Here is a 109,414-nt window from a genome sequence, read left to right as displayed (position 1 = left end):
CTTCGCCTTCGATCCGGAGCTGGACCACTATACCTGTCCGGCAGGCAAGATCCTGAGGCAGTTCCGGCGCAACTACACGGTGGCGCGTACCGACAGCGCTCATGATGGCATCCCGCAACGTCTTGCGCAGTGTCCATGAAGAGGCGCGCGATCAAACGCGTCAGTTGGCCGGAACGCCGCAGTTCGCGACCTCGCGGAACGAGCGGAAGAAGGTCGAGATGCTATTTGCTCATCTCAAGACGACCTTGCGGTTCGAGCGCATGCGTCTGCGCGGACTGACGGGGGCTAGGGACGAGTTCCACCTGGTCGCCATGGTCCAGAACCTCCGGCGCATGGCTCGGCTGACCGCAGCAGCGGCCGCCTGAGCGAGGTGACGGGCTGAGGCCCGCGGCCTCAGGTTCCGATCACCTTCACCCCAGCCGTTAAGAAGTGAGAGCCGGGCACCCAGCGGCTCAACCGGCAGAGTTTTTCAACAGCATCGGTCAGGCAGTGAAGTCCATTCACTTTTCGGAATGTCTGGTTACGTGAGGATTGCTGCCCTCGGGCTAGCGTCCCGCGTGTGCCATAAGCGGCACTTTCGTAGCTCGCGTATGAAACCGCTACGGGAACTCTTAGGAACTCTCCCATGCTGCGGATCGCCAGGCCAGGCGACCTTCCGCCGATGGCGCAAGACTTATTTTCCCGTTGGATTTTCCGACTGAGCCGGCAGTGTGCACTCAACGGAATTAGCGTAGTCGAGCAGAGTCGTTGATGCCGAGTCAGGCTGGGCGTATGGTTAGTTGGGCTGGGAATTCGCTGATGAGGCCGGGCACCCAATCGGGTCCTCCGGCAGGGAGGGAGCGATGCCAGTAAAGACCAGCTTGTGGGCGGTGGCCCTGGGTCTCGTGCTCTGCCCGGCATATGGACAGACTCAACATCATAACCACGCACAGGGTGCCTCCCCAGGCGCCGCGACCCTCGGTGAAGTTCACTTTGCTGTTAGTTGCACACCCGAGGCGCAGGCGGCCTTCGACGAGGCGATGAAGCTGCAGCACTCGTTCTGGTACCAAGCCGCCGGCGACGCCTTCCGGCAGGTGCGCGAGCGCGATCCAACCTGTGTCATGGCATACTGGGGCGAGGCCATGGCCCTTTTGGTGAATCCCTTCACGGTCACCACGGCCGCAAACCTCCGGCAAGGGCGCACCTTGCTCGCGGAAGCACGGCGGATCGGCGCCCGAAACGAGCGCGAGGCAGGCTTCATCGATGCCCTCTCCGAGCTTTACGGCAATGAGGACCCGGCGACGCACAGATCCCGTCTGGAGCGCTATGAGCAGGCGATGGGCCGACTGTACGAGCGCTTCTCCGACGACCCGGAGGTTGGCATCCACTACGCCCTCGCTCTGGCAATGGCAGCGTCCCCGACGGACAAGACCTACGCGCGCCAGATGCGCGCCGCCGAGATCCTGGAGCGTGCGTGGGCGCGGCAGCCGCAGCATCCTGGCATTGCTCACTACTTGATCCACACCTATGACACACCCGCTCTTGCGGGGCGCGGGGTGGCCGCAGCTGAGCGCTACGCCGAGATTGCAGCGGACGCCCCGCACGCGCTGCACATGCCCTCCCACATCTTCACCAGGATTGGACGCTGGGAGGACTCGATCGAGACCAACCGCCGCTCTGCGGAGACGGCGCGGGCGCGGCAGGCCGTTTTCGACGAGATTCATGCGCTGGACTACATGGTGTATGGCTATCTCCAGACCGGGCAGATTGAGTCCGCGCGGCGCGTGGTCGCCGACTTGGCGCGCTTTGCCTCGTGGATAGCGCCGGCTCCGATTTTGCCTGGGCCCTGACGGTGATGCCGGCCCGCTTTGCCCTCGAACGCGGGGCATGGGAGGAAGCGGCGGCTCTCACGCCGGGCCAGCAAACGGCACCGCTGGTGGTCGTAAACACGCACTTCGCGCGTGCGGTGGGCGCGGCTCGGGCTGGGCGTTCGGATGCAGCGGTCGCTGACATTGACGCGCTGAAGGCGGCGGCGGCGGCTCTACGCGGGAGCGATGCCTATTGGGCGGAGCAGACGGAGATCCTGCGTCTTGCTGCCGAAGCCTGGAATGCCTTTGCACGAAGCCAGCATGATCTGGCGGTCACCACCATGCGGGAGGCGGCTGAGCGCGAGGAGCGGACGGACAAGCATCCAGTGCCCCCTGGGCCGCTCCTCCCCGCCCGCGAGCAACTGGGGGAGATGCTGCTGATGATGGCCCGCTACGCTGAGGCGCAGCGCGAGTATGAAGCTGTCCAGAAGACGGAGCCCGGCCGCTTTCGCGCCACCTATGGCGCTGCGCGGGCGGCTGAGTTGGGCGGCGATGGTGTCGGGGCGCAGCGGCATTATTCACACCTGCTTGAGGTTGCGGCACGAGCTCAACCGGGTTTGGCAGAAGTTGAGCACGCTCGTGCCTTCCTGAGTCGGTGAAGGAAAAATGCTCGGCTGTCAGAGGTGGGTCAAACCCGGTAGGAGCATGAGGAGGTGTCCGAAGGTCTGCTTACTGACCTCCACGGAAGTTCGGCATACCTGTGATAGGTACTATTGGCTGTCATTCGTCGGCGGACCTCCGCTTGGTATCCTCCCACACCGCCTAGGTGGGGAGTGCCATGCGATGTCCGGCACGGTAACCGTTGAGAACCTGAAGCGCACGGTAATCCGGTTGTTCAAGATAGCCGGGATCCTGTCCGTCGGATATAGCCCAGCCGCTACGGCGCAGACCCAATCGCCTCCTCCAGCCCGCATCAAGGCGACGCTCTTCGAGAACGTTCGGATTTTCGACGGGAGGAGCACAACGCTGTCGACTCCCACCCATGTGCTGGTGAAGGGCAACATCATCGAGTGCATATCCGCGGAGCCGATCTCCGTCGAGGCCAATACGGATGTTCGAATCATCGCGGCGGGTGGACGCGTGCTGATGCCGGGTCTCATTGACGCTCATTGGCATGCCTTCATGGCCGCCACACCCCAGCTGGTCCTGATGACCGCCGAGCCCTCCTATCTCACCCTGTTGGCGGCCCGGCAGGCCAAAGCCACCCTGATGAGGGGCTTTACCACCATCCGCGACCTTGGCGGGCCCGTGTTCGGGCTCAAGCGCGCCATCGACGAAGGCGTCATGATCGGACCGCGGATCTATCCCTCCGGCGCGTTCATCTCCCAGACCTCCGGCCATGGCGATTTCCGCTTCCTCTTTGAACTGCCGCGCAAGCCAGGAGGACCGCTGAGCTATACCGAAGCCCAAGGGATCTCCGCCATCGCCGACAGCCGCGATGAGGTCCGGTTGCGGGTGCGCGAGCAACTGAGGCTAGGAGCCAGCCAGATCAAGCTCATGGCCGGCGGCGGCGTGAGCTCACCGCCCCACAATCCGATCGAGTCGACCCAGTACACGGAAGCGGAGCTGCGGGCCGCGGTCGAGGCGGCCGAGAACTGGGGCACCTACGTTACCGTCCACGCCTACCATCCGCGATCGATCCAAATGGCAATCCACGCGGGCGTCAAGGTCATCGAGCACGGGCACCTTGCTGACGAGGAAACCGTTCGGTTAATGGCGGAGAAAGGTGTCTGGTGGAGCCTACAACCGCTGACCTATGACACGCACATGTCCGCGCACATGCCGGCTGCGTCGCGGCAACGGGCCGTTCAGGTGTTCGAAGGCACCGACAACGCCTATCGGCTCGCCAAGAAATACAATGTGAGGACGGCTTTCGGCGCCGACATCCTTGGCGATGCAGAAGCGGCAGGCCGACAGGGTGCCGCGCTGGTCGTGCTAGCCCGATGGTATACGCCTGCTGAGGTGCTCAGGATGGCAACGGCCGACAATGGCGAGCTGATGGCGCTATCCGGCTTCATCAATCCCTATCCCGGCAAGCTCGGTGTTGTGGAAGAGCGCGCGTTGGCGGACCTGCTGCTAGTCGAGAACAATCCTCTGGAAAACCTTGATCTCGTCGCGGATCCAGACCGGAATTTCCTCATCATCATGAAGGATGGCAAGATCTACAAGAATACGTTGCCCAAGTAGGGTCCTTCGCAGGCGGCCCCTGGGCTGCTCGAAGGTTTGACAGCAGGTGCAAACGTGGAACTCCATTCGAGGTCATACGGTGTGTTCCCGTCCAGGGCCTTTAGCTTCCTTACTGCAGGGGTTCGGCTCCTGTTCTGGATGGTGCTCGTCACATGGAGCACCCTGGCGATCTACTACTCGGACCTGCCGTGGGCCGGGCTGTGGCTGGGACTGGCAGCGGCCTTCGCGGCGTTTGCGGTCTGGGCTATCTGGCTGTCGCGCCAGCGGCGCATGTCTGCGGTCGTAATGGCGCTGTTCCTGTGCGTGGTTGCATGGTGGGTAACTATCCCTCCCTCGCATGATCGTCCCTGGCGGCCGGAGGTCGCGGTCATGCCGAGGGCCTCCATCGACGGCGACCGAGTGCACCTCACCGGGGTGCGCAACTTCGAATATCGGAGCGTCAATGATTTCACGGTGCGGTACGAGGAGCGCGAGGTGGTGCTATTCCATCTGACCGGCCTCGACTTCTACATCTCCTACTGGAGCGAGGGGCTGGTCGGGCACACCTTCCTGAGCTTCCTTTTTGATAACGCGCCGCCGCTGAGCATCTCCATCGAGACACGGCCGGAAGTCGGCGAGGGCTTCAATCCCCTCGCGTCCCTCTTCAAGCAATTCGAACTCATCTATGTGGTGGGCGACGAGCACGACCTCGTCGGCGTGCGCACCAGTCACCGCAACGAGATGGTGTACCTTTACCGCCTGAACACCTCGGCCGACGATGCACGTCGGCTCTTGCTGGTTTACCTCGGGCGGATCAACGAGCTCGCCGATCACCCGGAGTTCTATCACCTGCTGAGCAATAGCTGCACGATCAATATCATCCGTTACGCCAATGCCGCCGGCAGGGAGGGCCGGTTCGACATACGCCATCTCTTCAACGGTCTGATCGACAGCTATCTCTACCACTCGGGTCGAGTCGAGACGACGCTACCTTTCGACGAGCTGCGGCGCCGCTCCCTGATCAACGAGGCGGCGCAGGCGGCGAATAACGTTCCCGATTTCTCGCAGCGCATCCGCGCAGTCCCGCCGACGGTTCCGCGCTGACGTGTTCCGCCATCGACACGTCGGACACTCTGCTTTGCGAGGGACTGCGGGGACTTTGAACTCGGATTCCTGCCCTGCAAGACAACGGCAATATCCATGGAGCGCACCCGGGAGGTCATTCAGCTTTTCCCGCAACGATCGGCACCACGCTCGAATGCATTCGACTTGCGAGACTTGAAGAGCCCAGGCTACGCATCCCAGGAGATCATGGCAATCAGCCCCCGCCGGAATGAAGGCGAGCGCTGTCGATAGTATTGCGAGGAAATGGACCACATGCAGTTTCATGCGATGCCTCGACCTCTTGAGGGCATTGTAGGTTTTGTCCTGCTAGGGTGGGTCTGTTTCAACCCGGATGTCGAAATGCAGCACCTCCTCTCGCATCCCGAGCTTATCGTAGAGGGCGATGGCCGGATCGTCCTCGTAATCAGCCTGAACGTAAATTACCCAAACGCCGCGTCGGGCGGCAATCTCGCGCAAGTGTTCGATCAGGGCGGTCGCGACGCCTTGGCGTCGATGTTCCGCGCTCACGGCAAGGTCATAGATATACAGCTCCCGCCGTGCCCTCTCGAATTTGTCGAGTTCATAGGCGACAAGGCCGCCGATGACTTCCTCGCTTGTCAATGCCGCAAGGGCGACAACATGCTCTTTCCCGAGCAGACCCTTCAGGTAGGCATCACTCGGCGGCTCGGCCCCATAGGTGTCAGGGTCTGTAAAGGCTTCACCGAACAGCACGTTCAGCTTGCGAACAAGCCCAACGTCAGCAGCGGTGAGGCGGCGGAGAACGAAGGGTATAGAGGACATCATTTCGCTAGGGCAGCTGTGGTATCAGATGGCATCCCGAAAGCTGCCATCCGCTCTGGAGTGAAACCAGCTACGGTTATAGCCAAGCTGACTGGCCAACGCATCAACACCCACCGGTCCTGGCCGACGACGAGGGATGCAGATTACTTACGCGTCGCCAGCGCCGCAGTGACCCCCAGTCCGATGAACGCGGTACCAGCGAACCAGCGCTGAAAGCGCAGGAACCGGCGGTTGCAGCGCAGGACATCGCCGGCGGTCCCAGCCACCAGAGCGAATATGCCGTCGCTCATGATGCCAAGCCCCATGAAGGTCAGGCCGAGAATGAGGATCTGCCAATGCACCGCGCCGCGTGCGGGATCGACGAACTGCGGCAGGAAGGCGAGAAAGAAGATCGCCGTCTTCGGATTGAAGAGGTTGACCACGAAGCCGTCGCGGAAGACCCGGCGCAGCGGCTCGGCGGGCGCTGCAGGCGCTTCAGGATCGCGGTCCTTGGCCAGGAGGGTGCGGACGCCGATCCAGATGAGATAGGCGGCGCCGAGATACTTCACGACAGCGAAGGCGAGTGCCGACGACACCAGAAGAGCCGAGAGCCCGATCGCCGCCGCGGTGATGTGGACAATGGTGCCGAGATGGATGCCGAGCACCGAGACCAGGCCTGCGGCTCGCCCCTGCTCGAGCGAGCGGGCGACGATGAAGAGCACCGCCGGGCCGGGTGTCAGCAGCAGCACCACCGACGCCACAATGAACAATCCCCACAAGGTCAGATCAGGCATAGGTGCCATGCTCGCGTTACTCAGCGAGCAAGCCACAGTGCGGCGGTCGTGACAAGAGGCCATCCCCTACTCCTGTCGGAGGTCGGCTCATCCCGTCGACAATAGAGATTGGGATAAGTCCCGCCCTGTGCCGAAAACCGACAATCCTGCTCCTGTAAAGGCGGAACCATTCAGATCCGTCGAAGGCCGAACAACTAGGCCACCATTGCCCGGCTTCTCTTCACGCGGTAGAGTAGGACCCTGTCGGATGATCTGCGGTTCGCGAAGCATCGCCTGCCTTCCGGACTTTGCCTGCACTTTGCCGAGAAGGGCTCGCGGGATGGTCAGGCCGTCCTGATGTTGCGTGGCTATGCCGACTCCTGGTTCTCCTACAGCCGCATTCTCCCGCTCCTGCCCACACGGTTGTGGGCCATCGTGCCGGACCAGCGCGGGCATGGAGGGTCCGCCCGACTCTTGGATGGCTATGCGCCTGATGACTTCGCCGAGGACGCGCTTCAGCTGCTGGACACGCTCGGCATCGAACGAGCCGTTGTGGTCGGCCACTCCATGGGAGGTTTCATCGCCCGGAGGATTGCAGTCAAAGCCCCCGAGCGTCTGGTGCTCATCGGCTCGGCCAAAACCGCGTACAACGAAGCGACATGGCAACTCCTCAAGGAGGTCGAGACGCTTGCCTATCCCGTTGAGGCCGGCTTTGTCCGCGTGTTTCAGTCGAGCACCATCCACCGTCCATTGCCGGCGGACTTCATCGAGCAGATCGTAGCCGAGAGCCTCCAAGTTCTGGCGCGGGTCTGGTAGGCCGCTCAGAGCGGTCTACCAGACCCGATTTCACAGCGGATTTTGCCCTGATCCGCTGCCCAGTGCTGATCCTCAGCGGGGACCGGGACGGTATTTTTCCGCGTGCCGAGCAGGAGCACCTCGCCACATGCATCCCTGGCGCAACACTTAAGATCATCCCGGACATCGGTCACGATCCCCATTGGGAGGCGCGGATAATGTCGCGCTCGATCTGCTAGCGTTCCTCCAAAGCCCATAGACCCAGTAGGCAGGCGAACCCTCCGGGCGCACATCAGCGTCAAGGGAGCCGCTCTTCTGCTTTGAACAACGCAAAGTCTGCATGGTTTCAGGACTTGACGATTCCCTGCCCTTCAGGAACATCCGGTCTTTCTTTCTAAAGCAGAAATCCGGGTAAGGTCCGTTTCCTGCCAAAACCGGCTGCATCCGGAGCAATATGATCGAGTGAGTATTCTCCAATCAGGCAACATCTGCGAACTTGAAGAAGTCACGGATAGTCACGATCGGGTCGCCGTTGTCCAGCAGAACACCGCCAGCCGGATCCCAGCCGCGCTGATGCAGGTAGGAGTCCCGATCGAACCGCAGCAGACCAATAATGGTCTCGCAGACAATGCGGCTGCCCACTTCGCCCAGCGTGTTGCCGTTGGCTCGCACCTCTGCCTCCTTCAGAAGGTAATACCACAGCGGCGTCTTCGTGACGAAACCGCCCTGGTCGAGCGCGGCGTTCATGGCAGTGGAATTGTCCTTTCGGAGCTCCGCTTCACTCAACGGGACCACACCCATCGCCTGCGCCACAGCCTGGCCGGTCGGCATGTGGAGAAGATATCCGCGCACCAGATTGCGCTGGGCCAGGTGCTTGATCAGCGTTTGGATGGTGCCGGTGAGATTGTTGCCTTCGTTGACGAGATCGAGGATGGGAGGCGCCAGATGAGTGTCGATCTTGCGGGCGAAGTGGGTCGGATCTGAGCTGCCCTTGTTGTCAAAGCGGTCCCATTCGATGATCCAGTTGAACGGCAGGGTTGGCGCGCCCAAGAACGGATTGCGGGTGATCGCACCCGCATCGTCGCGCTGGAAGCCAGTGCCGGTGAACAGGAAAAGCTGGTCGAACGAGGCGAACGGCTGCACGACACCCGGACCGCCGTTGTTCTTGCCAAAGTTGCGGTTGTGATCGTAGGCGCTGCGCACCATGCTGTGGCCGAACCGGAAAGCGGCTACCGAGTATTCGAGCGGCATGAACAGCCGCCTTTGACGGGGCGCGTAGAACTTGGGTCCGCCGAGCAGAACCTTGTCGACAGCGCCCGGCATCGTCACCGTCTTGAGGTACTCGTTGACCACGAGCCATTGATAGTGCCAGCGGACCAGCCGCCGAGCCCGATTGAAAAGGCGGTTGCCGGGTCGGAAGCCAACTCCGAAGATCGGGAAGTCGAACCCATCATCGTTCTGCTCCGACGAAAGCCAATCCACCACTCGGTTATGGAATTTGAGAACTGCTAGGTGAAACTGGGCGATAATCAGGTTCTCATCATTGCGGGCATCGCCGATAAAAGCTCGCGTGCGGAAGCTGGAGTCGTCGCGCTGCTCCTGCGCGAAATCCGTCTCCTGAATCACCCCCGCATCAAGCAGAGGCCCGATCCGGGGCAGATCTCGGTCGAGATCGTCAGCCGGCGGGATTTTGTCGCCCGGAATGCCACCGCCCTGAGGTGTGCCTGGAGGATTGTCCGTGTTGCGGCCGATGCGGAACTTGATGCCGTCGTAGAAGCCGGCGTCCTGGCTCAGATGGCCGAACGTGGCGGGGCCATCACCGTACACGCTATCGAGGTCCAGGTTCGGGCGGCGCAGGTTATGAAGATTGGCGGTGACGAAGCTGGGATCCAGCGGGATCAGGTTGGGCTTGGTGATGTCGCTCACGTCCGAATTGCGGTCGGTGTTGGCGGTCAGGTCGTGATCAATGAACTGACCCTAATAGGTGTAGACCGGTGGGATGGTGGAGTTCTGCTCGGGCGCTGCCGGTGCCTGCTCCGCCATTGCCGTGCCCAGTGCCCTCAGATCAGCAACGACTTTGGCTGGATCGATCGCTGGAAGATGCGCCTCCGGGTCTTTGGCGATCTGGGGGAACAGATAATCGAAGGGCGTGGTCTCGTTCTGCGCGAGAGCCTGAGCGAGACCCGGAGCCACCTTGCGGGCAAGAGTCATGCTCTCGACCTTTTGGTCGAGTTCCTGCTCTCTAGGTCCCTCCTGCTCCAAGATATGTCCCCCGTGCCTCAGAAACAGCATCGCTTCCCTCCGTACTTGGGATCATGGACTGGCCCGCCGGCGCAACGCAGACTCTGAAATGACGTGGTCGACATGGATCGACACCACCAGCTTTGTCGTGGCTATCGAAGAGCTTTAGAAGGACGGTCTTTCGTTGAAGGCCGTCCAAGGACGATTGGTCTGCTGGGTACCAAAACAGAGACCCCAAGACACAGTGCGCTACAAAATATCAGCAATACCTCTAGCTAAGGTTATGGGTCAAACGTGCAAACGAGGTAGGACCAAAGTTGCGCAAGCAGCGTCGCGAGAGCGCTTGAGTGCCTATCGGCGCCACGCATAGGGTTTCTTAGGCCGTGGGTTCGTGATGCCAGACCATCAGCTCTCCCGAAAGTCATCTCCGGTCGAACTTTCACATTCAGGCCGCTTAACGAACATCGGCTTTTTGAGCCACGAAGCAGACCAAGCGCTTACGCCCAAGAGTGCCGCTTCGCGACATTAAGAGACGTGCGGTGATAAGCGTTTAAAAGGTGAATGGAGCGTTCTATGGCCTGCCCCGTCACCGGCGGAGGTTGCTTCATCCTGCTCTAGAGGGAAGTCACTTTCTCTTGAACGATCTATCAGTTCCTGGACCCTGGATATGGTTCTGGCTGCTAGTCGGATTGGGCCGGTGATTGTTGATGAATCGGCTGGGCACCCCTACGCCAATCCGCCTACGGCCGGGAATGGCGTCTTGTTGCTAAGGCTGCGGGGATTCTCGACCATGTTTGGAACATGGACGCGCGGGCTGGAGGCATCACAGAGGCATAGGATGCAGGGGCCGACTTAGACCACATCCGGTCTACAGCGACTCATGCCAAGATTTCGACCACGATCCGCTATTTGCGAGGCGCAGTTGTAAAGTCGCGGAAAGTTGCTGAGCTTCGGATCGGCCCCCGCACCGCGAAGAACAGGACCTGAACAGCCCTTGGGGAACGCGCCATCAGTGTCAGAGCGTCGAAAAGACTTATTATTCAACGTGGAGGATGGAGCGGGCGATGGGAATCGAACCCACGACATTCAGCTTGGGAAGCTGACGTTCTACCTCTGAACTACACCCGCGCTCATGTCGATTTACAATAGCTTTCACAGCGTTCGTCAAGCCCGGATCGAGATTCGGCAGCGGTAAACGCCCCCGGCAAAGCTTAAGGGATTCTCCGTGGGCCTGCCTTGGCGCTAGTGGACGGGCCTTGGCGCCGCCCTAAATGCCAACCCTTGCCACCAGCAGGGAGGGTCCGATGGATGATCATGTCTACAAGATCGTAGAACTTGTCGGCTCGTCGACGACGAGCATCGAGGATGCAATCCAGACGGCCATTAAGCGGGCGGATCAGACCCTGAGGAACCTGCGGTGGTTCGAGGTCCTTCAGACCCGCGGGCATATCGAGAGTGGTGCGGTCCACCATTATCAGGTGGTCCTCAAGGCCGGCTTCACGCTGGAAGATGCCGGCGGCTAAGGGTTCAGGGCGAAGGCCTTTCGCCTGATCGAGGGAATGAGCCTATGACAGGTTTTGATCTCAGCCGCCGAACCGGCTGGCCGGAGGATATGCGGCTGCTTCTCGAGCGCTATCCTCGCGAGGTATGGCCCGGCCATTCCAACCTCGGTCAGACGGCGCGGTTCTGGCTCCAGCGCCATGACATGTTCCGGGAGCTCGGTGGCGCGCTGAGGTCAGCGACAGGCGAATTCAGGGAAGGGCTGGTGCGCCCGCCTGAATTTCAGGCTTGGTTCGTGCCGAGGCTGCAATTCTTTCTCAATGAGCTGAACAACCATCACCACATCGAGGATTACAGCTATTTCCCGCTGTTTCGTGAGGCAGAGCCGCGCCTTCTGAAAGGATTCGACATTCTCGAAAATGATCATGAGGTCATCCATGTGGCGATCGGCAAGGTGGCGCGGGCGGCCAACGAGCTCTTGCAGAGCATGCAGAAGGATAGTCTCCAGCGTTCGGTGGATCATTACGCCAACGTGAGCGATGTGCTCCTGGCGGGCTTGCTCCGCCACCTCGATGATGAGGAGGACCTCATCATTCCGTTGATCCTCGACAGAACCGAGGAAACTCTCGGTCTTTGACCCTAAATCTTACGGCCGCGCCACAACCCCGATGATCGGCCCAATGGGCAAAAGCCCATCCTTGCGATTGAGCTGTGGTGCGTAGAGGCTGGAGATGCTGCCATCCAGGAACAAGGCGTTCGGGCAGTTGAGGGCATCCCGAAAGAGGCTGGCGAACTCGTAAAAGGTGACAGGTTCGTTCGAAATCGCGAAGACCGCCGTATTCGGGTTTTGAACGCCAACGCCATTGCGGATCTTGCGGGATGTGCCCTGCTGCGAAATCTTGGGATGGATCCGCCCGTTGATGACCAGCATCGGGCCTGATTGCGTTGCGAATTCCGCTCTCGGTCTTTGCTGAAGGTAACGGCTGGTTTCCAGGACCCCCGCCCGCCCGCGGCTGACGAAGAAGACTCCGTTCGGCTTCATGTGAAAATTGCCCGGGCCGCCTGCGGTGCTGGCGGCCTTGAGCTGCTGCCCGTTCTCCACATAAAGCCCGACCGGCGAGAGATCCTCATGATACATCCCGGCATTCATGGCGAGGACGAGACCTGACCCGCTGGATGAACTCAACAGGCCGTCGAAGGAGCCGAAAGGCTGCCCGTCGGCTCCCTTCCAGAAAAGCTTCACATCGTGCCGGCGCATATCAACCGTACAAACGGCGAACTCCTTCTCGGCATGACGGAGAGTGTTGCACGAAGCCGCCTGAGCCAGAACTTCCCCAGGCACGGCGACTGACAGGAGAGCAGTGAGAAGCATCAGAGTTCGGAGGAGGTGTGCCATATTACGTTTTGTTACCTGGAGGCGAAATCAGCCGGAAGAACTAAGGTTCATTTTGGCGGCAGGTGCGGACGAGTGGCCCTGCCCCTCGGTCATCAATAAGTCGCGATGAGGGCGACAAGTCCAACCGGACACGATATTCATAAGAGCTATGATGAGATTACAGACTTTATGGACCTCTCCGATCAGGCTGATCGTCATGGTCCTCGTGGGCCTTGCAATCCTTGCCGCCGCGTTCGTTACCCTTGCGGTCGTGCTGCCGCTGCTGCTGATCGGCGGCGCCATTCTCCACTTCTACGTCCGCCGCCAGCTGCGCCGGGCGCGTCCGTCAGCGTCCAGACACGTGATCGACGTGGAATATAGGGTCGTAGACCGGCCTTAGCTACGCGCGAAATCCCTCCGTGCTCACTGAGCGGCAAGGCTAATGAACTAGAGCGGAAGCACCTGGCAGGTGACACGCTTCCTCCGCAGCTGCTCGCAGACGCCGAACGCTGCCTGGCGGTCCGAGAACCCGGAATATCTGGCGCGCACGACGGACTTATAGGGTGCCGCGATGGGCTCGAATCCGGACAGGATGTCCGCATGCGCCGCCTGCGTCTCCCTCAAGATCTTCAGGGCGGCCTCTCTGCTTGGCAGGGCCCCTATCTGCACGACATAGGCTACCGCCCTTCCGGTCGTGGCGATGCCTTGGGCGGCCGCGATCTTGAGCGGTTTGATCGCCGCCGGAACGGGAGCCTCCGGCTCAACCGATGTGGAGAGGACCGGATCCGCCCCAGCCGCCGCCACGCGCTCGCCAACCGCGAGCGAGCGCATCTGGCCCTGCGGCAGGTAGGATTCGATCAAAGCCGCCATCTGCTGATCACGGCTTTTGGCCGTCGTTCCGCCCATGACCACGGCGACAATCCTGCGCCCGCTGCGCTGAGCGGAGGTCACCAGATTGAACCCGGATGCCCTGATATAGCCGGTCTTGATGCCGTCGACGCCCTGAACCTTGCCGATGAGGCGGTTATGACCCTTATGGACATGGCCTCTGAATGTGAAAGAGGGTGTCTTGAAGTACGCGTAGTAGCGCGGGAATTGGACCTGAAGCGCCGTTCCCAGCACCATCATGTCGCGCGCGGTGGTCACCTGTTCAGGATCCGGCAGGCCGGATGCATTGCGGAACTGGGTGCGCGTCATCCCCAGCGCATAGGCGGTACGCGTCATACGATCCGCAAAAGCCGCCTCGCTCCCGGCGAGGTTTTCGGCGACCACGACGGCCACGTCATTGGCCGATTTCGTGACGAGCGCCTTGATGGCGTCCTCCACCTCGATGGTCTCGCCGGTTTGCAGGCCGAGCTTGCTCGGTGGCTGAACCTCCGCGTTGCTGGTCACCGCAAGCTCGGTGCCCAGGGAGACACGGCCCTGTTGCAGGTCCTCGAACAGAAGGTAGAGGGTCATCATCTTGGTGAGTGACGCCGGGTAGCGCAGTTCCTCGGCCGCCACCGAATGCAGGATCTTGCCTGATGTCAGGTCCCGGACGATCGCCGCATAACGGTCGTCGGCCATGCTCTTGGATGGCAGGAGGATTGAAAAAGCGGCGCAAACGGCCGTGGGAAGCAACAGCCGCCCAACCCAGGAGGCTGTAGCTCCAAGAAAAACTCGCGACAACGGTCTGGTCCTATCAACATTCCCCGGATCGGCTCTGCCGAGTGTCGGTCGATCTTTACGGTTTCGTCAACTCCCCTTCGGTTTGGCGCCTTCAGGCCCTGAAGATACGAGCAGGCTGTATCGAGCCGATGGGGAGGACGCCGAGCCATTCTGGCCAATGTGTAGCTGCGCATACGCAGGGGAAATAACCTCAGGAAGCCGGGCACTCCAGCCGTTGAGGGCAGGATGCCGTAGGTCTGCAGAAAGCCGGGGATTGTCCGACAATCGGGCGGCCAGGGCAGGTCCTGCGAGCGATCCTTGAAAGGCGGCTGCCGGCATGCCACCTATCTGTTACCGGGGTCCGGGCCCCTCTGACAGTCTTCCCCAGACTGTGATGTCGGACTCTCTCACCTGAGAAGCGCCAGGAAGCGCGCTTCGCATCTGGGAGATGATTGATGACTTCCTCATATTCTTATGCGGCGCCCTACGGCGATGCCTCCACCCGCGCCTCGCAGGCGGGCGAAACCCGCGCGCGGCTCGATGCTCTTGCGCGGCTTCTCGACAGCGCAGTCCGCGTTCCAGGCACGAATGTGCGGTTCGGCGCGGATGCCCTCCTCAACCTGATCCCGGGCATCGGCATGCTGACCTCGAAAGGCATGTCGGCCTATCTCATCTGGGAGGCTCGCCGCCTTGGGGTGCCGACCACAACGCTTCTGCGCATGGTCGGCCATGTCGGCGTCGACTTCGTGATCAGCGCGATTCCGGTTGTAGGATGGGTGGGCGACGTCTTCTATCGCTCGAACCTCCGCAACATGGCCCTCCTCAGGCACCATCTCGATCGGGCGCATCCGCTGGCCCGAACGATCGACGGCACGGTGATCAACCGCCGCTAGTCGGCTCCATGAACCAAGCTCAGATCTCAGCTCGCGACCGGGCCGCCTCTGCGACCCGGCGCATGCGGGCACCTTCGTTGTGTCCCTGCGCCGTCCTGCCGATGGCGCGGCGCCTCCTTGCCTTGTCCGCAGACGGACCCTCGAAAAAAGTCACGGGACGACGGATTAAGCCAGGGCTCTCACCCGTATACCCGACATGAACGAGACCAAACGCATAGACGTCATCGGCCTTTTGGGGCCCATGAGGCGCTATGCCAGATCGCTGACCCGCGACGAGGCTCAAGCCGACGATCTGGTGCAGGATACTCTTGTGCGTGCCTATGAAGGCAGCAGCACCTTCCGGCCAGGGGGCAATCTGCGCGGCTGGCTGCTGTCGATCCTGCACAATACTTTCATCGACAGCCGAAGGCGGGACGCCGCGGAGGCGCGCCGGATGCAGCAGGCTGCCGAAATCGCTGAACCGGTTTCTCCTGCCGAACAGGAGAATCGGGTGAGACTCCGGCAGATCCAGCAGGCTTTCATGAGCCTGCCCGAGGAGCAACGCGCCGTCCTTCACCTCATTGCCATCGAGGGCCTGTCCTATCAGGAAGCGGCGGAATCCCTCGGTATTCCTGTTGGAACGCTGATGTCGCGCCTGGGACGGGCTCGCGCGGCCTTGCGCGCCTTCGAGGCTGGCGCGGCGCAGGCCGTTGTCGGCCGCCCAAGGCCCAACCTCCGTGTAGTAGGAGGATCACATGACTGATCCGGTGACCGAAATCGACCTCCTGGCTTATGTGGACGATCAGATCGACGTCGCGCGGCGCATAGAGGTCGAGCATTATCTGGCGCACAATCCCGAAGCGGCGGCACAGGTCATGGCTGATCTGGAGGCCCGGGACCTGCTGCGCCTGTCATTGGCCGAGGAGCCGAAGCGGCCGCCGGAGCAAATGCTGCAAGCGGCCAGACGGCTCGAGCGGGGTCTCGGCTGGCGCGAGTTCGCCATGAGGCTTCGCCGCATTGCGGCCGTGGTCGCTCTCATCGGGTTCGGCTGGTTCGCTCACGCGCAGATCGGGCTTGGGATCACGGACAGTGAGGCCTCTCCAAAGCCGCCAGCTTTCGTCGAGGATGCCCTGCACTCCCATCAGACTGCCCTGTTGCGCGCCCGGATGAGCACACAACCTGAAGCCGTCGCCTACGACCCGGCAGAAATTCTCGTCGAGACGGGCATCGCGATCCCTCGCCTGCCGAACGATTGGGACGTGCGCGACACGCAGGTCTTTCCGTCCAGAGACGGCCACAGCATCGAGATCTCCATCGATGCGGATGACCTCGGCCGCGTGTCTCTCTTTGCCGCCAACGTGCCGGTGTTCAATGTCATCGACCCCACCATTGCACGCTTCCAGGACGCAAAGACGGTCTACTGGCAGAGCGGCCAGCATGCCTACGCGCTGACCGGAACGGGCAGCGACAAGGCGATCGAACAGGCGGCGATCCGCTTGTCCCGCAAACTTCAATAACCACCACGCAGAGGAATGATCATGAACACACCTTACACCTGGCAGAATTCTGCCGCCCGCACGAGCGGCGCCATCTTCGACGAGGGCCTGCGCCAGCACATGCTGCGGGTCTACAACTACATGGGCATCGGTCTTGTGGTAACGGGCCTAGTGGCCTTCTTCGTCGCCTCGACACCCGCCCTCTACGTGCCGATCTTCCAGACGCCGCTGAAATGGGTCGTGATGCTCGCGCCCCTGGCGTTCGTGTTCTTCTTCTCGTTCCGCATGCACGCCATGTCGGCCGCAACAGCCCAGATGGCGTTCTGGGCCTTCTGCGCCGTGATGGGCCTGTCGCTTGCTTCGGTATTCCTGGTCTTCACCGGCACCAGCATCGCCCGCACGTTCTTCATCACAGCCTCGATGTTCGGCGCGACCAGCCTCTACGGCTACACGACCAAGCGGGATCTCTCCAAGTTCGGCTCGTTCCTGATCATGGGTCTGATCGGCGTCGTGATCGCTTCCCTGGTGAACATCTTCGTCGGCTCATCCGCGCTGCAATTCGCGATTTCGGTCATCGGCGTTCTCGTGTTCACGGGTCTCACCGCCTACGACACGCAGTCGATCAAGGAGCAGTACGCCGAAGGCTTCGGGCACGAGGCGAACAACAAGATGGCCGTGTTCGGCGCGCTCTCGCTCTACCTGAACTTCATCAACCTGTTCCAGCTGCTCCTGAGCCTCACCGGCCAGCGGGAAGAGTAATTCATTTCATCACTTAAAGCAGGATTGAACCCAATGGATCATCAGGATCGTCAAGCCATCGAGCAGCTTTTTGGAAAGCTCTCACAGGTCGAAGGCCAGTCTACGGCGCCGGATGGGCAGGCTGCAGAATTCATCCGTTCGCAGATCGCGCGTCAGCCGAATGCCCCCTACTACATGGCCCAGACTATCGTGGTGCAGGAGCAGGCCCTGAGCGCTGCCCATGGCCGCATCCAGCAGCTTGAGCAGGAACTCGCCAGCCGTCCCGCCGGTGGCGGCGGCTTCCTCTCCGGCCTGTTCGGCGGCGGGCAGTCTCGTCCCCAGCCACAGCAGTCCTATCAGCCACAGCCGATGCACGGCATGCCACCCCATATGGCGCCAGGCATGGGCGGCATGGCGCCCGGTCGTGGTGGCGGCGGCTTCCTGGCCGGAGCAGCCCAGACGGCCATGGGTGTGGCTGGCGGTGTGCTCCTTGGCAATATGATCGCGGGCGCGTTCTCGGGCGGGGACGAGGCCAAAGCCGGAGAGGCGAGCCAACCTCAGCCGGAGCAGGCAGCCGCTGAAGACGCAGGTGATGCAGGCAGCGACTTCGGCTTCGACGACATCTGAGCCAATGATCAACAGCCGGGGCGGGAGCAGGCCTGAGAGTCAACCGCCCCGGCTGTACGAGTGCCGGAGAGGCAATCATCGAGGATCCATCATCTTTCCCAACGCGGCCATTTATCGCCCGGTATTCGTGGACATCTCGGCAGGGTCTTCGGGGCCAACCCGGTGCGGTGGCCCCGCCCCGAGGCGCAGACAATTCCGGCGCACTTGCGCCACCGGCATTCTTCGATCGCACCGCCATGAAACCACGTGCGGTCGCCCTACTCTTCTGATGAAGACAGTTATGAGGATCTTCGAATGGACTTTACGTGGATTTCCGATCCGACTGCCTTGGTGGCGTTGGCAACCCTTGTCGTCATGGAGGTTGTGCTCGGCATCGACAATCTGATCTTCATTTCGATCCTCACCAACAAGCTGCCTGAGGCCCAGCGCTCAAGGGCCCGACGCATCGGCATCGGGCTGGCCCTGTTCCTGCGCCTAGGACTGCTCGGCACCATCGCCATCATCGTGACGCTGACAGAGCCGATCTTCAGCCTGTTCGGACACGGTTTCTCCTGGCGCGACCTGATCCTGATCGGCGGCGGCCTCTTCCTGGTCTGGAAGGCCACGAAAGAGATCCATCACAACGTCGATCCCACTCCCGCCGACGACGTCTTCGATACCGCCAAGGCGACCATGACCTTCGGGGCTGCGATCACCCAGATCCTCATGCTCGATCTCGTTTTCTCCTTGGACAGCATCATCACGGCCGTCGGCATGACCGACGAGGTGGCCATCATGGTGATCGCCGTCATCGCCGCCGTAACGGTCATGCTGGTTGCCGCCAACCCCTTGGCGCAATTCATCAACAACAACCCGACTGTGGTCATGCTGGCGCTTGGCTTCCTGCTGATGATCGGCATGGTTCTCATCGCGGAAGGTTTCGGGGCGCACGTGCCAAAGGGCTACGTCTATGCCGCAATGGCCTTCTCGGCCCTCATCGAGGGCCTCAACATGCTCTCGAGGCGGACAAAGCGACCCATTTCAAGCGGTGCCCCGGTGGATCCCGCGACTCCGGCCGCAGCCGAGAAGAAGTAACCTGGCCCTCAAGCACGAAGAGCCGCGTGATGTCCCACGCGGCTCTTTCGACTTCGATACGATATCCGGCTCAGCCGGTTTGTGCCCGGCCGTTCGTCAGGTCACCAAGCTGGCAAAGAAGCGGGCGCAGACCAGAACCAGGAAGATGCCGAAGGCGACCTCCAGCCGTCGCTTCGAGAGCCGGTGCGCCAGCCGCGCACCCACAGGCGCCAGCCAGGCGCTTGTCGGCACGATGAAAAGAAAGCCCAGGAGCGAAATATAGCCCAGCGCCAGGGGCGGCTGCAGGGCAACCACGTCCGGGAATTCCGCAGCGCGAGGCCAGCCCGCGTAGATGTAACCGATCGCGCCAGGGATCGAAATGAGGATCCCGAGACCCGACGAGGTCGCCACCGCCTGATGGATCGGCCGGTTGTAGAAGGTCATGAACAGGTTCGAGAGCTGACCGCCGCCGATGCCCATCAGGGCGGACAGGACACCTATGATCCAGCCATAGACGACCATGATGGGCTTGGACGGCATATCGAGGCCAAAGCGCCACGTATCCTTGCCGAAAAGCAGCCGGACGGCCGACACGCCGGCGACGGCCACGAACACGGCCTTGAAAAGGTCGGCGGGAGCGTAGCGGGCAACGAAGCTGCCCATGATCACGCCGATCACGACCGGCACGGCCCAGACGCGCAGGATCGACATATCGACTGCCCCCTTGGCCCGGTGGGCATTGAAGGAGCGGATCGATGTCGGGATGATGATGGCGAGCGAGGTGCCGACGCAAAGCGGCATACGCACCTCTTCGGGCACCTCGACGATTCGAAACAGCTCGTAGAGGATCGGCACGGCGACGGCTCCGCCGCCAACCCCGAATACGCCGGCCAGCAGGCCCGTGAGAGCGCCCGCGGCCAGAAGCGCGACAGCCAGCCAGGCGAGATCAAAAAGGGGAATTCCGAACATGAGGCACCATCAAACACCAGGACAGGTCGAACGCCTGGAAGAACATGTGGTCGCCCGGTCAGGTCCTTGGCGGTCCGGACAGGACAGATGAGAACGCGCGCCCAGCCTCTTACTGCGACAGACAGGAAGTAAAGGTCTGGGTCTGCTGCGGCCTTTTTAAGGATCTGACTGAATTTGTCGAGGAAACCAGCAGTGGCGCATCAATGTAGCGTGGCCGTTGCCGCGAACTGCCCGCCCGGCGTCATCGGCCTCGACGTCACGGACCCCGGACGCCTGGGCATAGAGGCGATTGCAAAAACAGCACCGCAGCGCATGAGTGCGCGCCGCGGTGCCGTCAGGCTGCCGATGGTCCAGTTAGACGACGCGAACTTCGATCTTGCCAACGCCCTCGACGTAACCTTCCAGAACGTCGCCCCGAACGACCGCGCCGACGCCTGCCGGCGTTCCGGTCATGATGACGTCGCCCGGCTGAAGGGTGAAGAGACCCGACAGATAGGAGATCATCTCCGGCACCTTCCATATCAGCTGGTTGAGGTTGCCCTGCTGGCGGGTTTCGCCGTTCACCTTGAGCGAAACCTCACCCTCCGTCGGATGGCCGATCTCGCTTGCAGGAACCAGAGGTCCGCACGGAGCGGAGGCTTCGAACGCCTTGCCCACTTCCCACGGGCGACCCAGCTTCTTGGCCTCGCCCTGGAGGTCGCGGCGGGTCATGTCGAGGCCGACACCGTAGCCGAACACGTGCTCGAGGGCGCTCTCGACCGGAATGTTGGTGCCGCCCTTGCCGAGCGCCACGACCATCTCGATCTCGTGGTGCACGTCCGACGTCTGGGTCGGATAGGGGAAGTTGCCGTCGGTGGTGATATTGTCGGGGTTCTTCTGGAAGAAGAAGGGCGGCTCCTTGGACGGGTCATGACCCATCTCGATCGCGTGCTCGGCGTAGTTGCGGCCCACGCAGTAGACGCGATGGACCGGGAACAGCTTGTCGCTGCCCTGCACCGGCAGGGTGGGAACCGGCAGCGGCTGAATCACGTAGCCGGCCATGGAGATAGGCGCGTTCATTATCGTACTCCTGCGTAGTATTCGACTTTTTTCTCGATATGTTCGACGGCCGCCGACATCAGCATCGCGGCAGCGAAGAGGATGATCGTCAAGGCCCAGAAGTTCTCCATGTCGAAGCTGCGCGAGTAAAGCTCGAACAGTTCGCCATATCCGATGATCGATACCAGAAGCTGGCCGATCACCACGCCCTTTACGCCGCGGACCAAACCCAGCCGGATCCCTGCAAGGATTTCTGGTAGCGCCGCAAGGAGAACGATTTTGCCGTAAAGAGCGAAGGTAGAGGCGCCGTAGCTGCGCCCCATCTCGATGAGGGATTTCGGCACGTGCTGAATGCCGGCTCGCGTGTCGAGCACGATGATCCACACCGCGAAGAGAAAGACCGTGACGATGACCGTGGTCTCGCCCATGCCGAACAGGATCATCAACACCGGCACCAAGGCCGAGAGCGGCGCACTGACGAAGATGTTGACCCAGATGCTGAACAGCTCGTCAACCGCCTTGAACCGTCCCATCAGCACGCCCAGAACCACGCCCACCACGATGGCGAGCGCCATGCCGATGACGAAGCTATGGAGCGTGATGAGCGCGGCCGACTGCCAGGTGCCGGTCTGCACCATGGCGACGCCGGCAACGAGCACGCTGGAGAGCGGCGGGATCAGGAACAGGAAGCCGGCATGGCCGACCAGTTCCCAGATCGCGCACCAGACGAGGAGCGAGGCCATCATGGGCACCCGATAACCGAAAAGGGTCATGGCTGCCTCCTCAATCCACGTAGTGCTTGAGGCCCTGCCAGATCTCCTCGACGGTGTCGAGATAGCCCTGGTCACGGCGAATGGCGTCGGGGGACGCAGTGCGGTCGATCTTCGGCTCGATGATCTGGGAAACGCGGCCCGGACGGCGGGACAGAAGCACGATCCGGTCCGATACGTACACGGCTTCTTCGATGCTGTGCGTGACGAAGATGAAGGTCTTGCGCTCCTTCTCCACCAGCCGAAGCAGATCCTCCTGGAACTTGCGGCGGTTCTGCTCGTCGACTGCCGAGAAGGGCTCGTCGAGGAGCAGCACGTCCGCGTTGACCGCGAAGGCGCGGGCCAAGCCTACGCGCTGGCGCATGCCGCCGGAGAGCTCGTGCGGGTACTTGTCCTCAAAACCTGCGAGGCCGACCTCGGCGATGTATTTGCGGGCGATCGACTGGCGCTCGGCCTTACCCATGCCCCGCAGCTCCAACCCGAAGGCGACGTTGCGCATCACGGTCGCCCAGGGCATCAGGGCGAAATCCTGGAACACGAAAGCGCGTTCCGGACCTGGACCCGTGACGGGACGCCCGTTCACTCTGACCTCGCCTGAAGTTGGCTCGATCAAGCCCGCGATGATCTTGAGCAGCGTGGTCTTGCCGCAACCTGACGGTCCGAGCAGGGTTGTGAGCTTCCCGCGCGGGAAATCGAGATCGATCATGCGCAGGGCTTCGACGTCGTTGTACTTCTTGCAGATGCCCCGGACTTCGACGGCTGCGTCCGATGCAGCCTGCGGCATGGGGTGAACGTTCGAATGAATGACAGCGGCGGAATTCGTCATGTCAGCCCCTCCTCTTTTCGGGACGCAGCACACGGATCTCGAACGCCTCGAGGGCAGCGAGAGTCAGGGTGGAGACCAGGATGATGGAGACCACGGCGGCATACATTTCCGCGTAATTGGCCACCGAGCGATGGTAGGTGATGAGGTCGCCGATGCCGGTCGGCGTGATGAGCAGTTCGGCCAGGATGACACCGATGAAGCCGGCCGCGAGGCCAAGCCGAAGCCCTGCGAAGATCACCGGGCTGGCATCCGGGATGATGATCTTCGTGATCCGCTGGAGCCGCGTGCCCTGGAACGAGCGGCACATGTCCACCAGCGACGGGTTGGCGTTGCGAACCGCCTTGTAGCCGTTCAGCACGATGACCGGCAAAGCCAGCATGATGACGGCAAGCGTCTTGGCCACGAGCCCGATCCCATACACGAAGGTGATGAGCGGGATCAGCGCCGCCATCGGGGCCGATTGAAGAACGACGAAAACGGGTGCCACGAGCCACTCGGCCATGCGTGACAAGCCCATCACGATCCCCAGCACCACGCCAACGACGCCAGAAATGGCGATTCCGATGATGAGGGGTTGGAGCGTAGAGCCATAGGCCATGACCAGACTGCCATCGGCCAGCATCGTCACGAAGGCGTAGAGCGTGTCGGTGAAGGTTGGGAACGCGTAGCTGATCGGTACGCGCCCGGCGATTTCCCAGGCGAGGAAGAACAGCCCCAGGGACACCAGCCTCGACACCACCGGATGCCGGGCGAACAGGCGGCCGAGGCCGAGGCCCCGACCGGCCGGCGAATGGACGGCCCGCGCGGGGCCGTTCACTTGCGAACTCACCTGTGAGTCCACTTGGGTGGGAGCAATCATGCCGACCACCTCACTTGGTTCCAACCTTTGCCAGGACACGGTCGAGCGACCGGGTATCCCAGAAATCTTCGACCTTCAGGCTTGCAGGTTCGCCCGTGAGCTGACCGGACAGGGTGTAGAAGGCGAAGTCGTCCTTGGCGGCCGTCGCCCCGCCGCCATTGAGCGGGAATGCCTTGCCCTTTGCGAGCTCCTCGAAGTACGGGCCGATCTCGCTCGCCTGGGAAGCCGGAAGGTCGGGAAGGAGCTTGTACTTGGCGCGCCATTCGGTGACCACCGCCGGATTGGCCGTCACCTCGCGCCATGTGGTGAGGATCGCCTCGACAATCTTGTCCACGTCGGCGGCGTTCTTCTCGAGGAATGCCGTATTGGCGAACAGGGCCTCGTCGGTGGCGTTCACGCCTTCGAGGGGCAGAATGATGAACTTGCCCGGAGCCTGGGTCTCGAGCAGACGACGACCGGCCGCGTCCACGATGGTGGCCTTCACGTTGCCTTGCAGAAGAGCGCCCGTGCGAACCTCCGAACCCGGGATGTAGCTGATCTTGGAGAACTTGATGCCCTGGCGCTCCTCCATCAGCTTCATGATGGCTTCGGTGCCGGAACCGCGGGAGTGAACGGCGATCTCCTGTCCGTTCAGATCCTTCCAGGTTTTATAAAACTGGGCGTTGACCGCCGGATAGAACCGCAGCGTCGAGAGCTGGAGGAACATTCGGATGGGGGCCTTGACCTTCTGCACCAGCGCATAGGGGCCGCCGACGCCGATATCGGCCTGGCCGCCGACCACCGCCTGCGCGGCGATATCCTCAGACTTCAGATAGGTGACCTCGATGTCGACGCCCTGCTCCTTGGCGCGCTCGAAGGCGGTGAGCAGGTGCAGCGACTCTACGCTGGCGATGTCACCGAAGGCGATACGCACCTTGGCGGCTTCCGCGGCGCTTGAAGCCATCAAGGCCACGCCCACAGCGAGCGCAGCCACACCTGATTTAAGACCAGACAGTCCTTTGAACATTTCCATCTCCCTAGGCCTGAGCGGTTGTGCCCGCCCTTCATCAAAAGCCGCGTTATTCGCGACCAATGCGTTAATGGTTGCAATTGGGGGAACGCATGTCAAGAGATTTTCGGTCTTGACGAAGGCGGGACGATGTTTAATAGATCCAACCAATGTTGAATTGGTTTGAACCTAGATATGTCAGCAATCAGTGAATTCGGATCCGACCGGGGCGTTATCACCCAGCTGCGCGCCTACCTGGCGCAGGCTGAGCTGCCGGAAGACGGGCGCCTGCCGCCGGAGCGGGATCTTTCAGATGCCCTTGGGGTGTCGCGCACCGAACTCCGGAAGGCCCTTGGGACCCTAGAGGCCGAGGGCCAGATCTGGCGCCACGTGGGAAAGGGAACCTTTGTGGGCAGCCGGCCCGTCGACAGCTTCGCGGATATTGCGGCGCTGGCCAAGCGAACCAATCCGGCGGAACTGATGCGTGCGCGGCTGATCATCGAGCCCGAAATCGCCCGCGCGGCTGCCCTTACGGCAACCCCGATGCACCTTGCCGAGATGCGAACCTGCCATGTCCGCGCGCGGGAGGCCGCCACGTGGCGGCAATACGAGAGCTGGGACAATCGCCTGCATCGCACCGTCGCGGAGGCGGCGCAGAACACTCCGCTTCTCGGCCTGTTCGATACGCTCAACGCCCTGCGCCGAGCAGTGACCTGGGGCCGCCTCCGGACCACGCCCGTGAAGCCAAGCCCGAACCATCACAGTTTCGCCGAACACGAAGCGATCATCTCGGCCATTGAGAATCGCGATATGAGCGGCGCTGCCGCGGCCATGCGCACGCATCTGCAGAGCGTGGAGCGCAATCTGCTGCAAAGACAGATGGAAGCAGCCGATTGAACCTGCGCGAGGGGCAGGCTGAAACCTGCCTCCGCCTATAAAAAGGCTCGACCGCCTACTTATCGGAAATGCTTGGAGAGCTTCAGGCCCTGCGCCTGATAGTTCGATCCGGCGCCCGCGCCATAAAGGATGTCGGGCCGCTCGGCCATGCGCTCGTAAACGAGCCGGCCCACGATCTGCCCATCCTCAAGAATAAACGGCACATCGCGCGAGCGCACCTCGAGCACGGCGCGAGCCCCCTCGCCTCCCGCGCCCGCATGGCCGAAGCCAGGATCGAAGAACCCCGCATAATGGACGCGGAACTCCCCCACCAAGGGATCGAACGGCACCATCTCGGCCGCATAATCAGGCGGCACATGCACCGCCTCCTTGGAGGCGAGGATATAGAACTGGCCGGGGTCGAGGATAAGTGTGCGGCTGGCATCCGCGTAGAGGGGCTCCCAGAAATCCGCGATCCGGCAGGAGCCGGGCTTGTCCACATCGACGAGGCCGGTATGCCGCTTGGCCCGGTAGCCGACGAGATTATCGGAACCAAAACCCGCCAGATCCACGCTGACCGCGACCCCATCCTGGATCGAAGGCTCGGCGGACGTGACCACCCGTTCCCGCTGGTGCAGGGCATGGAGTTCGGTATCGCTCAAGCGGACTTCGCCCTTGCGCAGGCGCAGCTGAGACAGCCGCGTTCCAGTCCGGACGAGAACCGGGAAGGTGCGCGGCGAGATCTCGGCATAAAGAGAGCCGGTATACCCCGCTCCAATGGTATCGAATTCCTGGCTGCGGTCAGTGATCACGCGGGTGAACACATCGATGCGGCCGGTGGAGCTCTTCGGATTGGCCGCGGCTGAGAGGTCCTGCGGCAGGGCAAGACCCTCCAGCAATTCGGCGATATAGACGCTCCCGGTCTCGAGAATGGCCCCAGGCCCCAGGTCGATCTCATGGAAACTCAACTGCGCCAGCCGGTCCTGAACCGTATGGTTTCGTCCCGGCAGAAAGCTTGCCCTCACCCGATAGGCCTTTCTTCCCAGCCTTAGATCGAGGCTTGCCGGCTGAACCTGATCGGGCGCGAAAGGCGTCTCCCGATTGATGATCCCTGCTTCCGCAAGGCGCATGATGGCATCAGCCGACTGGATCCCGTCCTTCAACGCAACCATGTTTTCTTCCGACGGGCCCGGGCCCATTCCACTGCTTCAAACCAGGCAATATCTCTAAGGGATGTTACGGAATTCTCAACGGGGGCCATCTTCTTCATCCCTGAACACGCTCCAGGCCAGTGTGACCCGCGCCAGGGCGCTCATGAAGGTGAGGCCCGCAAAGGCATAGGCCATGACCGGAAACCAGGCCGGAGCGAGCATCATGGCAATGAAGAACAGGATGGTCTCCGTCCCTTCCATGAGGCCGGCCGAGAAGTAGATCGACTTGACGCCCTGAGCCGCGCTTTCAATCCCTCGTTTCGCGGCAACCGCCGCGAAGGCCAGAAAGCTCGCGCCGTTCACGTAAAACGACATCAAGAGGACGGCCGCCGGCAACGCGAACACGCCCGGCTCCCGAAGCGCGAATGCCAGAGGAACTGCGCCATAAACGGCAAAATCGAACACGATGTCGATGAAGCCGCCGCGATCGGTTTTCGCCGACGCCCGGGCAATAGCCCCATCCAGGCCGTCAAGCAGACGGTTGGCGATGAAAAGCGCGAGGGCCAGCAAATCAAGCCGCAGAACGATCATGAGGGCGGCCGCAAGCCCGGCCGCGAGGCCGAGCATCGTGATGACGTCCGCAGACAATCCAGCCTTTGCGAAACGACTCCCCAACCGATCCAGCGGCGGATCGATCCTGCGTCGCACCCATCCGTCGAGCATGGCTGCTTCTCCTGTCTGCCGGCAAGGGTCCTGCGATTGAAGCCATCGGGCGACGGCCTTACCACGTCACTGACGCCGTGTCCCACTGCTCTGAGGAAAGCCCGATGTACAAGGCTGTAACCCGTGGCATCAGCGTAACAGTGACGCCTCGCTACATGCCCGAGGAATCCTCACCCGAGCAGGGCCGCTATTTCTTCGCCTATACCGTCGAAATCATCAACACGAGCCTCGACCGCGTCCAGCTGAAGGCCCGCTACTGGAAAATCACGGACGCGCATGGGCACGTGCAGGAGGTCCGCGGCGCGGGCGTGGTCGGCGAGCAGCCGGTTCTCGGTCCCGGAGAAAGCTTCAGTTACACCAGCGGCTGCCCCCTGGCGACCCCAAGCGGCACCATGCAGGGAAGCTACGTGATGGAAACCGCAGGAGGCAAAACCTTCGACGCCGAAATCCCGGCCTTCTCCCTCGACATCCCGCTGGCAAAGCGTGTGCTTCATTGAGTGCGTAGGCCATCAATCTCCAGGCTGCTCCCCTCGCCAAGTGACGGCGTACGAATACCTTGAGCTCCGGCAACACACTCGCTACAGAAAATTGGTCATTTCATAGAGGTCTGCATGTCCCCTACCGGCCAGCGGCTGACGCCGCTCGAAATGCTGGCGAAGCTGGTGTCGTTCGATACTGAAAGCTCGAAATCCAACCTGCCTCTCATTGAATTCGTCGAGAGCTATCTCAAAAGCTGGAACGTGCCTTACGTGCGCGTGCCGAACGAGACGGGGGACAAGGCGGCGATCTTTGCGACGGTCGGGCCACAGGACCGGGGCGGCGTTGTCCTGTCGGGGCATACGGACGTGGTGCCCGTGAAGGGGCAGGCATGGTCGTCGGATCCGTTCCAGTTGCGCGTCGAGAACGGGCGCGCCTATGGGCGCGGCGCCGTGGACATGAAGGCTTTCGACGCGCTGGCGCTTGCTCTCATTCCCGAGTTCCAGGCAGCCGGCCTCAAGACCCCGATCAACATCATGCTGTCCTACGACGAAGAGACGACCTGTCTCGGGGTCGTCGACACTATTCGCCGGTTTGGTCATGATCTGCCCATGCCGAAGGCCGCGATCATCGGTGAGCCGACGAACCTCGAAGTGGTGGACGCCCACAAGAGCGTCGTGACGTTTGTGACGACCGTGAACGGGTTCGAGGCGCATTCATCGAAGCCGTATCTCGGCGCGAGCGCCGTGATGACGGCAGCCGATATGATCAGCGAACTCAACCGCATCAGCGACGAGATGATGGAGCGCGGCGATCCGAGCGGGCGCTTCGATCCTCCCTACACCACGGTTCATGTGGGCACGGTTGCGGGCGGAACGGCCAGAAACATCTTGGCGAAGTCCTGCACGTTCCACTGGGAGTTCCGGGGCCTGCCGAGCCTTGATCCGCAGGAGATCCCGGATCGCCTCGACCTGTTCTCGCGGGAGGTCGCCCTCAAGCGGCTGAACCGCTTCGGAGAATTCGGCAGCATCAAGACTGAGCTCTTGGTCGCCGTTCCGGGACTTGCGCCAGCGCCAGGCTCAGACGCGGAGACACTAGCCATGCGGCTTGTCGGACGCAACCAGACGCAGACCGTGCCATTCGGAACCGAAGCAGGACATTTCCAGGCTGCCGGAATCCCCACCGTGGTCTGCGGCCCGGGATCGATCAACCAAGCCCATCAGCCGGACGAGTACATCACCTTGGAGGAGTTCGAGGCGGGGGCGGCCTTCATGCACCGCCTCGCCGCCGCTTGCGCAAGCCTTTAGGCGGATTCTTCGGCCTTGGTGATCTCGGCTTCGACTTGTGCCGGGTCGAGATCGTAAAAGCGTGAGCAGAACTCGCACGTGACACCGATGCGTCCGTTGTCGCCTACCATGTCGCGGCGATCCTCAGGCGAGAAGCGCCGCATCATGGACATGATGCGGGTCTCGGAGCAGCGGCACTCCTCGTGCAGGTGCAAACCGTCGAACACACGCACGCCGCGCTCGTGGAAGAGGCGATACAGCAGACGCTCGCTCGAAACGGCTGGGTCGACCAGTTCATGGTCCTCGACCGTTCCCATCAGAGACTTTGCCTCGACCCAGGCATCGTCCTCCGTCGGGGCGACGAGATCGTGCGATGAATGGCCTTCCGGAATGTCGCCCGGCGCAAGGTCGGCCTGACGCATCCGGTCCGGCGAGGACGGGAGGAATTGGACCATCAGCCCGCCTGCCCGATAGGTATGCCGTCCGTTCTCGAACTGCTCGGCCACGGCCAGGCGCACCTGGGTCGGGATCTGCTCGGACTGGCGGAAGTACTGATGCGCCGCCTCCTCGAAGCCTTGGCCCTCGAGGGCGACCACACCCTGATAACGGCTTCGGTCGGAGCCCTGATCGATGGTCATGGCGAGATAGCCCGAACCGATGAGATCACCCGTCTTCGGTGCATTGCCGCTGAGGGCGTCGAGCTTGTCCTTGTCGAAGCGCGCGGTCGCCCGGAGCCGGTCCGGCGCATCGAAATCAACGACGATCATCTCGATGGGGCCGTCGGTCTTGGTCTGAAGCTGAAATCGCCCTTCGAACTTGAGGGATGAACCCAGCATCACGGTCAGCGCCGCAGCCTCGCCCAGAACGCGGGCGACCACGTCGGGATAGCCATGACGCGACAGGATCGTGTCAATGGAAGCCCCAAGGCGAACGATGCGCCCGCGCACATCCAGCGGCTCGACCGCGAAGGGCAGAACGACGTCGTCATGGCCTTCGAACGGAGCGGAACTCATGCGTCTGCCGCTCCCAGGCACCATGCCAGGATGCCTTTTTGTGCATGGAGCCGGTTCTCGGCCTCATCGAAAACAACCGATTGCGGACCATCCATCACGTCGTCCGTCACTTCCTCGCCCCGGTGGGCCGGGAGGCAATGCATGAAGACTGCATCCTTTTGGGCGACGCCCATCAGCTGCTTATTCACCTGATAGGGCTTGAGCAGGTTGTGGCGGCGGTACTCATCTTCGTCACCCATGGAGACCCAACAATCGGTCACGATGGCATGAGCTTCTTCCGCGGCTTCAAAGGCATCGGTCGTCACGACGATCTCCGCTCCTTCTTTTCTTGCCCATGTCAAAATCTCCGGACGGGGAGCAAGTTCCGGCGGAGACGCGATCTTCAGCTTGAAATCAAGGCGTGCGGCCGCGTGGACCCAGGACGCGAGCACGTTATTGGCGTCGCCCGTCCAGGCAATGGTCTTGCCCTTGATCGGCCCACGATGCTCCTCGAAGGTCATGACGTCGGCCATGATCTGGCAAGGATGGGTCATCTTGGTCAGGCCGTTGATGACCGGTATGGACGCGTTCTCGGCCAATTCCGTCACCATGGCGTGGTCGAGGGTGCGGATCATGATGGCATCCACGTAGCGGGAGAGGACCCGGGCCGTGTCGGCGATGGTCTCGCCACGGCCAAGCTGCATCTCCTTGCCGGTCAGCATCAGGGTCTCGCCGCCAAGCTCGCGCATGCCCACATCGAAGGAGACGCGGGTGCGCGTGGAGGGCTTGTCGAACACCATGGCCAGGACCTTGCCCTCGAGGGGCCGTTCCTTGGCGCGCTCGCCCCGCCGGCGGCGCGCCTTGATGGCCGCCCCGACATTCAGGACATGGCGGATCTCCGCGCCCGACAGGTCGCTGAGATCGAGGAAGTGACGGGTCTTCATTCGGCGGCTCCGCGCTGAGCCGTGGATTTCAGCTCAGCTTCAATGGCCGCGCAGGCGGCATCCAGACGGTTCATGGCTTCTGCAATGTCGGAATCCGTGACGATCAGCGGCGGCAGCATGCGCGCCACATTGTCACCGGCGCCGATCAGAATAATCTTCTGGGCGCGAGCGGCGGCGATGAACTCTGTATTGGGGACCTGCATGCGCAGACCGATCATGAGCCCCTGCCCCCGCACTTCGGCGATCACGCCCGGGTGGCGGTCCTTCAACTCGGCCAAGCGCTGCTTGAGGAGCAGCCCCATGCGCTCCACCCGCTCGAGGAAGCCCGGCTCCAGGATGACGTCGAGCACGGCGTTGCCGACCGCCATGGCAAGCGGGTTGCCCCCAAAGGTGGTGCCGTGGGTGCCGACGGTCATTCCCTTCGCGGCCTCCGCCGTCGCCAGGCAGGCCCCCATGGGGAAGCCGCCGCCGATACCCTTGGCGACGGACATGATGTCGGGGGTCACGCCCATCCACTCATGGGCGAAGAGCTTGCCGGTCCGGCCGACGCCAGTCTGGATTTCGTCGAAGATCAGCAGCAATCCGTGCTCGTCGCACAGGTTGCGGAGCTCCCGGATAAAGAGGTTCGGCGCAGGCCGGATCCCACTCTCCCCCTGGATCGGCTCGATCAGGAGCGCGGCCGCCTCCGGAACGATCGCGGCCTTCAGGGCATCCAAATCGTCGAAAGGCACCTGGTCGAAGCCCTCGACCTTGGGCCCGAAGCCCTCAAGATACTTGGCCTGCCCGCCGGCCGCGATGGTGGCCAGGGTCCGGCCATGGAACGCACCCTCGAAGGTGATGATGCGGAAGCGCTCGGGATGGCCATTGGCGGCATGGTATTTCCGGGCCATTTTAATGGCGGCCTCGTTTGCCTCCGCGCCTGAATTGCTGAAGAAAACCACATCCGCGAAGGTGTTTTCCACGAGCCGCCGCGCCAGCCTCTCGCCGTCCGGAATCTGGAAAAGGTTGGAGGTGTGCCAGAGCTTGGCCGCCTGCTCGGTCAAGGTCTTGACCAGGTGCGGGTGGGCATGTCCCAGGGCATTCACGGCGATGCCGGCGCCAAAATCCAGATATCGCTCGCCATCTCGGCCGATGAGCCAAGGCCCCTCCCCTCTTTCGAAGGAAATGTCAGCGCGTGCATAGGTTTGCAGCAATGGCGATGTCACAGAGCCGTCTCCGCCTTGAGGGACCCGAAGTCGCGCCCGGGCCCGAAAAAGAAAGCGCCGCCCAGACGGGGCGGCAGCCTTTGGATTCTAGCGAGACCAAAGCCTCTGTCAATTCAAGAGAAATGATGTAAGCCATCACAGGGAATTTCGCGCCGGGCGAGTTCCCTGGGGAAAACGACGGGGCCTGTTCGGGGACTCTTGCGCCCGAGTCCACCCATCTAGTAACTTCGGAGCTGTCGAGTACGACATTTCGTGCGGCGGCTTTCACCCACAGGAGCGATCCTAGCAACGCGGTCGGACAAAAATCACTGTCCGCGAGGCACAAAGGATTCAACCTTCGGCAAGGCAGCCCCGATGGAGGCGGATAAGAAATGACTGATGCGGGCGTAACTTGGACGGATGAGAGGGTCGAGCTTCTGAAGAAGCTCTGGTCCGACGGCTTGAGTGCGAGCCAGATCGCAGCGGAGCTCGGCAACGTGACCCGCAACGCGGTGATTGGCAAAGTCCATCGCCTCGGCCTCTCCGGCCGGGCGAAGGACAAGGCCGCCTCAGCGCCCCAGCGCCCCCGCAAGGCTTCGCGCGCCCCGAGCGCTCCGACGCCGATCACACCGCCGAACCGCAGCAATGTGGTGATTGCCCCGATTCCGCAGGCGGTTACCCTGGAAGAGAAGGCCGCAGGGGCCCTAGTGGACGAGGACGTGGCCATCCCCATGTCCGAGCGCGTCACGATCATGGATCTGCGCGAGTCCATGTGCCGCTGGCCCATGGGCGACCCGACGAAGCCGGAATTCCGCTTCTGTGGCGCGCGCTCCATCACGGGCCTGCCCTATTGCAACCATCACGCACGCATCGCCTATCAGCCTGTGACGGATCGCAGGCGCGAACGGAAGCTAGCCCGCGCCTAGGCGGGCCCATTATCGGATATGTTTCCTCTATCGGAATAGATTCTTGTTTGACGATGCGCGCTCCTGGCTAAAGGAGCCGCTTCGCCGAAGCGTCTAGACATCCAAGCTTGCGGGACTCTCGTCGCGGGCGAAGGTTTCATCGAACGAGTAGCCTGCGCCTCGCACGGTCCTGATCGGGTCAGGCCTGCGGGGCAGGTTGATGGCCTTGCGCAGCCGGCCCACATGCACGTCGACCGTGCGCTCGTCGATATAGACGTCATGTCCCCAGACGGCGTTGAGCAGATGCTCGCGACTGAAAACCCTGCCGGGGCTCTGCATCAGAAACTCCAGAAGCTTGAACTCCGTCGGGCCGAGATGAAGCTCCTTGCCGCTTCGGCGGACCCGGTGCGTTTCCCGGTCGAGCTCCATGTCGCCCGCAATCAGCAGGGTCGCGATATGGGCAGGCTTCACGCGACGCAGAAGCGCCCGGACGCGCGCCAGGAGTTCCGGCACCGAAAACGGCTTGACGATGTAGTCGTCGGCGCCGGTGGAGAGGCCGCGGATGCGATCCCCCTCCTCGCCGCGCGCGGTCAGCATGATGATCGGGAGACGCTCCGTCTCGGGGCGAACCCGAATACGCCTGCAAAGTTCTATCCCCGACAGGCCCGGCAGCATCCAATCGAGAAGCACGATGTCCGGAATCTGCTCGCGCAGGCGGATCTCCGCCTCGTCCCCCCGGCCGACGCTGTCAACCTCATAGCCTTCGGACTCGAGGTTGTAGCGCAACAGCAGCGTCAACGGCTCCTCATCCTCGACGATCAGCACACGAGGACCCATCGTCAGCCTCCGGTAACCGCCGCGTCGATCGACCGGTCGTTCTTGGGCCGGTCGATGGCCAGTGTTTCGCCGGTGACGAGGTAATGCACCGTCTCGGCGATGTTGGTGGTGTGATCGCCGATACGCTCGATGTTCTTGGCGCAGAACAAGAGATGGGTGCAGAACGAGATGTTGCGCGGATCCTCCATCATGTAGGTCAGGAGTTCTCGAAAGATCGACGTGTAGAGCGCATCGATGGCGCCGTCTCGCTTCCAGACATCGAGCGACTTCGCCGTATCCTGCTGCGCATAGGCGTCGAGCACGTCCTTGAGCTGCCCCAGCACGAGATCGTTCATGTGCTTGAGACTGACGACAATCTTTTGAGGCTTCACGTCGTCGCCGATGGCCAGCGCCCGCTTGGCGATGTTCTTCGCAAGGTCCCCGATCCGCTCCACGTCACCGGAAATCCGGATTGCCGAGATGGTCTCGCGCAGGTCCACCGCAAGCGGCTGGCGGCGGGCAATGGTGAGGATCGCGCTTTCCTCCACCTCGCGCTGCAGCACGTCGAGGCGGCTGTCGGCGGCGATGACCGTTTGGGCCAATGGCTTGTCGTGGCGCACCAGCGCCTGGCTGGCATCTCCGAGCATCTTCTCGGCGATCCCACCCATCTCGGCGATCCTCTGCCTGAGACCCTGCAGGTCGTTGTCGTAGGATCTGACGATATGCTCCGCCATGGGAGACCTCCCTTGACGCGCTTCGGTCAGCCGAAGCGCCCCGTGATGTAATCCTGGGTTTGTTTCTTGGTGGGGTTCATGAACATCTTGTTCGTCGGCCCGAATTCCACCAGCTCGCCAAGATACATAAAGGCGGTGAACTGCGAGATGCGGGCCGCCTGCTGCATGTTGTGCGTTACGATCACGATGGTAAACTCGGACCGGAGCTGCTCGATCAGCTCCTCGATCTTGCCAGTGGAGATCGGGTCGAGCGCCGAGGTCGGCTCATCGAGAAGAATCACCTCGGGCTGCTGGGCAATGGTGCGGGCGATGCAGAGACGTTGCTGCTGGCCGCCCGAGAGGCCCATGCCGGACTGGCGCAGCTTGTCCTTCACCTCGCCCCACAGGGCGGCCTTGCGCAAAGCCTCTTCGATCCGGCCGTCGAGCTCCGATTTGGGCAATTTCTCGTAAAGCCGGATGCCGAACGCGATGTTGTCGTAGATCGACATGGGAAACGGCGTCGGCTTCTGGAACACCATGCCGACCCGCGCGCGCAGCTCGTTCACGTCGATGGCCGGCGACAGGACATTCTGTCCGTCGAGCAGGATTTCGCCCTCGGCGCGCTGCTCCGGGTAGAGGCTGTAGATGCGATTGAAGGTGCGCAGAAGCGTCGACTTTCCACAGCCGGACGGACCGATCAAAGCCGTGACCTGTCGATCGAAGAAGTCGATCGAGATGTCCTTGAGGCTACGGAAGTCGCCGTAATAGAAATCGAGGTTTCGGACCGCGATGCGAACCAGCGCATCAGGATTGGCAGCGGCCGTCTTTCCGATGGCGCTGCTCGCGGAGACGGCGATCGAACTCATCGGGACGTATCCTTCTTGAAGATGAGGCGCGCCACGATCGACAACGCCAGGATCGACAGGGTGATGACCAGGGCGCCGGCCCAGGCGAGCTCGCGCCAGTTCTGGTAGGGCGAGAGCGCGAACTGATAAATCATGACCGGCAGGTTCGCGACGCCGCCCATCAGGTCGGCCCTGAACCAGAAATTATTGTTGAGAGCGGTGAACAGCAGCGGCGCGGTCTCGCCCGCGATGCGGGCCGTGGCGAGCAGGATCCCCGTGACCATGCCGGCGCGCGCCGCGCGCCACGTGATCATGGTGATCACCTTCGACAGGGGCGCGCCGAGAGCCGCGCCTGCCTCCCGCAAGGAACCCGGCACGATGCGCAGCATGTCCTCCGTGGTGCGCACGATGACCGGCACCGCGATGATCGCCAGGGCCACGCCACCCGCCCAACCGGAATAACCGCCCATCGGTTGAACCATCAGAGTATAGACAAACAGGCCGATGAGAATGCTTGGCGCCGCGAGCAGAATGTCGTTCACGAAGCGGATGAGTTCGGCAAGCTTCGAACCCTTGCCGTATTCGGCCAGATAGGTCCCGGCCAAGACCCCAATGGGTGTTGCGACGACGATTCCAAGGAATGTGAGAATGAGACTTCCGACGAGGGCATTGGCGATGCCGCCGCCCTTCGTCATGGGTCCCGGCGTGGTGCCGGTGAACACCTCCGGACGCAGGGCGCTGACGCCTTCATAGATCAGCATCAGAAGAATCCAGCCGAGCACGAAGGCGCCGAGCGCCGTGAAGAGAATGCAGATGACCTTCAGGGCCATGTCGGCGACGTAGCGGCTACGGCGCACGCGTCCCCAGGCAGCCTGAGGAGCAGCGGTGGTTTGGTTTATTGCATCCATCGCACTTACCTCATCTTGACGCGCGCCACGAGGACACGCGCGATGACGAGAACCGTGAAAGTCACCAGGAACAGGATGCACCCCAGCGCCATGAGAGCATTGAGCTGGAGGCCAATTGCTTCGTTGAACTCATTGGCGATCCGCGAGGCGATGGTCGAGCCTGGATCGAACAGCGAGGGCGACAGCCGGTTGGCGTTGCCGATGACGAAGGTCACGGCCATGGTCTCGCCGAGGGCCCGCCCGAGACCGAGCATGATCGCCCCGATGACGCTGACGCCCACTTGCGGCAGCAGCACATGGCGCACCACTTCCCAGGTCGTGCAGCCGATGCCGTAGGCGCTCTCGCGCAGGACCGGCGGGATCTGGTCGAGGATATCCCGCGAGATCGACGCAATGAACGGGATGATCATGATCGCCAGGATGATGCCCGCCGTCAGAACACCGACGCCGGACGGCGTCCGGGCATAGAGGATCGTGCCGAAGACGGGCAGTCCTTCCACGATGCTGCTGACGGGGATCTGAACGAACTGCGCGAAAAGGGGTGCGAAGACGAAGAGCCCCCACATGCCGTAGATGATGCTCGGCACGGCTGCGAGGAGTTCGATGGTGGTCGACACGGGCCGTTTGAGCCACGGCGGGCAGAGCTGGGTCAGGAAAATCGCAATTCCCAGCGAGATGGGAACGCCGATGACCAGCGCGATCAGGGCGGACGTCAGAGTGCCGACGATGGCAACCCAGGCGCCGTACTGATCCCGCTGCACATCCCAGACGCTCGACGTGATGAACCCGAAGCCGAATTCCCTGAAAGCCGGCAGGCCCCCATAGATCATCGACCCGATGATCCCCGCGAGAACGATCAGAACGATCAGGGCGGAGCTCAGGCTCGCCAGGCGAAACACCTGATCGAAGCTGAGCTGGGGAGACCGGCGAGACGGTTTTTCCATGCTCGTGACAAGAAGTTTCTGAGACAAGGCCACCATCCGCCGTGCTCCCGGGCAAGTTTTAAGTCAGGATCACTTCTTGAAAAGCGGCTGGCCCGACTTGTCCTTGATGTCAGCCTTCCAAGACGCGCGAACGAGGTCTTTTACCTGGGCCGGCAGCGCCACATAATCAAGCTCGGCGGCCATCTGGTCGCCCTTCTCGAAGGTCCAATCGAAGAACTTGAGCGCCTCGGCCACCTGCTCCGGCTTCTCGGGCGCCTTATGAACCAGGATGAAGGTCGGAGCCGTGATGGGCCACGCTTCGTCGCCCGGCTGATTGGTCAGCGAAATCCCGAAACCAGGAGCCGATTTCCAATCAGCGCTGGCAGCCGCCGCCTGGAAAGTTTTTGCCTCGGGCGAGACGAATTTGCCATTCTTGTTCTGCAACTGCGTGAACGGAATGCTGTTCTGCTTGGCATAGGCGTATTCCACGTAGCCGATCGAGTTCGGCACCTGCTGGACAAGCGCCGCTACGCCCTCATTGCCCTTGCCGCCCTGACCGACCGGCCACTGGACCGACGCGCCCACGCCCGGGCCGCTCTTCCATCCCTCGGAAACCTGAGCCAAGTAGGTAGTGAACACGCTGGTCGTGCCGGATCCGTCCGAGCGGTAGACGGGGGTGATGGCCGCATCGGGAAGCGCCGCGCCCTGGTTGAGTTGGGCGATCTTGGCGTCGTTCCACTTGGAAATCTTGCCGTTGAAAATGTCGGCCAGGACCTCGCCCGTCAGCTTCATCTGACCTGCGGGAACGCCCTGAACGTTGTAGACGGCCACGACGCCGCCCATCACGACCGGAAATTGGACGAGACCGTCCTTTTCCAGCTCCGCTGCTTTCAGGGGAGCATCGGTCGCGCCGAAATCAACCGTTTTCGCCCGGATCTGGCGAATGCCGCCACTGGAGCCGATCGACTGGTAGTTCAGACGATTGCTCGTTTCCTTGTTGTAGGCCTCTGCCCAGCGGGCATAAATCGGGAACGGGAAGGTGGCTCCCGCGCCGGTGATCTCGGCGGCCGAAACGGCGAGCGAGCACGAGGCGACAGCAAGGCCGAGGGCGGCCGCATAGGACACAATTTTCACGAAGCGTCTCCTGATCAAACAAGTGCGGTGGGCCGGAGGAACTCGGGGCAAACCGCGCAGGGAGGGGACTAAGTTCTTTCGGTGTCTGGTCTACGACGGTTGGATGACAGTTCAATGACAATAGGTCACCTGCTCCCTTCCCAGAAGGCTGGTCGCACCTGCGAAGCCCTATCCCCGAGAGGCTTCGGGAAGCGTAACCGTGAAGCAGGCCCCCTGCCCCGGTTCGCTGGCGATATCGAGGTGTCCGCGATGGCGCTGGACGATATGCTTGACGATGGCGAGACCAAGCCCCGTCCCGCCCTTCTCTCGGCTTTGGGCGACATCCACGCGGTAGAACCGCTCTGTCAAACGCGGCAGATGCTCCGGAGCAATCCCCGGGCCGTAATCGCGCACCGAGAACGCCACCTGTGGCGGCTGCGTCCCTTCGGCCGCCACGCGGCCAAGATTCACATCAACCCGCTGGCCGGTCTCCCCGTACTTGACTGCGTTCTCGATCAGGTTCTCGGCGACTCTGAGAAGCTCGTCGCGGTCACCGAGCACAAACAGCGGGCCGTCGGGAAGGCTTGCCTGGATCGCAACGCCCCGCTCACGGCTCAAAGGCGTGAGCGTCTCGATCATGTGCTTCACGACGGCCGTGAGGTCTTCCGGCCTCGTTGGGGGGACATGGGCGCGCATTTCGATGCGCGACAGAGACAGAAGGTCGTCGACGAGCCGCTTCATGCGGTGCGCCTGGCCGCGCATGATGTCTAGAAACCGCTCCCGGGCAGCGGCATCATTGCGGGCAGGCCCCTGCAGGGTTTCGATGAAGCCAAGGACGGACGCGAGCGGCGTGCGCAGCTCATGGCTGGCATTCGCGACGAAATCGGCGCGCATGGCCTCCAGGCGCCGGGCAGACGTGAGGTCGCGGAAGAACAAAACGACGCCGGGCCGCACTTCCGCGCCCGACGCATCGGGCCGCAAGGGGCCGATATGCACCTCGAAGGTCCGCTCGGTGGGCACACGCTCGGAATACTCGATCCGCAGGGGAGTACCGGAGGCCTGAACCTCGTCGATGCCGCTGAGAACGTCCGGGCTTCGAAGCGCGAAGGACAGGGGGTGCCCTGCCCTCAGGCCCGGAAGAAGCACATGGGCGGCGGCATTGGCCTCCAGGACCACGGCTCGAGGGTCCACCAGAATGACCGGATCCGGAATATGAGCCAGAAGGGCATCCGCCATGCCGGCGGGCTTGGGGTCTTTCGGCGCGAGGCTCCGCGCTCCCAAAAGCGTGGCCCTGAGACTACGCCGCGGTTTGCTGATGAGGACGCTGACGAGGAGCGCGATGGCGGCTGCCGCGAGAAGCCAAACGTCCCAAGCCCCGCGCAGGAGCGCGACGGAGAGAAGCAGCAAGCAGGCAATCGCTGCCCCGCGGACGGCGCCGGCTCGTCCCGGCTGCGCTTCCTGGGATGTATCCTCGCTGGGGTCGCTCATGAGGTGATGAAGGTCCGGCGAATGTTGCAAAGCCTCTTTAGGGCAAGCGCTGCCGAGAGTCACCCGCAGCCCGGATGGCCTTGACCGACGACCGTCTCAGCTCGGCAGAGCCTCTTCGCCTTCGTCTTCATCCGGCTTGAAGGCATCCCGGGACGACTTGATCCGGTTTCGGACCTCGTAGGCCCCGAGAAGCGCAAGCGCGATCACGAATGGAACGAGATAATAGCAGAGGCGGTAGAGCAGCAGCGCGCCGAGGATTGGCTCGCGGGGATAGCTCGAGAGAGCCAGGAGGATCGTGGCCTCGAAAACCCCAAGTCCACCCGGAGCATGGCTTGCGACCCCAAGCATGACGGCGAAGATGTACACTGCCAGGAAGGTATCGAAGCTGATATTGTGGCCGCCAGGCAGGAGCACGAAGAGGACGCCGGCCCCTGCGCACACATCCACCGCGCCGATCAGGATCTGCGCGACCGACAGCCGAAAGCCCGGCAGCTCCAGCTTCCAGCCCTGGATCTTGACGATCCGCCGTTTGATCGAAACCCAGATCATGTAGCCGACGACGAACACGGCGGCCGCCAAGCCTATGAGCTGGTTGACCCAGATGTTCGTGTAGACGAGGCTCGCCACCGCATCGGCCCGGCTCATCATGCTCCACGCCAGGACCAGGGTCATCCCGAGCCAGAAGGTGACGCCTGCGATCACCGTCAGGCTCGCCACGCGCGCGCCGCTGATGCCCTTCGTGGAGTAGATCCAGTACCGGACGGTTCCAGCCGTCAGCAGTGGAAATCCCAGAGTGAAGCTCACGGCATAGCTGGTGAAGGATGCGAGCGCCGTCGTGCGGTACGGAATGTGAAGCTTCAACTGTCGAAGCGCGATGGCGTCGTAACAGGTGAGAAGCCCATAGCTGACGGCGGTGAACAGGACCGCGAGGCCGATCTGGCGCAGGCTGGCGGCCGTAAAGGCCGATTTCAGCTCGTTGACGTCGATCTCGGACACGAGGTGCCAGAGAACCACCACGGATGCACCGAACAGAAGGATGCTTGCCGCCATTCCAACCCAGGCGAAACGGCGGGAGCGCCGCTCCTTGGGATGAAGGGCTTCGGCCGAGGACATGTCCGGTGGAGGAACCCGATGGGGACTCATATCATTCATGAAAATGGAAATCAGCCTCAGCTTGGGAAATATCGCCTAAGATGCAAGAGCGGCCTTGATCTATGCTCTCTCGGGGCAAACCGCCAGACGCGGGCCTGATCCATAATGGCTTTCCGCCGATCGGGCTACTCTCAAGCCCAAAGAAGTCACAGATTGCGCCAAAGCGGCTTGCCAAGCTGTTAAAAGGCCTAAAATGATGGCTCTCACAAGAGAGCTTCACCAGAAGGCGCCATATGCCAGGGGGATGCGAGTGGATTTTAATGAGACCGAGAGCCAGTTTGCAGTTCTGGCAGAGAGCCTGCCACAACTCGTCTGGTCGACGCGTCCTGACGGCTATTACGACTACTTCAACCGCCGCTGGCATGAATTCACCGGGCTGACGCCTGAACAATCCTTCGGCGAGGGGTGGAGCAGCGCTGTCCACCCCGATGACCTGCCCTTCGTCCTCAACCTGTGGCGGACGGCTCTCGAAGCCGGTCAGCCCTTTGAGGGGGAGTACCGGATCCGGCGAGCCGACGGAGCCTTCTGTTGGATGCTCAGCAGGGCCATTCCCATACGGGATCTATCGGGTAAAACCATCCGCTGGTTCGGCACTTGCACGAACATCGATTCCCAGAAGAAGGCCGAGGAAGCCTTCCGGTTCCTTGAGGAGCAGCATCGGCTGGCCCTCGAGGCGGCCAATCTGGGCACATGGCAGATCAACCTCGACGAGGGCGTGATCAGCCTGGACCAAGGAGCCTGCGCGCTTTTCAGCATCCAGAGCGAAGGACTGCGCAGCATCCCGCTCGAAGACGCGGTGGCGCGGGTCCACCCCGAGGATCAATCACGGTTCAAGGAGCATATGACGGCCTCGACCGGTCCCGCCTCGAACGGTCGTTACGAGATCGAGTATCGGATCATCCTGTCCGACGGCGGCACCCGGTGGGTTCGCTCCAATGGGAAGGTTCGCTTCATCTATGAGGCCGGAGTATCCCGGGCCGTCAGCCTGTCCGGGGTTATCGGCGATATCACCCAGCATCATGCGTCCGAGGAGGCCCAGCAGCTCCTGACGCGGGAATTGACCCACCGGGTCAAGAACCTTTTCGCCATCGCAAACGGCATGGTGTCCATGACGGCCCGGACCGCGAAGGACCCGAAAGAGATGGCAAATGCGCTTCGGGGCCGTCTGAGCGCGCTCTCGAGGGCTCATGAGCTGGCGCAGCCTCTGTCCATGTTTAACCATGGAGCAGGCCCGGAAGTCGGCTTGGGTCAACTTATCGACGCGGTGATCGCACCCTACAAGCAGGCGGATGACAGGGTCACGATCAGTGGCCCCGATGTGCGCGTCGGCTCGAACACGACAACGAGCCTTGCGCTGGTTCTTCATGAGCTTGCAACCAATGCCGCGAAGTATGGCTGCCTGTCGAATTCGGACGGGCGGCTTGCCATCGAGTGGACCGTCAGCCAGGACAGCGTGAACGTCCTCTGGATCGAAACCGGAGGCCCTGCCATAGAGGCGCACCCGACCTTCGAAGGCTTCGGCAGCCAGCTTGCACAGAGAAGCGTTGCAGGCCAACTGGGCGGAAGCCTCACGCGGGAATGGCTTGCCGAAGGTCTTCGGGTTCACATGACCATGCCGCTCGACCGGCTTGCCGGCTGATCGTCCGCTTCTGCCCGAGATCAAGCATGATTCATCATCGCCGCGTTCTTGTATTGGGTGGCGCCCGATCGGGCAAAAGCCGCACAGCGCAGGAACTCGCCGAGACCACCTCGGAACAACGCATCTACATCGCCACCGCGCAGGCCCATGACGATGAAATGCGCGCCCGCATCGCCCGTCATCGAACCGAACGCGATGACTTGTGGCAAACCCGCGAAGCGCCCCTGGACCTGGCGGACACCATCCGCATGCAGGCAGGACCCGGCCGGGTCGTCCTCGTCGATTGCCTGACGCTTTGGCTGTCCAACGTTCTGCTCGCCGAGCGGGATGTCGAGCAGGAAACCGAGCAACTGGCGCAGGCCATTGGCGATGCGGCCGGACCGCTTATCCTCGTGTCCAACGAGGTCGGCCAAGGCATCGTGCCGGCAACTCCCCTGGGACGGGTGTTCCGGGACGCGCAAGGACGGTTGAACCAGCAGCTCGCGACGGTCTGCGATGCCGTCGTGTTCGTTGCGGCCGGGTGCCCCGTCCTCCTCAAACCCGCGCCCCCGTTGTGGCTCACTCTCGCATGACGGTGCGCCCGCCGGCAGTCATGATCCAAGGCACCGGATCGAATGTGGGGAAATCCCTGCTGGTCGCAGGCCTGTGCCGGCTCTTTGCACGGCGCGGATTGCGGGTGAGGCCGTTCAAGCCGCAAAACATGTCCAACAACGCGGCTGCCGTGGATGGCGGCGAGATCGGGCGGGCGCAAGCGCTTCAGGCCCGCGCGGCAAACATAACTGCAAGCGTTCACATGAACCCGGTGCTGTTGAAGCCGGAGACGGACCGACGCTCGCAGATCATCGTCCAAGGCCAGCGCTTCGGCCAGCTCGAAGCCTCATCCTATCAGCGCCGCAGCACGCTGCTCCCTTACGTGCTCGACAGCTTCGGGATTCTTGGCCAAGACGCCGATTTGATCCTCGTCGAAGGAGCGGGCAGCCCCGCCGAGACCAATCTGCGCGATGGGGACATCGCCAATATGGGTTTCGCAAGCGCCGCAGAGGTGCCTGTCATTCTCACAGGCGACATCGACCGCGGCGGGGTCATCGCGAGCCTTGTCGGGACGCATGCGGTGTTGGACAGCCATGACCGCAGCCTTGTGCGGGCTTTTCTGATCAACAAGTTTCGTGGCGATGTTCGCCTGTTCGACGATGGAGTCGCAACCATCGAGCGGATGACCGAATGGCCGTCGCTGGGCATCGTGCCATGGTTTCGGGACGCCCATAAACTTCCGGCCGAAGACGCGCTCGACATCGCATCCGAGGCGAAAACCGGCGCGGCGATCCGAATCGCTGTGCCGATTTTGCCAAGGATCGCGAATTTCGACGACCTCGACCCATTGAAGCTTGAACCGTCGGTCGCTTTGACCATGGTGCCCCCAGGCGCGCCTTTGCCGTTGGACGCGGATCTCATCATCCTCCCCGGCTCCAAGGCGACAATCGCAGACCTGCTCTTCCTGCGCGAGCAAGGATGGCACGTGGATCTCGCGGCTCACATCCGCCGGGGCGGACATGTGCTCGGCCTGTGTGGCGGGTACCAGATGCTGGGGCGCTCGATTGCCGACCCTGAGGGAATCGAAGGAGGACCCGGCATGGCGGAGGGTCTTGGGCTTCTGGATGTGAACACGATTCTTGCATCGGAAAAGACGGTGCGTGCTGTGAGGGCACGGCACGAGGCAAGCGGAACGGAACTCTCGGCTTACGAAATTCATCTGGGACGCACCGTTGGACCGGATACAAGCCTAGCGCCCTTTTTGATTGCCGGAACGCCCGAAGGTGCCGCCTCGTCCAATGGACGCATCATAGGTACTTATCTTCATGGTGTCTTTTCGTCGGATTCTTTCAGGAAAGCATTTTTGCAACGGTTCAGCCGAGACTACCTGACCGGGGACCTGCGCTACGAAACCGAGGTCGATTCAACGCTCGATGGACTTGCGGCCCACCTGGAAACCCATCTCGACGCGGACCGCATTCTGGCAATCGCAACGAGCAGGCGGTAGTCAACGCGCCTTCGCGCGCACCTGCGCCGCGAGAGCATCGATGGCGGCAGGTGTCGACGGACCGCCGCAGATGGCGAGCTTGCCCGGAATGGCCAACCGCCTGTCCTGCGAGACCGCACCGGCAAGGGCCGGGTGGACGAACAAGGCCGAGCCGTTGTCGACCACCTGTCCGGCATCATCGTCCGTCAGCATGTAATCCGGCGGCGAGGCCACAATGGTCTCAAGCCGCGCAACGCCACCCTGCTCCAGGCCCAGAGCATCCTGATGCAGGACAAACCCCATGTGCCCCAGGAGTTCGCTGATCAGTGACTCCGTCGCCGGAACCCAGCCCCGCCGGTAATAGACGAGAATACTCCGCCTGGAAGGCACCAGGTCCTTTGCCCGATCCAGCGCCCTGTCGATCTGTGCAATGAGAGCTTCGCCGCGTTCAGGATGGCCTAGGCGGCGGGATACGGTCCGGATCTGTTCGCGTCCGTGTTGCAGATTGCGCCAAGGCTCCAAGGCCAGCACCTCCACGCCCTGGCTGCGCAGCAGCGCCGACCGGGCCTGCTGGCCATAAGCTCCCGCCAGAACGAGATCCGCGCCGCTGAACAGGATCGCCTCGCCTTTTCCGGCATTGACCGGCAATCCGGCGGATTGATCGGCCGAATAGGAAATCGACCGGTCGGTTACCAAAGGACTCAAGGACGTGATCTGATCCCGGTCCGCCAAGGCCAGCAGCAATTGGTCCGCGCAGAGATTGAGGGAGACGACCCGCTGAGGCTTCGGCTGCGCCAGCGCCGCGCCGGTGCCGAAAAGCAACACGAGGCCGGCGAGAATCATCTGGCCGGGAAAACGCCTATGGCGGAGTTGCGGCATGCGAGGCGAACCCCTAAAGGTTGGGCCGACGTTGGTGCCTCGAGCGATCGAGGTGAAACGGGAACACGGTGCGGATCATTCCTAACCCGTGGCTGCCCCCGCAACTGTAAGCGGCGAGCGGCGGTCCTTCATGCCACTGAATCATCGGGCGCGACAAGCTCGAGAGGATTTGGGAAGGCGGATCGTACGCGACAACCCGCGAGCCAGGAGACCGGCCAACGTTGCAACGCAACCCATCTTTGCTCGCGTGGGGCGAGCAGGAGGTCTTCATGGCTATCTCTACAGGCCGCCTTTTGGCGGCTTCCGTCTCGTTGTGCGCCGTCTCGATCGGCATGGCGCAGGCTCAAACCGTAACAGATCCGACGATCCTGCCGGATATCGTGGTCACGGCCACCCGCTCGCCGCTCGCGATCCAGCAGGCCGGCAGCGCCATCTCGGTGATCACAGCCGAGGAAATCGCCAAGGAATCGCCCAAAAGCCCGGCCGAGGTGCTGCGCCGTGTTCCGGGCGTCACCGTCGTCGAGACCGGCGGCCCCGGGGGCACTACGACCGTGCGCATTCGCGGCGCGGAGGCCGGCCAGACCCTCGTCCTCATCGATGGCATCCGGGTGAACGATCCGACATCGGGCTCGGGTGAGTTCGACTTCGCCAATCTGGCGGCGGTCGACATCGAACGCATCGAAGTCCTGCGCGGCCCGCAATCGGCCCTTTATGGCTCCGACGCCATGGGCGGCGTGGTCAACATCATCACCCGCAAGGGCAAAGGCGCGCCGCGCGTCAGCGTCAGTGTCGAAGGCGGAAGTTACGGCACCAAGGCCGCGCGGGCGGCCGTCTCAGGCAGCTCCGGCCCGGTCTCATACGCATTCTCGACCACAGGCTTCGATACGGCGGGCTTCTCGCGATACGGCTATAGGATCGGCCGGATTGAAGGCCCGCGCGTTCTCCCCCTCGAAGCGGACGGCGCGCAACGCGTGGGCGCCGCGGGCCGCGTGGCGGTTGCACTGTCGCCGGATGCAGAGCTGGAATTCGGCGGCTATACGAGCTTCACTGGAGCTCAATACGACGCCTCCTTCGGGGATCTGCCCGACTCGCCCTCCCAGTCCCAGCAGCGCCTGTTCGAGGGCCACACGCGCCTGACCGCCTACGCGTTCGGAGGCCTGCTAAAGAACACTGTCCTGGTGGCGGCCAATCGCACGAACCGGCACTATCGTGACGTCAGCGCCTTCGGGCCGACGCTCAATTGGTCGAATTCCGGCTTCACGGGCGATCGGGTGTCGGCGGAATACCAGGGTGACCTGAAGCTCGGCGCCTTCGGTCTTCTCACCTTCGGGGCGAAAGCCGAGCGGGAGCGTTTCCTTTCCACCTCCCGCGACGTGCTGCCGTTCCCGACTCTGGAGCGCGAGACCAACGACGCGTCGCAGACGACGCGCTCGCTCTACGCGCTGCACCAGTTCACGGTGTTCGAGAACCTGCATCTGTCCTTCGGCGGACGGCTCGACGATATCGAGGATGGCGATCAGTTCGGCACCTGGCGCGCAACTGCGGCTTACGAGTTTCCGGACACCGGCACCAAGCTTCGCGGAAGCATCGGCACGGGCGCAAAGGCTCCGACGCTGTTTCAACAGTTTGATCCCACCTACGGCTCGCCGGAACTGGAAGCCGAGCGCTCCATCGGTTTCGATGTGGGCGTCGACCAGCGGCTGCTCGACGACCGCCTGCTTTTGTCGGCCACGTTCTTTGCCAACCGCTTCCGCAACCTGATCGACTTCGTCAGCTCCGACGCCTGCCGGCCTGATCAGGCCTTCGGTTGCTATGTGAACGTGGGCCGGGCCACCACGTCGGGCGTCGAACTGTCGGCGGAAGCCGACATCGTTCCTGCGTGGTTGCGCGTCAAGGCGGTCTATACCCATCTCGAAGCGTTCGATCGGGATACGGATACGCGCCTTGCCCGTCGTCCGCAGGACGAAGGACGCCTCGGCCTCATCGTGACGCCTGTCGCGGGCCTTTCCATCGAGCCGTCCGTGGTGTTCGTCGGCACGCGCTTCTCAACCTCGAACGAGAAGGACAAGCTCCAGCCTTATGCTCGCTTCGACGTCTATGCGGATTACAGGATCAACGACACGTTCAGCGTCTATGCGCGGGCCGAGAACCTGACCGATGCGCGCTATCAGGACGTCTACAACTACGGCACCGCCGGTCGCTCCTTCTATGCGGGCCTGCGCGCCATGTGGTGATCAAAAGGACTGCTGGATCGTGAGGAACAGGAGGGCGATCACGCCCGCCTGCATGCCGCAGGCGATCCGGTAAAGCATCAGGGCGCGGCGGATGTCCTTCGCATCGAGCTGCGCCCTTCCCTCGCCCATCCAATGATCATCGACAGCCACGCCCGCATAAACCCGCGGCCCTGCAAGTCTCAGACCCAGCGCACCCGCCATGGCGGCTTCGGGCCATCCTGCATTGGGCGAGCGATGATGCCGGGCGTCGCGCCACACGGCCCTGACGGCCGCGAAAGCGTTGCAACCAGGCGCGATCAGCGCCGCCATGGCGATGAAGCCTGCGGACAGGCGGGACGCGGGAAGGTTCACCCAATCGTCGAGTCGTGCGGCCGCCCATCCATAGGCCCCATAGCGCGGGGTGCGATGGCCGATCATGCTGTCGGCCGTGTTGATGGCTTTGTAGACGGCCCCGCCTGCCAACCCGGCAAGGGCCGTATAGAGGGTCGGAGCAACGATCCCATCCGAGAAGTTCTCCGCAAGGCTCTCGATGGCCGCGCGGGCGACAGCGGCCTCATTGAGGGATTGCGGATCACGGCCGACGATCTGCGAGACAGCCCTGCGTCCCTCCGCAAGGCTGTTCTCGAGACCATCAGCGACCCGCGCCACATGTTCATGAAGGCTGCGCTGCGCAATGAGGCTGCTGGCCATGGCACCTAACGCGATGATGGCAAAGTCGCCGAGCGCCAGCCGGAGGACGGCTTCACATGAAATTGCCACGCATGCGGTTGCGCCGATGGTGACCGCGAGGGCGCCGATCCCCCGCCAGCAACGAGCGCGGGTGGAAAGATCAGGTCGGTTCAGTTGCTTTTCGAGTCCTTCGATCAATCGGCCGATCCACGTGACCGGATGACCAATTCTGGCGAAAAGCCAGGCCGGGTAGCCGGCAACGGCATCCACGGCGAGAGCGGTCAGGACGACCGCCAGGGCGGCAGGTATGAAGGACATCACATTCGAACGGGGCAAGCATGCAGCACGGTGGCAATCTTCATGACGCAAAAGCGCTTTTTCCGGAAGCGCCGGAGCCATGGTTGGACCTCTCGACGGGGATCAATCCCCATCCCTATCCCTTGCCACCCCTGAGCCTCGATACCTTCACCCGGCTACCGTCGCCGCAGAGCGTCCGCCATTTGGAAGGGGTCGCGGCCCAAGCCTATGGGGTCCCGGATCCGTCCCGTGTCGCGGCGGCGCCCGGAACGCAGGCCCTGATCCATCTGCTCCCACGCCTGCGTGGAACGGCCAGGGTTGCAATCGTGGGTCCGACCTACAGCGAGCATGAGCGGAGTTGGCAACGGGAAGGTCACGTGGTCATCCCGGTCAGCAACCTTGAGGAGGCTTTGGCTGGCGCGCCCGATGTGATCGTCGCGGTCAATCCTAACAACCCGGATGGACGCGTCATCGACCCGGCCCAGCTCGCCGAGGCCGCATCGGCCTTACATCGGCGCAATGGTTGGCTCGTGGTCGACGAGGCTTTTGCGGACTTCGCGGACGGAGTATCGGTCGCGCCCCGCGACATCCCCGGAACCATCGTTCTGCGATCATTCGGCAAAGCCTATGGCCTTGCCGGGATCAGACTGGGCTTTGCGATCGCCACCCCGGATTTCGCCGCCCGTCTGCGGCTCGAACTTGGGCCGTGGGCCGTTTCAGGCCCTGCCCTGGCGGTGGGCGCCAAGGCGCTCGGCGATCAGACCTGGCTGTTGGAGCAGAAGGGCCGCTTGGCGCGCTGCGCCCATACTCTCGATGAACTTCTGACGGAGGCAGGCTTCCAGATTGTGGGAGGGACCACCCTCTTCCGCCTCGCAACGCACGAAGACGCTCAAGCTTGGTTCGAGCGGCTGGCGCGGCGCGGCGTTTGGGTCCGGGCATTTGATTACGATCCAAAACTCCTTCGCTTCGGCATCCCGAGCGACGAAGCATGGCTACGACTTAAGCAGGTAATAGGGCCTAGCTGAATAGAGAGTATTCAGTAAAGTTCCGCGTGATATCGTTGCAAATATAGCGGCAGGACGCCGCACTGGAAGGTGAATTAGCCCTGTACAAGGTCAAGCTGACCCATTCTGAACATATCAGGACGTCAGGTACCCCCTCGCACTTCAATGAAGAACACCCGCACAACTGCCTTTTGTTGATGCGGCATCTTTTGGGGGATACTGAATGACTGTCGACCTGACGGCGTCGCTTGACGCTTGCCAGCCATCAGCTTTTTGCCAAGACAGCGAAAATATTCTTTGGCTCCAGCCGCGTAGCGCGAGAGGCGCTACGGCAGTATCACGGGTTCGCAAGACCCTGATCCGCCTGACCACCACGATCGGCCTGGGAGCCTGTCTGACGATCGCCCTCACGGCGGCCATCGGTCCGGCCGGGGCCAACGAAGGCAACAAGATCGCCGCCCCTCATTCGGTCGCCGAGACCGCAGCCGACCCCTTGAAGGCTTTCGTCCCGAATGAGCCGGCCGATGCCGGGGACCTGCGGGCCCGTATCATCACGTCCATGCCCATGACGTCGCCCCCGCTTTCGGAGGGGAGCGAAGGGCACGAGGAAACCGAAACCACCGGGGTCGACATTCTCACCTTCGACGAGATGCGCGTTCCTCGCTGGATCGTGGATGCGATCCTTCGCGCGTCCACCGAGACAGGGGTGGATCCCGTCTACATGATGGCTCTGGCCGATAAGGAATCGAGCTTCATTCCGGCCAACAAGGCTTCGACCTCGTCGGCGCAGGGGCTATACCAGTTCATCACGAGCACATGGTTTGAGGTCGTTCGCTCCTTCGGGCCCAAGTATGGCTTCGGAGCGGAAGCGCAGTCGATCCGGGTTATCGACGGTCAGCTGACCGTGCCGGACGAGGCCATGCGGGAGCATATCCTCGGCCTGCGCGGCAATCCCTACCTTTCCAGCGTCATGGCGGCGGAAATGAAGAAGCGCGACCGGACGAAGATCGAGCACAAGCTCGGCCGCGAGATTGGCCGATCGGAGTTCTATCTGTCGCACTTCTTTGGCGTCGACAGCGCCCGTAAGTTCATGGAGCTCCTGGACGCAAAGCCCAAGCAGAGCGCATCCAGCGTGTTTCCTGCAGCCGCCAAGGCCAACAAGGCCCTGTTCTTCGAAAAGGCCGGCCGCAAGTCGCGCCAGCTTTCGGTCGCGGAAGTCTACGGCAAGATCGACGAGATGATCGACAAGCGCCTCAGCCGCTACGAGGACGTGTCGGCCCTGGCGATGGCTCACGCCGGCCTCTGATCAGACCCGTCAGCGGCTTTGAAAGAGTCGTTGTTCCGTGAGAGGTTATTAGAGCGCAGCCAGTCAGTTGGTTGCGCTCTCTTCTTTCCGGGAGCTCAATGCCCCCGTGGCGGAACTGGTCGGCGCGATGTCGACGAACCCACCCTTGGCGGGCGGGCGCTGCAGCCGCCAGATCCGTGAAATGATGAAGATGGCGAACGCGAAGGACACCACGGCCGAGTAGATGAACAGCCCCTGGGGTCCCATCAGGTCCATTGCGACAGCCCCGAACAGCGGGCCGATCGTGACGCCTGCCGCCCAGGAGAAGAGCAGCGAGCCCACCGTCGATACGATCTGCCCTGGATCCACGATATCGCAGGCGTGAGCCACGCAAACCGAATAGATGCATAGCGCGAGCCCGCCCCATGCGGCAAAAGCCAACAGCACCAATAAACCGGCGCCATTCGCGCTTGCCAGAATGATCAGCAGGGAGATCAGGCAGGTGCCGACCGCGAGGCCCGCGATCACATAGCGTCGATCCATCCGATCGGACAGCCAGCCGAGCGGCCATTGCATCACGAGGCTTCCGGCTTGCAGGGCGAACAGGAGCGCCGCAGCCCGTTCCTGACTCAAGCCGATGCTGACGCCGAAGACAGGCGTGATGGCGATGACCGGACCATTGACCAACCCAACGGCGAACGAGCCCACTACGGCCGAGGGCGCGGCTGCGAGCAGGCTTCGAACCCTGATCCGCACGCTGCGTGGCGCGGGAGGCTCCTCCGTGGTGGTCGCCGCGATGGGAAGCAGCGACAGGCACAAGAAGGCGCATATCAGCATGAACAGACCATCGGCCCGGATGCTGCCGAGGCCGATGCCCAGAGGCGAGATCATCAGGGCGATCTTGGTGCAGATCATGTAGATGGACAGGATGCGCCCGCGGTGGCTCGAAGTGGCCCGAGCGCTGATCCAACCGTCGGTGACGGTGAAGACACAGGCGAACGCCACTCCCGTGAGGCCACGCAAGAGCACCCAGGCGAGAGTGGAATGGGCCTGGGTCATTGCCAGGACGACGACTGTTGCGACCGCCGCCAGGCTCGCGAAGGCGCGGATATGGCCCACATGCCGGATGAAGGCTGGCGCAAGGAAGCAGCCCACGGAGAAGCCCAACCCATAGGCTGCGGCCACGACGCCGATCGACGAGACTGACAGGCCATCCGCCTGCATGCGGAGGGGCATCAGGGCTTGAAGCAGGCCGTTTGCCCCCTGCAGCAAGGTGGTGGCGGCCGTGATCGTCCAGATAAGGGCTAATGAGGGGTGCACGTCTTGGAACGGGAAGAGGCGAAGCGCCGTCGGATGGTTCAGTAAGATAGAGACCAGGCGTCGCAGGAGATCAAGCCCGTTCAGGAGATCGGGATGCGTCCGTCAGGCATGCCGAGGGGTGTCCGCCCCTCGGCATGCCATGAAATCGTTCATCGGAGGCTTACTCGTTGGAGGATCCGCTCTCGAAACTGGCGAAGAGATAAAAGCCATTAAAGCGAACGCCCGCCATGGCGGCTCTGCCGTCGAATCCAAGCGGCGCTTCCGCGCCTTCAACGCGTCCTTCGAACTGCCAGAGTGGACTCGTGACGAATGAGGGAACCGAACGCTCCTCGGGTACGGCGCAGGAGAGTCCATCCGGTCCCGTACTTCGAAACACATTGTAAGCGTACATGTCTCTCTCCTCATCGTTCTCCGCCGCGAATCGAGTGGTAACGAAACACCAAGGCAGCAGTGTGTTCTTGTATCGTCCGGGTGCAGGATTTGAGGGTGGCGCGGACGAAGCTTGCTTTGTTAATCTCCATTACGGCCCGTCTCACGCCGGGCGAAGATCAGAGGAGGAACGTCAGTGATCGACCCAGGAACATCCCTGCGAAGCCTTGCCGGGCTTGGCTTTTTGGCCTCCACCATCCTCTCGGGTTCAGCCCTCGCGCAGGCCCTCGCGCCAGCTCCCGAGGCCCCGACCGGCCGCACGGCGAAATCGGCCGGAACAGCCACGAAGGACATGGTCGCGGCCGCGAACCCCCTGGCCGCCGAGGCCGGAAGGCAGATTCTCGCGGCAGGCGGGAGCGCGGTCGACGCAGCAGTCGCCGTGCAGCTGGTTCTCAATCTGGTCGAACCGCAAAGCTCCGGGATCGGCGGCGGGGCCTTCATGGTGTTCTGGGATGGACAGACCATGACCACTCTCGATGGACGAGAGAAAGCCCCGGCTGCCGCCAAGCCTGAACGCTTTCTTGGGCCGGACGGCAAGCCGATGAAGTTCTACGATGCGGTGGTCGGCGGACGGTCCGTCGGCGTTTCGGGAACGGTTCGTCTTCTCGAAGCAGCTCATAAGAACTGGGGCAAGCTGGCCTGGAAGGACGTAATGGAACCGGCCATTCGCCTTGCGGAGAACGGCTTTGCCATCTCGCCGCGCCTCAACGGCCATCTGACCCAGGAAAAATTCCTCCAGAACGATCCTGTGGCCCGAGCCTATTTCTATGAGGCGGACGGCAAGCCGAAGGCGGTTGGGACGGTTCTCAAGAACCCGGCCTTCGCCCAGACCCTGCGCACCATCGCGGATAAAGGGGCTGATGCTTTCTATACGGGCGAGATCGCCCAGGACATCGTCACGACCGTGACCGGACATCCCACCAACCCGGGCGACATGACCCTGGACGATCTCAAGGTCTACAAGGTCGTGGAGCGGGACCCGGTCTGCGGCTTCCTATCGAACCTACCGTATCTGCGGCATGGGTCCGCCGAGTTCCGGACAGCTTGCCGTGCAGCAGATCATGAGCACGCTTGAGACGCAGGATATGGCGGCCCTCAAGCCGGGGCCGGAGGCGGCTCACTGGGTCGCGGAGGCGGGACGCTTGGCCTATGCGGACCGGGGCCTCTATGTGGCCGACCCGGCTTTCGTGAGCGTGCCCGTGCGGGGCCTGACCGATCCCGGCTATCTGAAAAGTCGCGCGGCGCTTGTGGATCCTAACAAATCCATGGGCAAGGCGCAGCCCGGCGATCCGCCGTTCCAGAAGACGTTTCTCTGGGGTGCATCGGAGGGCGTCGAGAACGGCACGAGCCACATCTCCATCGCCGACCGGAACGGCAACGCCGTTTCCATGACGACCACCATCGAGGACGGGTTCGGCGCGAGGCTCATGACCAAGGGCGGCTTCCTGCTCAACAACGAGCTGACGGACTTCTCCTTCGCGGCGACGGATGACGGCAAGCCGGTCGCGAACCGGGTCGAAGGCGGCAAACGGCCCCGCAGCTCCATGGCGCCCACGATCGTGCTCGACAGCAACAACAAGCTTTACGCTCTTGTAGGATCGCCCGGCGGCAGCCTGATCATCAACTATGTGGTCAAAACCCTCGTGGGGATTCTGGACTGGAAACTCGACCCTCAGGTGGCGGTCGATCTACCCAATTTCGGCAGCCGCAACGGTCCGACCGAACTGGAAGCCGGAACCGAAGCGGAGACTTGGAAGCCTGCCCTCGAAGCGAAGGGCCATGAGGTCAGGCTGATCGACAAGAATTCCGGCATTCAGGCCATCGTCGCGACCCCTGCGGGTTTCGTAGGCGGCGCGGACAGCCGTCGTGAGGGCGTGGCCATCGGCAGTTAAAAGGACACGGTCTTCGCCGCCTTTGCGGCGAAGACCCGGACCGCTCGCCAAAGCGGGCATTCCGCCGCAAAAAACATTTGTTCTTTATATAGAACAACCTTAAACTTGGGCTATGACGAATTCTTCTTGTGCCGCATATCACCTTGAAACCCGCCTGGTTCATGAGGGCCACGAGCGCACGCCTTTTGGCGAGACGTCCGAAGCGTTGTTTCTCACCCAAGGGTTCATCTACGAACGCGCCGAGGTCGCTGAAAAGCGCTTCCTGAACGAGGAGGCCGGCTACAGCTATACCCGCTACGCGAATCCGACGATCACCAATTTTGAGCAGCGGATGGCGTCGCTTGAAGGGGCGGAAGCCGCCGCGGCGACGGCCACCGGCATGGCGGCCGTCACGGCCGCCATGATGGGACAGGTGCAAGCCGGCGATCATGTGGTCGCGGCCCGGGCCCTCTTCGGATCGTGCCGCTGGATCGTCGAAGACCTCCTGCCTCGCTTCGGCGTGGGCTGCACCCTGGTGGACGGCCCGAACCTCGACGAGTGGCGCCAAGCCGTCAGACCGGAGACGAAAGCGTTCCTGCTTGAAACGCCCTCCAACCCCAGCCTGGAGATCATCGACATCGCGGGCGTCGCCGAGATCGCCCATGCGGCCGGCGCAACGCTCACGGTCGACAACGTGTTCGCGACTCCGCTCTGGCAGAAACCGCTCGAACTGGGCGCCGATTGCGTGGTCTATTCGGCCACCAAGCATATCGACGGCCAGGGCCGATGTCTCGGCGGCGTGATTCTGGCTTCGGCCGAATTCATCGAGACCAAGGTACAGCAGTTCCTGCGCATGGTTGGCCCGTCCATGTCCCCTTTCAACGCCTGGGTGCTCCTGAAGGGCCTCGAGACCCTCCCCTTGCGGGTGGAGCGCCAGACGCAGACCGCCGGGTTTCTGGCCGACCGGCTCCACAATCACCCGAAGCTCGAGCGTCTCACCTATCCGGGTCGTCCCGACCATCCGCAGGCGGACCTCATCAAGCGGCAGATGAGCGGCGGCTCAACCATGATTGCTCTCGTGGTCCAGGGAGGCCGGGAAGAAGCGTTCCGGTTCATGAACGCCCTCAAGCTCATCCGGATCTCGAACAATCTGGGTGATGCGAAAAGTCTCGTCACTCATCCGACGACCACCACGCACCAGCGCTTCTCGCCGGAAGTCCGGGCCGAGATGGGGATCTCAGATGGACTCGTGCGGTTCTCCGTCGGCCTTGAGCACCGGGATGACCTGCTGGCGGATCTTGAACAGGCGCTCACTCACGTCTGAACAATCAGGGGCCAATACGCCCGCGCCGACAAGTCCGGCGCGGTCAGCAACCCGTGCAGATGCCCTTCGCGATGCTTTTCATCCGGCGGTCCCGGACACGCTCCTGAGCCTCGGTTTTCTCACGGGCCGCCCGCGACAGAGCAGCGGATTCTTCCGTCGTATAGGTTCGGGCCGCCGGGGTTTCGGGATTGCGGCCTTTCGCGGCCGAACCTTCCTGCGCCACCGCAGCTTGCGACAGCACTAAAAGCCCGAGCACGGCCGGAATCGTCAAAGCTAGCATCGAAGAACTCCTGAAAGGAGCTCAGCGGCCGCTCCGGACGCGAGTATGGGCCCTATCTGGCGAAATGCCTAATGCGGCAAAAAATCGGCCGCGCGGGGCGCCACGCCTTTTTCTTTCCGCACGCACGGCGCTTCAAATATTTCTGATTTATTCGTTAGTGATACAGCGCCACTTCTGCTATAAATTTATTTCCGCTGGCACGCGCAAAAGCGGGCGAAACTCGGGTCGGCCCATGAATACGATACCGGCGCGAGGAAGAACGAAGTCGTTTGTTTGCCTTCATCCGCAACGCAGCTTGTCAGGCTCTTGTCATCGTCATGCCAGTAGATCTCCCGCCGCAGCATTCGCCGAACCCTACAGGGGCCGCTTCCCTTAGAACGCTGTCGAGCCAGATCCTTAATTGGGCGGCAGTGATCATCGGCATCGGCTTATGCATATGGGCCCTTCAATACGGCCTTTCCTCGCCGTCCTACGTCAACAGTCCAAGTCTTTCGGCTCTCTCGCCAGCCAACGCACCAGCGCCAGAGCGTCTCTAAGCAGCCGGCGCTTCAGGCCTCGTCGCTAAGACCGCGTCATGTTCGGAGAGGGCGTTGAACCAAACCTTCTTCGTCGTTTGCAGGGACCGGAACCCTGAATCCATCGCGACGTTGGCCCCTGTGATCATGAGAGACGGAGGCCGCGATGAAATGCCAATTCTGTCACCAGGACGTAGAGAATCCCTGCCATAACGCCCAGGAGATCGAACGCAGAGCGACCAGCTCCATCGAGCGCTGCGAGAAAGCCCTGAAGAGCCTCCAGGCTCCGGAGAGTGGCGGCAGGCATTAAAAAATTTATGGCTGGAGCGTCTGCTGCCTGAATCCAGGCATCGGACATGACGGCTGCAAAGCTGGACGCAGCCGCATGCTCCGATCCGAAGCGCGATAGCGCCACTCACGATTTTCTGTGGAGTGCGGACCATGGAAACTCTTCGCTCAAGCTTCTCCACCGCAGACTGGATCGTCCTTGGGCTCCTCACGCTGGTGCCGATCCTGATGGCGCTCGGAATCATGGCGATCCGCAGGGAACTCCACGCGACCGCGCATGTGGAGGCTCGGACGGTCAGGCTCAAGACGACCGGAGACCAACGCCAGAGATGGCGGCAGAGAACGCAGTCGCAGCATCTGGTCGATCTGCTCGACGATATCGACAGCCTGTTGAAACAAATTGCCCCCGATGACGAAAAGGCGCGGCAAGACCACAAGGAAGCGATGCGCCTGTCATGGATGAGCCGGCACATTCCCGTCAGCACGCTTCTGATCGGCGCCATGGTCCTGATCAGTGTGCTGTCCGCGGTCTTCATGGTCGTGGCCCAAGGGCCCGTGAACGCCATTCCCTGATGGCTTCATGTGCCGGAGTTCATATTCCTGGAAGTACCTGACGAGCCACGTGCGTTTTCATACATCGCTGGCCCAAGCGCTGCCCTAAGTTCATGGCGTTGATTGCTCAAAGGCAAAACCCATGACACGCCCCCTCCGCCTTGCTTTGATCATGCTCCTGACGGGCGCGGGCGTCGTGTTCGCGGCGCCGGTCGTGACGAATGCCGGAAAGGGCCATGTCTCCAAAGTCGTGGCTCCGGCCCGCCAGGCGAACCCTGGCGGATTCGTCCTTCACGTCGATCAAAAGACCGGATGCGTCTGGCGCGTCTCGTCCGAGACCGGCAAACGCAACCTCGACCCTCTCCCCTGCAAGCGGCCCAAGTCCAAGCTCGCGCAGGCCGAGCGCCCAGTGACGGCGCCATAGGTGACAGCCGCCAACGAGGCTGCGCCGGCAACTCTCCGCAACACCCCAAGTCAGCAAAAGGCCCGCTGATCGCCCGACCAGCTCCTTGCTGAGATCTTTTGGGGTACTGGACCGCTCTCACGCCGCCCGTACAATTGCCACGCGCCGCTTGAGCTTGGGCGCACTCCGTACTGGGACGACAGACACGCACCGGTCTTCGTGAACGCAAGGCGTTTGCCGCCGATCGCTCCTTCGAAGTCCAGCGCCTTGCGGCGATTGAAGCGATCCGGAGGCAGATGTGACGGCCATTCTGCAACTTCCCGACTGGCTGGGCAGCACGATCGCGATTGCCGCGGCGATCATCTTTGCGCTCGTGCCCTTCTTGGTCGTGCGGTGGTTCTGGGCGACCAGCGTCACGGACAAGACAAGCCAGGTCGCCGAAACCGTCGCGGTTCGCATCGGAGCGCTCCATGCCCTGATCCTCGCCCTCATCTTCGCAGAGGCACAATCGACTCATGCGGAACTGCGGCAGGAGGTTTCGAAGGAGGTCACGACGCTTGAACATGTGGCGCTGCACCTGGAGCAATGGAACGGCCCGGAGAAGGACAAGCTTCGCAGTGAGCTCGCAGCGTATGTGCAGGCCATTCTGCAGAACGAATGGCAGACCGCGGCGCCCGTGGGAGGCAGCCAAGAGGCTAAACATGCCTATGATGCCATGGACCTTGCCCTCCTGGATTTACAGGCGGACACGCCTCGTCAGCAGTCGCTCCGGACCCGCATGCTCATGGACATGGACACGCTCCAGGAACACCGCAGAAACCGGCTCTCACTTTTCCACAGAAGCCTGCCGACTCTGTTCTGGTGGGTAGCGCTGGCGGGATTTGCCATCACGGTGGGGCTGTTCTTCATATTCCCCATCACCGCCCTGCACATTGCCATGCTCTCCATGTACGGAGCCTATACAGGGCTGGTGCTCTACTTCATCCTGGCGCTCAGTCATCCCTATATCGGGCCGGCGGCGATCGACGCGTCGTCCTACGCGACGATCCTCGATCACGAGCTCAATCCGAGTTGACCGGCCCACCCCGCTCCTCCGGGTGACGATGCCTGCAACGTGGGAGCCCGCTTTGGCAATAAAGGCGGTCCCCAGTCTTCTCTCGGCTCGGGGTTCCCGGGTCGCTTCAACGGGCGATGAACGCGCCGGAGAGCTGCTCCATGACCGGACGGATGCGTGGGCGCAGATAATCCCGATACACGGACCGCACCGTGCCGCGGACAAAGCGACGGGACACTGACATGACAGTCCGACGGACCAAGCGCACATTGGCGTATTCGTCGCGCGGCAAATGGAAGAGGCGATGCTGATTCCCGTCGCTCATGGGGTTGAGTTCTGCGATCTCGGGGCGGGCGAACGCATCCTTGATGACCTCCTCGACCAGGATATGGCCAGGCCAGCACTCGGCAAATTCCTCGTCGTACGCATATTTGGGGAGCATGAGCGATGCCCCGCAGCGGATCCCCATCTGGGCTGCCACAAGCCGGCCTTCGACTCGGATCATGTGCCATTCCAGGCGGCCCTTGGCGGCGAAGCTTCGAACCAACCTCGTGTAGAAGGTGACCAGGTCAGGATCATTGAGGATGGCCGTGCCCATGCGGCCCTTCCAGCCCGAGGCTTCAAGAGCTAGAGCATCGGACGAAAAGGCGGATCCACGACGTCCCACCCCTCTCCCCCGGGCAGAGGTGGAATCCGAGCGGGTCCGACAAACCGTCCGATGCTCTAGAAACTCAGCCAGGAAGTCGTCGCCTGCCGCCGCTCCTCTTCGCATCTCGACCGAGACGGCCCCATATTTCTCCAGCCTCCGGCGGCCAAGCCTCAGGTTGCGTCGCATCTTGCCGAGGCTCGCGAAGTAACTGTCGGCATCGCCTCGTACATCCAGGAAAGCCTTCTTCCAGAATGGTTCGGGGTGCAGAAGATACCCCTCAGGCTCCGCTTGCAAGGCGTTCCACGCAGGAGAACAATGCCGCACCGCCTTGAGCTCCAACCCCCGATGGCGCGGCGCCTCGCGGGCGACTTCCGCCAGCAGTGCCCTGAGCGCCGCGCTGGCCTGATCGGGCGCCAGCACGAAATCGCCAGAGGGCGTGTGCTCATCGTAGGGAGTTCGCAAACGCGGCCAACGATGACAGGCAGCACTCCGACGAGCTTGTCTCCCGCATAGGCAAAGCTGCAGAACCAGCGCTCGTTCGGCCCGATCCGGTGTCGAAGGGTGACGTCTATCCAATCGGGCAGCATGACCGGAATCTTCTGAGGAGCCTCCCAGGCCAAGCGATCCCAGGCTTCGACGTGCGGAGCAAGCCCGCTGAAATCACGAACGGTCACCGTTCTCAAGCCGGCCGGATCGGAACACTCGGCCAAGCTTCGTTGAACGTCGTCCGTCTGCGCCGATTTGGCGAATGTGAGATCTGCCCCTGAGAGGATCTTCTCCATATCCAATTCGCACTGCTCCCACAGTGAGGATCATCCGGTTCCTTTGCAGGGGAGCACGACGTGACGCGCCTAGAGGAGTCTGGCCCCTTTGAGAACTTCATCAACTGAGCGGAAGCCCCTGCAATGACATCAATGGATAACCTCGATTGAAGTCTAATAGGCCTTCTATTCCGGACTATAATCACTTACCTAGAAAGACTATATTTTGGGAATATTCCTTAGTCATAGCAATAACTTCTAATCTCCTGCCAAGAATGTTGAATATTTTCATCGTGACCACCAGACACCTCATTTCCGCTACAGCGTCGCCTCGTTGGGATTTCTGAGTGGCGCCGAACCGGCAGCGAACGAGGCCCTTCGATGACACATTGGTAGGACCCGCCTTAGTTGCCATCCGGGCTGTCCCGGACGATCTGTTAATTTGCTCGAGAAGTCGCCCGACGCGGGCTACGGAGACAGGCCTATGACGGATCTCAAGCAGCTTCGATCCGTGATGGTCGAAGCCAATGGCATGCTGCCTTTCGAAGTCTACAAGGAGCTTTATCACTTGGCGGCCCAAGGGTCCGGCGGGACGATCGTCGAGATCGGAACGGCCCATGGCGCGGGCACGATCGCACTTTGTCTCGGGGCGTTGTCCGCCGGAAAGGAACCGCAGGTTTTCACCGTCGATCGGTTCGAGGGGCGATACTCATCTCGTACGGCCTATGGTGGTGTCGTCGACAACCTGGAAATCGTCCGCACCAACTTCAGGTCTGCGGGCGTCGACCGGCATGTGCAGATCTTCGCAGGTTCAAGCTCGGACTTTGCAGCGCAACAAAGCCTTGAGAGGATCGACGTTCTGGTGCTCGACGCGGACGGTCGCATCGATCGCGACCTGATCAACTTTGCGGATAGCCTCAGCAACGACGCTGCAATCGTCATCGACGATTACGACAGCCGAGCCCACTTCTCGAGCCGGGCCGACGGATCGACCTACATCGATCTGAAACATGTCATCACCAAACTGCTTCTCGACAAGTACGCCTCTGCGGGCCTCGTGGACATCACGAGGATTTGCCACTCGACCGCGTTTTGTCGGAAGAAGGCCGGTTCGCACTGGGACAAGCGCCAGATGGCCGACCTGGCCCTGGAATGCTACCGGGAGCTGGTCTTTACGGATTTCGACCGGAATACGATCGCCAAATGGCTCCGCCAGCGAGCCAAAAGCAACATCCCGGCTTGGCTCCTCCGCCGTATCCGCGACTACCGCACCGCCAGAATGAAACCCGTCCCGCTCTGATCAGCTAAAAGAGATCGGCGCAAATTCGTGTTGAACGCGTCTGGGCGGTCGCATCGCCTGGATGTGCGGCGCCCCTCTCTAGTACGTCGGATCAGTGAGGACATATCCACCTGTACGGTGACCTATGATATCAGCAGCAAACCTTTCCAGGCCATGAGTCTATCGACAGCGGGCTGCGAAACCGGTTCAGGACGGGAAGGTCCATCGTCGGGCTCATACCAGCCGCTCCATCCACCTTGTCCCCCATTCATCGAGAAGATTCCCATCGTTCTCCAAGAATTCAAGCCGCCACGGTCATTGAAATGGTAGTGATCGGTAAAAGTCCGCCCTTCACTATTCGTGAAAGGATCATCGAAGGTAATGCCTTCGACAAAATTCTTTCGTACGCCGCCGTACTCGCGCGACTTCCATAATTTTGTGTCCCAGTCCTCGTTGCCGAGGTCCTTCTCTTTGATGATGCGCAGGCTGTCGTCGTAGAGCGTCTCATTCCAAGATTCCTTCTCCGCTCCCTGGATGATCTTGCCCCTAATAGAGATCGTGTCCCAAGCTTCTCCCTGGTAATCGAGTTCATCGAGGGTATAGGTTTTATCATCATTGATGAGCTTGTGATAAACGACATCGCCATCGTGATAGTGCTTTTCGAACTCATCCCAAGACTGGCCATTGAAATCCCAGCCAAGTTCCTTGACCAACGTCTGGCCGTTGTAGAACTTGTCTTCGACTTTGTTCTGAAGGCTTGCACCGCGCCACACCTGCACGTGCCGGGTCCAGGACTCGTTGCCGGTGAGATCGAAAATCTCGACGATCTTATGATCGGAATATATCGTCTCGATCCGGCTGGTTGCGCCGTTGACCGTGACGGTGATCTGCCGCTCCCAAGGCTGAACCTGATCGACATCCCATAGGCGGACCGTCATCTGGTTACCGAGCTTTTCGTGCTGATAAGTCACGGTGCCGTTGACGTTGGTGCGCGTCTCGCGCTCGTCGAAGGCGGAGCCGCCGTTCCACTCGCGGCAGATGTGCCGTTGTCCGTCGTACTGCTCCCACTCCGTCAATCTGGTCGCACCGGCGTAGAGCGTTTTGCGCCACTCCCAGTCTTGGCCGGAATAGCTCCACTCCTTGACCGTGCGAGTGCCGTTGTCGAGCCACGTCTCATGGACGGTGGGGCGTAGCTGACCATCCTTCGTCAACTCGTAGGAGCTCCAAGCCTCCCCATTGTAGTCCCAGCCGCGCTCGACGGTGCGTTCCTGCTCCACGGTCGCGCCATAATATTTGTAGGTTTCCCAAGTCTTGACGCCGTTGGTGTTGCGGTGCTCCTCGAAGGCGATCCACTCCTGTCCAGGCCCTTGCGCGGCGTTCACGCCGTCACGGTAGTTGTGACCGTCCTGGTTGTAGTCCGAGCCCTTGACGATGCTGGACTCGTCATCGTTTACAATGGTCTCGATGAGCACCTGCATGGCTGTGTCGAGTTCTTTGACCTTGGTATCCCAAGCCTGCCCAGCGCGATCGTTCAAGCTCTCGATGAAGTCCACCGGCCCAAGCTCGCCGTCATCGATGGTCTCGAACTGCCGCGAAGCGATGCCGAGCTCGTAATCGGCGAGGTTGTCGTAAGTCTTCTCGCGGATGCGCCAATTGTGACTATCGACGCCTTCTGAATCCCACTCCCACTTCGTGAAGGTGCCGTTGCGGTTCGTGTAAACCTGGCTGATGAGATTGGCCTGTGTGTCATAGGCCTGCACATAGGACGACCAGCTCAGCCTGCCAGTGACATCCCAGGCATGAGCAAGGCGTGAGCCATCCGGCCGAAACACGGTCTCGCTCATCAGGTCGCCGGCAATGTTGCGGCGCTGAACATAGGCCTCAATGATCGAGGGGTTGTCAGCGGAAGGCCGCCATCCAAGGCGGCTCTTCGAGCCGTCCGAACTCTCCACATCGTAGGCCATCTCGGCGTCCGCCGCGGTGACGTAGTTCAACTCGGCGATGGTGAGATCGCTGCCGGCAAAGCGGAAGATCTCGATATCGGCAAGATCGGTACCGTCCGGCGAGTTGGCGCGCAGATCGACGATGGAGTATCGTCCGAGCGCCGTGTTGAAGCGGATCATGTAATCGGTGCGGCTACCGGTGAGCACGATGATGTCGGTGCCAGCTCCGCCGTCGATATAATCCGTGTCCGATCCTCCCCCTAATATATCGTTGCCTTCGCCGCCGAAAAGTTGATCGGCTCCGCCGCCTCCGGTCAGGGTGTCGTTGCCGACGCCGCCCGAAAGCTTGTCGTCGCCAAGGCCGCCGTCGAGGCTGTCGGCTCCCGCGTCTCCCGTGAGAACGTCATGGCCGAGACCGCCCTGCAACGTATCGTCGCCCGAGCCGCCCCAGAGCTTGTCCTCCCCAGAGCCGCCATCGAGGCTGTCGGCATCCTCATCCCCGTAAAGCAGATCGTTCTCGCTGCCGCCGAGCAGCGTGTCATTGCCCGAACCACCATAGAGATAATCCGCATCGGCATCGCCCGACAGGACGTCGTGACAAACGCCGCCCTTGAGCATGTCGCCGCCTGTTTCGCCGTACAGCAGATCGTCCCCTGCTTCGCCCACTAGGGCGTCATCGCCCACGCCGCCATAGAGGGTGTCGTTACCGGCTTCTCCGATCAGCGCGTCGTTTCCAGTGCCGCTATACAGCAGATCGTTCCCCGCGCCCCCGTTGAGATCGTCGTCCCCGGCCTCGCCGTGCAGCACATCGTCGTCGGCTTCGCCGCGCAGGCGGTCATCGCCTGTTCCGCCCTCCAGCGTATCGTGGCCGTCTCCGCCTTCGAGGGTGTCGCGGTCCTCGCCGCCGACGAGGTGGTCAGCATCTGCGCCGCCGATCAGCTTGTCGTCGCCGCCTCCCCCCGAGAGAAGATCAGCGCCCTCGCTGCCGGCGAGCCAGTCGCGGTCGGCGCCTCCGTTCAGGGTGTCATTGCCCTGGCCGCCCTGGAGTTTGTCGCGGCCCTCACCGCCGTCAAGACGGTCATTCCCCTCTTCGCCGAAGAGCGTGTCGTCGCCGGAGCCGCCGTCGAGGGAATCCTGCCCCGCGCCGCCATGCAGCTCATCGATGCCGTTGCCGCCGCGCAGGGTGTCGTCGCCGGCTTCGCCCTCCAGGTGGTCGCGACCCTCATCACCGGTCAGCAGGTCATTGCCCTCGCCGCCATAAAGATCGTCGTAGCCGTCGCCGCCATGCAGCGTATCGGCCCCCTCGCCTCCTTTGAGGGTATCGTCTCCTTCCTGCCCTTCGAGGTGGTCGGCATCCCCATCACCATGGAGCTGGTCTTCGCCCTTGCCGCCCTTCAACGTGTCTGCGCCCGCGCCGCCATCGAGCGCATCGTCGCCGCCTCCGCCGTCGAAGACGGAGGCCTCGTCGCCGCCCTTGAAGATATTGGCCGAAGCGTTGCCGGTCATCTCCCAGCGCGTGAGGACCTGCTTTTTGCTGAACACCATCACGGACGATTGATCATTGCTCCAAACCTCCGAGCGAAGGGTTCTTCCCTTCGCTGTCTGATGCAACAGTGAGGTGAGTTTTTCCGATGCGTCGTAATGGGCGATCAGGCGGGTTCCATTCTTTTTCGTGATGATGGCGGCATCGTAATCGGCCTTGCCCTTGTTCAGGTTCAGGGCCGTCTGCCGGTTGCCTTTGCCGGATAACACCTTTTTGCTCGTGCCATCGCCAGGAAGGATCTCGATCCCGTCATCGGATACCTTCACGGACGCATTCTTGGTCCCGATCGCGAGGCCCACATCCGCAACGGTAATCTTCTTGCCGTTCGTCGTCTTAGCCGTTGCCGTTCCATAAATGCGCGACCCATCCGAGTACGCCTTGCCGGCGCCATTATGGGTCAGCGGAATCGAGGAAAGCCCGAGGCTCCTCAAGGTCTTCAACTCGCCAGGATCCGTGACCGCATCCCCATCGGCGTCGACCCAAACCTTGAACTTGTCGAAATCCAAATCCGCCGATGAGAGCACATTGTCTTTATTGGTATCGAACGCAGCGCGAAGCGCCCACATGTCGCGAGCCGCGATGTAGGACCATTGCGTAAAGACGAACTCGCTTGTGCTGTTGACGGTTCCTGAGCTGTCAGCATCGAAAATCAGTAGTCCGTCGCCGGATCCAACCCAGGCCGTGTGACCGACCGCACCATCGCCGTTGTAGTCGAAATACGCTCCAGATTTCCTCAGTGGGATGATCTCGATCCCATCGCCGTCAAGGTCTAGGAGGATCGGACTGATCGGGCCGGAATCTGTGTAAGGATCGCCGCCATAGCCTGACTCGTTATAACTGTCATCGTCCGGAGTGCTATCCCAAGACGGGCCATCCCAAGACGAACGTTTAGAGTTGTCACGCAAACCTTTTATTTGAGAAATGGATCAGCCTCACGGGAGAAAGGATGTTAAAAATTGGAGCGGAGTTTCGGTTCTAACTGATCCCGCACTAATAATCGGGCGGTTAGGTTACCCTAGCCCGCCCGACAACCCGTTCGGTGTTGATTAGGCTGTACTGTCTGAATGCATTCTACTGGCGCAGAAAAATGCTCGCCGCTAGGTCCTGATAAACCTTCATGTCAGGTGAGACGAAATCCGAAAGAGACAGCTTGAATTTCTCTGGGTTTATGCCGCTCGTAATGCCACAGAAATTTTTGATTTTGGCGGTCTCGTCTTTGAGATTTTGATTGTCGATGTCTTGTACAAAAGCATCGTAGGCGCTCTCGTTGAAAACAAGAGCGTTGTGAGTGCAGTATTTTTGCAGCACCTCCTTGTCGTAGAGATAATTTTCGATCTCCCAACGCCGAAGCACTCTGTGGTTATCCTCATTGTTCTGGAGGTACAGTATCCGGTCCTTCTCAGAGGTGGGCTTTCCCGACGCCATATCTCTGTCCTTCAAAACCCAAATTTCTAGGTTCGAGAACACTTTTCCGAGGATCGCAATTGCAACTGCGCTCCTCTGGTCCAACTCGGTGTTGCCACCGCTCGAAATGAACAGTGTATCAGGATAAGCCTCTGCAAAAATGGTGTTGTACACTTTGGCATCTAGCCCTCGCTCTGCCCCGCCTCTTCCCGGACTATCGCGCCCCTCGCAATAGATGATGCGTTTAGGACTTACGAGATGTGCGAGATCATCGAGAGCAATTGAAAATATATCCCTCCAGTTCGCCTGAGATGTTCGCATCGGAGTGAGGATATAAGGCTTTGAACCAAGCTCATACTCAGGCCTAAACTGAACTACCTGACACTTCCCACGCATTTCCTCCTGAATAGTGCGAAGAAATCCAATGCTATGGGTCGCAAGCCAAATTTGGCAATTCTCACCAACCAGTCGATCTATTTCATGCAGGAGATTTTTCTGTATGGCTGTACTAATATGAAGCTCTGGCTCATCGAATAGGAAAATGCTATCGCTGTATTCGTCTTTTCTAAGATATATATCTAGTAGCAGATCAACTACTTCCTTTTCACCCGATGACAAGACGTTGAAGTCAAACTCATTTGGATGATCCGGCTTCGAAAAATAAAGGCTGCCGCGAGACGCCTCGATGTCGCCCATGCTGGAAATTTTCAGGTCCAAGCAACGCTCGATTGATGCATTAAGATCGCCAATGATCTTTGCTTTTGCCTCGCTTGGCTTGCAGTCGTTCTCGTTTAGATACTTGTTATACACGATGTATAGACGTCTGTAGCTTTGCTCATCTTATCGTCCAAGTCGGTCACCGACGTTGCACCATAGTTGTTGAGACGGATTTCGGACGTCGCTCTCGACTCCGTGACATTAAGGCTATTGTTGTATCGATACGGGCTGCGGAAGGAAAACATCGTGTTTTCCCTACCCGATTGTCGCTTCCTCTCGACCACATCCCTGTAGCTCCCTTCCACGAATTCTACAGAGACATTCTGATAATCAAAATTGGGCGTACCAAGCATTGAATGGTACTTGTGGTCCTTCGTGCCTTTGTCACCTATTCTGCTGTATGCGTTGTGATGAAAAAGGAGACCATCTAATACTAAGTCCCTGAAGGGCTGACTCGTTCGTGATTTCCTGCGTCGGGGTGGGTGTGATCATGTCCCTCGGCCTGCGGGAGTGGGCGCACCGGTTCTGATCAGCGGGACTTGGTATAAGACACTACTCTTCCCACAACCATTTGGCCCTACAAGTGCAACAATGCGTTTTGGATCATCACCCAAGTCAATCGTCAGGTCATGAAACCTCTTGTATCCATTTTTTAGTTGTACTTTTTTGATTTTCATTGCTGGGCTCTTATCGGGGTGGGTTGCCTTGAGTATCTAGCTCGCGCTTAGGTTGATGTATATTGGTACGATCCAAGAGCCGACGCGTAAGTTCCCCCTGAGCAAGAATGCCCACAGTTTATTGGGGAAGCACGCTGGTGCGACACTCATGTCGCACCGGAATACAGATGGGATAAGTCTACCGGAGCCACGATCTTATCAAGCTCGCTCGCTAAGCGAGAGACAGAGTGCCCCGAACCGTATTTGCGTCCGACGGTCGACCCAGCGCCATGACCCGTCAGAGCGTCATGCACATCTTCCGATAACCCAGCATCGCGGCACATATCCTTGAACTGGTGTCGGAATGAGTGAAACACTTTCCGGGGATCGCAGATGCGGACAGTCTTGCTTCTAAGATAGCCATTGAACCACTGTGAGAAGGCAGCGGATCGCGCTCTTCCCTCAGCAGACCGCACCTCCGGCCAGAGATCGGCACTTTCGTTACCACTGATCGCTCGAACACTCGCAACGTATTCCAAGAAGCCAATGCGGCGAAGTTCCGAATGGATAGGCAGCTTCCTAATGCTAGTCCTAGTTTTTACGGAGCGCCCACCGGACGTGCCAATATCAAGGTAGGCGGCCCCTGATCCATCTATCTTGATGTCACAAGCTCGTAGTTGAGCCAACTCAGCAAGACGTGCTCCAGTGAACAAGGCCAGGAGCGGCAACCAAAACTGGGCTTCGCCTCCACCGCCTCGAAACCGCTGATCTGATCCGTGCACGGGCCCAGTCACGAAGATCATCCGCAGTTCGTCAGAACTAAATGGTAGACGCCTCTCTTCAGCGGTGCTGTCGGCTCCGATCTGGACGCTTCGGTAGTGATTGGGCCAACCAGCGGCCTCCTCAAGGTGACTTTCTTTCTTTGCAGTCTCGATGATGGCTGAAAGCAATTGAAACGACTTATTGATGGTTCCGGCCGCACGGAGTGGATAGGCACTTAGGTCTTGCTTGAGCAGTTCCGGCACAGCCAGTTTCGCAAATCTTGTGGGCAGATGCGCTGGAATACGAACCAGGGCGTCGCTGAATTCCTTCACCCGCCGTTTAGTCAGTTCTTCGATATGGAGATCACCATGAAGTTCGATGAATTGCCGGACCGCGTTTCCAGCTTCCTTTGCAGTCAATTCGCGTGGGCGCTTACTACCCCGTGCCCCTGAGCCATCTCGCCAAGATGCTAGCGCCTCTGAAAGACGCGGGCTGTGTTGTTCCTGTGTTGATGGACGACAACCAGGGGCAAACAATGGATCGACAGGGATGAAAGGCTGCCCGTTCAACTCACAGAGGGCTAGACGGCTTCCCTCGATAGCAGCCCGCCTCACCAACCGTGTGAACTGCCGATATTGGTTGCTCGTCCTGTCTATGTCAGCAGTCGGCAGCACTCGCTGAATGACGCCCACTTTCTCGAACTTCCTCGGCAATCCAGCTTGCATAAGGATGTGGTCGGCTGTTCCTTGGACGCTATCTGCCCACTGCTCCTTATCCTTGTCCTGGAGGCGTGCGAGAGTTTCGGCCCACTCGTCAATGAGTTCACTCTTATCGACCTCATCAGTCGGCGGATCGGCAGCAAGTGGCTCGAACACATCCTTGAAATATCCAACCGCCATCCGCTCAAGCTCAGCTTGAGAGACGCGCGAGAAGGCTTGGCTAGCCAACTTCCCTTGGAGACCTAGCTTGGCCTTATCAGCCCGGCGCATCTCATCGAACTGCGCCTGTATCTCGGCAACCCGTAGATTTCGCAACCGCCGCGCTTCATCTCGATTGCGGGTGCCAAGGCTCACGAAGACCTTATCGCTGCCGTAAGCTGCAACGATGTCCGTTGGAACCCGCATGTTGAGATAGTAGTTGCCGCCCTTTCCCCGCCGGTAAAGGTACGCGTCTTTTGGCATGAGTTCCCCGCTCATGTGTGACACCTTTGTGTGACAGGTTGAGCCGAGAATGCCTGATAGCTGAGGATGTTAAGGCGATCAAAGGCCTTATAGAACCTTTGGCGCTCCCAAGGGGAGACGGTGCCAAGCACTACAGAACATTGATGTTCAAGCCCTTTTTGGCAGCTCGTGTAGCACGAATGTAGCATAATCTTGGGGCATTCGGCTAGGGTGGAGTATCATTCCGGAGAGCATTGGCGAGAAAAAGTCTCTTCAGGCGGCCCTCAACAATTTGACCCTGTGCTCATGCTGTGTCACCGGTCCCGTCTTCACACTGAGGGTAGACCATCTCTCGGCAGCGAACAGATCAGCTCGAGGTCCCGACGAGGGGAACTCCTATCCAATTGAAGGGCAATTCTGCCCAAGCGCCTCTCAGGTTGCAGCGGCAGGATTAATGGCATCCTCCGCCAACTCAGAAAGGAGCTGGTCGGTATTCTCCTCCTCGACCAGCGTCTCCTGGATCAGCCCTTCTGCCTCCGAGAGGCCAAGCTGCTTAGCCCACGCCAGCAAGGTGCCGTAGCGGGTGATCTCATAATGTTCCACCGCCTGGGCCGCCGCGATTAGCCCAGCATCCAGAGCCTCGCCATCCCTGAACTCCTCTAGGATCTCCTGTCCTTCCTCAATGATGCCCTGAATGGCTTTGCACTCGACACCCGCAGGCTCCTCTCCCAGAAGCTGGAACACCTGCTCCAAGCGCTTCACCTGCCCCTCGGTCTCCTTCAGGTGGACCGCAAGTGCCCCCTTGAGCTCCTCCGACTGCGCAGCCTCAGCCATCTGCGGCAGGGCTTTGAGGATGGCGTTCTCGGCAAAGTAGGTGTCCTTGAGCTGGTGCAAAAAGAGAGCCTTGAGATCCTTCTCGGCCATTCTCGGTCTCCGGATTAGGTGTGGCAACGACACAGTTAATCCTTCAGGTGCGCACCCGTTCCGGCCAGTCTCCCGCTTCGAGAGCAATTAATGACCACCTTGCATAAGGATGGCTTTGCGGCTCGGACGAAAGCAACGCTTGTGATGGTCCTGCGTTGGACTGGGTGCCCAGCTTGCAGGAGGTTCATGATGCCAATCGATTACCGCTCTGAGTTGAAGCGGCCCGTGTCTCTGGTGCTGGCTGGCGTTGCCGTCATGGGCTGGCTTTTGGCACTTGGCATCTGGCTTTCCTCCTCAAACCGGCTGCAGGAAGCTCAGGCTGAAACGGCCCGCGTGCAGCAAGCTCAAGTTGCCCTGCAACGGCAGTTGGAAGAGCAGCAGCGCGCAGGCCGAACCTTGACAGACTTGCAGACCAAGCTCGCAGATGCAGAGCAGCAGCTGGCCCGAACCACTCAGGCACGCGAGCAGGCACAGGCCCAGCTCGCAACGCTGCAGCAAACGTTTCAGGTGACCCAGCAGCAATTTGCGCAAGCCTCTCAATCTCGCGACCAGCTTCAGGCGCAGCTCGCGTCCGTTCAGCAGGAGATCCAAACAGGCCAGCAGCAGCTGACCCAGGTCACGCAGGGTCGTGCGCAAGCGCAGGCGCAACTCACGGCCGCCCTACAGGACCTGCAGACCCAGCAGCAACAACTGACGCAAGTCACGCAGGCCCGAACCGAGGCTCAGTCGCAAGCCTCCGCGGCACAGCAGAGCCTACAATCCAACGAGCAACGTGTCGGGGAGCTCAACCGCGGCATCACAACCCTGTCGCAGCGGCTTTCAGAGCTCCAGAACCAGCTGCCACAGGCGGAGCAACGACTGGCTGCGGTGAGGGAGGAGATTGCTGCAGGTGAGCAGTCCAACCAGGCACGCACGCAAGAACTGGCTGATGTGGGCCGTCAGCTTGAGGAGGCTCGACGTCAGGAGACAGCAACCCGCGAGACGGTGAGCCGAACCACCCAGGAGCTGTTGTCGAGGACAGCAGAGCTCGCCGAGGCCGAGCAGCGCCTCCAGCAGGTACGTGAGGCGACCACTTCCGCTCAAGGGGGCCTTGCCAACAGTCGCTCGGAGCGGGAGCGCCTGACACAAGAGCTGGCAGAGATCCAGAGCCAGGCAACCCAACAGCGAAATGATCTTCAGGCCCAGCTTGCCAGGGTGACGGACGACCTGGCCACTCGAAATCGAGAGGTCGCGGAGCTGGAAGGGCGGCTTCAGACCACTCGCCAGGAACTCGCTGATGCCCAGAATCAGCTTGCCGGGGTACGCCAGCAACTCGCCACCCCACCTGCTCCTGAGAGCACGCCTGGACCGGGAACTCCCCCGAATGCAGCACCCAATCCGCCTGCACCCGAACAACCGTAGGCGTGTAGGGCGGGTGATAATCAATCACTGCCCCGCTGCCCGTGAATAAGGTCACGCAAACAAGTCAGTGCCATGCAGTCACCGGCTGGTTCCGTGCGGGAAATAACTGATGATCATCCACCCGGCCTCAACCAGCGGGCCCCAAGGCCTTCGCGACCCGGAGAGGTGGCAGAGTGGTTGAATGCACCGCACTCGAAATCCGGCAGACAGGCAACCGTATCGAGAGTTCGAATCTCCCCGTCCGCCATTATTATGTACTAAGCTGCTGATTTCTTTGGCTGTAAGGTTCACGCCATGGCGATCAAGGTTCGTTCTACCGCAGAGCAGCTTCGACTTCGGAAGGTTGGTAAGGCAAGGCAGCTCTAGCTCGATGCTCAGCAAAATGCGGACTACCCAAGAAGCGGAATCGTTGGGCATAACCGAAACTGTTATCCTGAAGCTTGAATAAGGTTTTCAGGCGCTTCTGGTTTGCAAATAACGCCTCACCAACAGCAAAATTAGGACAAGACTACTGACACCAAGCGATCATATTTTGTTAAATCAATTATTAGTTCTTAATTATCGCAAAACGATCGTGATGGCCGTAATTTACGAAAAGGTTTGACTGAACAACAGAACGAGGAGAGCGCAGATGCTTTACGTTCGACTTGCTTTCATGATTGGATGTAGCCTCTGCACCGTAGGAGTAAACGCCAAGCCACTTGTGTATCAGCAGTGCGCTGAGCTTCATCTTGATCAATTCCGCAAAGGCGAGTTTGAAGCGTCTAAGGACCTGTTGAACTCCATTGTTGAGTTGAAAAGCCATCCAGAGATGCAGGAAACCGTAAGAAAGAACTACGCGTTTGGTGTCATGCTGCGGAAGCAAAATCTCGACTTAGCCTTGGAAGTCAGCAAGGTGCTGTGCACAGATTGAAGCGCTTCTCACATCCTCAAACCTAAACCTTACAGATGCCTGATTCTTGAACTAGACGTCATTCAGCGCTCAACAGGGGACACGGGGCTGTGGCTGTTGATTTTGAACTGGCTCTCTTTGTTACTCTCGCGGTGCTGACCGGAGCCATCGGGCTTCGCTTCATGTGGATCAGCCATAGGCCACCGTCACTTTGGACAGTAAAGCATTCTGCTGTTGATCCGTTCGTTAGCCCAAGCCTATGGATCAAAGTTTATGACTCAAGCGGACCGTTCATCCCTATGCCAAACCATCTGAAGACCCAGGATGAGATGGTCGCTTGGATGACCAAGGAGTTGCCTAAGCTCACCGCTGCTCCACCGGAATAGTGGGTGCTGAGTGATCCCATAGGGTGGCCTGCCCCATGTGGGTGATCCGAGTGTGATGTTAATTCAGGGTTGGCCGTAGCGCCAGCTTGGAAGCCGAGACCAGGACCTCCCGCGCGCGGGCCGGGGTAGCCCAGAGGTGAGTGCAGACGCCCTTGGCGACAATCTCCTCGGCCGTGTGTCTCTTCTTGCTCATGTCTCAGTCCTCCTTCGGCTCAAAAGCCATACTTCCGGGAGGATCACTTTTCGAAAGGCAGACCGCTCCGGCTCTGCGGGCCATTCAGAATAATCTGTCGGTTAAAAAGTCATCGATCAAGGCATGCTATATCCTAGCTGATGATACGGCTAGGCTCGGCATGCTGTTAAAGCATAACTCCCCTACATTGTAGCGACTGCTAATTAAGGTGTCTCATCCCATATCAACGTCGTCGAAGACGATGATCGGCGCACTTAGCACCTGAAGGCATAGCATGTTCGTAACCTACATCCTCTCCCAAATCCGCGCGTATCTGCGTTACCGTGAGACGGTTCGTGAGCTGTCGCAGCTCAATGATCGCGAACTCGACGATCTCGGCATCTCGCGCTTCCAGATCGCCAGTATCGCGCGTCAGGCAGCCGTCGCGTAAAGACGCCAACCTGCCTAAAGTTCATGCCCGCCCATTGGGCGGGCATCTGCTTTTGTGAGGTGGGTTATCTGCGCAACCTCATCCATTGATTGCCTTGGGACCAGCAGCGATGCCAACAGTCAGGAACAAGCACGGCGCCCGCTCCAGCATCCGCTTCGAGCCGCCAACCCTCGACGAGGCGATCTTCGCCGCGCAAGGGTTAGCCGACGACGTGAAAGGGCAAACGGAAATCGCCTCCATGCTGATGGGCTTGCCGGAGGACGAGGTGCGAGCGGCCGTCCTGAAAGCTGTCCGACCAGCAGCTCGTGCACCAAGCCGCCTGTCGATCGTGCCGCGCTCAACCGCTGGACGACAAATCGTCGTGGTGGAACGGCGAGCTCCCCGCATGATCATGCGGTGAAGCCTAGATTGCGGTTCTCTTGGCTGAGCTCCAGCGCCGAGGGTCTTAAACCTCGCTGCCTAGAGCATCGGACGAGAAGTCGGATCCGATGAGGTCTGCATCTCAGCCATCCTGGAGCCATGCCGAAGCCGCCGGTGGCGCGTCCACTTAACGGTCCGATGCTCTAGGGTCCTGAGTGAGAAAGTCGAGCACAATCTAGGCGGTTTATGCCAGTGCGATAGCTCCGACTTCGCGGCCCTTGCGGCCCTCTATAATAGCGACGCGGACCCCCTCCCCGGCTCCAAGCCGCCAAGGCCGGACCGTTCCAGGACCGAGACGTGGATGAACAGATCCTTGTCCTCACCATCCACGGTCACAAACCCAAAGCCCTTTGCGGCATTGTACCACTTCACGACGCCCGGAGTGTTCGCAGAAGCAGAGGCGGATTGCCCATGTCTTGACTGCAGTCGACCGGCAGTACCATGGCCAGATGGTTGTGGACGTGACCCGTGCCGAGGCGGCTCAGGCTCGGCGGTGCTGGTGTCAACGCTGAGGATCTCGGTGACTTCGGATCCCTTCTGCCCCGAACCCACCTGGACCACCAGCGTAGTGCCGAACGCGAGGGCGCTGTGACCCGCCGCTTCGACCTGCCGGATGTGCAGAAAGGCCTCGCCTGAGCCGTCGGTCAACTCGACGAAGCCAAAGCCCTTGTCCGGATTGAACCACTTCACCCGCGCCTGGGTCTCGCGGGCCGAGGCGGCACGCGGGGCTGATGGATGAGAGGGGCGCTCATAGGGCAGGGGCGGCGCGTAATCACCCCAAGGATCAGGCTGACTGCCAAACTGGCGCTGACGGCTGCGGTGCTCGTTCCCCCGGCCCATCGGTCGTGCTCTCTAAGATTTGTCTGTTTTGTGCCCGCAGGCATATCGTTCCGATCGCTTAAATGCAAGAAAGTTTCAGGCCCGAAGCGACCTCTCAGACGAGGTATGGGAGAGCCCTATCTGCTTGCTGCCGTCACCGCCTTGCCGGCAGTGGGCTGGGCCATGAAGCAAAACGTTGCTAAGGTCCGGCCTCCGCTGCGTGAGTAGACCTGCGCACCGCCTGCGTCAGCAGTATGGTGATCTCCGACGATGCGGTTGAGGCGAGCTTGTGTTTGATCGCGCCGGTTCCAGCTCTAAGCCGCCGCGTCATCCTCGTCGTCACCATCCGTTTCAGGTGCCGATCGGGCGTCCATCGGACGCGGCGCTTTGGCCAGGCTCTGTTCGATCAGCCTTTGCGCTTCGGTGGAGGTGCTGCCATGAACGGCCGCGACTTCACGCCCGAGGATCTCAAGGGCGGCCTCGTAAAGCGTGCGCTCGCTGTACGAAGACTCAGCCTGTTCCGGAGCGCGATAGAGATCGCGCACGACTTCCGCTACCGCCATCAGTTCGCCTGACTTGAGCTTGGCCTCTAACTCCTGAGCCCTGCGGGACCACATGCCGCGCTTTATGCGGGCGCGACCGGACAGCACCTCCAACGCCTTCTCGACGAGGACACGCTCGGCGATCTTGCGTAACCCGCCATCAGTGGCTTTCTTCACGGGGATCCGCAGCGTCATCTTGTTGTGCTCGAAGGAGACGACGAACACCTGCAACGCGAAACCGGCAACCTCCTGTTCCTCAAGGCCGGTGATCCGCCCGACACCGTGCGCAGGATACACTACGGCCTCACCGACCGCAAAGGAAACGCTGCTTTTCTTGGTTGTGGTCATACGCGAATGCTTCCTTCGTGCGCCATCTTTATCGGCAATGACATGCCACTCTCGCGAGCGTAACGCCTGCCAAGACACAACAGGTAGTCGGCAAAACGCGGGACGCTCCACATTGGTTTCCCGAACTCGTTCTGAGGGACCAAGCAATCGATGTGTGGCTCAAACATCATCTGCCGGTGAACCATCACTCATGAGCAGCGTCTTCATCAATGATAGTGGCTTGGGTTTTCCTGGCAGCCGATTGAGCTCCAAGCCAGCAGATTCGCTGCATGGGCAGCCGTTGATGTTTGACTGCTACGGTGCCGTAATGAGAGCGCACCCGCATTCTGTCCCGCCTTCAATGGCAGGGTGTCGGGGGGCGATGTCACGTTAACTGAAGCCGGGCAACGAACTCGACAAGCACTGGCGATCTCCTATCGAAAGAACGGTCAGCCTGTCCTTCGGCTCCTTGACGCTGTGGACTAGTCCATGTCCTTACCCCAGAAGATCGGATCCATAGGAACCGGCACGATCACGAACGCCATAGTATGCGGCCTTCTTGCCGAGCCTGCCGCCGTGCTGCAGGTCATGGTCTCATTGCGCGGTCGGGAAACCTCAGCGAAGCTTACCGCCGATTTCCCAGCCGTGATCGGCTCCGGAGACAACCAGGCAATCGTCGACAGCTGCGATACGGTCGTACTGGCAATCCGCCCGCAAATCGCTGAAGAAGTCATCAGCCCCTTGCGCTTCCGGGATGGCCAGAAGGTCATCAGCGTTGTTGCCGCGACCGCCCGACCCTACTCGACTGGACCGGTGCGGACGTGCGCCTCGCCCAGGCAATTCCCCTGCCCTTCGTCGCACAGCGCAAGGGTGTCACCGCTGTCTTTCCACCGGATCCGGACACGGCTGCCATCTTCTCAGTGCTCGGACACGCGGTCGAATGCGAGACGAAGGCCGAATACGACCTCCTCGCCGCCGCAAGCGCCCTGATGGCAAGCTATTTCGGCACCATGCACCGCACAACAGAATGGCTCGCCGAAAACGGCCTGCTGGAAGAAAAAGGCAGAGCCTATCTCGCGCCCCTCTTCGCTAGCCTGTCAGAGACTGCGCTGGCGGCCGGGGATATGGAGCTCATCGAGATCAGCCGAGAATACGCCACCAGGGACGGGCTGAATGAGCAGCTGTCCAGGGGCTTTGAGGAGCAAGGCGGGACGAGCGCCCTCAAGCATGCGCTCGACGGAGTCTATAAGCGGATCGGGGGCTAGGAAACTGAGCCATCCCGCGGATCGACGACCGCTGCGGACAGCCCGGCCGACCAGCCATCTGTCCGGCGGACTATATTGCCGGGAGGAGCGGGCATGACAACATCTAACAAGATTCAGTCTGACCTTCTCGTCATTGGCGGCGGCATCAACGGTGCAGCGACCGCGTGCGATGCAGCCGGACGTAATCGTTCCGTCTGCCTGGCGAAAATGCAGGATTTCGCCGAAGGCACCTTTGTCACGCTCCTTAAAGCTGATTCCTGACAGACTGCGTTATCTGGAAACCTAAAATTTAGGCATTGTCCGCGATGCACTACTGGGGTGACCCTCTTGGAAACAAGCATCCTGGTCAACGAGCTTTGGAAGAAGGCCGTCTGTGGGCATTGATAATGCCGGCGCTTAATCAGGAACAGATCTTGTGTTGGTCCCAAGTTGCTCCTGATGGGCCTTGGCCAGCTCGCCCATACTTGTAAATTTGAAATCAAACTTTGGCATCTCGCCGGGGTTCATCGTTGCACCAAAGCCCGCATCCTTATGGCGGCGGTAGATCCAGCAGGACGCAAGCCCTATACTATTCGCTGGTTTATGATCGTGGAACATGCTTTCAGCGGTGTGGAGAATATCGCTCTTGCCGGCTCCCATTCCACTAAGCTTATCGAGCATATACACAAAGTTACCTAAACTCGGCTTATAGGCGCCGATATCCTCCGCCGTGTAAACTGCGTCAAACTCAATCTGAAGGCGCTTGTTGCTATAGCTGAACGTCTCATTGTCAACGTTCGACAGGATCACGAGCTTATAAAATTTTTTGAGGTACTGGAGCACGTCAGCCGAATCGCTGAAAGCGGGCCAGTCACGGACGGACTGACCATAAGCGGCGCAGTCTTCGTGCGATACCGAAACTCCCCACTCCTCGGCGAGACGCTTGTAGACGATGGCAAGGAGCTCCCGATATTTCTTTGTTGGGGTCTGGAGTTGCTGAGAAGCTTCATGGCGCGCATGAGCCTCCAGAATTTCATTGCGTGTCAATGGGCGCCTCACCTTACTGGTAAGTGGCGTAAGCGCTTCAACCATCCCACTTTCCCAATCGATCAGTGTGCCATAGCAGTCGAAGGTAAGGACTTTAAAATCCGTCAGACGCATTTGGAGGCTCCTGATATTAAGCACGCAGCTGCCATAGCAGGTGCGTACAGTTGATCGTCTCATCATCAGTGAAGCCCTTCGCCAAGCTGGTGGCGCCTAACATGACGATGAGCGAACCCTCATATCCCGCCAGCTCTGAATAGCACTTCATTGACTCAACCAGCTACCTAGGTGCGCAGGACTTGCGCCTCCTTGACTGGCTGGTTCCCGAGATATGATCTGCTTCCAGTGTATCCCATACTAGTTAGCCGAGACGCTGCATCAGGTGATGAGCAACGAAAAGGTCAAGATGGCCGGCACCCGCATTCTTGTACATGGTAATCTCGCTGGCGGACACACGGCCAGTGTGGTGTCCATGACAGAGCGCGAACAAATCCGCCTGGATATCATTCTTCGAGATTACTCCACGTCCCATAGGATCTATGAACTCCCCTGTGCGCTCGAGGCAGCCGTATGTATCGACGAATAGCAAAGCCCGCTTCAACATCTCGTCATTTCCCTCCCGCATGGATGGGGTAAACGATCCCACAAGGTCCACGTGAGTGCCTGGCTTAACAAGCTCACCTTTGACCAAGGGCTCTTCTGCCATTGTCGCGCTTGATATGATGTCTGCGGCACCGATGGCACCCTCGAGATCCACAGTCGCCTCGGCATCAATCCCGTCCGCCTGCAACTGCGCTGAGAGCGCCTCCGCTCGCTGAAAGGTGCGGTTCCAGATGCGTACACGCCGGATGGATGGACGAACACTCATGTGAGCCCGAATGAGATAAGGTGCTAATGCTCCGGCACCGACCATGAGAAGCGTCTCAACGTCATCTCGTGCGAGATAGCTCGCTCCAAGGGCAGAGTTGGCTGCCGTTTTGCGGAAGATCAGCGCCTCGCCGTCGATGATCGCCTGAGGCGCGCCTGTAATCGGATGGAAAACAATATAGATTGCATTGACTGTTGGAAGTCCGCGATGCTCCACGTTTCCAGGAAATGAGGTAACCAGCTTAACGCCGATAGCCTTACCCGGTTGCCAAGTTGGAATCGCGAGAAGTATGTTCGGCTGTCCCTCCGTCCGTGTCTCCTCGAGCGTGACACGCCCGGTTTTTGGGACCTCACCGCGATGGGCTTCACGGAGCGCAGCGATTGTGCTCGTCCAATCAAGAACACTGTGAACGGTTTCAGGGTCAATATAGCGCATCATGGATCAACCCTGAACCGGCGCTGGCCAAGAAGGGTTGAAGTTCTCCTGTACGAAATGGGTATAGTTCGAAACCTCTGCCGTTACTCGCTCCTCGTCCCAATCGAGAATATCAGCCACAGCCTCTGCTGCGTGTCGTGCTGAGGAGAGTCCCATGCCAATGTTCCAACCAAGCGGCACCCGGCGGAATAGCAGATCAACAAGCGTCTCAACATGCTCGTGAGCGGCTGCATGACGCAGATCGGCAACCTTCACCCCTGGAAAATCATAATCGATGGGAGGTGAATTTTGATTCTCTGGGAAGAGCTTCGCCTCATAAGATAGAGGCTTTTCCTTTTGTGATGGGCGAAGCATCTGCTTGACCTTCCTCGCGATTGCTCGTCCGGCGTGGCGGTGCAGCATGATGGGAGTTCCAGTGAGTGTCAGTGCATTTGGCATACCATCGCCTTCCATGTCATGAATGGTAAGCGACTTGACCCCCTCATGCCCTGTGCTTGCCGTCCGTGGCCGCACACCAGACCAAGTGTAAACGACATCCTCTCGGCTCAGCGCCAGGCTCGGAAACAATTTGTTCGCCTCGTTGAGGATGAACTCAACTTCTTCGGGCAGAACGCGGACGTCCTCGGGATTACCGTCGAAGACAGCTTCGGTCGGGCCGAAGAAATGGTACTTACCCCAAGGCATGCAGTAGAATGGTTGCCCGATGCTACTGATCGTCTCCATTCCTAATCCATGACACTCGTCGGGCAGTTTCACCATGACGTTAACGCCCTTGATGCCTACAAGGCGCTTACGGGGGTTCTGCACTGCCTGACCGTTGACTTGGTCTGCCCAAGGGCCCGCCGCATTGATCAGGATAGACGCCCGAACCTGTACGGTGGATCCCGGCTCCCGCATGTCTTCGAGTGTGACCAGCCAGGAGCGACCCGGTAACGGCTCCAGTTTTACCGCCTTGGTATAGTTACGGACGGTCGCGCCACATTGCTCGGCGTCGAGAACGGTGTCCAGACAGATCCGCTCCGCCCAATTATATTGATACTCCGTGAAAACGCCGACACTGTCCAAACGGCTCTGATCCATCAGTTGGACTAATCCGAACTGCCGAGCCGCGGCTTTTGCGGGCAGCCGGCGGTAGTTGAGCGGCGCGTCGCGGGAGCCGAACAAGCCGAGTGCTCGGTATCCGAGGTCGACCTTCCAGCCCGGATACATTCTGTCGCGGAAAACAGGGAAAAAGAAGGTATGTTTGTTCAGCCGCTCTGGCATGGTTTTCATAAGCTGCGTGCGGCATTCCATTGCAAGCTTGGCCATCCTGACGCGTGTCAGGAGATCTCGCGGCCGATAGGCAAAGCGCCAAAGTTCGTAATCCGGAGAAAAGTACGCAAGACCGCAATAGAGCAGACGACTTGAGCGGCTGCTGGTTCCGCTTGCAAAATCTCCACCCTCGACGAGAAGAGTACTATAGCCTTGAGATGCTAGATGCTGAGCAGAACTCGCACCTGCTGCGCCCCCGCCAATGACAATGGCGTCGTAAGAACGTTGCTCAAGACTCAACAGTGGTGCTCGCATGATCATCTCTTCCACACCGGACCCATACGGGAGACCGGACGTTGGCAGCCGCCCTAGGGTCCCGTCGTGATAGCCAGCGCGTTACCGACGCCGTCAGAGGCGAGAGCCTGCGAACTACGGTCGGCTTCGAGCGCATGCCGAAGCCGGTTGCGTGTGGCGACAGCCTCCTCGAGCCATCCAGGACGCGCCTGCGGAACCGAGCTAACGAGGAGTTGCGTATATGGATTTTGCGGTGCGGAGAGAACAGCCTGTGTTGAGCCACTCTCCACAATCCGACCATGACGTAGAACCGTGACCTCTTGGGCAAGGGCAGACACCGTGGCGAGATCATGACTGATGAAGATAATCCCGAGCCCAAGTTCTTTACTCAGGCTCTCCACCAACCGAATGATAGACTCTGCTACGATCGTATCGAGCGCAGAAGTGATTTCGTCGCAGATCAGAACCTCCGGCTCCGCGGCGAGGGCCCGAGCAAGATTTACACGCTGCTTTTCGCCACCAGAGAGTTGGCTCGGCAGGCGATTGGCATATTCCGGCGGAAGCTGCACCATCTTCAGCAATTCCGCTACACGAGTCTCTCGCGCGCTACCCGACGTTCCATGGAAGAATTTCAAGACCCGCCCAAGGATACGGCCTACGCTGTGTTTCTGGTTCAATGCCGTATCTGCGGACTGAAAGACGAGCTGAATGCGTCGGCGCTCAGAAACTGTCCGGTTCTCAACAGAACCAGCAAGTCTCTTGCCATCCATATAGATCTCGCCCCGTGCAGCAGGATGCAGGCCAGCGATAACACGCGCAAGTGTGCTCTTACCGGAGCCAGATTCACCAATGACCGCTACTATCTCACCCTTACGGAGATTGAGACTGATGTCGTTCAGCGTTGTGACAGAAGGGCTGCCATCCGTGACCTTGCCGAAGCCCGCCACCACCTTTTGAACTGCCAAGAGCGGTGCTTTCTCCGGGCCGGGTGCTGGCGCAACAGAGCCTCCCCGGCTCGTCGGGCTGATCGTCATGTGCTTGCTCGCCGCGACGAGTTCCTTCGTATAAGCATCCTTTGGTGACTCCAGAATGTCACGAGCTGTCCCGAATTCAATCATTCGGCCTGAGCGTAGTACTGCTATCTTCGTGGCGATTTGAGAGACGACGGCGAGATCATGACTGACGAACAGGGCGGCTGTGTTGTTGTCAGCGATTCCTTGTTTCAGCGCCCGAAGCACCTCTACCTGAGTTGTCACATCGAGTGCGCTGGTTGGTTCATCGCAGACAAGAAGGAGAGGCGATTCCTGAAGACCCATCGCGATCATGAAACGCTGAAGCTGCCCTCCTGAAACTTGATGTGGGAAACGTGAGCCGACCAAGTCAGGGTTTGGCAGATCGAGGCGACCGTAAAGACGGTGAGCCGTTTGAATGGCTTCTTTGTGCGAACGGCTCCTATGCACCCGAGATACTTCGGTGATTTGTGCATCAAGGCGCATGCGCGGGTTAAACGCCGCCGCGGCACTTTGAGCGATATAGGCGATGGCCCGACCTCTGAGAGACCTCAACATCCGCGGCGCGGCGCGGAGCATTTCAGTGCCGTCAAGCGTGACGCTGCCATTCTGGACCCTCAGCCCAGGTCGCAGGTGACCAAGTGCTGCCAATGCGAGCGTGGTTTTGCCAGATCCCGACGCGCCGATCAAAGCTAATACTTCGCCTCGCTCGACCGAGATCGAAATTCCGTCGACAACAGGACGCCCACCGGCCATTGGCTCGACAACCAAATCTTGGATATTGAGGACGGAACTGGTCATCAGGCACCCTTCTTCTGAAGCTGTTGCTCCCCGATGTTGTCAACCAGGAGATTGAGAGCAATCGACGTTACTGCGATTGCCATGGCTGGAAATATCGGAGCAAGCGAGCCCCCGGCCAACCCTCCCAAATTCTCACGTACCAGACCGCCCCAATCGGCGAGCGGCGGCTGTACGCCCAAGCCTAGGAAGCTAAGACTGCTCATAAAGAGAATAGCGAAGCTCATGCGGATAGCGAAGTCGGCGGCTAATGGCTGAGCTACGTGTGGAAAGATCTCTGAGAACAATATCCAGCCAGGTCCTTCTCCGCGGGATTTCGCGACTTTGATGAAGTCCATTCCGACCAAGTCGCTCCCAAGCGCTCTCGCGATGCGGAACACCCCGGCTGCGTAGACAACAGCAGCCAACATGACGATGACTAAGACGGAGGAACCGAGAGCTGCCACGATAACAAGGCCCACGATAATTTTGGGAAGTGACAGGATCAGGTCCGCTATCCGGCTGATCACGGCATCAACCCATCCTCCCCGTAGAGCGGCTAAAAGCCCTAAGCAGTCGCCTAGGAGGTGAGCCAGGACAGTGGCCACAAGGGCCATGACCAGAGTCGTGCGTGTACCGTCTATAAGACGTGAGAGCAGATCCCGCCCTAGATAGTCGGAGCCAAGCCAAATCCCGACCTGCGGCCTCCCGAAAGGCTCGTCTGTGACGAACTCTGTTGGATCATGCGGCACAATCCAAGGGCCGAAGATAGCCACAAGTGCACAGATCCCAATGATGAGAATGCTGAACCAGAGAGTAAGCCTGATCCCCCGGCGCTGGACTGCAGCAACATTGAGCATGTTACAGTTTCTCCATGGCTGCCTGAGCGTTTGAACGCGGATCGTAAAGATGGGCTAGAATATCAGCGACGAGGATCATGATCACGTAAGTAGCGCAGAAGATTAAAGCGCAGGCCTGAACGACTGGAAGATCACGGGCCTGAACCGCATTGATCATAAGACCAGCTAGGCCGGGATAAGCGAAAATGGTCTCGACCACAACGACCCCGCTGACCAAGTACGCTATGTTGAGGGCGACTATGTTTGCAAGTGGGCCGACGGCATTGATAAGTGCGTGCACCCCTACAATTCTTCGGGATGGAACACCCTTCAGAACCGCCATTTCCACGAATGGTTGGGTGAGTAAGTTAGCGATAATTGCTCGCGTCATACGTGCAATCTGCGCCGTCACAACAATGACGAGGGTGAGGACCGGCAAAAACAGAGCTCGGGCAGTCTGAGAAAAGCCGGATCCAGGGCTAAGGTAGGCGACTGCCGGCAGCCAGCGGAGCTGCACAGCGAACAGGAGAACGGCAAGACTGCCTATCAGGAATTCCGGCGTAGCCGAGAGGCCGAGCACAACGATCGAGGCGCTGCGGTCCCAGGTGCGTCCAGCCCCAACGGCCATCAAAAGACCGAGGACAAGCGCAAGAGGCACGGCGACGACGGTCGTTACGAGAGCGAGGAGACCTGTGTTCCAAAGCCGCTCCGAAAGCATTGTCGCTACTGGCGTCTTCGTCGTGATCGACTGCCCCCAGTCGCCTTGCAGGATGCCGACCAGCCAACTGAGGTACCGCTCATAGGCAGGGCGGTCGAGGCCCAGCTCCAGGCGAAGCGCTCGGACATTATCCTCTGTAGCGAACTGTCCGAGCGCAACTTGAGCAACATCACCAGGCAGGATTTCGCACCCGATGAATACAAGAATAGAGACGGCGAGTAGCAACACGATAGTTTGAAGAACCCGCTTCAGGATGAACGAAAGCAAATTCTGACCCCCCTTATATCATTCTGCCAACACGCCGTCTGGTTCAGATCAGCCTTCGAGCCAGATGCGATCCGTGAAGTTGAAGCCGCCGAGACTGCCAACAGGAATAGGCGTCAGGCCCTTGATCTTGTTCGAAACGCCGTCGACATAGTTAAGGAAGCAGGGAAGAACCATTGCTCCTGAGTTATAGATGATCGCCTGGATCTCATCATATTGCTGCTTGCGTTTCGCCGGATCCAGCGTTGCACGCGAGTCTATGATAAGCTTCTCGAGGTTATCATTCTCATAGTGCGAGAAATTCCACACCGCTCCTTTGCGCCATGCAAGGTTAAGCAGCATGTTGTAGGTTGGACGCGGGTGGAAATTCGTCGCGAAGTATGGACGCTTTCCTGCGACAGCGCTCCAATAGCTGTCTGCCGGCTCACGCCGGAGCTCAAGGTTGAGGCCGGCTCGCGAGGCCTCCCGCTGCATCAACTGCCCGATATCGACACTGTAAAGTACACCGTCGCTTACCGACACTTCGATTTTCGCTTGGCCGACGCCAGACTTCTGGAGGTGGAACTTTGCCTTGTCGGTATCGAGTGTTCGCTGCGGGAGCGCTGAGTTGAAATATGGGCTCTTCGGGCCGATTGGATGATCGTTGGCAATGGTCCCGTAGCCACGTAGCACCGTATCCAGGACACGCTTACGATCAACGAGGTAGGCCAAGGCCAGATTCAAATCTTGATTGTTGGATGGAGCGCGATCAACTGCCGCCTGGATTGCGGTGTAGCGTGTGCTCGGCGTCACAAAGACGCTTGCGTTACTGGACTTCGCAACCTCTTCGATGCCGCTGCCACGCAGCTCGATGATCATGTCAACATCCCCAGAGAGCAGCGCGTTCGCGCGTGCCGCAGCATCCGGGATGAAGAATATTTCGAACTGGTCGATGTAAGGACGGCCTTCCTTCCAGTAGGTGGGGTTCCGCACCAAGACTGTACGTATGCCTGGCTGAAACTCTTTCACCACGAAGGGGCCAGTCCCGATCGGCTTCGCAAAATCGTATGTACCCTTCTTCACGATAGCGAACTGGAAGATACCTACAAGGACAGGCAGATCAACGTCCGGAGTCTCCAACTCAATCACCATTGTGTCGGGACCGTCGGCAGCAACGGACTTGATGTTGCCCACAAGTTGCTTCGCACTTGAGGCTACCTTCTCTTCCTTGTGACGCAGGATAGAGAATGCAATATCATCTATACTCAGCTTAGTGCCGTCACTAAACATGATACCTGGGCGGATCTTGAAAGCCCACCGGGTCGCGTTCTCGTTCGGCTCCCAGGAACGAGCAACCTCAGGCTGAGGATTGCCCTGCTCATCAAGCCGGGTCAAATAGCTGAAGACGCTTGTGCCACGGATGTAATCGTCGCCTTTTACATACTTGGCAGAGTCGAACGTGTCGTTTGTGCTCTGCTGGTTCGCGGCAAGACGCACCGTACCACCACGCGTCGGCGCAGCTAATGCCGAGCCGATGATCGGCAGCCCACTTGCTGCAATCATGCTGCTCGACAAAAGGCCCATATTGAACATGCGGCGGCTTACATGCGGCAAGCCGGCTCCCGTTTCTGCATGGCCATTTTGTTTGGCTTTGTCTGTTTCATCGGACATGTGCGATCTCCTGCCTCGGTTGAATGGGCTCCGCTGTTCCGCGCGGTACTCTGGTTTTGTTGCGGACGATTGTCTGAGTTTCAGTAGTCAAGTGCCAAACGGCTATGGTTCTCATAGATATGATTTTTCAGCATATAACAATTTCGTTTTTTACCCGTGTCAAGTAAAATTGCACTTGTTATACTCTAGCGGCGCGGCCAAATACATTACGCCCCCCAAGTCAAGGCGATTTAAACTGACACGGATTTCGTTACATGCATCTTTCAAGTGCATCCGGGGCAGTTTTTCAGCATAGATCGATAGTAATAAATTTCAGCCAAGGCTCATTTCACTTCCTCGGGACCCGAGGAGCGGAAGCGGCATATCCCGGGAGATGTCGACAGCGTGGGGAGAAGATCATTGAGGTCTGAGTTGATCGGTGCTTTGATGCGCAACCTCCTCGGCTGAAAAACTAAGCTTAATCATGCGTACATTCCGCCCAGGTGAATCGGCTCAATGCCTCGCGGCGCAGCGAGACTCCATAGCCCGGAGTGTCAAGGACCGGGATGTAGCCGTCCCTTACAGAGGGCTCGAGAGGGTTCTCCAAGACGTCGAAGTGTCCTTGGGTGCGCGACCAGTACGGAAAATGTTCCTGTATGTAAAAATTTGGAATGGATGCGCTGAAATGCATCCCCACCGCAGTCGACAGTGCACTCGCGCAGATATGCGGCTGGACCTTGAGGCTATAAGCCTCTGCCATTGCGGCAATTTTTTTGGCTTCGAAGATACCGCCAGTGTTACCGATGTCGGGTTGTAGAATATCGGCCGCACGAGATTCCATTATGTCGCGGAAGCCGTAGCGGGTGTAGATCCGCTCACCCACCGCAATCGGGATACTTATGCTGGCCGCGATCTTGCGCAACGCGCCTGGATCGAATGGATCTGCGGGCTCCTCAACGTAGGTAACTCCGATCTCTTCAATCTCGTGGCAAAAACGGATCGTCTCGTCAGGTGTAAGGCCGCCACTCAGGTCGAGCATGATCTCAACGTTCGGGCCAATCGCCTTCCGTACGTCTGCGATCGTGTTTACAGCCGCCGCGCGAATTGTCCTATCGCTGGAGCGGCGGGCGGGGTGGCGAAGCCGCCCATCTTCAAGGATGGTCGCGAAGGGATAAAATTTGATCGCGCTGTATCCGTCCGCCACTGTCCTTTCAGCCGCATTTGGAAGGTCCGCGTTGCTCCGGCAGCCAAAGTACCAGCCGTTTGCATAGGATCGCAACTGGTCGCGCAACTTCCCGCCGAGAAGCTCGTAGACCGGTACGTTCAACGCCCGCGCCTTGATATCCCACAGGGCTTGCTCAATGGCGCTGATCGCGGCGAATACGATCGGCCCTCCGCCCTTCGCCCAGAAGGAATGATCGTACATCTCGGACCATATCCGCTCGATCTCGAATGGATTCTTGCCGACGACGTAGCGCTCGCTCAGGTCCTTCAACATGCCAGCTGCAGCTGTGCCGCCGGCCCCATAGGCAATTGCCGCCTCCCCGAGTCCGACGATATTCTCGTCGGTCGAAAGCTCAACGACAACCGGGCGAATTCCGCCGCTCTCGATCAGATAGATGCGAACTGATTTTATCTTCATGGCTGCCTAATTTTTCCTGACCTCAAGGTGCTTGGTGATTTGATCAGAAATCCTTGCAAAGCCTGACTGAGTCATAGACGGCAGCATGAATGTTACGACCTGCGACCGCATCACCGACCCGAAACAGTTGGAACCGTGCTTCTGGGTTGTTGGTGATGTCTTGCGGGCGCCCGGCGATGAGCGCGTCAATATCAACCTCTCCGAGATTGCGAGAGCGGGGTCTCAAGTCGTCATAGAGTCCGACGTCGGGCAATGTTCCCTGCTCAATAACGATTTGGTCAACCGCCCGCTCTTCTTCTTCGCCGGTAAAGACATTGGCAAGGACAGCAATTCTCTTGTTTCCTTCCAAATAGATTCGCTTGAGCGTGCGATCAGGAGTGAAGACCACATCGTGCTTGTAGGTCTCTCGCAAGAAGATCGGGAGGTTTGCTTTGGAAACCTCCTCACCTGGGTATTTATCGTAAGTTGACAGCTCGACCACCGCTCCCCGCTTCGCAGCGAATTCCGCACAAGAGATAGCAGGCTCGTAGCCGCTGTCGTCCCAAATGAGGACGTTTTCCGCCAGCTCGACGCTCCCGGTCAGGATATCCCATGTACTGATAGCATGTTCCCTCCCCTCGACGCCGTCGAAGTTGGGGCGACCACCTGTGGCGATCACGACGACGTCTGGTTCAAGCGCCTCGATATCCGCGGCCGTGGCCTTGTGGCCCATTCGGACATTAACACCGGAGCGCTTGACCTGTCCCTCCAGCCAGCGGGCGATATTGGCGAGGCCCTCTCGCCAAGTTGCCTTGGCGGCAATATTGATCTGCCCGCCGAGCTGTTCTCCAGCCTCAAACAGGATTACCTCGTGACCTCGCTGCGCAGAAACGCGCGCAGCCTCCAGGCCGGCAGGCCCTCCACCCGCGACGACGACACGACGTTTAATCAATGATTTTGGAATGGTATGCGGGATTGAGCCTTCGCGTCCGGTCGCCGCATTATGCAGGCACACGGCCCCGCGTCCGGAAAGACAGAATGAGGCGCCGACACATGGCCTAATGTCGTCAACTCTCCCTTCCATCATCTTGTTGACGATATGCGGGTCGGCGATATGGGCGCGGGTCATGGCGACCATGTCTACATGGCCTTCCTCAATCGCTCGCGTAGCCGTTGCGAGGTCGGTAATGCGAGTGGCATGGAACACCGGGATGTCGATCTCGGCCTTGATCGCGCTCGCCATATAGAGGAAGGGAGCAGAGGGTGTGATCATATTAGGCAGATACTTTGCATAATTGATCATGTCATTGAGCTGGCCTGGCAACACGTTCACAAAGTCCAGCATTCCGGAACCGACATAGCGCCTTGCAATGTCCAGACAGTCCTCCGCTGTCAGACCTCCTTCGATCATTTCATCGCCGGAGAGGCGCATCCCCACGATATAGTCGTCGCCAACCTGCTTGCGCACCTCCTCAAGCACCTCGAAGCCGAAGCGCATGCGGTTCTCAAGACTTCCGCCGTACTGATCTGTCCGCTGGTTAATCATCGGGGACCAGAATTGGTCGATGAGGTGCTGAGCGCTAGCCATCACCTCGATACCGTCAAGCCCCCCTTCCTTGCACCGACGCGCCGCCTGACCGAATCCCTTGATGATGCGACGGATATCCCAGTCTTCTATCTCTCGTGAGACCGACCTGCTGTAATGCTCTCGCTTCGGAGTTGGCGCGACTGGAACGAGCCAGTTGGCCGAATCCCAGCGGGTGCGTCGACCCATGTGGGTCATCTGCACCATGAGCGTAGAGCCGTGCTTGTGAATACGATCTGCGAACTGCTGGAGATGCGGAATGATATCATCGCTTTCCAACGAGATCCCGTTCCAGAGTGCAGCCGGGCTATCCGGAGCAACGGACGATGACCCGCCGAACATTGTGAGGCCAATCCCACCCTTTGCTTTTTCTTCGTGATAGAGCTGAAGACGTTCTCCTGGGCGGCCGCCATCTGCAAAACGGTCAGCATGGCTCGTGCTCATAATCCGATTGCGGATCACAAGGTTCTTGATCTTCAGCGGCTTGAGAAGAGCGGAGTGGGCATTCATGAAGCAAGTTCCTTAGTTTGGCTGGCCTCGCGTGCCGGATCGAGGACAAAGCGCTCGCTGCGCAGGAAGCTGAGGATCGCGTGCGCCGCGGCCTCCGCATCTGGGTCCGTCAGCGTCATTCGATTCTGAGCCGACTGACTTTCCGAGGTGGGTCCAATTCGTTTCGGCCGTTTACGCGCTGGCCTCTCTGCAAGGGGCGGCAGCATAAGGTTTGGTGCGAGAGGCAGGCTTTCGGGGATGGCCACCTCCTTGATGACGCCGCGTCGTGCTGGGCCTTTTGCAATTTGACGCAAAGGTGGACCATGATGGCCGACGGTCACGACGGCCGGCCCGCTGACTTGAAGGACACGTCGCCTCGCACCAGGAACAGCCTGCAGGAGTTCTGTCCAATCCGTCCTGAATGTTACGGAAACGATTTCAGGCACGACAGGCATCGCTAGCCGATTGGCGATTGCGTAGGGGAGAAGACCACTTCCGTCCCCGATCTCGGCGCGCGCTCCTGTGAGCACCAAGCCAGGTTTTATGCGTGACAAGACAGACGCAATGGCCGGAGTCGGATCCTCGCCGCCTCCAACATTGAGATTGATAAGCTGGGGAAGTCCCATGCCGAGATATTCATGCAAAGCATCATGCGGGGCCCCAGCATGGAGGCCAATCACGGGCTTGCCTGTCCCCAGCACCATCGAAAGGGCGCGGGCGTCCCGCTCAGCGCGACGGGGGCGTCCCGACACCGGGTTTTGCCCAATTGACAGGAGAACAACAAGAGTATCCGCGCTCATCGGGTTTCCCTCAGAAGAGCCAAAAGCGACGGCATTACAGCCTGAGCATCTGCGATGATCGCGAGGTCTGCGCGCTTGATCATATCCGCATGGAGATCCGTGTTAACAGCGATCACCCGCTCACAGCGAGCGATGCCTTGGAGATGCTGCGGAGCTCCAGAAATCCCGAAGCTCAGGTAACACCGCGGACTGACCAAGGTGCCAGATGCTCCAACCTGCCGATGGCGTGGAAGGTGGTTTGCATCGCAGACTGCTCGGGTCCCGGCGATCGCAGCGTTCAGGACCTTCGCGAGTTCCGAGAAACTGTCCCAGTCCGAAACACCGTTCCCAGCGCTAATGATAAAATCTGCCTCCTGCAGAGGAACGGAGTATGGATCGACCGGTAATAGGCCATGATCCTGAACCGCTTCCTCGATGGCAGGCGGAGCGGGAACTGGAAGAACACGCGCCTCCCGACGAGGGCCCGGTTTTGGATCTGATACTTCCGGCGCCACAAGAACGACGGGAGCCATTGGAAGAGTCTGCTCCTTGCGTCCTCCATCCGATAGTCGGACCAGTTCGCCCCCCGAAATCCGAACCACTCCCGGGGCAATGTTAAGTGACTGCCGGGTTGCGATCAGGCGTCCCAGGTGCCCCCCGCCGAGGGGTGTGTCAGGAAGAACGATATGAGCTGGCTTACATTGCGCCAAAATGGACTCGACCAATGCGAGGCGCACCCCTGTGTCCGCGTCTGTACCCGGTAGCGGCACAAGACGATCAACACCGATAAGGCCGTAACCGGTGGCGTCCGCAGGAGCCAAAGCAATGACTCCACCATCCTTGTTGTCGGCTATCAGCCGCGCTGCGGCAATCGCGTCCCGATCGTGAGTTGTGAGGGTCCCAGAGGGTGTATCCGGAACCACCAGAACCCAGCACGAGGGAGCCTCGAGGCGCAATATTTCCGTTTCCGGCGAGCGGGATGTCGGAGCCCGGGAGGCAATTGCACCAGGATCCTCGCCGCGGCGGCCTTTGCGGAGATTCTTCTGGGGAGAGGACGTCGCAAAATCCGGCGATCGTGCCTGAAGGCCGGAACCGCTGAGTTGAACCGCAGGCCGCTGACGGCGGCGGTCACGTTCGGCGCGGGGGTTCCGACGGAGAGATTGTGCCTCAGCCGGGGCCGCGGCCTCCTTCCGGTACCGCCGAAGATCGCGTTCAACTCGCGGGTCCCTGCGGAGGGGATTTTGAGGCTCATCATCTCTCATGAGGAGCGTCTTTCTACGGCTTCCAGGAGGATCTCGCTTAACTCCCGAACCAGCGGCCTAGGCTGTGTCACCCCCTCCAGCATTGTCGTGCAGTTCGGACAAGCGACTACGACTATCTCGGCTTCCGTTTCGCGCGCCTGCTCCATGCGCAGGTCAGGAATTCTCTGCTTCCCCTTGATGTCGGTGACCGGGCCACCTCCACCACCACCGCAGCAGAATGATTGACGTCCGTGCCGGGCCATTTCGACCCGCTCAACGCCAAGCTTGTCAATGAGAGCACGCGGGGCATCAATTTCGTTCAGATAGCGTCCAAGATAACAAGGATCGTGATAAGTCACCCGTCCGTTCAACTGTCCTTCGACAGAAAGGCGGCCTTCTCTGACTAATCCATCCAGAAAAGTCGTATGATGAAAGACCTGGTAATTTCCTCCGAGGGAAGGATAGTCGCGGGTAAGGCTATGGGCGACATGGGGATCAAGGGTCACAATCGAGCGAAAGGAATAGCGAGACAAAGTTGCTATATTTGCCTGCGCCAAGCGCAGGAACTCGATCTCGTCGCCAAGCCGGCGGGCCGCATCGCCGCAATCCCGTTCTTCTGCCAACACTGCGAAGTCAATTTGGGCGATGCGCAGGAGCTTGATGAACGCACGCAGGCTCCGCTGATTGCGCAGCTCATACCCGCCCTCCCCGATCCAGAGAAGAACCTCGACAGGATGCTGTTCCTTCATCAGCGGGAGGGCGAGATCGGCCGCGAAATCAAGGCGTGCGGGAAGAGGATTGCCAGATTGCGTATCGGTTTCGCGCAACGCATCAAACAGATCCCCAGCTTTGCCCGGGGTAGCTCCATGCTCAAGCGTTTCGAACCGTCTTAGAGCTATCATTCCATCAAGATGCTCGATCATCATCGGGCATGCGTCAACACATGCCCGACACGTGGTACATGCCCAAATCGTCTCCGGCGCAATTGAGGCCCCCTCCTCCCCGATCAGGATTGGGCCGGCTTGCTCTCGATGCTCCGGCAGACCGGGATGAGGGGAGCCGGCGTACTGAACAGGAGCATTAGAGCCGGCGATGTCGTTGACAAACTTCTTGGGATTGAGAGGAAGACCCGCCGCGAAGGCAGGACAGGCGGCTTCACATCGACCGCACTGCACGCAGCTGTCAAAACCGAGAAGCTCGTTCCAGGCGAAGTCTTCAACGCGATTAGCGCCCAGTTTTGGTGCATCGAGATCAATTTGTGCAAAGGCCGTATCGGCGGACTGCCCGTTGAAACGTCCTGGTCGAGGATGCCACGCCAGGTGAAGAGTCCCAGCCAATGCGTGTCGCATAGGCCCTTTCCCTGTAATCAACGCCAAGCCCGTCAAAGAGACCATTCCTGTGAGCAGCAGGATTATTCCACTCGGCGTGTTCCACGCCACCATTAGATCGGCAGCGCTAGAAATTCCGACACCCATAAAGAAGATGTTGGCGAGGCCGAGGAGCCAAGGAAGACTGTAGTAAAGGCCGCCCGAAAGGTATGATGGTTTTCGGGGTGAGCGGCGGGCGAAAGCAAATGTGGCCCCCGCGATACCAGACATCCCCGATAAGGCGATCACTACAGCGGCGACGTGGCCGTTCAAGAGACCAGCCGCGGCTAGGAGCCCGAGGATACCCGTAAGCAGGAATCCGCCAGCCGCGAAGGTATGCATGCGTGCGGCAATGGGCCTGCGATCGACAATGGCATGAACGTCGACGAGATAACGACGAGGTACATTCAACAGGTCGGAAATGCGCACGGGCGCATTCACCCGCCCCCTCCTCCAGGCATGAGCCCGGGTCGACAGGGTTCCCACCGCAACGACAGTGGCCAAACCAACAACAACTAGTGGAGGGAGAGTAGAGACAATCACAGACAATTCCTTACATCTAGTTCTCAGCCATGATGGTTGAGCTTTAACTTACTTCCCCCAGCTCCATGTTTCGATCTTCCACCGATCTGGCTCCATTTAACCACGTTCCAGTACTTTCTTTGGAGATGGATCACATGACCAAACCTTTTCAGAGGAGGTGACTCTGGGAAAGATTGCCTTGACGTGCTGGCACCTAGGCAGATCGATCGCACGCCAGCAACAATCAGCTGATATGGACCTGGCCCAACAGCATACCTGCTGCCTGCAGCTGAACTTTTATGCCTGAAAGGTCACCCTCGTATTCCCATATCTGAACTGTGTCGTGAGGGCATTCGATAAAAAAGTAATCTTCAGTAAACGATAATATTCTTTCGACCTTTATGACCTTTTCGACGAAATCGCGAGCAGGCAAATCATCGATGATGATTTGTCTTTGATCATCATAACCGTGATACACCTTAACTGGACGAACCCGCGCGGTGATAAAACTCATTGCTATACCTCCAACTTCGATCAGGACTTCAGCATGATCAGCTACTTTCGATCCGCAGCGAGACGATGCGGCCATCGAACCAAGTGAGTATCAGCCGTGGGATGCCGCGCCTGCAGAAGCCTGCAGGCTGCCCGCCGGCCCAGACCCCGAAAGGTTGTCTCAGATGCGGCAGCCATGCGGAGAACACCAGAATTGCTGGGCAGATTGAGCCGAACTGCGCGTTGAAGATTATGGGATCGGCGGCCTTGCAGTACTTCCGGTACACGGCCAAGCCGGCAACCGGTTGAGGCCCCCTGCCGAACCTGCGGCCTCAATCCAACAATTGCTGTCAGGCGCTGATCGCTATGGTCAGCTCTGCCACATATATCCAAGCAGCCATTATGCAGGTCATTCAGTTGACTGTGAGAGCTGCGCATCATGCCATTCAGTTCGAGTAGCTGTTAGCCAGCGCAGTTAAAGCAACACTCCTGTTCTATTCAAAATCGAATGATCGGAGATCGTTATGCATTTTCCTTATACCGACACGATCAACTGGGCAGCTTCTCAAGGACAATGGTCTTCATATCCGCCATGGTTGCAAAAAGGGCCTCCGCCGCCGAGGTCAATGGCCGAGTCTCCGGTCGAAGCAGCGCTACCTTAAATGGAATTGTAGGAGTGAATGGAAGAAGCTTAACCTCATCGCATCGTTGCAGGATCGCCGTGAAAGGATCCAATATGGCGATACCAAGACCATGTTTCACCATGGCATACGCGGGAGCAGACAGGTTAGTCTCGAAGATCGCTTCAGTTTCGATTCCCGAAGACTGAGTGGCCTGATCCAGCAGATGGCGCGCAGGAGCAAATGAGGAATACAGTATCATGGGAGTTCGAGACAGGTCTTCCAAACTTATACTGGAACGATCAGCAAGCGGATGATTTGCAGGAACCGCAGCAACATAGGGTGCGGTACTGAAAACCTCGATTTTGAATCCCGACCGTCGAAACGGCATCTCAGCTATGCCGAAGTCGATTTGTTGAGCCGCAGCGAACTCTTCGATTTTCGAGGACGTCCGAACGCTTAGAGACACTTTTGTCTCTGGCCGGTGCACATGAAATTGCGACAGCACACGTGGCATGAAGTCGAGCCCCAGCGCAGGCAGCGCCGCTAGGCTGATGTGACTTCCTCCTCCCTTCGCAAGCTGTAGAGCAAAGGTCCGCAGGGACTCTAGGGAGACGTAAGCACGTTCTATCTCAGTAAGCAGTTCGTGCGCCTGTGGCGTCGGAGTCACCAAGCCCTTACGTCGTTCGAAAAGGGAAATACCGAGTTCATACTCCAGTTTATCGAGTAAGCGACTGACAGCGGGTTGGCTGCGCCCGAGGATTTCTGCAGCGCCGCTAACCGTCCCCGTAAGCATGACTGCACGAAAGGCAGCAAAGTAATTCGGATTCATGGCACTCTCACAATCCGACGATGATGGCTCTCAAGCACAGCCAGCACTACATCGACAGTGACTATTTCTTGCAGCTTTGAAAACTCGACTCAAGGGTTACAGCTTGAACCAATTGCTGTTGCTTCAGCTTAGCCCAAAAAACCTTTGCATTGAGAGCGCCTTGGATCCGAACGCAACAGATAGCTCTCATCATAACCCTTGGGGTGCCTCGTGACCCCAATCGCACTGGGCGGGATGTTCAAGACTTCCCTGAACGATCGACGACGTCGGTCAGTGGCTCGCCGGCTTGATGGCGGCGGATGTTGGCAACCACCACCTTAGTGGCACTCTCAGGTTGCGTCATGCTGGCAATGTGCGGCGTAACAAGTATCTGCGGATGCCTCCAGAAGGGATGATCCTCCGGCAATGGTTCGCTCGCAAAAACGTCCAGGATCGCGTTGCGAATTCGCCCGCTGTCGAGAGCGGCCAACAAGTCCTCCTCCACCAAGTGCCCACCGCGTCCAACATTGATGAGGCCTGCGCCATGTGGGAGCGCAGCAAAGAGGCGGCTGTTCAGAATGCCGCGTGTCTCGTTAGACAGTGGCAGTAAGCAAACCAAAATATCGCAGGAGGCTAAGAATGCGTTGAGTTCGTCACGTCCGGTGTAGCTGGTGACGCCCTCGACGGAACGTGTTGAGCGGTTCCAACCTGAAAGTTGAAACCCAAACTTCTTCAATTGCTCGATCACTGAAAGGCCCAAGGTACCCAATCCCATAATCCCCACGCGGCGACGGGATGCCGGGATGATAAGACGGGGGATCCATGCCGCCTTGGACTGGTTCGCGATATAATCCAACATGTCCCGATGCAGGGCCAGCACGGCAAAGCTAACGTATTCGGTCATGCCGGCGGTCATGCCAGGCTCGACCATCCGCACGACGGGAATATGGATTGGAACAAGCTCGGGGGTGAACTGATCAGTTCCCGCGCCTGCCGAGAAAATGACTTCCAAGTTAGGATACCGGCTCTGTAAATCTGGCGGAACCTCCCATGTCATAAGGTAGCGTACCTCATGCGGAGCGACGTCATCCTCAGGGAGCATGAAGGGAATATCCGGCGCCTCGGTTGCAAACATCGACTTCCAACGCGAGCCACGGCTTGGATCCGCCAAGTATAGAAGTGTCATGCAATCAGCCTCTCACGATATCGCGGTTTCGGTGGGCTCGCATCTGAGGAAATTGGTGACTGGCAGGAACTGCAGGATAGGTCTCCTTGAAGAAGCGAAAGTATCGATCCGCAGATCTTCAGGCGCATCGGTGCGCGCAAGGAGACCAGATAAAGCGTTCATTGTCACTCTATAGGTTCTTGTGGACGAGCCCAGTACGAGCGGTTGTAGTTGGTCAACGCCCTAAGATATCGAGGAACTGTTGCCAGCCTGCCGCCAGACGAACTCCAGGTGATCGAAGGGCATGGAACGGGATCGCGTGCAGGGGAAGCGTCTCTAGGAGAGCTGCTGACGTTGCTTCGCCAGCCGTCTTTCGAGCAAGATACCGGCCCATCAGGCTTGCCATTGCGACGCCGGTCCCATTGTAGCCGGCGGCGAAATAAGTCCGTTCGTCGAGCATCCCCACATGTGGTAAGGCATCGAGTGTCATTGCCACGAGGCCTGACCATTCATGGACAATAGGCGTGTCTTCCAAGACAGGGAAGAGATCCGTCATGTCCCTGCGAAGACTCTTGAACGAAGATGGGGAGTCATTCCGGCCGAAGGCGCCGCGACCGCCAAAAATCAGCTGCTTGTCCACGATGCGGAACCAGCGCAGCATTCGTTTGGTATCGCCGCAAAGGCGCCCACCTGGAAGAATCTGAGCTCGAACATTGGCTGAGAGCGGTGCCGTGGCTATGATTGCACTCCGGAATGGTACAAGCCGCTGGTAAATCGGCTTTGTCGCACCTGTCAGACCCGAATAGCCATTCGTGGCAAGGATCACCTGACGGGCAGTGACTTGGCCTTCCGGGGTTTCAACGATTACACCGGCGCCACGGCTTCGAACCTTTATGGCGGGTGTTTCGATATAGACTGGAACACCTTTCGCCTGAAGTCCGCGAGCAAGGCCACGCGCATAATTCAAGGGATGGATCCCCCCGGCATCAGCGGTGAGCAGACCACCAAAAAAGACTTTTGTGCCGATTTCCTCCCTTACCTCTTCAGGTCCGAGCATTACCGATTTGCCATACTCCGCCTTGATCCAATCACCCGTTACCGCGAGGTTCGCGAGGGCGCGCGGCGTGTGAGCAGCAGCGATGTGGCCGTAACGACCGAAGCCCGCACTCTTTATGCTCAGGGCCTCCACAAGCTCCTCGACGCAGTCGACGGACTCGTATGCGAGATCGTACATTCGCCGGGCGATCTCACGGCCGTGTGAGGCAGCGATGCTGGGGAAGGAGATCCGAAACTTGGGTGAAACGACGCCACCGTTACGACCACTGGCGCCCCAGCCTATCCGGTTTGCCTCGAGCAAAACCGGCGCCCGGCCTGATTCAGCAATATGATAGGCGGCGGACAGGCCGGTATAGCCGCCGCCGATGACGACAACATCAGCTTGAACGTGACCTTTGAGGCATGGGAATACCGGCTCTGCTTCTGCCGTTGCAGCCCACAGAGAATTCACATGCATCTCTGCCCTCCCCTAAAGAATGGCCAAGGCGACCGGCACCCTGGCTCCGCGTCACTATCCGGCACCCAGCTCTGCCTCGACAGCATCGGCCAGCTCGCCCAGAGTGGCATAGTGATAGTCGGGTTTGGTTAGCTCAGGCACTTCCAACGTTCCGCCGAAACCCTTGAGGCCCTTACGACGTTCGATCCAAGCTACTGTGTAACCAATCTTTTTTGCAACGCCGATATCGTGATACTGGCTCTGAGCCACGTGCAGGATATCCTCGAAGAATATTCCGCTTGTGCTGAGGCGCCCACGTGCGAAAGCAAAGAATTGCGGATCCGGCTTCTCGAAACGCACGTCGTCGACGGTAACACGTTCGTCAAAAGGCTGCTCTAAGGTAGCTGCCATGTGGTCCAGCGCCCACCTGCGGGCATTCGTCATTGCAACGAGGCGGAAGTGCTTGCGCAACCGCTTAAGAGCATCAACGGAATCGGGAAACGCTGGCCAATCCTTGACCGAATCCTTCAGACCTTCGGCTGCGCCAGGGACATGCGGCAGCTGAAGCTTCCTTTCGATATCCTTGTAGACGCGAACCAGGTCGTCCGGGTACAGGCCAGACGACTTGTCGGCCCGTGAATAACGATAAGCCTCCAGGATCACATCATCGCTGAGATGCTGTGCAGCATCACCAGCCACGGCACGGATATGATTGATGATCCCTCTCTCGAAATCGATGAGCGTGCCAACCACGTCGAAGGTTAAGGCTTTGAATTGGCGAAATGGCATAGACCCGGTTTCCTTCTTAGAGTGGCGATTGCCTAGCAAGAATAGTTTGGTTCGGCCGGTGCATCAGAGCTTCGCTTTTCGCTCTAAACATAAAGCATAAGCTGCTGTTTTGGATCCTTTGACAGAACGATAATGCCGCAAGAGGTTGTGTGGCCAATAAGCTAAAACGGTCGCCTACCCACCGAACCCGCCGCTCCACTAACCTTCAACCCGGATCTCGCAGCGAGGGCTGACCACCGCGAGAATGCGTTCAGAACTACTCCCCCGCTTACTACAGGGTTGAGAAACACGTGAACGTCACTTTGGGCTGTTGATTTCGATTCTGACGAACGTGCTTGACCTGATTGGCCACAAGTTACGCTTCGTTAACCATACGAGCACATTCTTCCCGTGAGCCGAATATCCACGTCGGCTGTCTTGGGGAAAAACGGAAGTGACGTTCAAAAACCTTGCTGAGGCAGTTGATGAGAAGCTGGCAGCGATTGTGCCGGTCTTGGCGCGGATTGAACAAATCGGTGGGAGCGCAGACCTACGTGATCTCGGGCGACACTTGATTGACGCCATGAACCTATTCCAGCGCAACCCCGGCATTGAGGCCGCCGCTGACGACCTCTATGGCGCCGCTGGGGCTCTCGTGACGGACAGCACGGTACGGGCGCAGCCGATTGCGAGACAGTTGCGCCTGCTCAAGGAGGCTCATCTGCGCTTCAGCAGCCGGCTTGTCGGTGCTGTGGAGCGGGCGGGGCGCTATGAGCACCTGGTTGTGCCGGCGTTCCCAGTCCGTCGGGCTGCCTGAGGCGTCTTCAGCCGTTCTGACTGGACATTGGGCCGTAGCGGAGAGGAAATTGCCTTTTGTCAGTCCCGCTTGGGACTCAACTGCGGTAGCCCAGAAGCCCGCTGACCCAGCCGACAACCGGACTTGCGATTGAGACGACCAGCAACATACGCCAGTCATGCCCATTGCCGATAGACCATCCATTTATGTCAGCACCGCTGTCGCTTGGATCGAGCAGGAGCCGCAAGCTTGCTCGGCTCTCGGCGCACTTCGCCGATGCAAGAGTACCAGTCCGCGTGCACGATTGTCATGCGAGGACGCAGGTGCTCTCACATGCGTCAAGGCATGATAGGGCCAGCTCTTTAGGGCGAGTACAAACGTCGTGTGCCAGATGTATTCAGAGCGAGAGCGCCCATGGCCAAATTAAGCAGCCAAGGCGCCTGATTGACTGACTATAGTTAGCGAGTGTTCTCGCAATCGCTGGTCAGGCTGAAGCTGCCGTGATTGGGGCCGTGCCTGGACACTTACCGCTTGCTTCCGCCGTCCCCATTGCTATTGCCACCATTCCCGCCGTGGCCGTCAGCATTACCGCCGCCGTTACCCGGATTGGATGGATCGCTGCCCTTCCCGTCAGTGCTGGAGTTGTCACATCAAGCAAGTTAAGGCCATTTTGGCGGTGAATGCCGCCTGTTCAGGGCATGGAAAATACACGAACGGGCATTCGTGGCAGGTGCAGTATAGGCAAGTATAACTCCTTGATGTGACAAAGCCTCTGATCCATTGTTGGACGGCCGAGCTGACCTTATGGGTCGGGTGCTGCCTTGGCGCCTGCTCCTGGACAGGTAAGCTTTAATGGGACTTGCCGAGGACTACATTACCCTTGATGCCACAGCGCTGGCCGACCTCGTGCACCAACGGCAGGTCAGTCCCGCCGAACTCGTCGAAACCGCCATCGCGCGGTTGGAGCAGGTGGAGCCGAAGCTGGCCGGCATGGCCGAATGGACGCTGGACCAGGCCCGCCAAGCAGCCCATGAGCCCTTGGGTGCTCGCCCCTTTGCGGGTGTGCGGTTCCTGCTCAAGGACAACATGCATTTTGCCGCTGGCATCCCGTATCACAACGGCAGTCGCATCTGGCGCGGCTGGGTGCCGCCGCACGACAGCGAGATGGTCCGCCGCTTCAAAGCCACAGGGTTGATCATTCTCGGCAGCACCAAGGTCCCCGAGCTGTCACTGACCCCGGTGACCGAGCCCCGGCATCTAGGCCGGGCCAACAACCCTTGGGCGCTGGATCGCACCACCGGCGGCTCGTCAGGTGGATCCTGCGCCCATGTGGCGGCCCGCTCCGTGACAATGGCCCATGCCACCGACGGCGGCGGCTCGATCCGCATCCCGGCCTCCTGCTGCGGGCTGTTCGGGCTCAAGCCCACCCGCGGACGCACTCCGAACGGCCCCTATATCGGCGAGGGCTGGCATGGCGCGGCCATCGGGCATGCTGTGACCCGCAGCGTCCGCGACAGTGCCCGCCTGCTGGACGCAATTGCTGGACCTGATCTCGGGGCCCCCTACGGCATTGCCCCACCTGATGGGTCCTTTACCGAAGCTGGGACAAGGCCGCCCGGCCGGCTCCGGATTGCCTTCAGCTCAGCGGCTCCCAACGGAGCCGCAGTGGATCCGGAGTGCCGGACCGCGGTGGAGAACGCAGCGCGGCATTGTGCCGAGTTAGGCCATCATGTGGAGGAAGCCGCCCCTTCCGTGCCGGAGGATTACTTCAGCTGGTTTCTCGTCACCTTTCTAGCGGCGGTATCCCAGGAGTTCGCCTTTGCGGAGGAGATCACCGGCACCAGGGCCCGGCGCAGCGATGTCGAGGTGAGCACGTGGTTGTGCCGCGAGCTGGGGCACGGCTTCTCGGCCGCGGAGCTCTCGGTCACGTTGGAGCGTCTGCACCGGGCTACGCGCACAATTGCCGGCTTCTTCGAGACGTATGACCTGCTGTTGACGCCCGCTCTGGCCAGCCCTCCGGTCCGGCACGGAGACCTTCACCCGAGAGGCTTTGAGGCGGCTCTGCAAGGATTGGCAGCCCGCCTCGGCGTCGGCCGATATCTGCGCTACGGGCCGCTCTTGCGGCAGGCGGCGGATCGCGCGTTCCGGTTCATGCCGTTCTCCCCGATCTGGAACATCACAGGGCAACCTGCAGCCAGCCTGCCGTTGCATTGGACGCCTGATGGATGACCCGTTGGCGTGCAGGCGGTCGCGCGCTTCGGGCAGGAAGTAACCCTCTTCTCGTTTGCAGCTCAGCTCGAGCGGGACGGTCCCTGGGCGCACCGCCTGCCGCCGATCATGGCAGCGCCAGTAAGATCCGATCTTTAAGAGGATCAACAGAGTGGGTGTTTCGGCGATGTCGGAGCCGAAAGCGAGTCTAGGCAGCCTCTGTGAGCACCTTGCGCACTGCGGCCAGTGGCAATCCGAAGTGCTTGGCAACCTGTCCCGGCGCGACCCCCGCCAGAAGAGCAGCCCGCACGGCCTTGCGCTGCCCCTCTTGCAACGGGAATGACCCCATCTTGGTTCGGCGACGTCTGTCGGGCTTTGGGTCCTTTAGGCCCAGACGTTCGAGCAACCCACGGGCGTCGCTCACGGCCCGCTCCAGTTCAAGCCGAGCGTGCGGATCAGTCTCCATTCGGCGCTGCAGCTCACCCACAAGTTCATCCAGCTGCCGAACGAGCTGTGCGTCAGACAATCCAGCTAACTTCGGCTGCTTTGCGAAGGTGAGAGCGGGTCCGGACGGAGCAAATGGGGCTGGCGAAACGTCCTCGAACAGGTCGAGGGTACGAGGGGAGGCGTCCTTGTGCGACATAAGACTAATATGGGCATGAGATCCTGCTCGCCCAAGCGTGGAAGGCCTTGTCAGATTGCCGCGTCAGGCAGGCTAAACGATGCCCCAGGCGCGGTAACGGGAGCGGCCGGGTGGGATCCGACGTTCGGGTTTGGCCTGATCCAGATGGCAGGCTTGTGCGCACTGCCCGCAGAGCCAACACCGATCGCCGGGGCCAAAAGGCGGCCCAGCGCTCCCGCTTTCAAGGCGCAGACGTCAGACATGCCCTGACACCTGTGAAGGTCTGCACTAGGTCAAACTGAGAAGTTCAGGCAGGCCACATGAAGGTCTACTCACCCCGACGAAGTGGAGATCTGGATAAGATGCCGCACGCCGGTGGGCGAGGTTTGGCAAGGAGGAGGCGGATACGGACGAGGCTTGATGTTGGTCAGCTATGCCATCTGGTGGGAGGTCTCAATTGACCGGCTGGCGTGATCGCGCTTGACTGCAGGCGAGAGACTGAGGGGTTGCCATGTCCGCCAAATGTCCAAGTTGCGCAGAGCCACTGCTGAGCGTGAAATGCTACAGCGTCGATATTGAAAGCTCCGGTGCCCTGCAGAGCGGCACGGTCTATGCTTGCCCAGCGTGCTCCGCTGCCATCACCATTTCACTAGGAGCACCGCCCATTGTTGCAGGAACGGTCCTGGAGACCGTCACTGATGTCTCGATCAATCCGAATGACGCACTTCCTAGCTTACCTCAGTGACACAAGCTGGCCTTCAAGCCAGGTTGAGATCCCCGAACCCGGTCCCCTCAGTTGGGATGTTTCCGTCATGACGTGCGGGCCATACGGATAGCTTTAGGCAGCCCTAAGCATCTCGACCGGAGCGTCATCAACCATTTCAAACAATGCCAGCCCCTTCAATGTCTCAAGCACCATCATTGGGGCATGCGGCACCACCAAGACGGCATCTACTGAGGGACAATCAGCCTCGAGAATCTCTCCGGACAACAGGATAACCGGCCGGTCCGGATTGTGCCGGTGATACTCATCGGCGAGGAGCCATCCATCCACCAGCCCAGGAAGTCTCACTCTTGTCACAAGCCAATCGATTTGAGCCTGCTGCTGGCAGAGCGATAGGAGCCCTGCGTTGCCTGTTGGAACGGCCAAGACCTGACAACCGGCAGTCTGGAGGATATTCTCCAGCAGCTCGCGTGTGATGGGGTCGTTCTCGACGACAAGAACAGTAGCTGGGGCAAGCATTTTTGGGACATCACGTATTGTGTGGGAGACATGCCGATATTCTGCCGGCTTGGTTAATGCTTCCTTAAATTGCGCAGGAGATCGGGTGAGTGCGCCAAGCTGCCGCGCCTCCTTTGAGCCGCTTGTCACCTCCGGCAAATCAGCTCAATCTCACCCGAGCTGCCTATCAACGACAGCGGTCGACGAGGCCCGGGACTGGCACGGATGTACTGCCCTCCCGGGCTCCTCGTCGGATCTCCCACAACCTGCTACTCCCGCTCCGCTCTAATCAGGGTTCGGCTCTGCTTGGCCTTCTCCAGCATGGCCAGCATCTCGCCGGGTAGAGGAATGAGCAGGTCTCCTCGGCAGCGATTCCGCAGGACCTTCCCAATATGCTCAATGATGTGCTGTGGTAGATGTGGCGTGCACTGTTCTACCGCGCGGCTGCGCCGGCGGCTCTCATCTGCCCCCATAGAGTCGTCTCCGTCACCGTTGATCGGCTGTTATGTCAGATCTCGAAGACCGAACTCAGAACGACAGGGAGCGGTTTCGTGGGAGCCGTGCGGCAAAAAACTGCCCTCAGAGTGGCTCACTTTCACGCCGAAGCCTTCGTGCGCACGATCAAGCGCGACTACACTCGGGTAAACCCAATCCCGGATGCCCGCACCGTGCTGGAGAGCCTTCCTTTATGGTTCGAGCACTACAACAGCCTTCACCCGCACAAGGCACTCGGATATCGTTCCCCGCGTGAGTTCATCGCCTCACGTCAACCGGGATGATCCTGTCCGATCTTTCAGGTGCAACAACACTGCCTGACATGCCAACGGCTTCGTGTGTTGGCATACAGAGCTATCGAAGAGACTTGGTAAGCTAAGGATGTTCCTCCTTGAACGCCCTTTGGCCCCATCCGTCGAATAATCCGGATGGGGCTTCTTTGTGAAGGCTTGCTTCAGTCACGACATTGGCCCTTCCGCCTCGGTGAACGGAACAGTTAGGACTGTCTGACCAGCCTCATCCACAATCTCAATCACGAAGTGCTTTCGCGCTTCATGGGCAACTCGCGTCAGGACGAGCGAGCAACGATCAAAACCCTGGAAACAATCCCGCATTCAAATCGCCTAATTCGCCCCATACTTTCCCAATGGGAGCCTTCTAGCTTCTCCGAGGATCATGTCGAGGAACCCGCCATGCACGAGGATGATGAGGAGCGTTTCCCGCGCATCACGCTCTGGCAATTCCTAGTCGGGAGCTTAAAGACGATTGTTTGGTTTGAGATGTGGCCGATCTATCGGTGGGACGATCTCCAATCCCACTCCGACGAAAAGACTGAGAAGAGGGAAGCAGATGAAAAGAACCATCAGCAACCTACCCGCAGAGTGGATGATTTAAAATCTTCATAAAGCTGATCGGAAGGTTTCTTGCCAAACACAATGGCTTGGTCATCTTGGCTAGAAAACAGTAGCAACCCTAATGCTGGGCGACGGCGGCCTCATAGCCGTGCCCCTCCGCATCCTTCCCAGAGGCTCTTGGCGTTCTCGATCAGCCACTCGATGCCCGTGTGTCTCTAAAATTGTTTTTGGCTTGCTTTGAGACTCAATAATCGCAGTCGGAAGATCGTGCTGTTCTCAAGATCGCTGTTCTCGTCGCGTGGCGCTCGGGCAAGCCCAAGAAACCAGAACTTTAACATAAATTAGTTTTTCACAGGGAGTTCGAGGCAAATCGTTTCCCAAAGTACATTGTTCACGACCGCCTCTTGTATTTATCGGGCCATAGATCTAGCTCCTTGTTATAATCAGCCTGCAAACTTGGAAATGGGTATCTGAGGTCCCTGCCTTAGCGGCAACCTCAAGCAGAGGCTTATCTGATGACTAACGAAACAACACCGAATTACATGGAACTTGCGGCTGATATCGTATCAGCCTTTGTGAGCAACAATTCCGTACCGGTCACTGAACTTTCCAGCCTAATCGCCAATGTCCACGCTTCTCTTCAGAATGTTGGCCAGCCCGCTCGGAAGCAAGACGACGCGAAGCCAGCGCCTGCCGTCTCGGTGAGAAAGTCGGTCACCCCGGACTATCTGATCAGCTTGGAAGACGGAAAACAGTACAAATCGCTCAAGCGGCATCTTGGAAAACTGGGTCTGACGCCCGAAGCCTACCGGGAGAAGTGGGGCCTGCCTCGTGACTACCCGATGGTCGCCCCGAACTATGCCGCTAAGCGATCCGAGTTGGCCAAGAGCATGGGCCTGGGTCAGCAACGCTCAAAGGCAGCCCAAGCCAAAGCGGCTGCCAATGATACGGTGGTGACCACCCCAGCGAAAGCGCCTGCCAAGCGTGGACGTAAAAAGGCTGCCTAACGCTTCGGCATCGAGGATCGAGAGGCCGCTCCTCATGAGAAGCGGCCTTTTTGTTCTCCGGTGTTATTGAATCGCGGGCTCGCAGCCTCGATCTAGAGCATCGGACGGTTTGTCGGACCCGCTCGGATTCCACCTCTGCCCGAGGGAGAGGGGTGGGACGTCGTGGATCCGCCTTTTCGTCCGATGCTCTAAAACCGAGAGTGTTGGCTCCCGCGTGGGCGTGTCCTTGATCAATGCGCGTTTCACGCCGTTTATCTTTTCTACGCCCCTATCAGCCCTCTCTGAGGAGGCCCTCAAGGTGACCACTCGAACGGATACCGTCGAAAAACTGGAGCAAGCCGCCGACGAGGCTCTGGAAGACCTCTCGGCGCTCTTGTTGGAAGCTGCCGATACCATCCTGATGCTACGTGAGTTGCTGGTGGACCAAGACGGCCTATAGCTTGATAAGGTTCAGCCAGAGGGACATGCTCAGAACCAGCGTGACTGGGGTTGCACGCCTGATGACTCGTCGTCCTCGTCCCATGAACCATACTGCTCCGGAGCCTCGCCGACCTTCTTGAGTTCCTTCGGATAACGGGTCTTCGCAACCTTCTGGCCCATGCCGATGACCTCGACGACGAACCGCCAGTCGTCGCCATAATCGAACATGAACAGCATGGTGTAACCCACGTCAGGGAAGGCGTCGGCCACGGAGGTCTTCCTTACGCTCCTAGCGTCAGTCTTCTCACCCATGTCGGCGAACAACTCGTACTTGGGCTGGGAGCGCATCACGTCCTGGCCCGTGAGCTTGGAGTAGAAGCCGAAGGCGTGGTCGAACTCGAAGCCAAAAGCATGAACGATTGTCTCGGCTAGAACGCTGAGCGTTTTACGGCTTTCGACCTCGATCTCCCGATAGATTGTCGGCTCGTCCTGGAGTGTGACCCGGACGATATGAGTGCCAGCGGCGGTCATAGTTGCTCCTATCTGAGGTTCGGCTCGTTCAGTCCCTAATGCTCAGGAGCCTGCCCCTCCCGTTGAGCACCTTTGTGCGAAGAGGTCTTAGCTGCATTCCGGTCCAGCCCGATCATCTCAACAAGCTGAAGATCGCTCCCTATTTTCCGTAGGTCTGGGGATACGTCGTGGTCTTGGTCGCCCCTGCTAATCCTGAATGGAAGTATACAGCCTGCGCTTTCTCACCAAGGCAGGCATTACCCCAAAGGCATTACCAACAATAACACATGTACTCACCAACAGCTTCTTGGCTATCAATGCAACAGAAAAAACAGAATACTGCGGGGCGCCTTCAGCTTGAGCAACAAGAGCGAGCGACATCCTTCTTCTTGCTAAGCGCCGGGGTGGGCGCAGTCTGTCGAGGGGGTACTTATGAGAACGAAGTTCGTGCCGGTGTTTGCAACCGCGCTTGTCCTCGGATGGTCAGCGCCTCATCCCCACCAACCCAGCCTTGGCATCTCCGCAGAGGCTCGACCTAAATCTCAAGTCCACAAGGCTAAATCGGTTGCCCGCAAGAGCGCGAAGAAGTCCCACCGTGTTGTGCGAAAGAGAACCAGGGGCAAGATTGCTGCAAAGCAGCGGGTTGCACCGGTAAAGCCTACTGTGGTGGCTCAAGCCCTATCTCCTTCGTCTTCCCCATTGTTGGATCTGCCAATCCCACCGACTCCTGCCGTCCTGATATCCGCGCCTTCTGAGCTACAAGCTCTGACGCGAGAACAACACATGGAGGAGCTTAGGATAAGCCTCATACGGCTCGCCAAAACAATTTCAACGTCAGAAGACCGTATGGAGAAGCTCCGGTCTGGTCTTGAGAGGCTTGCCAAGGCGATGAACAGCAGCAGAACCTAAAATTGCTTTGACAGCATACGACATGAACCAGCCACGATCTGCTTGATCGTGGCCTAGGCGCAGTCTAGTTGACCATCCTCATCGTAGGCGCGTCCGGCTCCATACCCCTGGCCCACAGGCAAAATACATCAGCAGTCCTCCAATGACAGCGAGGTTCTGGAAAAACTCCACGTTCTGACGAGGACGGAAGACCAACCCCGTCATCGATGGGCCATATGTCAGCCAAAGCATGGCGGCGGTGAAGCCGATCAGGGCCACTGCTGTCCAGCGCGGCCACAAGCTAATGATCAGGGCCAAGGGGCCAAGAAACTCCGCTGCCACCAGAAGGCCAGCAACAGTTTCTGGATAAAGCACATCCTTGCTCGCAAGCGAAGTTGCAAACGACGAAAAGGCCATCAGCTTGCTGTAGCCAGAGGGCAGAAACAGAGCAGCGATCAGCACACGGCTAAAGAGCAGGGCCGCATCCTCGCTTCGGGTCAGCATGAACTCCCTCCTAAAGCATCGGACTGGAAATTCGACTCTTAGGGTTCTGGGTTGATGTGATCTGTGATTCACTTCGTCGGACGGGAGGTGGATCATGGGTCACTGCTATTCTCTCGATCTTCGTATGCGGGTTGCAGCCTTCGTCGAGGCGGGCCATTCCTGCCGGACGGCGGCCCGCCACTTTGGCGTCAGTGACAGCTGTGCCATCAAGCTGATGCAGCGCCAGCGGCGGTTCGGCTCGCCGGCGCCCGCCCGCCAAGGCCGTCCGCCGGGAGGTGGCAAACTGGTGCCTTATGAGACCTTCCTGATCCAAGCCGTCGAGGCACACCCCGCCA

Annotated in this window: 103 protein-coding genes, 1 tRNA gene, 3 pseudogenes and 1 riboswitch; of the genes and pseudogenes, 46 read left to right on the top strand and 61 right to left on the bottom strand. The window is 59.9% G+C overall.

The features are described from left to right. Window positions 1–110 precede the first annotated feature (110 nt). From DRB19_RS12780 to DRB19_RS12760, 5 genes and pseudogenes are all read left to right on the top strand, one after another. Window positions 111–365 (top strand): annotated as a pseudogene (locus DRB19_RS12780) (transposase); the annotation flags it as partial. A gap of 477 nt (window positions 366–842) precedes the next feature. Then, the gene (locus DRB19_RS12775; RefSeq protein ID WP_147021715.1) at window positions 843–1,829 is read left to right on the top strand and encodes a tetratricopeptide repeat protein; all 987 of its coding nucleotides are present in this window, start codon (window positions 843–845) and stop codon (window positions 1,827–1,829) included. After that, the gene (locus DRB19_RS12770) at window positions 1,793–2,446 is read left to right on the top strand and encodes a hypothetical protein (protein WP_147021716.1); all 654 of its coding nucleotides are present in this window, start codon (window positions 1,793–1,795) and stop codon (window positions 2,444–2,446) included. The genes DRB19_RS12775 and DRB19_RS12770 overlap by 37 nt, the downstream gene beginning before the upstream one ends. A gap of 184 nt (window positions 2,447–2,630) precedes the next feature. Beyond that, a complete protein-coding gene (locus DRB19_RS12765) occupies window positions 2,631–4,034 on the top strand; it encodes a metal-dependent hydrolase family protein (protein ID WP_114186404.1) in 1,404 nt (467 codons plus the stop codon). A gap of 54 nt (window positions 4,035–4,088) precedes the next feature. Further along, a complete protein-coding gene (locus DRB19_RS12760; RefSeq protein ID WP_245439468.1) occupies window positions 4,089–5,117 on the top strand; it encodes a lipoprotein N-acyltransferase Lnb domain-containing protein in 1,029 nt (342 codons plus the stop codon). 327 nt (window positions 5,118–5,444) lie between these two features. On the opposite strand, the gene DRB19_RS12755 is transcribed toward DRB19_RS12760, so the two are convergent. After that, window positions 5,445–5,918 carry an AAC(3)-I family aminoglycoside N-acetyltransferase gene (locus tag DRB19_RS12755; protein ID WP_170148921.1) on the bottom strand — a complete coding sequence of 158 codons (474 nt, stop codon included), beginning with the start codon at window positions 5,916–5,918 and terminating at the stop codon, window positions 5,445–5,447. Window positions 5,919–6,061: 143 nt separating this feature from the next. Next, window positions 6,062–6,691 carry a LysE family translocator gene (locus DRB19_RS12750; protein ID WP_114186402.1) on the bottom strand — a complete coding sequence of 210 codons (630 nt, stop codon included), beginning with the start codon at window positions 6,689–6,691 and terminating at the stop codon, window positions 6,062–6,064. Window positions 6,692–7,027: 336 nt separating this feature from the next. On the opposite strand from DRB19_RS12750, the gene DRB19_RS12745 reads away from it, so the two are divergent. Next, on the top strand, window positions 7,028–7,486 hold the full coding sequence (locus DRB19_RS12745; protein ID WP_114186401.1) for an alpha/beta fold hydrolase: 459 nt from the start codon (window positions 7,028–7,030) through the stop codon (window positions 7,484–7,486). 456 nt (window positions 7,487–7,942) lie between these two features. On the opposite strand, the gene DRB19_RS12735 is transcribed toward DRB19_RS12745, so the two are convergent. The 3 genes from DRB19_RS12735 to DRB19_RS12720 all read right to left on the bottom strand — a co-directional run bounded on the left by DRB19_RS12735 (window position 7,943) and on the right by DRB19_RS12720 (window position 10,834). Beyond that, window positions 7,943–9,391: a peroxidase family protein gene (locus DRB19_RS12735; RefSeq protein ID WP_162815678.1), complete on the bottom strand. Its 1,449-nt coding sequence runs from the start codon at window positions 9,389–9,391 to the stop codon at window positions 7,943–7,945. 51 nt (window positions 9,392–9,442) lie between these two features. Beyond that, window positions 9,443–9,757: a hypothetical protein gene (locus DRB19_RS12730; protein WP_114186398.1), complete on the bottom strand. Its 315-nt coding sequence runs from the start codon at window positions 9,755–9,757 to the stop codon at window positions 9,443–9,445. Between the two features lie 1,002 nt (window positions 9,758–10,759). After that, window positions 10,760–10,834, bottom strand: a tRNA-Gly gene (locus DRB19_RS12720). Window positions 10,835–11,010: 176 nt separating this feature from the next. Here DRB19_RS12720 and DRB19_RS12715 point away from each other — a divergent pair. After that, window positions 11,011–11,229, top strand: coding sequence for a dodecin (locus DRB19_RS12715; RefSeq protein ID WP_114186397.1), 219 nt, complete (start codon window positions 11,011–11,013; stop codon window positions 11,227–11,229). Window positions 11,230–11,273: 44 nt separating this feature from the next. Then, window positions 11,274–11,843: a hemerythrin domain-containing protein gene (locus tag DRB19_RS12710; RefSeq protein ID WP_114186396.1), complete on the top strand. Its 570-nt coding sequence runs from the start codon at window positions 11,274–11,276 to the stop codon at window positions 11,841–11,843. Window positions 11,844–11,852: 9 nt separating this feature from the next. Here the strand turns inward: DRB19_RS12710 and DRB19_RS12705 are convergent, their stop codons facing one another. Continuing rightward, window positions 11,853–12,602 carry a phosphodiester glycosidase family protein gene (locus DRB19_RS12705; RefSeq protein ID WP_245439466.1) on the bottom strand — a complete coding sequence of 250 codons (750 nt, stop codon included), beginning with the start codon at window positions 12,600–12,602 and terminating at the stop codon, window positions 11,853–11,855. A gap of 151 nt (window positions 12,603–12,753) precedes the next feature. Between DRB19_RS12705 and DRB19_RS12700 the strand changes: the two genes are divergently transcribed. After that, the gene (locus DRB19_RS12700; protein WP_147021717.1) at window positions 12,754–12,981 is read left to right on the top strand and encodes a hypothetical protein; all 228 of its coding nucleotides are present in this window, start codon (window positions 12,754–12,756) and stop codon (window positions 12,979–12,981) included. A gap of 47 nt (window positions 12,982–13,028) precedes the next feature. On the opposite strand, the gene DRB19_RS12695 is transcribed toward DRB19_RS12700, so the two are convergent. Then, window positions 13,029–14,147, bottom strand: coding sequence for a D-alanyl-D-alanine carboxypeptidase (locus DRB19_RS12695; protein ID WP_114186417.1), 1,119 nt, complete (start codon window positions 14,145–14,147; stop codon window positions 13,029–13,031). Between the two features lie 536 nt (window positions 14,148–14,683). On the opposite strand from DRB19_RS12695, the gene DRB19_RS12690 reads away from it, so the two are divergent. The 6 genes from DRB19_RS12690 to DRB19_RS12665 all read left to right on the top strand — a co-directional run bounded on the left by DRB19_RS12690 (window position 14,684) and on the right by DRB19_RS12665 (window position 19,035). After that, complete coding sequence (locus DRB19_RS12690; protein ID WP_114186394.1) at window positions 14,684–15,121, top strand: DUF4112 domain-containing protein; 438 nt, start codon at window positions 14,684–14,686, stop codon at window positions 15,119–15,121. Between the two features lie 196 nt (window positions 15,122–15,317). After that, the gene (locus DRB19_RS12685) at window positions 15,318–15,863 is read left to right on the top strand and encodes a sigma-70 family RNA polymerase sigma factor (RefSeq protein ID WP_114186393.1); all 546 of its coding nucleotides are present in this window, start codon (window positions 15,318–15,320) and stop codon (window positions 15,861–15,863) included. Beyond that, window positions 15,856–16,617: an anti-sigma factor family protein gene (locus tag DRB19_RS12680; RefSeq protein ID WP_114186392.1), complete on the top strand. Its 762-nt coding sequence runs from the start codon at window positions 15,856–15,858 to the stop codon at window positions 16,615–16,617. Before DRB19_RS12685 ends, DRB19_RS12680 begins: the two co-directional genes overlap by 8 nt. 21 nt (window positions 16,618–16,638) lie before the next feature. Then, a complete protein-coding gene (locus DRB19_RS12675; protein WP_114186416.1) occupies window positions 16,639–17,355 on the top strand; it encodes a Bax inhibitor-1/YccA family protein in 717 nt (238 codons plus the stop codon). 33 nt (window positions 17,356–17,388) lie between these two features. Beyond that, window positions 17,389–17,961: a DUF2076 domain-containing protein gene (locus DRB19_RS12670; RefSeq protein ID WP_114186391.1), complete on the top strand. Its 573-nt coding sequence runs from the start codon at window positions 17,389–17,391 to the stop codon at window positions 17,959–17,961. Between the two features lie 294 nt (window positions 17,962–18,255). Beyond that, on the top strand, window positions 18,256–19,035 hold the full coding sequence (locus DRB19_RS12665; protein WP_114186390.1) for a TerC family protein: 780 nt from the start codon (window positions 18,256–18,258) through the stop codon (window positions 19,033–19,035). 96 nt (window positions 19,036–19,131) lie between these two features. Here DRB19_RS12665 and DRB19_RS12660 read toward each other — a convergent pair whose 3' ends face one another. From DRB19_RS12660 to DRB19_RS12635, 6 genes are all read right to left on the bottom strand, one after another. Further along, window positions 19,132–19,983 carry a sulfite exporter TauE/SafE family protein gene (locus DRB19_RS12660; protein WP_114186389.1) on the bottom strand — a complete coding sequence of 284 codons (852 nt, stop codon included), beginning with the start codon at window positions 19,981–19,983 and terminating at the stop codon, window positions 19,132–19,134. Between the two features lie 354 nt (window positions 19,984–20,337). Next, a complete protein-coding gene (locus DRB19_RS12655) occupies window positions 20,338–21,042 on the bottom strand; it encodes a fumarylacetoacetate hydrolase family protein (RefSeq protein ID WP_114186388.1) in 705 nt (234 codons plus the stop codon). Further along, complete coding sequence (locus tag DRB19_RS12650; protein ID WP_114186387.1) at window positions 21,042–21,794, bottom strand: ABC transporter permease; 753 nt, start codon at window positions 21,792–21,794, stop codon at window positions 21,042–21,044. The genes DRB19_RS12655 and DRB19_RS12650 overlap by 1 nt, the downstream gene beginning before the upstream one ends. 10 nt (window positions 21,795–21,804) lie before the next feature. Continuing rightward, window positions 21,805–22,617 carry an ABC transporter ATP-binding protein gene (locus tag DRB19_RS12645; RefSeq protein ID WP_174799933.1) on the bottom strand — a complete coding sequence of 271 codons (813 nt, stop codon included), beginning with the start codon at window positions 22,615–22,617 and terminating at the stop codon, window positions 21,805–21,807. Window position 22,618: 1 nt separating this feature from the next. Next, complete coding sequence (locus tag DRB19_RS12640; protein WP_114186414.1) at window positions 22,619–23,476, bottom strand: ABC transporter permease; 858 nt, start codon at window positions 23,474–23,476, stop codon at window positions 22,619–22,621. Window positions 23,477–23,486: 10 nt separating this feature from the next. Then, window positions 23,487–24,482: an ABC transporter substrate-binding protein gene (locus DRB19_RS12635; RefSeq protein WP_114186413.1), complete on the bottom strand. Its 996-nt coding sequence runs from the start codon at window positions 24,480–24,482 to the stop codon at window positions 23,487–23,489. 177 nt (window positions 24,483–24,659) lie between these two features. Here DRB19_RS12635 and DRB19_RS12630 point away from each other — a divergent pair, with 177 nt between their 5' ends. Next, window positions 24,660–25,361 carry a FadR/GntR family transcriptional regulator gene (locus tag DRB19_RS12630; protein WP_114186386.1) on the top strand — a complete coding sequence of 234 codons (702 nt, stop codon included), beginning with the start codon at window positions 24,660–24,662 and terminating at the stop codon, window positions 25,359–25,361. A gap of 59 nt (window positions 25,362–25,420) precedes the next feature. On the opposite strand, the gene DRB19_RS12625 is transcribed toward DRB19_RS12630, so the two are convergent. Both DRB19_RS12625 and DRB19_RS12620 read right to left on the bottom strand, forming a co-directional pair. Next, the gene (locus DRB19_RS12625; protein WP_114186412.1) at window positions 25,421–26,512 is read right to left on the bottom strand and encodes a 2'-deoxycytidine 5'-triphosphate deaminase; all 1,092 of its coding nucleotides are present in this window, start codon (window positions 26,510–26,512) and stop codon (window positions 25,421–25,423) included. A gap of 75 nt (window positions 26,513–26,587) precedes the next feature. Beyond that, window positions 26,588–27,214, bottom strand: coding sequence for a CDP-alcohol phosphatidyltransferase family protein (locus DRB19_RS12620; RefSeq protein ID WP_114186385.1), 627 nt, complete (start codon window positions 27,212–27,214; stop codon window positions 26,588–26,590). A 104-nt stretch (window positions 27,215–27,318) separates the two neighbouring features. Between DRB19_RS12620 and apaG the strand changes: the two genes are divergently transcribed. Together apaG and argE are read left to right on the top strand one after the other, a co-directional pair. Further along, on the top strand, window positions 27,319–27,711 hold the full coding sequence (gene apaG / locus DRB19_RS12615; protein ID WP_114186384.1) for a Co2+/Mg2+ efflux protein ApaG: 393 nt from the start codon (window positions 27,319–27,321) through the stop codon (window positions 27,709–27,711). Window positions 27,712–27,825: 114 nt separating this feature from the next. Then, a complete protein-coding gene (gene argE, locus DRB19_RS12610; protein WP_114186383.1) occupies window positions 27,826–28,998 on the top strand; it encodes an acetylornithine deacetylase in 1,173 nt (390 codons plus the stop codon). Here the strand turns inward: argE and DRB19_RS12605 are convergent. The 3 genes from DRB19_RS12605 to DRB19_RS12595 are packed head-to-tail and all read right to left on the bottom strand — an operon-like array spanning window position 28,995 to window position 32,118. Next, on the bottom strand, window positions 28,995–29,990 hold the full coding sequence (locus DRB19_RS12605) for an Hsp33 family molecular chaperone (RefSeq protein WP_114186382.1): 996 nt from the start codon (window positions 29,988–29,990) through the stop codon (window positions 28,995–28,997). The genes argE and DRB19_RS12605 overlap by 4 nt on opposite strands. After that, window positions 29,987–30,913, bottom strand: coding sequence for an ornithine carbamoyltransferase (gene argF / locus DRB19_RS12600; protein WP_114186381.1), 927 nt, complete (start codon window positions 30,911–30,913; stop codon window positions 29,987–29,989). The genes DRB19_RS12605 and argF overlap by 4 nt, the downstream gene beginning before the upstream one ends. Continuing rightward, entirely contained in the window at window positions 30,910–32,118 is a 1,209-nt protein-coding gene (locus DRB19_RS12595; RefSeq protein WP_114186380.1) for an aspartate aminotransferase family protein, read from the bottom strand. The genes argF and DRB19_RS12595 overlap by 4 nt, the downstream gene beginning before the upstream one ends. Window positions 32,119–32,489: 371 nt before the next feature. Between DRB19_RS12595 and DRB19_RS12590 the strand changes: the two genes are divergently transcribed. Further along, entirely contained in the window at window positions 32,490–33,023 is a 534-nt protein-coding gene (locus DRB19_RS12590; RefSeq protein WP_114186379.1) for a GcrA family cell cycle regulator, read from the top strand. 93 nt (window positions 33,024–33,116) lie between these two features. On the opposite strand, the gene phoB is transcribed toward DRB19_RS12590, so the two are convergent. The 8 genes from phoB to DRB19_RS12550 form a co-directional block, all read right to left on the bottom strand. Further along, window positions 33,117–33,839, bottom strand: a complete 723-nt coding sequence (phoB, locus tag DRB19_RS12585) for a phosphate regulon transcriptional regulator PhoB (protein ID WP_114186378.1) — start codon at window positions 33,837–33,839, stop codon at window positions 33,117–33,119. 2 nt (window positions 33,840–33,841) lie between these two features. Next, window positions 33,842–34,552, bottom strand: coding sequence for a phosphate signaling complex protein PhoU (gene phoU, locus DRB19_RS12580; protein ID WP_114186377.1), 711 nt, complete (start codon window positions 34,550–34,552; stop codon window positions 33,842–33,844). Window positions 34,553–34,578: 26 nt separating this feature from the next. Next, window positions 34,579–35,397: a phosphate ABC transporter ATP-binding protein PstB gene (gene pstB, locus DRB19_RS12575; protein ID WP_114186376.1), complete on the bottom strand. Its 819-nt coding sequence runs from the start codon at window positions 35,395–35,397 to the stop codon at window positions 34,579–34,581. Continuing rightward, window positions 35,394–36,284: a phosphate ABC transporter permease PstA gene (gene pstA / locus DRB19_RS12570; RefSeq protein WP_114186375.1), complete on the bottom strand. Its 891-nt coding sequence runs from the start codon at window positions 36,282–36,284 to the stop codon at window positions 35,394–35,396. Before pstA ends, pstB begins: the two co-directional genes overlap by 4 nt. Window positions 36,285–36,289: 5 nt before the next feature. After that, complete coding sequence (pstC, locus tag DRB19_RS12565) at window positions 36,290–37,264, bottom strand: phosphate ABC transporter permease subunit PstC (protein ID WP_114186374.1); 975 nt, start codon at window positions 37,262–37,264, stop codon at window positions 36,290–36,292. A 33-nt stretch (window positions 37,265–37,297) separates the two neighbouring features. Continuing rightward, window positions 37,298–38,341 carry a phosphate ABC transporter substrate-binding protein PstS gene (gene pstS / locus DRB19_RS12560; RefSeq protein WP_114186373.1) on the bottom strand — a complete coding sequence of 348 codons (1,044 nt, stop codon included), beginning with the start codon at window positions 38,339–38,341 and terminating at the stop codon, window positions 37,298–37,300. A 168-nt stretch (window positions 38,342–38,509) separates the two neighbouring features. Continuing rightward, window positions 38,510–39,808: an ATP-binding protein gene (locus DRB19_RS12555; protein ID WP_114186372.1), complete on the bottom strand. Its 1,299-nt coding sequence runs from the start codon at window positions 39,806–39,808 to the stop codon at window positions 38,510–38,512. A 96-nt stretch (window positions 39,809–39,904) separates the two neighbouring features. Then, window positions 39,905–40,960, bottom strand: coding sequence for a lysylphosphatidylglycerol synthase domain-containing protein (locus DRB19_RS12550; protein ID WP_114186371.1), 1,056 nt, complete (start codon window positions 40,958–40,960; stop codon window positions 39,905–39,907). Window positions 40,961–41,210: 250 nt separating this feature from the next. On the opposite strand from DRB19_RS12550, the gene DRB19_RS12545 reads away from it, so the two are divergent. From DRB19_RS12545 to DRB19_RS12535, 3 genes are read left to right on the top strand one after another with little or no spacing between them, the layout of a single operon-like run. Next, the gene (locus DRB19_RS12545) at window positions 41,211–42,599 is read left to right on the top strand and encodes a sensor histidine kinase (protein ID WP_162815677.1); all 1,389 of its coding nucleotides are present in this window, start codon (window positions 41,211–41,213) and stop codon (window positions 42,597–42,599) included. Between the two features lie 26 nt (window positions 42,600–42,625). Next, window positions 42,626–43,171, top strand: coding sequence for a bifunctional adenosylcobinamide kinase/adenosylcobinamide-phosphate guanylyltransferase (gene cobU, locus DRB19_RS12540; RefSeq protein ID WP_114186369.1), 546 nt, complete (start codon window positions 42,626–42,628; stop codon window positions 43,169–43,171). Next, a complete protein-coding gene (locus DRB19_RS12535; RefSeq protein WP_114186368.1) occupies window positions 43,168–44,637 on the top strand; it encodes a cobyric acid synthase in 1,470 nt (489 codons plus the stop codon). Before cobU ends, DRB19_RS12535 begins: the two co-directional genes overlap by 4 nt. Here DRB19_RS12535 and DRB19_RS12530 read toward each other — a convergent pair whose 3' ends face one another. Then, on the bottom strand, window positions 44,638–45,495 hold the full coding sequence (locus DRB19_RS12530; protein ID WP_245439464.1) for an ABC transporter substrate-binding protein: 858 nt from the start codon (window positions 45,493–45,495) through the stop codon (window positions 44,638–44,640). A 15-nt stretch (window positions 45,496–45,510) separates the two neighbouring features. Further along, window positions 45,511–45,729: riboswitch (cobalamin riboswitch) on the top strand. 35 nt (window positions 45,730–45,764) lie between these two features. On the opposite strand from DRB19_RS12530, the gene DRB19_RS12525 reads away from it, so the two are divergent. Beyond that, complete coding sequence (locus tag DRB19_RS12525) at window positions 45,765–47,729, top strand: TonB-dependent receptor plug domain-containing protein (protein WP_147021718.1); 1,965 nt, start codon at window positions 45,765–45,767, stop codon at window positions 47,727–47,729. On the opposite strand, the gene cbiB is transcribed toward DRB19_RS12525, so the two are convergent. Further along, a complete protein-coding gene (cbiB, locus tag DRB19_RS12520; protein WP_114186410.1) occupies window positions 47,730–48,716 on the bottom strand; it encodes an adenosylcobinamide-phosphate synthase CbiB in 987 nt (328 codons plus the stop codon). 20 nt (window positions 48,717–48,736) lie between these two features. Between cbiB and cobD the strand changes: the two genes are divergently transcribed. Continuing rightward, the gene (gene cobD / locus DRB19_RS12515; protein ID WP_114186366.1) at window positions 48,737–49,720 is read left to right on the top strand and encodes a threonine-phosphate decarboxylase CobD; all 984 of its coding nucleotides are present in this window, start codon (window positions 48,737–48,739) and stop codon (window positions 49,718–49,720) included. A gap of 202 nt (window positions 49,721–49,922) precedes the next feature. Next, window positions 49,923–51,005, top strand: coding sequence for a transglycosylase SLT domain-containing protein (locus DRB19_RS12510; protein WP_114186365.1), 1,083 nt, complete (start codon window positions 49,923–49,925; stop codon window positions 51,003–51,005). 63 nt (window positions 51,006–51,068) lie between these two features. Here DRB19_RS12510 and DRB19_RS12505 read toward each other — a convergent pair whose 3' ends face one another. Both DRB19_RS12505 and DRB19_RS12500 read right to left on the bottom strand, forming a co-directional pair. After that, window positions 51,069–52,304: an MFS transporter gene (locus tag DRB19_RS12505; RefSeq protein WP_147021719.1), complete on the bottom strand. Its 1,236-nt coding sequence runs from the start codon at window positions 52,302–52,304 to the stop codon at window positions 51,069–51,071. A gap of 160 nt (window positions 52,305–52,464) precedes the next feature. Further along, window positions 52,465–52,695: a hypothetical protein gene (locus DRB19_RS12500; protein WP_114186363.1), complete on the bottom strand. Its 231-nt coding sequence runs from the start codon at window positions 52,693–52,695 to the stop codon at window positions 52,465–52,467. Between the two features lie 174 nt (window positions 52,696–52,869). On the opposite strand from DRB19_RS12500, the gene DRB19_RS31695 reads away from it, so the two are divergent. The 3 genes from DRB19_RS31695 (at window position 52,870) to DRB19_RS12490 (ending at window position 55,928) form a co-directional block, all read left to right on the top strand. Further along, window positions 52,870–53,808, top strand: a complete 939-nt coding sequence (locus DRB19_RS31695; protein ID WP_308494281.1) for a gamma-glutamyltransferase — start codon at window positions 52,870–52,872, stop codon at window positions 53,806–53,808. Continuing rightward, window positions 53,753–54,625 carry a gamma-glutamyltransferase gene (locus tag DRB19_RS31690; protein ID WP_308494282.1) on the top strand — a complete coding sequence of 291 codons (873 nt, stop codon included), beginning with the start codon at window positions 53,753–53,755 and terminating at the stop codon, window positions 54,623–54,625. The genes DRB19_RS31695 and DRB19_RS31690 overlap by 56 nt, the downstream gene beginning before the upstream one ends. A gap of 112 nt (window positions 54,626–54,737) precedes the next feature. Continuing rightward, window positions 54,738–55,928 carry an O-succinylhomoserine sulfhydrylase gene (locus DRB19_RS12490; protein WP_114186362.1) on the top strand — a complete coding sequence of 397 codons (1,191 nt, stop codon included), beginning with the start codon at window positions 54,738–54,740 and terminating at the stop codon, window positions 55,926–55,928. A gap of 43 nt (window positions 55,929–55,971) precedes the next feature. Here the strand turns inward: DRB19_RS12490 and DRB19_RS12485 are convergent, their stop codons facing one another. After that, window positions 55,972–56,208: a hypothetical protein gene (locus DRB19_RS12485; protein ID WP_114186361.1), complete on the bottom strand. Its 237-nt coding sequence runs from the start codon at window positions 56,206–56,208 to the stop codon at window positions 55,972–55,974. Window positions 56,209–57,164: 956 nt separating this feature from the next. On the opposite strand from DRB19_RS12485, the gene DRB19_RS12475 reads away from it, so the two are divergent. The 3 genes from DRB19_RS12475 to DRB19_RS12465 all read left to right on the top strand — a co-directional run bounded on the left by DRB19_RS12475 (window position 57,165) and on the right by DRB19_RS12465 (window position 59,041). Further along, a complete protein-coding gene (locus DRB19_RS12475) occupies window positions 57,165–57,584 on the top strand; it encodes a hypothetical protein (protein ID WP_114186359.1) in 420 nt (139 codons plus the stop codon). A 121-nt stretch (window positions 57,585–57,705) separates the two neighbouring features. Next, the gene (locus tag DRB19_RS12470) at window positions 57,706–57,987 is read left to right on the top strand and encodes a hypothetical protein (protein WP_114186358.1); all 282 of its coding nucleotides are present in this window, start codon (window positions 57,706–57,708) and stop codon (window positions 57,985–57,987) included. 277 nt (window positions 57,988–58,264) lie between these two features. Beyond that, window positions 58,265–59,041 carry a bestrophin-like domain gene (locus DRB19_RS12465; protein ID WP_114186357.1) on the top strand — a complete coding sequence of 259 codons (777 nt, stop codon included), beginning with the start codon at window positions 58,265–58,267 and terminating at the stop codon, window positions 59,039–59,041. Window positions 59,042–59,147: 106 nt separating this feature from the next. Here the strand turns inward: DRB19_RS12465 and DRB19_RS12460 are convergent, their stop codons facing one another. Further along, a complete protein-coding gene (locus tag DRB19_RS12460; protein ID WP_147021720.1) occupies window positions 59,148–60,131 on the bottom strand; it encodes a GNAT family N-acetyltransferase in 984 nt (327 codons plus the stop codon). A 783-nt stretch (window positions 60,132–60,914) separates the two neighbouring features. Here DRB19_RS12460 and DRB19_RS12455 point away from each other — a divergent pair. After that, the gene (locus DRB19_RS12455; RefSeq protein WP_114186355.1) at window positions 60,915–61,730 is read left to right on the top strand and encodes a class I SAM-dependent methyltransferase; all 816 of its coding nucleotides are present in this window, start codon (window positions 60,915–60,917) and stop codon (window positions 61,728–61,730) included. A 122-nt stretch (window positions 61,731–61,852) separates the two neighbouring features. Here DRB19_RS12455 and DRB19_RS12450 read toward each other — a convergent pair whose 3' ends face one another. The 5 genes from DRB19_RS12450 to DRB19_RS12430 form a co-directional block, all read right to left on the bottom strand. Then, window positions 61,853–66,100 carry a calcium-binding protein gene (locus DRB19_RS12450; protein WP_114186354.1) on the bottom strand — a complete coding sequence of 1,416 codons (4,248 nt, stop codon included), beginning with the start codon at window positions 66,098–66,100 and terminating at the stop codon, window positions 61,853–61,855. A gap of 166 nt (window positions 66,101–66,266) precedes the next feature. After that, the gene (locus DRB19_RS12445; RefSeq protein WP_210207470.1) at window positions 66,267–67,409 is read right to left on the bottom strand and encodes an AAA family ATPase; all 1,143 of its coding nucleotides are present in this window, start codon (window positions 67,407–67,409) and stop codon (window positions 66,267–66,269) included. A 395-nt stretch (window positions 67,410–67,804) separates the two neighbouring features. Further along, window positions 67,805–67,993, bottom strand: coding sequence for an AAA family ATPase (locus DRB19_RS12440; protein ID WP_245439460.1), 189 nt, complete (start codon window positions 67,991–67,993; stop codon window positions 67,805–67,807). A gap of 146 nt (window positions 67,994–68,139) precedes the next feature. Beyond that, window positions 68,140–69,930, bottom strand: coding sequence for a site-specific integrase (locus tag DRB19_RS12435; protein WP_147021721.1), 1,791 nt, complete (start codon window positions 69,928–69,930; stop codon window positions 68,140–68,142). Between the two features lie 396 nt (window positions 69,931–70,326). After that, window positions 70,327–70,818 (bottom strand): YciE/YciF ferroxidase family protein, encoded by a 492-nt coding sequence (locus DRB19_RS12430; RefSeq protein WP_114186352.1) that lies wholly within the window; start codon window positions 70,816–70,818, stop codon window positions 70,327–70,329. 186 nt (window positions 70,819–71,004) lie between these two features. Here DRB19_RS12430 and DRB19_RS12425 point away from each other — a divergent pair, with 186 nt between their 5' ends. The 3 genes from DRB19_RS12425 (at window position 71,005) to DRB19_RS29930 (ending at window position 73,497) form a co-directional block, all read left to right on the top strand. After that, complete coding sequence (locus DRB19_RS12425) at window positions 71,005–72,219, top strand: coiled-coil domain-containing protein (RefSeq protein ID WP_162815676.1); 1,215 nt, start codon at window positions 71,005–71,007, stop codon at window positions 72,217–72,219. Window positions 72,220–72,850: 631 nt separating this feature from the next. Beyond that, window positions 72,851–73,132, top strand: coding sequence for a hypothetical protein (locus tag DRB19_RS12415; RefSeq protein WP_114186350.1), 282 nt, complete (start codon window positions 72,851–72,853; stop codon window positions 73,130–73,132). Window positions 73,133–73,221: 89 nt separating this feature from the next. Next, window positions 73,222–73,497, top strand: coding sequence for a hypothetical protein (locus tag DRB19_RS29930; RefSeq protein ID WP_147021723.1), 276 nt, complete (start codon window positions 73,222–73,224; stop codon window positions 73,495–73,497). Between the two features lie 58 nt (window positions 73,498–73,555). On the opposite strand, the gene DRB19_RS31500 is transcribed toward DRB19_RS29930, so the two are convergent. Continuing rightward, window positions 73,556–73,690, bottom strand: coding sequence for a hypothetical protein (locus tag DRB19_RS31500; protein WP_276330607.1), 135 nt, complete (start codon window positions 73,688–73,690; stop codon window positions 73,556–73,558). 274 nt (window positions 73,691–73,964) lie between these two features. Between DRB19_RS31500 and DRB19_RS12410 the strand changes: the two genes are divergently transcribed. Together DRB19_RS12410 and DRB19_RS12405 are read left to right on the top strand one after the other, a co-directional pair. Next, window positions 73,965–74,120, top strand: a complete 156-nt coding sequence (locus tag DRB19_RS12410; protein ID WP_114186349.1) for a DUF1127 domain-containing protein — start codon at window positions 73,965–73,967, stop codon at window positions 74,118–74,120. 109 nt (window positions 74,121–74,229) lie between these two features. Beyond that, on the top strand, window positions 74,230–74,520 hold the full coding sequence (locus DRB19_RS12405) for a hypothetical protein (RefSeq protein WP_114186348.1): 291 nt from the start codon (window positions 74,230–74,232) through the stop codon (window positions 74,518–74,520). 248 nt (window positions 74,521–74,768) lie between these two features. Here DRB19_RS12405 and DRB19_RS31495 read toward each other — a convergent pair whose 3' ends face one another. Both DRB19_RS31495 and DRB19_RS12395 read right to left on the bottom strand, forming a co-directional pair. Further along, window positions 74,769–75,380: a cold-shock protein gene (locus DRB19_RS31495; protein ID WP_147021724.1), complete on the bottom strand. Its 612-nt coding sequence runs from the start codon at window positions 75,378–75,380 to the stop codon at window positions 74,769–74,771. A gap of 293 nt (window positions 75,381–75,673) precedes the next feature. Next, window positions 75,674–76,249 carry a CarD family transcriptional regulator gene (locus tag DRB19_RS12395; RefSeq protein WP_114186347.1) on the bottom strand — a complete coding sequence of 192 codons (576 nt, stop codon included), beginning with the start codon at window positions 76,247–76,249 and terminating at the stop codon, window positions 75,674–75,676. A gap of 468 nt (window positions 76,250–76,717) precedes the next feature. Here DRB19_RS12395 and DRB19_RS12385 point away from each other — a divergent pair. Next, window positions 76,718–77,493: pseudogene (locus DRB19_RS12385) on the top strand (pyrroline-5-carboxylate reductase). A gap of 93 nt (window positions 77,494–77,586) precedes the next feature. Next, window positions 77,587–77,754 (top strand): FAD-dependent oxidoreductase, encoded by a 168-nt coding sequence (locus tag DRB19_RS12380; protein ID WP_114186345.1) that lies wholly within the window; start codon window positions 77,587–77,589, stop codon window positions 77,752–77,754. A gap of 135 nt (window positions 77,755–77,889) precedes the next feature. Here DRB19_RS12380 and DRB19_RS12375 read toward each other — a convergent pair whose 3' ends face one another. From DRB19_RS12375 to DRB19_RS12290, 17 genes are all read right to left on the bottom strand, one after another. Further along, complete coding sequence (locus DRB19_RS12375; RefSeq protein WP_114186344.1) at window positions 77,890–78,633, bottom strand: haloacid dehalogenase type II; 744 nt, start codon at window positions 78,631–78,633, stop codon at window positions 77,890–77,892. Between the two features lie 244 nt (window positions 78,634–78,877). Continuing rightward, a complete protein-coding gene (lhpI, locus tag DRB19_RS12370; protein WP_245439458.1) occupies window positions 78,878–79,822 on the bottom strand; it encodes a bifunctional Delta(1)-pyrroline-2-carboxylate/Delta(1)-piperideine-2-carboxylate reductase in 945 nt (314 codons plus the stop codon). Between the two features lie 3 nt (window positions 79,823–79,825). After that, complete coding sequence (locus DRB19_RS12365; RefSeq protein ID WP_162815675.1) at window positions 79,826–81,385, bottom strand: FAD-dependent oxidoreductase; 1,560 nt, start codon at window positions 81,383–81,385, stop codon at window positions 79,826–79,828. 53 nt (window positions 81,386–81,438) lie between these two features. Further along, a complete protein-coding gene (locus tag DRB19_RS12360) occupies window positions 81,439–83,175 on the bottom strand; it encodes an ABC transporter ATP-binding protein (RefSeq protein WP_114186342.1) in 1,737 nt (578 codons plus the stop codon). After that, window positions 83,175–84,011 (bottom strand): ABC transporter permease, encoded by an 837-nt coding sequence (locus DRB19_RS12355; protein ID WP_114186341.1) that lies wholly within the window; start codon window positions 84,009–84,011, stop codon window positions 83,175–83,177. The genes DRB19_RS12360 and DRB19_RS12355 overlap by 1 nt, the downstream gene beginning before the upstream one ends. A gap of 1 nt (window position 84,012) precedes the next feature. Then, a complete protein-coding gene (locus DRB19_RS12350; protein ID WP_114186340.1) occupies window positions 84,013–84,975 on the bottom strand; it encodes an ABC transporter permease in 963 nt (320 codons plus the stop codon). Between the two features lie 48 nt (window positions 84,976–85,023). Next, window positions 85,024–86,622, bottom strand: coding sequence for an ABC transporter substrate-binding protein (locus DRB19_RS12345; protein ID WP_114186339.1), 1,599 nt, complete (start codon window positions 86,620–86,622; stop codon window positions 85,024–85,026). Window positions 86,623–87,079: 457 nt separating this feature from the next. Next, window positions 87,080–88,243: a mandelate racemase/muconate lactonizing enzyme family protein gene (locus tag DRB19_RS12340; protein ID WP_114186338.1), complete on the bottom strand. Its 1,164-nt coding sequence runs from the start codon at window positions 88,241–88,243 to the stop codon at window positions 87,080–87,082. 43 nt (window positions 88,244–88,286) lie between these two features. Then, entirely contained in the window at window positions 88,287–90,317 is a 2,031-nt protein-coding gene (locus DRB19_RS12335; protein WP_114186337.1) for an NADH:flavin oxidoreductase, read from the bottom strand. Then, the gene (locus DRB19_RS12330) at window positions 90,314–91,096 is read right to left on the bottom strand and encodes an adenine nucleotide alpha hydrolase family protein (protein WP_114186336.1); all 783 of its coding nucleotides are present in this window, start codon (window positions 91,094–91,096) and stop codon (window positions 90,314–90,316) included. Before DRB19_RS12330 ends, DRB19_RS12335 begins: the two co-directional genes overlap by 4 nt. Then, window positions 91,093–92,337 carry an electron transfer flavoprotein subunit alpha/FixB family protein gene (locus tag DRB19_RS31860; RefSeq protein ID WP_114186335.1) on the bottom strand — a complete coding sequence of 415 codons (1,245 nt, stop codon included), beginning with the start codon at window positions 92,335–92,337 and terminating at the stop codon, window positions 91,093–91,095. The genes DRB19_RS12330 and DRB19_RS31860 overlap by 4 nt, the downstream gene beginning before the upstream one ends. Next, entirely contained in the window at window positions 92,334–94,226 is a 1,893-nt protein-coding gene (locus DRB19_RS12320) for a DUF3483 domain-containing protein (protein ID WP_245439455.1), read from the bottom strand. Before DRB19_RS12320 ends, DRB19_RS31860 begins: the two co-directional genes overlap by 4 nt. A gap of 223 nt (window positions 94,227–94,449) precedes the next feature. Next, entirely contained in the window at window positions 94,450–94,719 is a 270-nt protein-coding gene (locus DRB19_RS12315) for a hypothetical protein (protein WP_114186334.1), read from the bottom strand. Between the two features lie 527 nt (window positions 94,720–95,246). Next, window positions 95,247–96,149, bottom strand: coding sequence for a LysR substrate-binding domain-containing protein (locus tag DRB19_RS12305; protein ID WP_114186332.1), 903 nt, complete (start codon window positions 96,147–96,149; stop codon window positions 95,247–95,249). 238 nt (window positions 96,150–96,387) lie between these two features. Next, window positions 96,388–97,314, bottom strand: coding sequence for a 2-hydroxyacid dehydrogenase (locus tag DRB19_RS12300; protein WP_114186331.1), 927 nt, complete (start codon window positions 97,312–97,314; stop codon window positions 96,388–96,390). A 214-nt stretch (window positions 97,315–97,528) separates the two neighbouring features. Next, window positions 97,529–98,806, bottom strand: coding sequence for an NAD(P)/FAD-dependent oxidoreductase (locus DRB19_RS12295; protein WP_114186330.1), 1,278 nt, complete (start codon window positions 98,804–98,806; stop codon window positions 97,529–97,531). A 54-nt stretch (window positions 98,807–98,860) separates the two neighbouring features. Continuing rightward, window positions 98,861–99,574 carry an HAD-IA family hydrolase gene (locus DRB19_RS12290; RefSeq protein ID WP_114186329.1) on the bottom strand — a complete coding sequence of 238 codons (714 nt, stop codon included), beginning with the start codon at window positions 99,572–99,574 and terminating at the stop codon, window positions 98,861–98,863. 433 nt (window positions 99,575–100,007) lie between these two features. Here DRB19_RS12290 and DRB19_RS12285 point away from each other — a divergent pair, with 433 nt between their 5' ends. Further along, window positions 100,008–100,370, top strand: coding sequence for a hypothetical protein (locus DRB19_RS12285; protein WP_114186328.1), 363 nt, complete (start codon window positions 100,008–100,010; stop codon window positions 100,368–100,370). A gap of 831 nt (window positions 100,371–101,201) precedes the next feature. Continuing rightward, window positions 101,202–102,578, top strand: a complete 1,377-nt coding sequence (locus DRB19_RS12280; protein WP_245439453.1) for an amidase — start codon at window positions 101,202–101,204, stop codon at window positions 102,576–102,578. Window positions 102,579–102,765: 187 nt separating this feature from the next. Here DRB19_RS12280 and DRB19_RS31110 read toward each other — a convergent pair whose 3' ends face one another. Both DRB19_RS31110 and DRB19_RS12270 read right to left on the bottom strand, forming a co-directional pair. Next, window positions 102,766–102,981, bottom strand: coding sequence for a hypothetical protein (locus DRB19_RS31110; protein ID WP_245439451.1), 216 nt, complete (start codon window positions 102,979–102,981; stop codon window positions 102,766–102,768). 1,036 nt (window positions 102,982–104,017) lie between these two features. Beyond that, window positions 104,018–104,551 carry a response regulator gene (locus tag DRB19_RS12270; protein WP_245439471.1) on the bottom strand — a complete coding sequence of 178 codons (534 nt, stop codon included), beginning with the start codon at window positions 104,549–104,551 and terminating at the stop codon, window positions 104,018–104,020. A gap of 449 nt (window positions 104,552–105,000) precedes the next feature. On the opposite strand from DRB19_RS12270, the pseudogene DRB19_RS12265 reads away from it, so the two are divergent. The 4 genes and pseudogenes from DRB19_RS12265 to DRB19_RS29925 form a co-directional block, all read left to right on the top strand. Continuing rightward, window positions 105,001–105,180, top strand: a pseudogene (locus DRB19_RS12265) (integrase core domain-containing protein); the annotation flags it as partial. A gap of 270 nt (window positions 105,181–105,450) precedes the next feature. Then, entirely contained in the window at window positions 105,451–105,801 is a 351-nt protein-coding gene (locus DRB19_RS12260) for a hypothetical protein (RefSeq protein ID WP_114186325.1), read from the top strand. Window positions 105,802–106,265: 464 nt separating this feature from the next. Next, window positions 106,266–106,757, top strand: coding sequence for a Ros/MucR family transcriptional regulator (locus tag DRB19_RS12255; RefSeq protein WP_114186324.1), 492 nt, complete (start codon window positions 106,266–106,268; stop codon window positions 106,755–106,757). Window positions 106,758–107,055: 298 nt separating this feature from the next. Further along, a complete protein-coding gene (locus DRB19_RS29925; RefSeq protein WP_162815673.1) occupies window positions 107,056–107,196 on the top strand; it encodes a hypothetical protein in 141 nt (46 codons plus the stop codon). A 29-nt stretch (window positions 107,197–107,225) separates the two neighbouring features. On the opposite strand, the gene DRB19_RS12245 is transcribed toward DRB19_RS29925, so the two are convergent. Then, the gene (locus tag DRB19_RS12245) at window positions 107,226–107,708 is read right to left on the bottom strand and encodes an IS1096 element passenger TnpR family protein (protein WP_114186322.1); all 483 of its coding nucleotides are present in this window, start codon (window positions 107,706–107,708) and stop codon (window positions 107,226–107,228) included. Window positions 107,709–108,674: 966 nt separating this feature from the next. Beyond that, window positions 108,675–109,079 (bottom strand): DoxX family protein, encoded by a 405-nt coding sequence (locus DRB19_RS12240; RefSeq protein ID WP_147023088.1) that lies wholly within the window; start codon window positions 109,077–109,079, stop codon window positions 108,675–108,677. Window positions 109,080–109,173: 94 nt separating this feature from the next. Between DRB19_RS12240 and DRB19_RS12235 the strand changes: the two genes are divergently transcribed. Next, the coding region (locus DRB19_RS12235; RefSeq protein WP_245439450.1) for an IS630 transposase-related protein at window positions 109,174–109,414 on the top strand (241 nt) is incomplete at its 3' end.

The sequence above is a fragment of the Microvirga aerophila genome, from assembly GCF_003332305.1.
Taxonomy (GTDB): Bacteria; Pseudomonadota; Alphaproteobacteria; order Rhizobiales; family Beijerinckiaceae; genus Microvirga; species Microvirga aerophila.
Note: the sequence above shows the minus strand (reverse complement) of the source record. Positions and strands in the feature narration are given on the sequence as shown.

What these genes read in the sequence shown, in the direction of transcription:
- DRB19_RS12405 (WP_114186348.1), top strand. Translation starts at nt 74,230, where the DNA reads ATGCCAACAGTCAGGAACAAGCACGGCGCCCGCTCCAGCATCCGCTTC.
- DRB19_RS12240 (WP_147023088.1), bottom strand. Translation starts at nt 109,079, where the DNA reads ATGCTGACCCGAAGCGAGGATGCGGCCCTGCTCTTTAGCCGTGTGCTG.
- DRB19_RS12555 (WP_114186372.1), bottom strand. Translation starts at nt 39,808, where the DNA reads ATGAGCGACCCCAGCGAGGATACATCCCAGGAAGCGCAGCCGGGACGA.
- DRB19_RS12630 (WP_114186386.1), top strand. Translation starts at nt 24,660, where the DNA reads ATGTCAGCAATCAGTGAATTCGGATCCGACCGGGGCGTTATCACCCAG.
- DRB19_RS12635 (WP_114186413.1), bottom strand. Translation starts at nt 24,482, where the DNA reads ATGTTCAAAGGACTGTCTGGTCTTAAATCAGGTGTGGCTGCGCTCGCT.
- DRB19_RS12395 (WP_114186347.1), bottom strand. Translation starts at nt 76,249, where the DNA reads ATGACCACAACCAAGAAAAGCAGCGTTTCCTTTGCGGTCGGTGAGGCC.
- DRB19_RS12330 (WP_114186336.1), bottom strand. Translation starts at nt 91,096, where the DNA reads ATGAGCGCGGATACTCTTGTTGTTCTCCTGTCAATTGGGCAAAACCCG.
- DRB19_RS12680 (WP_114186392.1), top strand. Translation starts at nt 15,856, where the DNA reads ATGACTGATCCGGTGACCGAAATCGACCTCCTGGCTTATGTGGACGAT.
- DRB19_RS12500 (WP_114186363.1), bottom strand. Translation starts at nt 52,695, where the DNA reads ATGTACGCTTACAATGTGTTTCGAAGTACGGGACCGGATGGACTCTCC.
- DRB19_RS12245 (WP_114186322.1), bottom strand. Translation starts at nt 107,708, where the DNA reads ATGACCGCCGCTGGCACTCATATCGTCCGGGTCACACTCCAGGACGAG.
- DRB19_RS12640 (WP_114186414.1), bottom strand. Translation starts at nt 23,476, where the DNA reads ATGATTGCTCCCACCCAAGTGGACTCACAGGTGAGTTCGCAAGTGAAC.
- DRB19_RS12625 (WP_114186412.1), bottom strand. Translation starts at nt 26,512, where the DNA reads ATGGTTGCGTTGAAGGACGGGATCCAGTCGGCTGATGCCATCATGCGC.
- DRB19_RS12750 (WP_114186402.1), bottom strand. Translation starts at nt 6,691, where the DNA reads ATGCCTGATCTGACCTTGTGGGGATTGTTCATTGTGGCGTCGGTGGTG.
- DRB19_RS12360 (WP_114186342.1), bottom strand. Translation starts at nt 83,175, where the DNA reads ATGACCAGTTCCGTCCTCAATATCCAAGATTTGGTTGTCGAGCCAATG.
- pstA (WP_114186375.1), bottom strand. Translation starts at nt 36,284, where the DNA reads ATGGATGCAATAAACCAAACCACCGCTGCTCCTCAGGCTGCCTGGGGA.
- DRB19_RS12620 (WP_114186385.1), bottom strand. Translation starts at nt 27,214, where the DNA reads ATGCTCGACGGATGGGTGCGACGCAGGATCGATCCGCCGCTGGATCGG.
- DRB19_RS12660 (WP_114186389.1), bottom strand. Translation starts at nt 19,983, where the DNA reads ATGTTCGGAATTCCCCTTTTTGATCTCGCCTGGCTGGCTGTCGCGCTT.
- DRB19_RS12345 (WP_114186339.1), bottom strand. Translation starts at nt 86,622, where the DNA reads ATGTCCGATGAAACAGACAAAGCCAAACAAAATGGCCATGCAGAAACG.
- DRB19_RS12550 (WP_114186371.1), bottom strand. Translation starts at nt 40,960, where the DNA reads ATGAATGATATGAGTCCCCATCGGGTTCCTCCACCGGACATGTCCTCG.
- DRB19_RS12280 (WP_245439453.1), top strand. Translation starts at nt 101,202, where the DNA reads ATGGGACTTGCCGAGGACTACATTACCCTTGATGCCACAGCGCTGGCC.
- cbiB (WP_114186410.1), bottom strand. Translation starts at nt 48,716, where the DNA reads ATGTCCTTCATACCTGCCGCCCTGGCGGTCGTCCTGACCGCTCTCGCC.
- DRB19_RS12605 (WP_114186382.1), bottom strand. Translation starts at nt 29,990, where the DNA reads ATGAGTTCCGCTCCGTTCGAAGGCCATGACGACGTCGTTCTGCCCTTC.
- DRB19_RS12410 (WP_114186349.1), top strand. Translation starts at nt 73,965, where the DNA reads ATGTTCGTAACCTACATCCTCTCCCAAATCCGCGCGTATCTGCGTTAC.
- DRB19_RS12430 (WP_114186352.1), bottom strand. Translation starts at nt 70,818, where the DNA reads ATGGCCGAGAAGGATCTCAAGGCTCTCTTTTTGCACCAGCTCAAGGAC.
- DRB19_RS12670 (WP_114186391.1), top strand. Translation starts at nt 17,389, where the DNA reads ATGGATCATCAGGATCGTCAAGCCATCGAGCAGCTTTTTGGAAAGCTC.
- pstB (WP_114186376.1), bottom strand. Translation starts at nt 35,397, where the DNA reads ATGAGTTCGATCGCCGTCTCCGCGAGCAGCGCCATCGGAAAGACGGCC.
- DRB19_RS31500 (WP_276330607.1), bottom strand. Translation starts at nt 73,690, where the DNA reads ATGAGCAAGAAGAGACACACGGCCGAGGAGATTGTCGCCAAGGGCGTC.
- DRB19_RS12290 (WP_114186329.1), bottom strand. Translation starts at nt 99,574, where the DNA reads ATGCCATTTCGCCAATTCAAAGCCTTAACCTTCGACGTGGTTGGCACG.
- DRB19_RS12340 (WP_114186338.1), bottom strand. Translation starts at nt 88,243, where the DNA reads ATGAAGATAAAATCAGTTCGCATCTATCTGATCGAGAGCGGCGGAATT.
- DRB19_RS12435 (WP_147021721.1), bottom strand. Translation starts at nt 69,930, where the DNA reads ATGAGCGGGGAACTCATGCCAAAAGACGCGTACCTTTACCGGCGGGGA.
- DRB19_RS12745 (WP_114186401.1), top strand. Translation starts at nt 7,028, where the DNA reads ATGTTGCGTGGCTATGCCGACTCCTGGTTCTCCTACAGCCGCATTCTC.
- DRB19_RS12765 (WP_114186404.1), top strand. Translation starts at nt 2,631, where the DNA reads ATGTCCGGCACGGTAACCGTTGAGAACCTGAAGCGCACGGTAATCCGG.
- DRB19_RS12355 (WP_114186341.1), bottom strand. Translation starts at nt 84,011, where the DNA reads ATGCTCAATGTTGCTGCAGTCCAGCGCCGGGGGATCAGGCTTACTCTC.
- DRB19_RS12425 (WP_162815676.1), top strand. Translation starts at nt 71,005, where the DNA reads ATGATGCCAATCGATTACCGCTCTGAGTTGAAGCGGCCCGTGTCTCTG.
- DRB19_RS12710 (WP_114186396.1), top strand. Translation starts at nt 11,274, where the DNA reads ATGACAGGTTTTGATCTCAGCCGCCGAACCGGCTGGCCGGAGGATATG.
- cobD (WP_114186366.1), top strand. Translation starts at nt 48,737, where the DNA reads ATGCAGCACGGTGGCAATCTTCATGACGCAAAAGCGCTTTTTCCGGAA.
- DRB19_RS12315 (WP_114186334.1), bottom strand. Translation starts at nt 94,719, where the DNA reads ATGAGTTTTATCACCGCGCGGGTTCGTCCAGTTAAGGTGTATCACGGT.
- DRB19_RS12255 (WP_114186324.1), top strand. Translation starts at nt 106,266, where the DNA reads ATGACTAACGAAACAACACCGAATTACATGGAACTTGCGGCTGATATC.
- DRB19_RS12475 (WP_114186359.1), top strand. Translation starts at nt 57,165, where the DNA reads ATGGAAACTCTTCGCTCAAGCTTCTCCACCGCAGACTGGATCGTCCTT.
- DRB19_RS12700 (WP_147021717.1), top strand. Translation starts at nt 12,754, where the DNA reads ATGAGATTACAGACTTTATGGACCTCTCCGATCAGGCTGATCGTCATG.
- DRB19_RS12650 (WP_114186387.1), bottom strand. Translation starts at nt 21,794, where the DNA reads ATGACCCTTTTCGGTTATCGGGTGCCCATGATGGCCTCGCTCCTCGTC.
- DRB19_RS12705 (WP_245439466.1), bottom strand. Translation starts at nt 12,602, where the DNA reads ATGGCACACCTCCTCCGAACTCTGATGCTTCTCACTGCTCTCCTGTCA.
- DRB19_RS12440 (WP_245439460.1), bottom strand. Translation starts at nt 67,993, where the DNA reads ATGAAAATCAAAAAAGTACAACTAAAAAATGGATACAAGAGGTTTCAT.
- DRB19_RS12755 (WP_170148921.1), bottom strand. Translation starts at nt 5,918, where the DNA reads ATGTCCTCTATACCCTTCGTTCTCCGCCGCCTCACCGCTGCTGACGTT.
- DRB19_RS12655 (WP_114186388.1), bottom strand. Translation starts at nt 21,042, where the DNA reads ATGAACGCGCCTATCTCCATGGCCGGCTACGTGATTCAGCCGCTGCCG.
- DRB19_RS12455 (WP_114186355.1), top strand. Translation starts at nt 60,915, where the DNA reads ATGACGGATCTCAAGCAGCTTCGATCCGTGATGGTCGAAGCCAATGGC.
- DRB19_RS12535 (WP_114186368.1), top strand. Translation starts at nt 43,168, where the DNA reads ATGACGGTGCGCCCGCCGGCAGTCATGATCCAAGGCACCGGATCGAAT.
- DRB19_RS12510 (WP_114186365.1), top strand. Translation starts at nt 49,923, where the DNA reads ATGACTGTCGACCTGACGGCGTCGCTTGACGCTTGCCAGCCATCAGCT.
- phoU (WP_114186377.1), bottom strand. Translation starts at nt 34,552, where the DNA reads ATGGCGGAGCATATCGTCAGATCCTACGACAACGACCTGCAGGGTCTC.
- DRB19_RS12260 (WP_114186325.1), top strand. Translation starts at nt 105,451, where the DNA reads ATGGGCAACTCGCGTCAGGACGAGCGAGCAACGATCAAAACCCTGGAA.
- DRB19_RS12590 (WP_114186379.1), top strand. Translation starts at nt 32,490, where the DNA reads ATGACTGATGCGGGCGTAACTTGGACGGATGAGAGGGTCGAGCTTCTG.
- DRB19_RS12645 (WP_174799933.1), bottom strand. Translation starts at nt 22,617, where the DNA reads ATGACGAATTCCGCCGCTGTCATTCATTCGAACGTTCACCCCATGCCG.
- DRB19_RS12485 (WP_114186361.1), bottom strand. Translation starts at nt 56,208, where the DNA reads ATGCTAGCTTTGACGATTCCGGCCGTGCTCGGGCTTTTAGTGCTGTCG.
- DRB19_RS12685 (WP_114186393.1), top strand. Translation starts at nt 15,318, where the DNA reads ATGAACGAGACCAAACGCATAGACGTCATCGGCCTTTTGGGGCCCATG.
- pstC (WP_114186374.1), bottom strand. Translation starts at nt 37,264, where the DNA reads ATGGTGGCCTTGTCTCAGAAACTTCTTGTCACGAGCATGGAAAAACCG.
- DRB19_RS12730 (WP_114186398.1), bottom strand. Translation starts at nt 9,757, where the DNA reads ATGCTGTTTCTGAGGCACGGGGGACATATCTTGGAGCAGGAGGGACCT.
- DRB19_RS12335 (WP_114186337.1), bottom strand. Translation starts at nt 90,317, where the DNA reads ATGAATGCCCACTCCGCTCTTCTCAAGCCGCTGAAGATCAAGAACCTT.
- DRB19_RS12305 (WP_114186332.1), bottom strand. Translation starts at nt 96,149, where the DNA reads ATGAATCCGAATTACTTTGCTGCCTTTCGTGCAGTCATGCTTACGGGG.
- DRB19_RS12525 (WP_147021718.1), top strand. Translation starts at nt 45,765, where the DNA reads ATGGCTATCTCTACAGGCCGCCTTTTGGCGGCTTCCGTCTCGTTGTGC.
- DRB19_RS12690 (WP_114186394.1), top strand. Translation starts at nt 14,684, where the DNA reads ATGACTTCCTCATATTCTTATGCGGCGCCCTACGGCGATGCCTCCACC.
- DRB19_RS12675 (WP_114186416.1), top strand. Translation starts at nt 16,639, where the DNA reads ATGAACACACCTTACACCTGGCAGAATTCTGCCGCCCGCACGAGCGGC.
- DRB19_RS12300 (WP_114186331.1), bottom strand. Translation starts at nt 97,314, where the DNA reads ATGACACTTCTATACTTGGCGGATCCAAGCCGTGGCTCGCGTTGGAAG.
- argF (WP_114186381.1), bottom strand. Translation starts at nt 30,913, where the DNA reads ATGAAGACCCGTCACTTCCTCGATCTCAGCGACCTGTCGGGCGCGGAG.
- DRB19_RS12665 (WP_114186390.1), top strand. Translation starts at nt 18,256, where the DNA reads ATGGACTTTACGTGGATTTCCGATCCGACTGCCTTGGTGGCGTTGGCA.
- DRB19_RS12715 (WP_114186397.1), top strand. Translation starts at nt 11,011, where the DNA reads ATGGATGATCATGTCTACAAGATCGTAGAACTTGTCGGCTCGTCGACG.
- apaG (WP_114186384.1), top strand. Translation starts at nt 27,319, where the DNA reads ATGTACAAGGCTGTAACCCGTGGCATCAGCGTAACAGTGACGCCTCGC.
- DRB19_RS12470 (WP_114186358.1), top strand. Translation starts at nt 57,706, where the DNA reads ATGACACGCCCCCTCCGCCTTGCTTTGATCATGCTCCTGACGGGCGCG.
- DRB19_RS12375 (WP_114186344.1), bottom strand. Translation starts at nt 78,633, where the DNA reads ATGCGTCTGACGGATTTTAAAGTCCTTACCTTCGACTGCTATGGCACA.
- DRB19_RS12695 (WP_114186417.1), bottom strand. Translation starts at nt 14,147, where the DNA reads ATGGCCGACGACCGTTATGCGGCGATCGTCCGGGACCTGACATCAGGC.
- DRB19_RS31690 (WP_308494282.1), top strand. Translation starts at nt 53,753, where the DNA reads ATGGGTCCGCCGAGTTCCGGACAGCTTGCCGTGCAGCAGATCATGAGC.
- DRB19_RS12775 (WP_147021715.1), top strand. Translation starts at nt 843, where the DNA reads ATGCCAGTAAAGACCAGCTTGTGGGCGGTGGCCCTGGGTCTCGTGCTC.
- phoB (WP_114186378.1), bottom strand. Translation starts at nt 33,839, where the DNA reads ATGGGTCCTCGTGTGCTGATCGTCGAGGATGAGGAGCCGTTGACGCTG.
- DRB19_RS12490 (WP_114186362.1), top strand. Translation starts at nt 54,738, where the DNA reads ATGACGAATTCTTCTTGTGCCGCATATCACCTTGAAACCCGCCTGGTT.
- argE (WP_114186383.1), top strand. Translation starts at nt 27,826, where the DNA reads ATGTCCCCTACCGGCCAGCGGCTGACGCCGCTCGAAATGCTGGCGAAG.
- lhpI (WP_245439458.1), bottom strand. Translation starts at nt 79,822, where the DNA reads ATGATGCGCTATATTGACCCTGAAACCGTTCACAGTGTTCTTGATTGG.
- DRB19_RS12415 (WP_114186350.1), top strand. Translation starts at nt 72,851, where the DNA reads ATGCTTTACGTTCGACTTGCTTTCATGATTGGATGTAGCCTCTGCACC.
- DRB19_RS31495 (WP_147021724.1), bottom strand. Translation starts at nt 75,380, where the DNA reads ATGGGCCGGGGGAACGAGCACCGCAGCCGTCAGCGCCAGTTTGGCAGT.
- DRB19_RS12380 (WP_114186345.1), top strand. Translation starts at nt 77,587, where the DNA reads ATGACAACATCTAACAAGATTCAGTCTGACCTTCTCGTCATTGGCGGC.
- cobU (WP_114186369.1), top strand. Translation starts at nt 42,626, where the DNA reads ATGATTCATCATCGCCGCGTTCTTGTATTGGGTGGCGCCCGATCGGGC.
- DRB19_RS12295 (WP_114186330.1), bottom strand. Translation starts at nt 98,806, where the DNA reads ATGCATGTGAATTCTCTGTGGGCTGCAACGGCAGAAGCAGAGCCGGTA.
- DRB19_RS12530 (WP_245439464.1), bottom strand. Translation starts at nt 45,495, where the DNA reads ATGCCGCAACTCCGCCATAGGCGTTTTCCCGGCCAGATGATTCTCGCC.
- DRB19_RS12365 (WP_162815675.1), bottom strand. Translation starts at nt 81,385, where the DNA reads ATGCGAGCACCACTGTTGAGTCTTGAGCAACGTTCTTACGACGCCATT.
- DRB19_RS31860 (WP_114186335.1), bottom strand. Translation starts at nt 92,337, where the DNA reads ATGAGAGATGATGAGCCTCAAAATCCCCTCCGCAGGGACCCGCGAGTT.